This window comes from Streptomyces sp. NRRL S-646, assembly GCF_000720765.1.
Taxonomy (GTDB): domain Bacteria; phylum Actinomycetota; class Actinomycetes; order Streptomycetales; family Streptomycetaceae; genus Streptomyces.
This window is the reverse complement of sequence record NZ_JODC01000005.1, coordinates 1-113,923: the sequence shown is the minus strand read 5'-3', so window position 1 is coordinate 113,923 and position 113,923 is coordinate 1. Positions and strand designations below refer to the sequence as shown.

The 113,923-nt window shown below is 69.9% G+C and carries 103 protein-coding genes, 1 tRNA gene and 1 pseudogene; 51 read left to right on the top strand and 54 right to left on the bottom strand.

Annotation, left to right across the window (positions count from 1 at the left end; all coding sequences use genetic code 11):
* Positions 1-93: 93 nt before the first annotated feature.
* Positions 94-753, bottom strand: coding sequence for an HAD family hydrolase (locus tag IH68_RS0110385; RefSeq protein WP_030931922.1), 660 nt, complete (start codon positions 751-753; stop codon positions 94-96).
* A gap of 161 nt (positions 754-914) precedes the next feature.
* Positions 915-1,496 (bottom strand): TMEM165/GDT1 family protein, encoded by a 582-nt coding sequence (locus tag IH68_RS0110380; protein WP_030931919.1) that lies wholly within the window; start codon positions 1,494-1,496, stop codon positions 915-917.
* A 378-nt stretch (positions 1,497-1,874) separates the two neighbouring features.
* Here IH68_RS0110380 and IH68_RS0110375 point away from each other — a divergent pair, with 378 nt between their 5' ends.
* The 5 genes from IH68_RS0110375 to IH68_RS0110355 all read left to right on the top strand — a co-directional run bounded on the left by IH68_RS0110375 (position 1,875) and on the right by IH68_RS0110355 (position 7,764).
* A complete protein-coding gene (locus IH68_RS0110375) occupies positions 1,875-2,519 on the top strand; it encodes an HNH endonuclease family protein (protein ID WP_030931916.1) in 645 nt (214 codons plus the stop codon).
* A gap of 128 nt (positions 2,520-2,647) precedes the next feature.
* Complete coding sequence (locus tag IH68_RS0110370) at positions 2,648-4,291, top strand: alkaline phosphatase D family protein (RefSeq protein ID WP_030931913.1); 1,644 nt, start codon at positions 2,648-2,650, stop codon at positions 4,289-4,291.
* Between the two features lie 193 nt (positions 4,292-4,484).
* Entirely contained in the window at positions 4,485-6,374 is a 1,890-nt protein-coding gene (locus IH68_RS0110365) for an FAD/NAD(P)-binding protein (RefSeq protein WP_030931910.1), read from the top strand.
* An 83-nt stretch (positions 6,375-6,457) separates the two neighbouring features.
* Positions 6,458-6,913, top strand: coding sequence for a DoxX family protein (locus tag IH68_RS0110360; RefSeq protein ID WP_030931908.1), 456 nt, complete (start codon positions 6,458-6,460; stop codon positions 6,911-6,913).
* A gap of 239 nt (positions 6,914-7,152) precedes the next feature.
* A complete protein-coding gene (locus IH68_RS0110355) occupies positions 7,153-7,764 on the top strand; it encodes a DedA family protein (RefSeq protein ID WP_030931905.1) in 612 nt (203 codons plus the stop codon).
* 167 nt (positions 7,765-7,931) lie between these two features.
* Here the strand turns inward: IH68_RS0110355 and IH68_RS0110350 are convergent, their stop codons facing one another.
* Positions 7,932-8,156, bottom strand: coding sequence for a DUF2277 domain-containing protein (locus IH68_RS0110350; RefSeq protein WP_030931896.1), 225 nt, complete (start codon positions 8,154-8,156; stop codon positions 7,932-7,934).
* 93 nt (positions 8,157-8,249) lie between these two features.
* On the opposite strand from IH68_RS0110350, the gene IH68_RS0110345 reads away from it, so the two are divergent.
* Positions 8,250-9,149 (top strand): ketopantoate reductase family protein, encoded by a 900-nt coding sequence (locus IH68_RS0110345; RefSeq protein ID WP_030931894.1) that lies wholly within the window; start codon positions 8,250-8,252, stop codon positions 9,147-9,149.
* Between the two features lie 31 nt (positions 9,150-9,180).
* Here IH68_RS0110345 and IH68_RS0110340 read toward each other — a convergent pair whose 3' ends face one another.
* Positions 9,181-9,705, bottom strand: a complete 525-nt coding sequence (locus IH68_RS0110340) for a GNAT family N-acetyltransferase (protein ID WP_030931892.1) — start codon at positions 9,703-9,705, stop codon at positions 9,181-9,183.
* A gap of 78 nt (positions 9,706-9,783) precedes the next feature.
* Complete coding sequence (locus IH68_RS0110335; protein ID WP_030931890.1) at positions 9,784-10,746, bottom strand: DMT family transporter; 963 nt, start codon at positions 10,744-10,746, stop codon at positions 9,784-9,786.
* A gap of 257 nt (positions 10,747-11,003) precedes the next feature.
* On the opposite strand from IH68_RS0110335, the gene IH68_RS0110330 reads away from it, so the two are divergent.
* Positions 11,004-11,330: a hypothetical protein gene (locus IH68_RS0110330; protein ID WP_030931888.1), complete on the top strand. Its 327-nt coding sequence runs from the start codon at positions 11,004-11,006 to the stop codon at positions 11,328-11,330.
* A 54-nt stretch (positions 11,331-11,384) separates the two neighbouring features.
* Here the strand turns inward: IH68_RS0110330 and IH68_RS0110325 are convergent.
* A tRNA-Val gene (locus IH68_RS0110325) sits at positions 11,385-11,456 on the bottom strand.
* 173 nt (positions 11,457-11,629) lie between these two features.
* Between IH68_RS0110325 and IH68_RS0110320 the strand changes: the two genes are divergently transcribed.
* Positions 11,630-12,412: a DUF4097 family beta strand repeat-containing protein gene (locus IH68_RS0110320; RefSeq protein WP_030931886.1), complete on the top strand. Its 783-nt coding sequence runs from the start codon at positions 11,630-11,632 to the stop codon at positions 12,410-12,412.
* A gap of 81 nt (positions 12,413-12,493) precedes the next feature.
* Positions 12,494-13,867 carry a hypothetical protein gene (locus IH68_RS0110315; RefSeq protein ID WP_030931884.1) on the top strand — a complete coding sequence of 458 codons (1,374 nt, stop codon included), beginning with the start codon at positions 12,494-12,496 and terminating at the stop codon, positions 13,865-13,867.
* Positions 13,868-14,091: 224 nt separating this feature from the next.
* Here IH68_RS0110315 and IH68_RS0110310 read toward each other — a convergent pair whose 3' ends face one another.
* Entirely contained in the window at positions 14,092-15,369 is a 1,278-nt protein-coding gene (locus IH68_RS0110310; RefSeq protein ID WP_030931881.1) for a hypothetical protein, read from the bottom strand.
* A gap of 78 nt (positions 15,370-15,447) precedes the next feature.
* A complete protein-coding gene (locus IH68_RS59735; protein WP_030931879.1) occupies positions 15,448-15,765 on the bottom strand; it encodes a hypothetical protein in 318 nt (105 codons plus the stop codon).
* Positions 15,766-15,905: 140 nt separating this feature from the next.
* Here IH68_RS59735 and IH68_RS52915 point away from each other — a divergent pair, with 140 nt between their 5' ends.
* Positions 15,906-16,118: an FmdB family zinc ribbon protein gene (locus IH68_RS52915; protein ID WP_078912401.1), complete on the top strand. Its 213-nt coding sequence runs from the start codon at positions 15,906-15,908 to the stop codon at positions 16,116-16,118.
* Positions 16,119-16,211: 93 nt separating this feature from the next.
* Here the strand turns inward: IH68_RS52915 and IH68_RS0110300 are convergent, their stop codons facing one another.
* The 3 genes from IH68_RS0110300 to IH68_RS0110290 are packed head-to-tail and all read right to left on the bottom strand — an operon-like array spanning position 16,212 to position 20,864.
* The gene (locus IH68_RS0110300; RefSeq protein ID WP_030931876.1) at positions 16,212-17,030 is read right to left on the bottom strand and encodes a hypothetical protein; all 819 of its coding nucleotides are present in this window, start codon (positions 17,028-17,030) and stop codon (positions 16,212-16,214) included.
* Positions 17,030-19,657 (bottom strand): phosphoribosyltransferase, encoded by a 2,628-nt coding sequence (locus IH68_RS0110295; protein ID WP_420718980.1) that lies wholly within the window; start codon positions 19,655-19,657, stop codon positions 17,030-17,032. Before IH68_RS0110295 ends, IH68_RS0110300 begins: the two co-directional genes overlap by 1 nt.
* A 40-nt stretch (positions 19,658-19,697) precedes the next feature.
* Entirely contained in the window at positions 19,698-20,864 is a 1,167-nt protein-coding gene (locus IH68_RS0110290; protein ID WP_030931870.1) for an HpcH/HpaI aldolase/citrate lyase family protein, read from the bottom strand.
* Positions 20,865-21,072: 208 nt separating this feature from the next.
* On the opposite strand from IH68_RS0110290, the gene IH68_RS0110285 reads away from it, so the two are divergent.
* The gene (locus IH68_RS0110285; protein WP_030931869.1) at positions 21,073-21,861 is read left to right on the top strand and encodes a TerD family protein; all 789 of its coding nucleotides are present in this window, start codon (positions 21,073-21,075) and stop codon (positions 21,859-21,861) included.
* A 39-nt stretch (positions 21,862-21,900) separates the two neighbouring features.
* On the opposite strand, the gene IH68_RS0110280 is transcribed toward IH68_RS0110285, so the two are convergent.
* From IH68_RS0110280 to IH68_RS0110255, 6 genes are all read right to left on the bottom strand, one after another.
* Complete coding sequence (locus tag IH68_RS0110280) at positions 21,901-22,638, bottom strand: TerD family protein (RefSeq protein ID WP_030931867.1); 738 nt, start codon at positions 22,636-22,638, stop codon at positions 21,901-21,903.
* 166 nt (positions 22,639-22,804) lie between these two features.
* On the bottom strand, positions 22,805-23,953 hold the full coding sequence (locus tag IH68_RS0110275) for a DUF475 domain-containing protein (protein WP_030931866.1): 1,149 nt from the start codon (positions 23,951-23,953) through the stop codon (positions 22,805-22,807).
* A 52-nt stretch (positions 23,954-24,005) separates the two neighbouring features.
* Complete coding sequence (locus IH68_RS0110270) at positions 24,006-24,584, bottom strand: TerD family protein (RefSeq protein WP_030931861.1); 579 nt, start codon at positions 24,582-24,584, stop codon at positions 24,006-24,008.
* A 103-nt stretch (positions 24,585-24,687) separates the two neighbouring features.
* Positions 24,688-25,263 carry a calcium homeostasis/redox stress adaptation protein gene (locus IH68_RS0110265; RefSeq protein ID WP_030931856.1) on the bottom strand — a complete coding sequence of 192 codons (576 nt, stop codon included), beginning with the start codon at positions 25,261-25,263 and terminating at the stop codon, positions 24,688-24,690.
* 113 nt (positions 25,264-25,376) lie between these two features.
* Positions 25,377-25,835, bottom strand: coding sequence for a peroxiredoxin (locus tag IH68_RS0110260; RefSeq protein ID WP_030931853.1), 459 nt, complete (start codon positions 25,833-25,835; stop codon positions 25,377-25,379).
* A gap of 177 nt (positions 25,836-26,012) precedes the next feature.
* Entirely contained in the window at positions 26,013-26,444 is a 432-nt protein-coding gene (locus IH68_RS0110255; RefSeq protein ID WP_030931848.1) for a DUF3052 domain-containing protein, read from the bottom strand.
* A 353-nt stretch (positions 26,445-26,797) separates the two neighbouring features.
* On the opposite strand from IH68_RS0110255, the gene aceE reads away from it, so the two are divergent.
* Together aceE and IH68_RS0110245 are read left to right on the top strand one after the other, a co-directional pair.
* A complete protein-coding gene (aceE, locus tag IH68_RS0110250) occupies positions 26,798-29,545 on the top strand; it encodes a pyruvate dehydrogenase (acetyl-transferring), homodimeric type (protein ID WP_030931844.1) in 2,748 nt (915 codons plus the stop codon).
* A 38-nt stretch (positions 29,546-29,583) separates the two neighbouring features.
* Positions 29,584-30,321 (top strand): potassium channel family protein, encoded by a 738-nt coding sequence (locus IH68_RS0110245; RefSeq protein ID WP_030931843.1) that lies wholly within the window; start codon positions 29,584-29,586, stop codon positions 30,319-30,321.
* Positions 30,322-30,391: 70 nt separating this feature from the next.
* On the opposite strand, the gene IH68_RS0110240 is transcribed toward IH68_RS0110245, so the two are convergent.
* Both IH68_RS0110240 and IH68_RS0110235 read right to left on the bottom strand, forming a co-directional pair.
* Positions 30,392-30,700 (bottom strand): hypothetical protein, encoded by a 309-nt coding sequence (locus IH68_RS0110240; protein WP_030931841.1) that lies wholly within the window; start codon positions 30,698-30,700, stop codon positions 30,392-30,394.
* Between the two features lie 277 nt (positions 30,701-30,977).
* Positions 30,978-32,597 carry an MFS transporter gene (locus tag IH68_RS0110235; protein ID WP_030931839.1) on the bottom strand — a complete coding sequence of 540 codons (1,620 nt, stop codon included), beginning with the start codon at positions 32,595-32,597 and terminating at the stop codon, positions 30,978-30,980.
* 66 nt (positions 32,598-32,663) lie between these two features.
* Here IH68_RS0110235 and IH68_RS0110230 point away from each other — a divergent pair, with 66 nt between their 5' ends.
* The 3 genes from IH68_RS0110230 (at position 32,664) to IH68_RS0110220 (ending at position 35,548) form a co-directional block, all read left to right on the top strand.
* On the top strand, positions 32,664-33,290 hold the full coding sequence (locus tag IH68_RS0110230) for a TetR family transcriptional regulator (protein WP_030931837.1): 627 nt from the start codon (positions 32,664-32,666) through the stop codon (positions 33,288-33,290).
* Between the two features lie 113 nt (positions 33,291-33,403).
* A complete protein-coding gene (locus IH68_RS0110225) occupies positions 33,404-34,621 on the top strand; it encodes an alpha/beta hydrolase (protein WP_030931836.1) in 1,218 nt (405 codons plus the stop codon).
* Positions 34,622-34,678: 57 nt separating this feature from the next.
* Positions 34,679-35,548, top strand: coding sequence for a DUF4429 domain-containing protein (locus IH68_RS0110220; protein WP_030931835.1), 870 nt, complete (start codon positions 34,679-34,681; stop codon positions 35,546-35,548).
* Positions 35,549-35,601: 53 nt separating this feature from the next.
* Here the strand turns inward: IH68_RS0110220 and IH68_RS0110215 are convergent, their stop codons facing one another.
* Positions 35,602-36,618, bottom strand: coding sequence for an aldo/keto reductase (locus tag IH68_RS0110215; protein ID WP_030931834.1), 1,017 nt, complete (start codon positions 36,616-36,618; stop codon positions 35,602-35,604).
* Positions 36,618-37,085 carry a MerR family transcriptional regulator gene (locus IH68_RS0110210; RefSeq protein ID WP_030931829.1) on the bottom strand — a complete coding sequence of 156 codons (468 nt, stop codon included), beginning with the start codon at positions 37,083-37,085 and terminating at the stop codon, positions 36,618-36,620. Before IH68_RS0110210 ends, IH68_RS0110215 begins: the two co-directional genes overlap by 1 nt.
* A gap of 97 nt (positions 37,086-37,182) precedes the next feature.
* Here IH68_RS0110210 and IH68_RS0110205 point away from each other — a divergent pair, with 97 nt between their 5' ends.
* Both IH68_RS0110205 and IH68_RS0110200 read left to right on the top strand, forming a co-directional pair.
* Positions 37,183-37,653 (top strand): GNAT family N-acetyltransferase, encoded by a 471-nt coding sequence (locus IH68_RS0110205; RefSeq protein WP_030931827.1) that lies wholly within the window; start codon positions 37,183-37,185, stop codon positions 37,651-37,653.
* 18 nt (positions 37,654-37,671) lie between these two features.
* Positions 37,672-38,493: a serine hydrolase domain-containing protein gene (locus tag IH68_RS0110200; RefSeq protein WP_030931825.1), complete on the top strand. Its 822-nt coding sequence runs from the start codon at positions 37,672-37,674 to the stop codon at positions 38,491-38,493.
* Between the two features lie 90 nt (positions 38,494-38,583).
* Here IH68_RS0110200 and IH68_RS0110195 read toward each other — a convergent pair whose 3' ends face one another.
* Positions 38,584-39,258, bottom strand: a complete 675-nt coding sequence (locus IH68_RS0110195; protein ID WP_107057450.1) for a pirin family protein — start codon at positions 39,256-39,258, stop codon at positions 38,584-38,586.
* Positions 39,259-39,332: 74 nt separating this feature from the next.
* Here IH68_RS0110195 and IH68_RS0110190 point away from each other — a divergent pair, with 74 nt between their 5' ends.
* The 5 genes from IH68_RS0110190 (at position 39,333) to fabF (ending at position 44,275) form a co-directional block, all read left to right on the top strand.
* The gene (locus IH68_RS0110190; RefSeq protein WP_030931818.1) at positions 39,333-40,538 is read left to right on the top strand and encodes a PucR family transcriptional regulator; all 1,206 of its coding nucleotides are present in this window, start codon (positions 39,333-39,335) and stop codon (positions 40,536-40,538) included.
* An 89-nt stretch (positions 40,539-40,627) separates the two neighbouring features.
* Positions 40,628-41,545 carry an ACP S-malonyltransferase gene (locus IH68_RS0110185; protein WP_030931815.1) on the top strand — a complete coding sequence of 306 codons (918 nt, stop codon included), beginning with the start codon at positions 40,628-40,630 and terminating at the stop codon, positions 41,543-41,545.
* A gap of 20 nt (positions 41,546-41,565) precedes the next feature.
* Positions 41,566-42,567 carry a ketoacyl-ACP synthase III gene (locus tag IH68_RS0110180; RefSeq protein WP_030931812.1) on the top strand — a complete coding sequence of 334 codons (1,002 nt, stop codon included), beginning with the start codon at positions 41,566-41,568 and terminating at the stop codon, positions 42,565-42,567.
* A gap of 108 nt (positions 42,568-42,675) precedes the next feature.
* Positions 42,676-42,924, top strand: coding sequence for an acyl carrier protein (locus IH68_RS0110175; RefSeq protein ID WP_030931809.1), 249 nt, complete (start codon positions 42,676-42,678; stop codon positions 42,922-42,924).
* Between the two features lie 79 nt (positions 42,925-43,003).
* Positions 43,004-44,275, top strand: coding sequence for a beta-ketoacyl-ACP synthase II (fabF, locus tag IH68_RS0110170; RefSeq protein ID WP_030931806.1), 1,272 nt, complete (start codon positions 43,004-43,006; stop codon positions 44,273-44,275).
* A gap of 144 nt (positions 44,276-44,419) precedes the next feature.
* Here the strand turns inward: fabF and IH68_RS0110165 are convergent, their stop codons facing one another.
* The gene (locus tag IH68_RS0110165) at positions 44,420-44,914 is read right to left on the bottom strand and encodes a DUF3145 domain-containing protein (RefSeq protein ID WP_030931803.1); all 495 of its coding nucleotides are present in this window, start codon (positions 44,912-44,914) and stop codon (positions 44,420-44,422) included.
* Positions 44,915-45,180: 266 nt separating this feature from the next.
* Here IH68_RS0110165 and IH68_RS0110160 point away from each other — a divergent pair, with 266 nt between their 5' ends.
* A complete protein-coding gene (locus IH68_RS0110160; protein WP_030931800.1) occupies positions 45,181-46,068 on the top strand; it encodes an SGNH/GDSL hydrolase family protein in 888 nt (295 codons plus the stop codon).
* 46 nt (positions 46,069-46,114) lie between these two features.
* Positions 46,115-47,098, top strand: coding sequence for an aldose epimerase family protein (locus tag IH68_RS0110155; protein WP_030931797.1), 984 nt, complete (start codon positions 46,115-46,117; stop codon positions 47,096-47,098).
* 171 nt (positions 47,099-47,269) lie between these two features.
* Here the strand turns inward: IH68_RS0110155 and IH68_RS0110150 are convergent, their stop codons facing one another.
* Positions 47,270-49,714 carry a beta-glucosidase family protein gene (locus IH68_RS0110150; protein WP_030931794.1) on the bottom strand — a complete coding sequence of 815 codons (2,445 nt, stop codon included), beginning with the start codon at positions 49,712-49,714 and terminating at the stop codon, positions 47,270-47,272.
* A 100-nt stretch (positions 49,715-49,814) separates the two neighbouring features.
* On the opposite strand from IH68_RS0110150, the gene IH68_RS0110145 reads away from it, so the two are divergent.
* The gene (locus IH68_RS0110145; RefSeq protein ID WP_030931791.1) at positions 49,815-50,393 is read left to right on the top strand and encodes a TetR/AcrR family transcriptional regulator; all 579 of its coding nucleotides are present in this window, start codon (positions 49,815-49,817) and stop codon (positions 50,391-50,393) included.
* Positions 50,394-50,402: 9 nt separating this feature from the next.
* On the opposite strand, the gene IH68_RS0110140 is transcribed toward IH68_RS0110145, so the two are convergent.
* From IH68_RS0110140 to IH68_RS0110130, 3 genes are read right to left on the bottom strand one after another with little or no spacing between them, the layout of a single operon-like run.
* Positions 50,403-50,741, bottom strand: a complete 339-nt coding sequence (locus IH68_RS0110140; RefSeq protein WP_030931788.1) for a YrdB family protein — start codon at positions 50,739-50,741, stop codon at positions 50,403-50,405.
* Between the two features lie 25 nt (positions 50,742-50,766).
* Positions 50,767-51,156 (bottom strand): RidA family protein, encoded by a 390-nt coding sequence (locus IH68_RS0110135; protein WP_030931785.1) that lies wholly within the window; start codon positions 51,154-51,156, stop codon positions 50,767-50,769.
* 9 nt (positions 51,157-51,165) lie between these two features.
* Positions 51,166-52,002 (bottom strand): NAD(P)-dependent oxidoreductase, encoded by an 837-nt coding sequence (locus tag IH68_RS0110130; protein ID WP_030931782.1) that lies wholly within the window; start codon positions 52,000-52,002, stop codon positions 51,166-51,168.
* A 49-nt stretch (positions 52,003-52,051) separates the two neighbouring features.
* Between IH68_RS0110130 and IH68_RS0110125 the strand changes: the two genes are divergently transcribed.
* Positions 52,052-53,005 (top strand): LysR family transcriptional regulator, encoded by a 954-nt coding sequence (locus tag IH68_RS0110125; protein WP_078912400.1) that lies wholly within the window; start codon positions 52,052-52,054, stop codon positions 53,003-53,005.
* Positions 53,006-53,100: 95 nt separating this feature from the next.
* The gene (locus IH68_RS0110120; protein WP_030931777.1) at positions 53,101-54,387 is read left to right on the top strand and encodes a hypothetical protein; all 1,287 of its coding nucleotides are present in this window, start codon (positions 53,101-53,103) and stop codon (positions 54,385-54,387) included.
* On the opposite strand, the gene IH68_RS0110115 is transcribed toward IH68_RS0110120, so the two are convergent.
* The gene (locus IH68_RS0110115) at positions 54,365-55,180 is read right to left on the bottom strand and encodes an EI24 domain-containing protein (protein ID WP_030931774.1); all 816 of its coding nucleotides are present in this window, start codon (positions 55,178-55,180) and stop codon (positions 54,365-54,367) included. The two genes, IH68_RS0110120 and IH68_RS0110115, sit on opposite strands and share 23 nt — an antisense overlap.
* Positions 55,181-55,229: 49 nt before the next feature.
* Positions 55,230-56,093 (bottom strand): hypothetical protein, encoded by an 864-nt coding sequence (locus IH68_RS0110110; protein WP_030931770.1) that lies wholly within the window; start codon positions 56,091-56,093, stop codon positions 55,230-55,232.
* A gap of 275 nt (positions 56,094-56,368) precedes the next feature.
* Here IH68_RS0110110 and IH68_RS0110105 point away from each other — a divergent pair, with 275 nt between their 5' ends.
* The gene (locus IH68_RS0110105; protein WP_030931767.1) at positions 56,369-57,520 is read left to right on the top strand and encodes an EstA family serine hydrolase; all 1,152 of its coding nucleotides are present in this window, start codon (positions 56,369-56,371) and stop codon (positions 57,518-57,520) included.
* A 159-nt stretch (positions 57,521-57,679) separates the two neighbouring features.
* Here IH68_RS0110105 and IH68_RS0110100 read toward each other — a convergent pair whose 3' ends face one another.
* Positions 57,680-58,099 (bottom strand): organic hydroperoxide resistance protein, encoded by a 420-nt coding sequence (locus tag IH68_RS0110100; RefSeq protein WP_030931765.1) that lies wholly within the window; start codon positions 58,097-58,099, stop codon positions 57,680-57,682.
* A gap of 116 nt (positions 58,100-58,215) precedes the next feature.
* Entirely contained in the window at positions 58,216-59,214 is a 999-nt protein-coding gene (locus IH68_RS0110095) for an NADP-dependent oxidoreductase (protein WP_030931762.1), read from the bottom strand.
* Between the two features lie 98 nt (positions 59,215-59,312).
* On the opposite strand from IH68_RS0110095, the gene IH68_RS0110090 reads away from it, so the two are divergent.
* Positions 59,313-59,759: a MarR family winged helix-turn-helix transcriptional regulator gene (locus IH68_RS0110090; protein ID WP_030931760.1), complete on the top strand. Its 447-nt coding sequence runs from the start codon at positions 59,313-59,315 to the stop codon at positions 59,757-59,759.
* Positions 59,760-59,883: 124 nt separating this feature from the next.
* Here IH68_RS0110090 and yjfF read toward each other — a convergent pair whose 3' ends face one another.
* The 6 genes from yjfF to IH68_RS0110060 form a co-directional block, all read right to left on the bottom strand.
* Positions 59,884-60,906, bottom strand: a complete 1,023-nt coding sequence (gene yjfF / locus IH68_RS0110085; protein WP_030931758.1) for a galactofuranose ABC transporter, permease protein YjfF — start codon at positions 60,904-60,906, stop codon at positions 59,884-59,886.
* Positions 60,906-62,015 (bottom strand): ABC transporter permease, encoded by a 1,110-nt coding sequence (locus tag IH68_RS0110080; protein ID WP_030931756.1) that lies wholly within the window; start codon positions 62,013-62,015, stop codon positions 60,906-60,908. Before IH68_RS0110080 ends, yjfF begins: the two co-directional genes overlap by 1 nt.
* Complete coding sequence (locus tag IH68_RS0110075; protein WP_030931754.1) at positions 62,012-63,550, bottom strand: sugar ABC transporter ATP-binding protein; 1,539 nt, start codon at positions 63,548-63,550, stop codon at positions 62,012-62,014. Before IH68_RS0110075 ends, IH68_RS0110080 begins: the two co-directional genes overlap by 4 nt.
* A gap of 97 nt (positions 63,551-63,647) precedes the next feature.
* Positions 63,648-64,655, bottom strand: coding sequence for an ABC transporter substrate-binding protein (locus IH68_RS0110070; RefSeq protein WP_030931752.1), 1,008 nt, complete (start codon positions 64,653-64,655; stop codon positions 63,648-63,650).
* A gap of 134 nt (positions 64,656-64,789) precedes the next feature.
* Complete coding sequence (locus IH68_RS0110065) at positions 64,790-65,836, bottom strand: LacI family DNA-binding transcriptional regulator (RefSeq protein ID WP_030931750.1); 1,047 nt, start codon at positions 65,834-65,836, stop codon at positions 64,790-64,792.
* A gap of 540 nt (positions 65,837-66,376) precedes the next feature.
* Positions 66,377-67,168, bottom strand: a complete 792-nt coding sequence (locus IH68_RS0110060) for an SCO2400 family protein (RefSeq protein WP_030931748.1) — start codon at positions 67,166-67,168, stop codon at positions 66,377-66,379.
* A 256-nt stretch (positions 67,169-67,424) separates the two neighbouring features.
* Between IH68_RS0110060 and IH68_RS0110055 the strand changes: the two genes are divergently transcribed.
* The 8 genes from IH68_RS0110055 (at position 67,425) to IH68_RS0110020 (ending at position 77,859) form a co-directional block, all read left to right on the top strand.
* Entirely contained in the window at positions 67,425-68,588 is a 1,164-nt protein-coding gene (locus IH68_RS0110055; RefSeq protein WP_030931746.1) for a mandelate racemase/muconate lactonizing enzyme family protein, read from the top strand.
* Positions 68,585-69,592, top strand: coding sequence for an alcohol dehydrogenase catalytic domain-containing protein (locus IH68_RS0110050; protein ID WP_030931744.1), 1,008 nt, complete (start codon positions 68,585-68,587; stop codon positions 69,590-69,592). Before IH68_RS0110055 ends, IH68_RS0110050 begins: the two co-directional genes overlap by 4 nt.
* Positions 69,593-69,706: 114 nt before the next feature.
* Complete coding sequence (locus IH68_RS0110045) at positions 69,707-70,675, top strand: hypothetical protein (protein ID WP_030931742.1); 969 nt, start codon at positions 69,707-69,709, stop codon at positions 70,673-70,675.
* A 141-nt stretch (positions 70,676-70,816) separates the two neighbouring features.
* Positions 70,817-71,923, top strand: coding sequence for a multiple monosaccharide ABC transporter substrate-binding protein (gene chvE / locus IH68_RS0110040; RefSeq protein ID WP_030931739.1), 1,107 nt, complete (start codon positions 70,817-70,819; stop codon positions 71,921-71,923).
* Positions 71,924-72,008: 85 nt separating this feature from the next.
* The gene (gene mmsA, locus IH68_RS0110035; RefSeq protein ID WP_030931736.1) at positions 72,009-73,559 is read left to right on the top strand and encodes a multiple monosaccharide ABC transporter ATP-binding protein; all 1,551 of its coding nucleotides are present in this window, start codon (positions 72,009-72,011) and stop codon (positions 73,557-73,559) included.
* On the top strand, positions 73,556-74,803 hold the full coding sequence (gene mmsB, locus IH68_RS0110030; protein ID WP_030931733.1) for a multiple monosaccharide ABC transporter permease: 1,248 nt from the start codon (positions 73,556-73,558) through the stop codon (positions 74,801-74,803). Before mmsA ends, mmsB begins: the two co-directional genes overlap by 4 nt.
* 14 nt (positions 74,804-74,817) lie before the next feature.
* Complete coding sequence (locus tag IH68_RS0110025) at positions 74,818-75,918, top strand: aldose epimerase family protein (RefSeq protein ID WP_051833398.1); 1,101 nt, start codon at positions 74,818-74,820, stop codon at positions 75,916-75,918.
* A 285-nt stretch (positions 75,919-76,203) separates the two neighbouring features.
* On the top strand, positions 76,204-77,859 hold the full coding sequence (locus IH68_RS0110020) for a pyridoxal phosphate-dependent aminotransferase (protein ID WP_030931726.1): 1,656 nt from the start codon (positions 76,204-76,206) through the stop codon (positions 77,857-77,859).
* Positions 77,860-77,955: 96 nt separating this feature from the next.
* Here the strand turns inward: IH68_RS0110020 and IH68_RS0110015 are convergent, their stop codons facing one another.
* The gene (locus IH68_RS0110015) at positions 77,956-78,942 is read right to left on the bottom strand and encodes an arabinan endo-1,5-alpha-L-arabinosidase (protein ID WP_030931724.1); all 987 of its coding nucleotides are present in this window, start codon (positions 78,940-78,942) and stop codon (positions 77,956-77,958) included.
* 339 nt (positions 78,943-79,281) lie between these two features.
* On the opposite strand from IH68_RS0110015, the gene IH68_RS0110010 reads away from it, so the two are divergent.
* Positions 79,282-81,174 (top strand): dynamin family protein, encoded by a 1,893-nt coding sequence (locus IH68_RS0110010; protein WP_030931721.1) that lies wholly within the window; start codon positions 79,282-79,284, stop codon positions 81,172-81,174.
* A 5-nt stretch (positions 81,175-81,179) separates the two neighbouring features.
* Here IH68_RS0110010 and IH68_RS59730 read toward each other — a convergent pair whose 3' ends face one another.
* The 6 genes from IH68_RS59730 to IH68_RS0109975 form a co-directional block, all read right to left on the bottom strand.
* Positions 81,180-81,695 (bottom strand): ATP-binding protein, encoded by a 516-nt coding sequence (locus tag IH68_RS59730; RefSeq protein ID WP_420718985.1) that lies wholly within the window; start codon positions 81,693-81,695, stop codon positions 81,180-81,182.
* The gene (locus tag IH68_RS0110000) at positions 81,583-82,554 is read right to left on the bottom strand and encodes an ArsR/SmtB family transcription factor (protein ID WP_030931717.1); all 972 of its coding nucleotides are present in this window, start codon (positions 82,552-82,554) and stop codon (positions 81,583-81,585) included. Before IH68_RS0110000 ends, IH68_RS59730 begins: the two co-directional genes overlap by 113 nt.
* Before the next feature lie 205 nt (positions 82,555-82,759).
* Positions 82,760-84,091, bottom strand: a complete 1,332-nt coding sequence (locus tag IH68_RS0109995; RefSeq protein ID WP_159403662.1) for a hypothetical protein — start codon at positions 84,089-84,091, stop codon at positions 82,760-82,762.
* A gap of 100 nt (positions 84,092-84,191) precedes the next feature.
* Entirely contained in the window at positions 84,192-84,842 is a 651-nt protein-coding gene (locus IH68_RS0109990) for a DUF4360 domain-containing protein (RefSeq protein WP_030931713.1), read from the bottom strand.
* A 352-nt stretch (positions 84,843-85,194) separates the two neighbouring features.
* Complete coding sequence (locus tag IH68_RS0109980; protein WP_030931711.1) at positions 85,195-85,749, bottom strand: TlpA family protein disulfide reductase; 555 nt, start codon at positions 85,747-85,749, stop codon at positions 85,195-85,197.
* Positions 85,746-86,213 (bottom strand): hypothetical protein, encoded by a 468-nt coding sequence (locus tag IH68_RS0109975; protein WP_051833333.1) that lies wholly within the window; start codon positions 86,211-86,213, stop codon positions 85,746-85,748. Before IH68_RS0109975 ends, IH68_RS0109980 begins: the two co-directional genes overlap by 4 nt.
* Positions 86,214-86,330: 117 nt before the next feature.
* On the opposite strand from IH68_RS0109975, the gene IH68_RS0109970 reads away from it, so the two are divergent.
* Positions 86,331-86,825, top strand: coding sequence for a DUF3515 family protein (locus IH68_RS0109970; RefSeq protein ID WP_030931707.1), 495 nt, complete (start codon positions 86,331-86,333; stop codon positions 86,823-86,825).
* A gap of 31 nt (positions 86,826-86,856) precedes the next feature.
* Here the strand turns inward: IH68_RS0109970 and IH68_RS0109965 are convergent, their stop codons facing one another.
* On the bottom strand, positions 86,857-87,315 hold the full coding sequence (locus tag IH68_RS0109965; RefSeq protein WP_030931705.1) for an RrF2 family transcriptional regulator: 459 nt from the start codon (positions 87,313-87,315) through the stop codon (positions 86,857-86,859).
* A 91-nt stretch (positions 87,316-87,406) separates the two neighbouring features.
* On the opposite strand from IH68_RS0109965, the gene IH68_RS0109960 reads away from it, so the two are divergent.
* Positions 87,407-90,400 carry a beta-galactosidase gene (locus IH68_RS0109960; RefSeq protein ID WP_030931703.1) on the top strand — a complete coding sequence of 998 codons (2,994 nt, stop codon included), beginning with the start codon at positions 87,407-87,409 and terminating at the stop codon, positions 90,398-90,400.
* Here IH68_RS0109960 and IH68_RS0109955 read toward each other — a convergent pair.
* The 5 genes from IH68_RS0109955 to IH68_RS0109935 form a co-directional block, all read right to left on the bottom strand.
* Complete coding sequence (locus tag IH68_RS0109955; RefSeq protein ID WP_030931701.1) at positions 90,387-91,898, bottom strand: alpha-N-arabinofuranosidase; 1,512 nt, start codon at positions 91,896-91,898, stop codon at positions 90,387-90,389. The genes IH68_RS0109960 and IH68_RS0109955 overlap by 14 nt on opposite strands.
* A gap of 66 nt (positions 91,899-91,964) precedes the next feature.
* Complete coding sequence (locus IH68_RS0109950; RefSeq protein ID WP_030931698.1) at positions 91,965-92,939, bottom strand: arabinan endo-1,5-alpha-L-arabinosidase; 975 nt, start codon at positions 92,937-92,939, stop codon at positions 91,965-91,967.
* Positions 92,936-93,817: a carbohydrate ABC transporter permease gene (locus tag IH68_RS0109945; protein WP_030931695.1), complete on the bottom strand. Its 882-nt coding sequence runs from the start codon at positions 93,815-93,817 to the stop codon at positions 92,936-92,938. The genes IH68_RS0109950 and IH68_RS0109945 overlap by 4 nt, the downstream gene beginning before the upstream one ends.
* Positions 93,814-94,752, bottom strand: coding sequence for a carbohydrate ABC transporter permease (locus tag IH68_RS0109940; protein ID WP_030931692.1), 939 nt, complete (start codon positions 94,750-94,752; stop codon positions 93,814-93,816). Before IH68_RS0109940 ends, IH68_RS0109945 begins: the two co-directional genes overlap by 4 nt.
* Positions 94,749-96,098 (bottom strand): extracellular solute-binding protein, encoded by a 1,350-nt coding sequence (locus IH68_RS0109935; protein ID WP_030931690.1) that lies wholly within the window; start codon positions 96,096-96,098, stop codon positions 94,749-94,751. Before IH68_RS0109935 ends, IH68_RS0109940 begins: the two co-directional genes overlap by 4 nt.
* A gap of 226 nt (positions 96,099-96,324) precedes the next feature.
* Between IH68_RS0109935 and IH68_RS0109930 the strand changes: the two genes are divergently transcribed.
* Both IH68_RS0109930 and IH68_RS0109925 read left to right on the top strand, forming a co-directional pair.
* Positions 96,325-96,843, top strand: a complete 519-nt coding sequence (locus IH68_RS0109930) for a hypothetical protein (protein ID WP_030931687.1) — start codon at positions 96,325-96,327, stop codon at positions 96,841-96,843.
* Positions 96,840-98,087, top strand: coding sequence for a DUF6545 domain-containing protein (locus tag IH68_RS0109925; protein ID WP_030931684.1), 1,248 nt, complete (start codon positions 96,840-96,842; stop codon positions 98,085-98,087). The genes IH68_RS0109930 and IH68_RS0109925 overlap by 4 nt, the downstream gene beginning before the upstream one ends.
* A 537-nt stretch (positions 98,088-98,624) precedes the next feature.
* On the opposite strand, the gene IH68_RS0109920 is transcribed toward IH68_RS0109925, so the two are convergent.
* Both IH68_RS0109920 and IH68_RS0109915 read right to left on the bottom strand, forming a co-directional pair.
* Positions 98,625-99,470, bottom strand: coding sequence for an SMP-30/gluconolactonase/LRE family protein (locus tag IH68_RS0109920; protein WP_030931681.1), 846 nt, complete (start codon positions 99,468-99,470; stop codon positions 98,625-98,627).
* On the bottom strand, positions 99,467-100,240 hold the full coding sequence (locus IH68_RS0109915) for an IclR family transcriptional regulator (protein WP_030931678.1): 774 nt from the start codon (positions 100,238-100,240) through the stop codon (positions 99,467-99,469). Before IH68_RS0109915 ends, IH68_RS0109920 begins: the two co-directional genes overlap by 4 nt.
* A gap of 258 nt (positions 100,241-100,498) precedes the next feature.
* Between IH68_RS0109915 and IH68_RS0109910 the strand changes: the two genes are divergently transcribed.
* Genes IH68_RS0109910 through IH68_RS52910 form a run of 3 tightly spaced genes read left to right on the top strand, consistent with a single transcriptional unit; the run spans position 100,499 to position 103,963 of the window.
* Positions 100,499-102,535, top strand: a complete 2,037-nt coding sequence (locus tag IH68_RS0109910; protein WP_037884714.1) for a TerD family protein — start codon at positions 100,499-100,501, stop codon at positions 102,533-102,535.
* A 37-nt stretch (positions 102,536-102,572) separates the two neighbouring features.
* A complete protein-coding gene (locus IH68_RS0109905; RefSeq protein WP_030931672.1) occupies positions 102,573-103,610 on the top strand; it encodes an NAD-dependent epimerase/dehydratase family protein in 1,038 nt (345 codons plus the stop codon).
* A complete protein-coding gene (locus IH68_RS52910; RefSeq protein ID WP_234341305.1) occupies positions 103,586-103,963 on the top strand; it encodes a hypothetical protein in 378 nt (125 codons plus the stop codon). Before IH68_RS0109905 ends, IH68_RS52910 begins: the two co-directional genes overlap by 25 nt.
* Positions 103,964-103,979: 16 nt before the next feature.
* Here the strand turns inward: IH68_RS52910 and IH68_RS0109895 are convergent, their stop codons facing one another.
* Together IH68_RS0109895 and IH68_RS57045 are read right to left on the bottom strand one after the other, a co-directional pair.
* Positions 103,980-105,221: a helix-turn-helix domain-containing protein gene (locus tag IH68_RS0109895; protein ID WP_030931669.1), complete on the bottom strand. Its 1,242-nt coding sequence runs from the start codon at positions 105,219-105,221 to the stop codon at positions 103,980-103,982.
* 3 nt (positions 105,222-105,224) lie between these two features.
* Positions 105,225-105,377: a hypothetical protein gene (locus tag IH68_RS57045; RefSeq protein WP_199931865.1), complete on the bottom strand. Its 153-nt coding sequence runs from the start codon at positions 105,375-105,377 to the stop codon at positions 105,225-105,227.
* Between the two features lie 199 nt (positions 105,378-105,576).
* Here IH68_RS57045 and IH68_RS0109885 point away from each other — a divergent pair, with 199 nt between their 5' ends.
* The 5 genes and pseudogenes from IH68_RS0109885 to IH68_RS0109865 form a co-directional block, all read left to right on the top strand.
* Positions 105,577-106,551, top strand: coding sequence for a DUF3068 domain-containing protein (locus tag IH68_RS0109885; protein WP_030931666.1), 975 nt, complete (start codon positions 105,577-105,579; stop codon positions 106,549-106,551).
* Positions 106,552-106,757: 206 nt separating this feature from the next.
* The gene (locus tag IH68_RS0109880; RefSeq protein ID WP_051833331.1) at positions 106,758-107,939 is read left to right on the top strand and encodes a glycosyltransferase family 4 protein; all 1,182 of its coding nucleotides are present in this window, start codon (positions 106,758-106,760) and stop codon (positions 107,937-107,939) included.
* Between the two features lie 13 nt (positions 107,940-107,952).
* On the top strand, positions 107,953-108,774 hold the full coding sequence (locus IH68_RS0109875) for a class I SAM-dependent methyltransferase (protein WP_030931660.1): 822 nt from the start codon (positions 107,953-107,955) through the stop codon (positions 108,772-108,774).
* Complete coding sequence (locus tag IH68_RS0109870) at positions 108,771-113,204, top strand: alpha-(1->3)-arabinofuranosyltransferase (RefSeq protein ID WP_030931656.1); 4,434 nt, start codon at positions 108,771-108,773, stop codon at positions 113,202-113,204. Before IH68_RS0109875 ends, IH68_RS0109870 begins: the two co-directional genes overlap by 4 nt.
* Positions 113,201-113,923 (top strand): annotated as a pseudogene (locus tag IH68_RS0109865) (condensation protein); the annotation flags it as partial. The gene IH68_RS0109870 and the pseudogene IH68_RS0109865, both read left to right, overlap by 4 nt.

Here is a 113,923-nt window from a genome sequence, read left to right as displayed (position 1 = left end):
GACGGGCGCTTCGGCCTGAACGGCCTGGTCCTCAAACGCCGGACGGGCTGAAACACCCCACCCTGCGCAGCCTGCGGGCAATCCCCAGCCAGGTCACCCGACGTACAGCCGAATCCCCCCACCGGCCACACCCTCAACCCGCACACGAGTCAAATCCCGCACCACCACATCGGGCTCATACAGATCGGCGCGCGCTCCGACGCCGACAACCCGCATCCCCGCCGAGCGCCCCGCCTGGATCCCGGCCGCGGAGTCCTCGAAGACGATGCAGTCGGCCGGGTCGACACCCAGTTCCGCGGCCCCCTTGAGGAAACCCTCGGGATCCGGCTTGCTGGCGCCCACCGACTCAGCAGTCACCCGCACCTCGGGAAGCGACAACCCCGCCGCCCCCATGCGCGCCGTGGCAAGAGCCAGGTCGGCCGACGTCACCAGAGCATGCGGCAGCCCATGCAGCGAGGCGAGGAACTCAGGCGCCCCGGGGATCGCTACAACGCCGTCCACGTCGGCGGTCTCCTCGGCGAGCATCCGGGCATTGTCGGCGAGGTTCTGCTCCATCGGCCGGTCGGGCAGCAGCAGAGCCATGGAGGCATGGCCCTGACGTCCGTGCACCACCTTCATGACCTCGTCGGCGTCCAGCCCGTGCCGTTCGGACCAGCGACGCCAGATGCGCTCGACGACGGCGTCGGAGTTCACGAGGGTGCCGTCCATGTCCAGCAGGAGGGCGCGGGCGGTGAGGACGGTGGTGACCGTCATCGGCAGCTCCAGGGCGCGAGGGAGGAAACAAGGCGGCCCCGCCCGCCGGTCAGGGAAAACGGGCGGGAGCCACTTTGTTTCTCTACGGTACAAAACCAGCCCGGCATCCGCCAGTGCCCCCGGAAACAGTTCACCCGGTGTTCAGCTCACCCGCGCTCCGCTCACCCGGCGACGGCCTCCCACAGGCTCCACACGCCGAGCGCCAGCATCAGCAGCGCCGCGATCCTGGTGATGAGGGCCAGCGGCACCCGCTTCATCAGGGCCTTCCCGCCGACGATCCCGAGCCCGGCCACCGCCCACAGCGCCAGCACCGCCCCAAGGCCGACGGAGAGCGGGTCGTCGTAACGGGCCGCGAGGTTCGCCGTCATGATCTGGGTCAGGTCCCCGAACTCGGCGACCAGGATGAGCATGAACCCGGCGCCCGCGACCTTCCAGAAGGACTGGTTCTCGGGCTTGCGGACCTCCTCCTCGTCCTCGCCCTTCCTCATCAGCAGCACGGCGGCGCCGCCCAGGAAGAGGACTCCCGTGAGCGCATGGACGATCTGCTGGGGGAGCAGGGTGAGCACGCTCCCGGCCGCCACGGCCAGCGCGACATGCAGCGCGAACGCAGCGGCCACGCCGGCGAAGACGTACGAGGCGCGGTAGCGGGTGCCGAGCACCAGTCCGGCGAGGGCGGTCTTGTCCGGCAGTTCGGCAAGGAGGACGACGCCGAACACCAGCGCCGTCACGGTGAAGCTGATCAAGGTTCCTCAATCGGTCGGGGCCGCCCCGCCGAGAGTGCTGTGACTGCGATCGACACCTCGGCGCGGCAGCACACAGCGGAAGACACAGATGTGCACTGCTTTGCCGAAGGTCTCGCTGGCCGGCCCCGTCTCCGAGGCCTGCCTCCGGGCGCCGGCTCAGACGAGCTGAGCAGTATGTCGACGGTCCGGCGAAGAGCTACTCCCCTTCTGCGCCGTCCATGGTACGCGATCGCCACGCGGCCGAAAGTTCGACCGTAAACCTTGTCGTGTCATGTACGCGACACTAACTTCTTACCGAACGCTCACCTCCGCGCAACAAGGCACCGCGAGCATTCCCCTGCTCGCACCCCAACGTCCCCGTCTCCCAAGGGAGTTCGCATGCCGAAGTTCTACGCGCGTCGACGACTCAGCATACTCGCGGCTCTTACCGGACTCATAGCCTCTGCCGGACTTCTCAACGGTCCGACCGCCTCCGCCGCGCTTCCCACCCCGGTCAGCGCCGCCACCGCCCGCACCTACCTCGCCTCGCTCACGGTGGCGACCGAGGACCGCACCGGCTACGACCGCGACCTCTTCCCGACCTGGATCACGATCTCCGGGACCTGCAACACCCGCGAGTACGTCATCAAGCGGGACGGCAGCAACGTGGTCACCAACTCCGCCTGCACCGCCACCAGCGGCTCCTGGTACTCGCAGTACGACGGGGTCACCACCACCGACCCGAGCACCTTCGACATCGACCACCTGGTCCCGCTCGCCGAGGCCTGGGACTCCGGCGCCAGTGACTGGACCACCGCCCAGCGCCAGGCGTTCGCCAACGACGTCACCCGCCCTCAGCTGATCGCCGTCTCCGCCAGCTCCAACCGCTCCAAGAGCGACCAGGACCCGGCCGAGTGGGTGCCCACCCGCTCCGCGTACGTCTGCACCTACGTCCGCGCCTGGGTCCAGGTGAAGTACTACTACGACCTCTCGGTCGACTCCGCCGAGAAGTCCGCGCTGACCAGCTACCTCGCCGGCTGCTGATCCCGCGGATGTTGCGGCGGATTCTGTAAAGGGACCTCCCCGCCGGCCCCTGTCGTTCCGTACCGTACGGGGCGACGGAGGAGGGCGAGCCCCGGAGGCGAGCCCGACCATGGAAAGGGCGGGCTGACGTGGCCGAACTGCGCCTGGGTCCACTGCTGAGGTATGCCGACGGCTCGTCCGCGACCGTCTGGGTCGAGGCGAGCCGTCCGTGCACCGCCGAGGTGCGCTGCGCGGACGGCGCCCGCGGCGAGGCCCGCACCTTCCAGGTCGCGGGCCATCACTACGCCCTCGTGCCGGTCACCGGGCTCACGCCGGGCACGACGACGCCGTACGACGTCCTCCTCGACGGCACGCGCGTGTGGCCGCTGCCCGAGGCGCCCGGCTCCCCGCGGAGGTTCCCGCCCTCCGTCATCCGCACCTCGCACGAGGGCGACGGTGTCCGCGTCGCCTTCGGCTCCTGCCGCTGGGCCGCCCCGCCCGCCGACGAGCACGACCCCGTCGGACCCGACGCGCTGGACACCCTCGCCGCGCGCATCGCGGCCGATCCGGACGGCGAACGGCCCGACGTACTGCTGCTGTTGGGCGACCAGGTGTACGCCGACGAGACCTCCGAGGCGACGCGCCGCTGGCTGGCCGCCCGCCGCGACCTGAGCGACCCGCCGGGCAACGAGGTCGCGGACTACGAGGAGTACACCCGCCTCTACTACGAGTCGTGGCTCGACCCCGAGGTGCGCTGGCTGCTGTCCACCGTGCCCAGCTGCATGATCTTCGACGACCACGACGTCATCGACGACTGGAACACCTCCGCCGCCTGGCTGGAGGACATGCGGGCCACCCCCTGGTGGCGGGAGCGGCTGCTGAGCGGCCTGATGTCGTACTGGGTGCACCAGCACCTGGGCAACCTGTCGCCGGCCGAGCTGGCCGCCGACCCGCTGTACGCGGCCGTATGCGAACTCCCCGACGGCACGGACGAGTTGCGCGCCTTCGCCTGCAAGGCCGATGCCGACCCCGCCGCCGTGCGCTGGAGCTACCGCCGCGACTTCGGCCGCGTACGCCTGCTGATGGTGGACACCCGCGCGGCCCGCGTGCTGGACGAGGACAACCGCGCGATGCTCGACCTCGGGGAGACCGAGTGGCTGCGCGAGCAGGCGCTGACGGAACGCGGGTCGTACGACCACCTCCTCATCGGCACCTCCCTGCCCTGGCTGCTGCCGCACCTGGTGCACGACGCCGAGGCGTGGAACGCGGCGCTGTGCCGGGGCGAGCGCGGGGCGCGCTGGGCGCGGTTCGGGGAGGATCTGCGGCGGAGGGCCGACCTGGAGCACTGGGCGGCCTTTCCGGCCTCCTTCGCCGCGCTGACCGAGCTGATCGCCGAGGCCGGTTCGGGGGCTCAGGCGCCGGCGACGGTGCTCGTCCTGTCGGGAGACGTGCACCACGCTTATGTGGCCGAGCCGAGCTGGCCCTCCGCCGCCCCGGACGCCCGCGTCCTGCAGCTGACCTGCTCCCCGGTCCACAACTCCGTCCCCCTGTCCATCCGGATCGGCTTCCGCTTCGGCTGGAGTGCGGCGGCCCGGGCCCTCGGCCGGCGGTTCGCCCGGCACGGGCGGTGCGAGCGGCCGCCGGTCGGCTGGCGCAGGAAGGGCGGGCCCTGGTTCGGCAACCAGCTGATGACGCTGACGCTGAAGGGCCGTTCGGCACGGCTGCGTCTGGAGCAGGCGCAGCCGAACCGGGTGCTGAAGACCGTGGAGGAGTCCACTCTCACCCCCACCTGAAGCAGCACATGAAGCACCACATGAACCGCCCATGAGGGACACATGAGTGTCAACGGGGTGTCTGAGACGCGCGTTGGCTTCCGTGGCGCGCGAGGGCATGATGAGGCGGACCGTCCGCTTCCGTTCTGGCGGTCTGCTGCCAATTCCGTTCCAGCGGTCTGCTGCCAAGCCCCCCACGCCCGGAGTCACCCCTTTGTCTGCACCGATCGCAGAACACCCGACCGTCTCCCTTGCCGTGGTCGGCGCAGGACCGCGCGGCACCAGCGTCCTGGAACGCCTCTGCGCCTCCGTGCCGGAACTCCTCCCGCGGGGCGTACGGCTGACCGTCCACGTCGTCGATCCCGCACCACCCGGGCCCGGCAGCGTGTGGCGCACCGCCCAGTCCCCCGAGCTGCTGATGAACACCGTGGCCTGCCAGGTGACCCTGTTCACCGACGACAGCGTGGACTGCTCGGGACCGGTCCGGCCGGGCCCCAGCCTGTACGAATGGGCGGACGGCGAGCTGGGCGCGGACGAGTACCCCACCCGCGCCCGGTACGGCCGCTACCTGGAGTGGGTGTTCGCGAAGGTGGTGCGCGAGGCGCCGCCCTCGGTACGCGTCCAGACGCACCGGGCGCGGGCCGTACGGCTGGACGACGCCCCCGACGGCCGCCAGAGCCTCACCCTCGACGACGGCCGCACCCTGACCGGCCTGTCCGCCGTCGTGCTCGCCCAGGGCCACCTCCCGGCCGCCGCGGACGCGGAGCAGCGCCGCCTTGCGGACCACGCCGACCGTCACGGCCTGCTCCACTTCCCACCCGCCAACCCGGCCGACGTCGACCTCTCCCCCATAGCCTCCGGTGAACCGGTGCTGCTGCGCGGCCTGGGCCTCAACTTCTTCGACCACACGGCCCTGTTGACCACGGGCCGCGGAGGCCGGTTCGTCTCCGGTCGCCGCGGTCTGCGCTACGTCCCCTCCGGCCGCGAACCGCTCCTGTACGCCGGCTCCCGGCGCGGCATCCCGTACCAGGCGCGCGGCGACAACGCGAAGGGGCCGTACGGCAGACACACCCCGCTGGTCCTCACCCCGGAGGTGATCGCAGGCTTCCGCAAGCGCGCTGACTCCGGTGAGGCGCCCGACTTCCTGACCGAGATATGGCCGTTGGTGGCGAAGGAGGTGGAGACGGTCTACTACGCGGCGCTCACCGGCCGGGAGGACTTCGCGGACCGCTTCCTCATGGTGCCCCATCGCGCTCCCCAAGAGGCGTACGTACTCGACGAGTTCGGCATCCCGGCGGACGACCGCTGGAGCTGGGACCGGATCTCCCGGCCGTATACGGAAGGGCAGTTCGCGCATCAGCGGGAGTGGCGGGCGTGGCTGCTGGCGTATCTGCGCGAGGACGCGGCCCAGGCCGCCCTCGGCAATGTGGACGGCCCGCTCAAGGCGGCCCTGGACGTGCTGCGCGATCTGCGCAACGAGCTGCGGCTGATCGTCGACCACGGCGGGCTCACCGGCGTCTCCCGCCGCGAACACCTGGACCGCTGGTACACCCCGCTGAACGCCTTCCTCTCCATCGGCCCGCCCCGGCGGCGCATCGAGGAGCTGGCCGCGCTGGTTGAGGCGGGGGTGGTGGAGGTGCTCGGGCCACGCCTCGAGGTGCGGCCCGAACCGGGGGCGTGGGTGGCGCGCTCCCCCGAGGTGCCTGGGTCGGCAGTGCGTGTGACAACCCTCATCGAGGCCCGCCTACCGGAACCGGATCTGCGGCGCACCGCCGACGAACTCCTCGCCCGGCTGCTGAAGACGGGACAGTGCCGGCCGCATGCCGTCGACGGTTACGAAACCGGGGGGCTGGACGTGACGGAACGGCCGTATCGTCTGATGGACCGTCAAGGCCGCCCGCACTCAAGGCGGTTCGCGTTCGGGGTGCCCACGGAGGGCGTGCACTGGGTGACAGCCGCAGGAGCCCGCCCCGGAGTGGATTCGGTCACGCTTTCGGACGCGGATGCGGTCGCCAGAGCCCTGCTACGTGCGGCTGCGGGCGAAACGGAACCGGAAACGGAAGCGAATCGATGGCCGAATGTTGAACTTGCAAGCATCGATTAGGTAGACCTACCGTGAATTACTCGCTCGGCTCGTCCCCCGACCGGTTCGCCCTGGACCGGCCCGACCGAAGGAGTACCCCCCACATGACCGCCCGCCTCAACAACGCGCAGCCGTACGCCCTCGGACTGTTCCGCATCGTCGTCGGCCTGCTCTTCGCCTGCCATGGCGCCGCCGCGCTCTTCGGCGTCCTCGGCGGCGTGGCCGGCACCAACGGCGGCACCGTCGAGACCGGCGCCTGGCCGTTCTGGTACGCGGCCGTCATCCAGCTGGTCGGCGGCGTCCTCGTACTGCTCGGCCTCGGCACGCGTGCCGCCGCGTTCATAGCCTCGGGCTCGATGGCGTACGCCTACTTCAAGGTGCACCAGCCGAACGCCCTGTGGCCGATGCAGAACGGTGGCGAGGCCGCGGCGATGTTCAGCTGGGCCCTTCTGCTGCTGGTCTTCACCGGCTCCGGCGCCTTCGGCCTGGACCGGCTGTTCGCGAAGCGCGCCACGGCGCAGGACAAGGCCGCGGCGGAGCAGACGCCGGTCGCTGCCTGATCCTGTGCGCTGATCCCAGGGCCTTCCCCCGCCGGCGGGGGAAGGCCCTGCACGTTCAAAGGCCCTGCGCGCCCAAGGACAGCGGCCGGGTGAACGTCCTGTGCCGATCACATGCGCCCCCCATGAAACTCCCGTCACAGCCCCGGCGTACGCTGTATGGCTGTCATGGCCGCCCTTGCCGCTCCCTCGCGACGTTCGCGGCACGGTCCGGTCCACGGGGGAGTCACGGGGAGTTTGCGGTGCTGGAGAGTGTGGGGCTGCTGACCGGCAGCCCATGGATCTACGCCATGGTGGCGCTGTCGGTCCTGCTCGACGTGTTCGTGCCGGTCCTGCCGAGCGGCGTGCTGGTGATCACGGCCGCCACGGCGGCAGCCGCGGGCTCGGCGAGCGGCCGGGTACCGCACGGGGTCCCCGACATCCTGGCCCTGACGCTCTGCGCCGCCACCGCCTCCGTCCTCGGCGACCTGGTGGCGTACCGGCTGGCCTGGCGCGGCGGCGAACGCCTGGACCGCGCCATCGCGCGTTCACGCCGGCTGACCACCGCGCAGGAACGTCTCGGCGCCGCCCTGGCCCGCGGCGGCGGCGCCCTGGTCATCCTCGCCCGGTTCGCCCCGGCCGGCCGCTCGGTCGTCTCCCTCGGCGCCGGCGCCGCCCACCGCCGCGCCCGCGACTTCCTCCCCTGGTCCGCCCTCGCGGGCCTGACCTGGGCGACGTACAGCGTGGCGCTCGGCTACTACGGCGGCCAGTGGCTGGGCACGACCTGGGTGGCCACGGCGGTATCGGTGCTGGCACTGTTCGGGGCGGGGGCGGGAGCGGCGTATGTGATGCGCCGGCCGGCGAAGGCGTCGTAGGCCTGAGCAGGTCGGGCGAAATCCGCGCCGGGTCGGGCAGCGCCCCTTTAGGGGCGCAGGGCTGTATCGAAATGCCGCTCCGCCGCATGGGCGCGACCAGCCACGACGCAGCCGCAGACGAACGACGACCCATCGCACCCCGCGGCGGAGCCGCAAACCGAACCGCGCTAGGCGGAAGCCTTCTGCCCCCGCACCTCAAGCCCCGCCAACAACTCGGCCGTGGCCTCGGCAACCGCCTCGACGGCGCGGTCGAAAACCTCCCGGTTGTGCGCGGCCGGCGCCCGAAACCCGGACACCTTCCGCACGAACTGCAGGGCCGCAGCCCTGATCTCTTCCTCCGTCGCCTCTTCGGGCAACGCGGGCGGGCGAAGTGTCTTGATGCTCCGGCACATGGGACCAGTCTCACGCACTTCCACGGCGCCTGGAATGATCGTTGCGAGGCGGCCACCGTTCCGGGGCCGACCGACGAAGGGAACAACAGAATCATGGCGAACGAACTCACTGTTGCCGTCCTCGGCCCCGGCGGCATCGGCGGACTGCTCGCCGGGCTGCTGTCCCGCGCCGGCCACCGTGTGATCTGCCTGGCCGGCGAGACCACCACGGCGACGCTGCGCACGGACGGGATCCACATCCGCAGCGGCCTGTACGGCGACTTCACGGCCCGTGTGGACGCGGACACCGCCCTGCGGGAACCGGTCGACGCGTGCCTGGTCGCGGTCAAGCACGCCTCCCTGGACGCCGCCCTCGACCGCCTCCCGCCGACGGCCCTCGGCGACGCCCTCCTCGTACCGTTCCTGAACGGCGTCGAACATCCGGCCACCCTGCGCGCCCGCTACCGCCCCGACCTGATCGCCCCGGCCGTCATCCGCGTCGAGTCGACCCGGGTCGCGGCGGGAGTGATCGAGCACGGCAGCCCCTTCGCCGAGATCGACCTGACCGGCGAGGGAGTGGACCGCGGCCGGCTCGGCTCCCTCGCCGAAGCTCTCGACACCGCCGGTCCGGCAACCCGCGTGCTCGACGACGAGACGGCCGCCCTGTGGGCGAAGATGTCGTTCCTGGCGCCGTTCGCCCTCCTCACCACCAGGTACGGCCTCCCGCTCGGTGACGTACGCACCCGGCACCGCGACGAGCTGACGGCCCTGGTGGAGGAGACGGCCGCGGTCAGCCGCGCAAGCGGCGGCCCGGCGGATCCGGCCCAGGCACTCGCCCGCTACGACGCCTTCCCGCCTCAGACCAAGTCCTCCATGCAGCGCGACGCCGAGGCGGGCCGCCCGCTCGAACTGGACGCGATCGGTGGGGCGTTGCTGCGCGCGGCCGAGCTGCACGGGGTGAGTGTGCCGGTGACGGCGCGGGTGGTACGGGAGTTGAGGGACGGCAGCCGCTAGACGCCGGTGCGGCAGGGGCGGAGCGGTCCCGTCATCCGGGCCGGCGTATGGACTGCAGGTCCACCCGCCAGTCGTTGGACGTGATCCAGTGCCCCTTCGGGTACTCGATGTCGACCGGCCCGAGCAGGGTGAACCCGGCCCGTCGGCAGACGGAGTTCGACGGGCCGTTGTCCTTCTTCGGAAAGGCGTGCAGATACCGGTGCTCACCGGCATCCCGCGCGGCCTGAGCAACGGCCCGCGCCGCCCCCACGGCCAGCCCTCGCCCCTGGAACTCTGGCAGCACCCCCCACCCCGCCTCCCACACCGTGCCGCACCGCCACTCCCGGGCCCAGAACCCGACCGAGCCCACGCTCTCCCCACTGCCCGCCAGCACGACCCGGTACATCTGGCCGGGCCCCGCCTCCAGGTACCGACGGTGCCGGTCGGCAAGCTTCTCCTCGCTCTCGGGCCCGCCCAAGTGCGCCGTCATCTCAGGGCTGTTGGCCCGCCGCAGCAGCCAGAAGTCGCCCTCGCCCCAGGGTTCCAGCCGCACCTCTTCCGCGTCCGCGAAGTCCATGCCGCCTACCATAGGAGCCGGGTCTGACAACGCCCCGGCTCCACCGGTGTCCTGCGCATCGGGCCCCGTGCCCGGCGGCTACCGTCCCCGGCTGCCCGCCCCGACCGGGACGGCCAGGAGAACCAGCCCCAGACCGAGGACGGCAAGACCGCACCAGGAGGCGCCCGGCAGGCGTTCGCCGAGCACGGCGACCCCCAGGACCGCCGCCACGGCCGGCTCCGCCAGCGTCAGTGACGTGGCCACCGACGCCGGCGTGCGGCGCAGCCCGTGCCCGAAGAGCCGGTAGGCCAGGAAGACGGTGAACAGGGCGAGATACACCGCCACCGCCGCACCGCGGGTGGTGGCGAGCCAGTGCATGTCGACGGCGAGGAGAAGTGGCAGGACGAGGAGCCCGGCCGCGCCGAACAGCACACCCATCACCGCATCGGACGGGTGCCCACGGCTGATGAGCCTGCCGCCGATCAGCGAGTAAACGGCGTACGACAGCCCGGCGCACGCGGCGAGCACGACGCCCGTCGGATCCATCGGCGTGGCACGTCCGGCGAGTTCGGGACCCAGCACCAGAAGGGTGCAGCCCAGCACGGCCGCCGCGGTGGCGACGGCCCAGCGGGCGGTGGGCCGGGCCCGGCCGGTGATCCAGGACAGCAGTCCGGCGAAGACCGGCGCGCTGCCCAACGCGATCACGGTGGCCACCGCCACACCGGTCCGGGCCACCGCGGGATAGAACGTGACCGGATAACCGGCCACCGCCAGGGCACCGAGCACGAGCAGCCACCGCTCGCGGCGTGTGCAGGCGGCGGGCAGCGCGCCGGCGCCGCGTGAGGTGAGGAACAGCAGGATGCCGCCGAGGGTGAGACCGGCGCAGCCGATGGCCGCCGCCGGTGCGCCGGCCGGCGCCAGGGAACTGGCGGTCCCGGTCGTCCCCCACAGCACTGCCGAGGTGAGGATGGGCGCGGGGCCGCCGAGGGGACCGGTACGGGAAGGGCGCGGGCCGGTGGCAGCCGGGCGCGCGGGAGTCAGAGGGGTCGTGCGGTTGGGCACAGTCGTGATCTTCCGTCGTCGAATGCGTCTGGGACTCGATCCGAAACGGGCGCACGACAAAGGCCCCTGACCGCCCCGAGGGCGTGGGGGCCGGGAATCAAACCGTCAGTGTCTGCGCCCGGTCAGGCGCAGAGGGGCGGCAGTACGACGTGCCAGTAGGTGTTCACCCCGCGATGGTATCTGCGCGGGGCCACCCGTCCGCATGAACCCCGGGAAGGAACTCGCATCCCAAATTCGAACAGGCGTAGCATTGGGCCGTGGCTACGACCTACGACTTTCCGAGTGACCTCCTCGCCGGTCAGGAGGAGCTGCATCAGGTCCGTTCGGAGCTGTCGGCCCTGCTCAAGCGGCTGCCCTGGTCGGTCGAGCCCCTGGACGGCTTCAGCGACACAGGCGGCTGGCGCAAGGTGGAGCGCCCCGCCTCCCCCGGCTGGACGGCCGACGAACAGGCCGAGGTGGAGAAGCTCCGCCGGCGCGAACACGAACTCGCCGTGTTCGTCAGCACCCACCGCTTCTGGGCGGAGGTCGCGACCGGAGAACGAGTGGACGCCCGCACCAGGCTCAAGCACGCACACGAGGCATGATCGGCATGACGCAAGAGGACCCCGGCCATGATCGGCCGGGGTCCTCTTCCCGTGTGGGCGCGGACGGTTTCGAACCGCCGACATCCTGCTTGTAAGGCAGGCGCTCTACCCCTGAGCTACGCACCCGAGACGAGTCGACAGCCTACCTTGCCCGAGGCAGTGCCCTGCAAACCCGTATCGGGACGCGGCTCGTGCGGGGGTTAGCCCTACCTCGGATCGGGGAGTGACCCGGATCCCGCCGCGTCCCCCCGCTCCGTACGGTCGAAGCACCTTCAGCATCCGTCCAGGGGGAGATCGTCATGGCTCGCGTCCGTACCCGTCCCGTCGTCGTCCGCACCGGTCTCGCCGCCGGAGTCGTCGTGGTGCTCGTCGGGGGTGTCGCCGCCTGTGGGGCTTCCGCGGGGGACGACAAGGATCCCGATCACCGGTCGTTCGCGCTGACGGGGCACACCCTCACCGTCGACTCCGACGACTCGGCTCTGGAGATCGTCGCCGCGGACGGGAATCCGGCGGGGAAGGTCGAGGTCACCCGGTGGTTCCAGGGCACCGTCGCCATCGGGAAGGACCCGAAGGTGAGCTGGAAGATGGAGGACGACCGGCTGACGCTGCGGATGAAGTGCTCCGGTGTCGTCGCCGACTGTTCGGCCAGGCATCGGATCGAGGTGCCGCGCGGGGTCACCGTGAAGGTCGAGGACGGGGACGGGAGCGTGCGGGCGCGGGGCTTCCAGGATGCGCTGAGTATTCGTACGGGGGACGGGTCGGTGCATGTCACCGACTCCACCGGGCCGCTGGAGATGCACACCGGGGACGGGTCCGTGCATGCCGCCGTGTCCTCGCGGCGGGTGCGTGCCGAGACGGGCGACGGTTCCGTGGACCTCGAACTCGCTGCCGTACCCGACCTGGTGGACTCCCGCAGTCACGACGGTTCCGTCACCGTCGCGCTGCCCAAGGCCACGTACCGGGTGACGACCGAGACGGGCGACGGCTCGGTGGATGTGTCCGTGCCGCGGTCCGACTCCAGCTCGCACGTGGTGTCCGCGCGCAGCGGTGACGGAAAAGTCACCCTCAAGACCGCGAACTGACCGGCCCGTGTGTTCGTCCTTAACCGGTGGGAGAATGAAACGAGGCACCGGCCAGGACGGATGACAGCACGGGAGAGGGATGTGACGGCGACACCTTCGCAGCCGTACTCGCCGTTGGTGCCGCGTGCACACCGTCAGGCGTTCAGGGATGTAGTCACGCTCCTTGCCCTGCCTCTTGTCGCCGCGCTGGTGCTGCCCGCCGCGTTCGCCGGCGGGGGCACCCGGCGCTGGTTCGGCGGGCGGGCCGAGAGTCAGCGGGCCGAGGCGCAGGCCGCGAAGGACGCCGCGGCGGCCGCGTTCTACGAGCTGGACACGGCCCAGCGCGATCTGCGGATCTCGATCGAGACGATCACGGCCGTGGACAACACTCCTGCCGCCCGGCGGGCGGTGTCCGACTTCGAGGCGCTGGGGCGGCGGATCGACGAGGCCAGCCATCGCTATATCGAGGCCGTCGACGCGCACGACCTCGACCGGGACGACCTGGAGGCGTCGGTCGCGGCACACGCGCGTACCGAGCTCACCAAGGCCAAGGACGATCTGGCGAACGTCAAGCGGGAGCTGGATCGTTTCGGCGACAGTCTCGGGCCGCTGCTCGGCAAGGCGGAGACGCAGCTTGCCCGGCTGGCTCCGGCGGTGGAGCGGGCGAGGCAGGGGCTGCTCGCCGCTTCGAACGCGCTGGACGCCGTTCGGGAGACGAAGCTCAGGGCAGACGATCTCGCGGCCCGTCTTGCCGCCCTCGGCCCCGAGCTGACAAAGCTCAACCAGGGCGCCGGGCAGCACGGGGTGCCGCAGACGCTGGAGCGGGCCGAACGGGTGGCGCGGGAGGCCGAGGCGATCCGGGTGGAGGCCGAGCGGCTGCCGCAGAAGGCGGCCGAGATCGACCACCGGCTCGTCTCGCTGCGCACACGCGCGCAGGCGCTCACCACGCGTGCCGGACAGGTCGACCCGGTGCTGAGCGAGTTGCGGCGGCGGTTCGTGGCGGCGTGCTGGCAGGACCTGCAGCACGTGCCGCAGCAGGCCGCGGAGAACGTGCGCCAGGCGGAGCTGAAGCTGAAGGAGGCGCAGGCGGCGCGGGACGCCCAGCGCTGGCCGGACGCGACCTCGCTCTTGTCGACGGTGCGGGCGCTGCTGAACACGACCGACGAGTCGGTGTCGGCGGCGCGGGACCGGCTGCAGCGGCTGAACGCCGTGCAGAAGGACCCGCAGCAGGAGATCGACCGGACGCGGTTCGCGATCCGGGACGCGCAGCGGCTGGCGATGACGGGCCGGACGACGCCGGATCCGCGGCACGCGCGCCCGCTGGACGACTCGGTGGCCCGGCTGGAGCGGGCGATCGCCTCCCTGGAGGGCCGCCACCCCGACTACTGGCACTTCCTCACGGAGACGGAGGCGGTGCGCGAGTCGGTGGCCCACGTGGTCTCGCAGATCCGGGAGGAGCGCGGGGGCGGCCATTGAGCCGCCGCCCCCTTGAGCCTGGCTGCTGACTGCGACAGGCGTAGCGGTGTCGGCGTCGGTGGTGGCCGCGGTGAGGGCGGGGGCCCGGGTGTCGGCGGCATGGGCGGTGGAGAGCGGGAGCAGGGCGGCGGAGAGGGCGATCGCGGCCACGGCCGTACAACGGCCTCCGGCTGCGGCGGACTTGCCCGGTCTCACGGGGCTTTCTCCTTGCGGTGGGGGGTGGTTCACTTCACGACCGTCGACCACGCGGGCGACTGTGCGGGGTCCAGGCCGCGCAGTCGTGCCAAGGTGTCGGGCTTCTGCACGTCCAGCCAGTCGGCCAGTTCCTTGAAGGACACGCACTTGACGCCCTTCTTCGGGCAGACGTTCTTGACGATCTGGTCGACGGCCCTCATGTAGATGCCGCCGTTCCAGTCCTCGAAGTGGTTGCCGATGAACAGCGGGGCGCGGCTGCCGCGGTAGACGCGGTCGAAGCCGTCCATGTAGGAGGTGACGGTCTGCTGTTCCCACCGGGGGTAGTCGGCGGGGTTGCCGTGGGTCTCGCCGTCGGACTGGTTGGAGAGGAAGTTGAAGTCCGTCGACAGGCCCTGGTAGTCGGTGCCCGAGTACGGGAGCAGTTGCAGCGGGAAGTCCCAGACGCCGTTCTTCTTGCTGGGCCAGATCTGGAAGTCGCCGGTGGAGGAGGCGTCGTAGCGCCAGCCGTAGCTCTTGATGGCCTTGAGCAGGTTCTTCTGGCCCTCCAGGCAGGGGGCGCGGCCGCCGGTGACCTCCGTCTTGAAGTCGAAGGGCAGGGCGGGGACGTCGTCGAAGCCGGTGTTGGTCTTCCACTTCTCGGCGAACGCATAGAACTGGTCGATCTCGCTCTTCCACTCGTCCACGCTCCAGTCGCCGCCGCCCTTCTTGCCGCAGAAGTGGCCGTTGAAGTGGGTGCCGATCTCGTTGCCGTCCTGGTAGGCGAGGCGCAGTTGTTCCAGCGTGGTGCGGATGTGGTCGTCCGTGGCGAAGTCGACGGCGACGGAGCCTGCCGGGTGCTGGGGAGGGTGGTAGAGCTTCGCCTTGTTCTTGGGCAGCAGGTGGATGCCGGTGAGGAAGAACGTCATATGGGCGCCGTACTTCTTCGCCAGCTCCCGGTAGTGGGAGAAGAGATGGTCGCTGCCCTCCAGTGCGCCGTCCCAGGAGAAGACGACGAACTGGGGTGGTTTCTGGCCGGGCTTGAGAGGCTCTGCCTTCAACTCACCTTGCTGCGGTCCGGTGTTGGAGGTGGATCCGTCGCCGAGGATCTTGGTCTTTCCGTCCCAGGTGGGTGACGGGGTGGGGCTGGGGGCGGCGGCCTTGGGGCCCTTGTCGGTGTCCGCGGCGGGCTGGGGCTGGTCCTGGCGGGTCAGTATCAGGGAGGCGGCGACCAGCGAGGCCACCATCAGGAAGGGGGCCAGGGTCGTGAACCCCAGCCGGGTGGTGCGGCGGTCGGGGCCTGAGCGGCGTCGGCCGGTGGGAGGTTTCATGCCGGGCATGCGGTGTTCCTGGGGCATGCGGTGCTCATTCCGCGAAGGGGGTGGGGGGTGTGGTGCGGGCCTCGGGGGTCAGCCGAGGCCCATGGCGCCAGACCGGACGGCGTACGGGACGCTGTCGGCGGGCGTTCCTGCGATGCCGTTCAGCGGCAGCGGCTCCAGGGAGGTGGCCAGGTCCATGCGGTGGACGACGACGGCGGTCGACACGGACGGGGCGGTGCCCGCGTACCAGGCGGCGGGGTCGTCCGCGGTGGTGCCGGACTTGCCGGTCGCGGTCGCGGTGGAGACGGCGGGGTGGCCGGCCGGCCGGATGGCGCTGGGTCCGGTGCGGCCGGGGCGTGGGCGGCGGCGGTCAGCCGACCGACCACGTCGTTGTGCTGTCCCGATCACGCCCGGAAACTACCAACGATCTTCGCGAGTTCTCCACATGAGAATCCAACAGGAACGATCACATACCGAGCAGTGGATAACATGATGGACGCGTGACTTGGATCACACTCGCTGTTGCGGACCACCGCTAACCTGGTCGCATGCCTCGCTATGAGTACCGCTGCCGGAGTTGCGGCGACACGTTTGAACTGAGCCGGCCGATGGCCCAGTCCTCCGACCCGGCGACGTGCCCCGCGGGGCATGACGACACTGTGAAGCTGCTGTCCACCGTGGCGGTGGGCGGGACTGCGTCCGCACCCGCCGCGGCGCCAAAGGCGGGCGGCGGGTGTTGTGGTGGAGGGTGTTGCGGCTAGGCAAACGGTGCATTGTCGGCTGCGGGTGTGTTGGGGTTGACCGCGCCCACGCGTCGGTAGCCGCAGAGCAGATCAGACACAGCTCCCGCGCCCCTAATGGGGCGCTGTCGTGCGGGTCGCCTTCAGGAACTCCCGGAGGATTCGCTCCCCCGCCAACACCCCCCGCTCCGGGAGCGCCGTGATCGCCGGTGCCGTCCAGGCAGCGTCGGCCAGCTCGCCGTGACCCGGGCGCCAGCCGCGGTCGGCGGCGAGCAGCAGGTCGGCGTCGAGCAGCGAGTCGCCCGCGGCCAGCGTCAGGTCCGCCCCCGTGCGCCGGGCGACCTCGTGCATCGCCGCGCTCTTGGTCAGCGGCTTCGGGACGGCGTAGATCTTGCGGCCCTGCAGTGACACCGTCCAGCCGCGGTTCTCCGCCCACACCGCGAGTTCCTTGACCCACTCCTCGGGCAGCAGTTCCCGCTCGACGACTAGATAGGCGAAGAGGTCCTCGGCGACCCGGTGCTTGCGCACCCACTCCGGGTCCGCCGTGTCCAGCAGATGTTCCCGCACCTCGTCCAGCGGAGCGCACTGCTCGGCCAGCCGCGCCGTCACCTGCGCATGCCAGTCGAGGTCGGAGACACCGTCCACCATCAGATGGCCGCCGTTGGCGCAGATCGCGTACTTCGGCGCCGGGCCCGGCAGGTTGATGCGCTGGTACTGCTTGCGGGTCCGGGTCGTCGTCGGTACGAAGACCGCCGCGTCGCCGAGATCGGTCAGCAGGCCGGCCGCGGTCTCCGTCATGAACGACAGCGGCTTGGCCTCGTGCACCTCCACGCAGAGCAGCCGGGGCGCCCGCGCGTCCGGCATGGTCAGCGCGAGGGCCGCAGAGGAGTAGATGAGCGTACGGTCGAGGTCGCTCGCCACCAGCACCGGCATCAGACCGCCACCGCCCTGCCGTCGGCGCCCGTGGCGCCCCGCGTGTACTTGGGGTGGATCAACCCCACACAGGTGTAAGGCAGTTCGGCCACCTCTTCCACCGGCACTCCTCTCTGCTCGGCCAGCAGCCGGACGTGGTCCAGGTCGGCGCCCGCCCCGGCCTTCGCAAGGATCTTCCAGGGCACCCGGCGCAGCAGCACGCGCGTCGTCTCGCCGACGCCGGGCTTGACGAGGTTCACGTCGTGGATGCCGTACTCCTCGCTGATCCGTTCGACGGCCGCCCAGCCCTCCCAGGTCGGCTCGCGGTCGCCGGACAGCAGTTCCTTGACCTGCGTGCTGACGGCGTCCGCGACCTCCGGGAAACGGGCGGCTACGGCGTCCAGGAAGGCCACCGAGACATCGGTGCCGGCGAGTTCGCGGTAGAACTTGGCGCCATGGAAGTCGTGCGGGCCGACCAGGTCCGCGCGCAGCACCGTCCGCGAAATCAGGCCCGAGACGGTCGAGTTGAGGCAGGCGGAGGGTATGAGGAAGTCCTCCCGGGTGCCGTACGTCCGCACGCACGAGCCCGGGTCGGCCAGCACCGCGATCTCCGGGTCGAAGCCGGTGATGCCGTCGGAGGCCTCGAACTCCTCGATGGCGTCGGCGAGTTCGCGGGTGATGGCGCCCTTGCCGGTCCAGCCGTCGACGAAGACGACGTCGGACGGGTCGTGGTGGGCGGCCAGCCAGCGCAGCGCGTTGGCGTCGATACCGCGGCCGCGGACGATCGAGACGGCGTAGTGGGGAAGGTCGAGTCCGTGTCGGAACTGGGCCCAGCGGCGCATCAGCACGCCGACCGGGGTGCCGGCACGGGCCAGCGAGACGAGCACCGGCCGCGGGGACCGCTCGGCGAGCACGATCTCCGTAACCGCGCCGACCGCCAGGGCGAGACGCGCCGCGGACTCCTCCAGCGCCGTGTGGAACAGCTCCTGGTACTGCTCGCTCGGCTGGTACTCCACCGGCAGCGACTCCGCGTAGTGCGCACCGCCGCTCTGGATGGCCTCCTCCCGCTCCTCGGTCGGCGCCTCCAGCGTCACGTCCGAGAGGTCCTGCAGCAGCCAGCCGACCTCCTCGGGCGGATACGAGGAGAAGGCGGGGCCGCGGAGGGGCTCGGGCAGCATGGAGGGCCTTTCGGGAACGTACAGGGGCTCTGGCACGTAGGAGGGCACGACCGCCAGCAGAACGTGCGGGGCGTGGGCGGCCAGCTGGGCCAACAGGCCGTCCGGCGCATGCAGTTCGGGGGTGTCGGCGGCCGAGTCGACCACGGCGACCACCGCGTCGAAGCCGGCACCGGCCACGTTGTAGGCGTAGCGCTCGCCGGGGCCGTCGGCCGGGTCGTCGTGGGCGGGGAAGACCATGCGGCTGCGTATTGCGTAACCGGGGTCGTCGACCGCGAGGACGGGTGAGCGGGTGGTCGTGGAGTACCGCACCTCGGCGTCGGCGACCTGCTCCAGCTCGCGGGCGAGCCTGAGGGGCGTGTACATCAGCTCCTCGAAGCCGAGGATCAGTACGCGGTGCGCGTCCGGGGGGAGTGCCTCTGCGAGGCGGGCCGCCATCGCGGGCAGTGCGTTTTCGAGGCGGGCGCGGTGGGCCGGCGTGAAGCCGTGACGGCCCCCGTCGGGGAGGCCGCGGGGCCAGCAGAGGTCTACGCGGGAGATGTGGCCGCGGGGTCGCGTCTGCCGGGTGAGGTCGTCTTCCGGGTGCAGGTCGGTGGGGGCTTGTCGCGCAGTTCCCCGCGCCCCTGAGGGGGTGCTGCTCAGGTCGGCTTCAGTGGCACCGCCCTCCTTCAGGGGCGCGGGACTGTTTCGACTTGCGGCTCCGCCGCGGGGCGCGACCGGCCACGACGAACCCGCAGCCGACGAACTACCCGCCGCGGCACTCTCCGCCTCGTACCGCGCCACCAACGCCTGCCCCCTCTCCAGCACGCCGTGAGGCAACCGCACCGTCCCGGAAGCGGCCGCCACCAGGTCGACCCTCGCGCCGATCTCCCGCGCAAAGCCCTCCAGCCGCCCCAGATCCGCCGCCGACCGCATGTCGACCAGTGCCACCACCACATACCGCCGCCGCGGATACCGCCCGTGAAGGTCCCGGATGGTGTTCAGGACCGTATTGCCCGTCGAGAACTCGTCGTCGACCAGCACCAACGGCCCGTCCCCCACCAGCAACGCCGGATCCTCCGGCAGCAACAGGTGCGAGGTGGCATGCGAGTGCGACTCCTCGAAGCCGCCCGCCGGGGCGACCGAGGCGACCGGGCGCCGCGTGGAGTGCAGATACGGGGAGAGCCCCACACCGTCGGCGACCGAATGGCCAAGACCCGTCGCCGTCTCCGCGTACCCGAGGACGACCGCCCGGGCGGCCTCCTCCGCGCCCAGGAGCTCCCGCACCCGGCGGCCGAGTGCGAACCCGTACCCGTACACCACGGACGGCGACTGCGGCACATGCTTGCCGAGCACGTTGGAGACCAGCAGATGCGCCCGCTTGGGATTGCGCCGCAGGGCCAGCCCCAGCAGGTCGGTCAGCTTGTCGTCGCCCACGAGTTCGACACCGAGCCGCTCGGCGACCCATGTGCCGGACCAGACCGGGTTGTTCACTGCGTTGATCGCTTGCCCCTAGATATCTAGACAGTGCGGCTCAGCCGGGAATGCCCGCGGCGAGCAGATCCACAAAGCTGACGTCCTCGCGGGCGACGCCGAACACCTCGGCCCGCAGCATGGTCCGCTCGGCCCATGCACGGTGCGGCTTCACCTCGTTCATCTTGTTGGTGTACGCCGACCTCAGTACACCCCCGCCGCCCCGCTCGGGCCGCAGGATGTCCGCGGCGTCGCCGAACTCTTCGTGACTGACCACGGACAGTGCGTGTACGGGCAGTACGTGGGAGGGGTGGATGCAGGTCTTGCCCAGCAGGCCGTTGGCCTGGTCCAGGGAGATCTCCCGCAACAGCCCGTCCATGGCGTGCTCAATCAGTTTCTCGCGCAGCTCCACGGCCTGCCCCTCGAGGAACGGGCTGGTCCGCAGCATCGGCTTGAACATGCGCTCGGGGACCCGGAAGTACTCCCACACCGGCCCGGTCACCGTGAACCCGGTGCCGTCGGCCCGCCCCAGCAGGTTCACCACGTCGGAGATCACGGAGGCGACGACATGGACGTCGTACGCCGTCATGTCGGGGGCCCGGCGCAGGCCGTACGAGGAGCAGAAGTCGGTCACACCCAGGCGCAGTGCGAGCACGCGGTCGCGGTACTTGTCGACGGCGCGGGCGATGCCCTCCAGGCTCTCCACCCGCGACTCGCGGTAGAGCAGCTCGGGCGACTCCAGCACCGGCATGGCGAACAGCCGGTGCCCGCTCGCGGCCTCGGCGCTCGCCAGGGCCTCCAGGAAGGGGATCCCGCGCTCCTCGGTGAACTTGGGGAGCACGAATCCGGACAGCAGCCGCACGCTCGCCCCGAGTCGCTGAACGAGGTCGGGGATCTGCTCGGGCGTGCGGACCCGGACGAACAGCAGCGGCAGCTCGGTTCCGTCCCGCCCGGCCAGGTCGGCGAACTGACGGACGAGGTTCTCCTCCCCCGCCACCACGTCCGCGTCGTCGATCGAGTCCTCCAGGCACAGCACCATCGAGACCACGCCGAGTCCGGCCTGCTTGACGATGTCGTCGGCAAGCCGCGGCCGCGTGGCCGGACTGTAGAGCGTGGCGCCCAGGGCCGCGGAGAGCACCCGGGCCGGTGAGCCCGTGTCGAACTCGCACGGCTCCTGATGGAAGAGGCGCTGCCGCACCTCCGGGGCGATGTGCCCGAAATGACGCATAGAACTCCCCCGTGACGCCCGATAAGGCTATGGATTCAGTAATAGGTGGCCGGTAATAGTACGTAGAGAGTCGTGTCAAAGGTTCCCGCAGGGCATGAATTTCTGGTAACTCGGCCATGTCGACGGCGATTCGACGCTCCGTCGGCACAGTCGCGGGTCCCCCACCCCCGCGTTGTCGTGATCAGGACCGAGAGGGCAGGATGACCGCATGACGCACGCGATGCTGAAGGGGTCGAACGTCCCGCTCGAGGCCACCACGGTGCGCGCCGTGCTGCGCTGGACGCCCGGGCAGGGGGTCCCGGACGTCGACGCCTCGGCGCTGCTCCTCGGCCCCGACGGTCGTGTGCGCTCCGACGAGGACTTCGTCTTCTACAACCAGCCCCGGCACCCCTCCGGGAAGGCGAGGTGGCTCGGCAAGAAACGGGTCGCCGACGGCCTCACCGACACGATCCAGACAGATCTGGCCGGAGTCGAGGCCGACGTCAGCCGGATTCTCCTGGTCGCTTCGGCGGACGACGTCACCTTCGACCGCGTACAGGGGCTGCGCATCCTGCTGTACGACGCGACGAGCGCGGCCGACGAGCCGCTGATCCTCTTCGACATCAAGCCCCAGACGGGCAAGGAGACCGCCCTGATCTGCGGCGAGTTGTACCGCCGTGACGAGCTCTGGAAGTTCCGCGCCCTGGGCGAGGGCTACTCGGACGGTCTGAAGGGCCTGGCCACGGAGTTCGGCATCTCGGTGGACGAGTCGGAGGCCACCGAGGACCCGGCCCCCGAGGTCTCCCAGCCCCTCCCCCCGGAGCAGCCCACGGCGGTCCCCACGCAGCCGGCCTACGGCTACCCGCAGCAGCCCCCCACGACCCAACCCGCCTACGGCTACCCCCAGCCCACAGCGGCAGCCCCGTCCGGCTACGGCTATCCGCCTCCGGTGACGGTCCCGGCCCCGAACCCGGACTTCCGTCTGCCGCCGCAGGGCCCGCAATTCATCGGGCGTTAGCGGATTCTCAGGCGCCCCGGCCAAGACCGGCGTCCAGTGCTACCGCTCCACCGTGGACTTGTACCCCCGCCCCCACTGCAACCCCCACCCGTACAACCGATCCAGCTCCGCCTGGAACCCGTACACGAACTTCACCTCACGCCGCACCACCAGCTCCCCCTTCACGTTCTCGATCATCACCACCGCACACGACCGAGCCTGGGGATGCCGCTCATCAAGATGGATCTCGATCCGGGGCCCATTGCTGGGATACAGCGTGACTATCGCGTGCGTACGGTCGAACGCCGGCGTCTGGTCGTAGATGTACACGAACACCAGCAGCCGCTTGATCTCGTCCCGGTGGTCGAGGTTGACGTACATCGTCTCGCCGGACGCCGACCCGAACCGGTCGTCGCCGCTGAGCTTGACGTACGGCGGCGCATTGACGTCCCCGAGGTAGTTGCCGAGCGGCTGCACCACGCCCTTCGTGCCGTCCTGGAGCTCGTAGAGGCACGCCAGGTCGAGGTCGACGTTGACCATGCTCTGGCCGTGCCCCATGACCTCCGCGGGCTTGAGCGCCTTGAAGGGGTGTCGGAACAGGGACTCCCGCTGCGAGCCGCCGATGTCGGACGTCCGCATCCGCCAGCTCAGATTGACGCGCAGATGCCCGGTGGCGGCGCCCTGCTTGGTGAGGGAGACCTGGTGGTGCCGTTTGGTCAGCTCGATGGAGTTGGTGGCCGCGCTGCCCGAGTCGAAGTCGGCCTCGCGTCCGCGCCAGAGTCCGTCCAAGAAGCCCATTCCCGCCCCCAGATTCGCCCGGGTCCCGCTGGACCCGGCTTCACTTGAAAAACCGGCGGGGCGGCCGGTGGCCGGCCGCCCCGCACAGAGCGTTCCCTCAGAGCCTGCGTCATATCCCCGGCCGGGCGCGCGACGCCTGGCACACAGGCTCTCACCCGCAGGTGCGTCACACCCCGGACGAGATCTCAGTCTTCTCGTCCGAGCCCGTCGCTTTTCCCTCGGCTTCCGCGAGCGCCTTGTTGCGGCGCACCGAGGACCAGAAGGACCAGGCGATCAGGACGACACCGACGAGGCCGGTGATGACCTCGTTGATCTGGTACTGGATGGTGACCATGAGGATCACGGCCAGCGCACCGATCGCGTAGTGCGCGCCGTGCTCCAGGTAGACGTAGTCGTCGAGGGTGCCCTGGCGGACCAGGTACACGGTCAGCGACCGGACGTACATGGCGCCGATGCCGAGACCCAGCGCCATCAGCACGATGTCGTTGGTGATGGCGAACGCGCCGATCACACCGTCGAAGGAGAAGGACGCGTCCAGGACCTCGAGGTAGAGGAACATGAAGAACGCGGCCTGGCCGGCGAGGACGACCGCCGAGCGCTTCTTGCCGGTGCGCGCGGCCTCTTCCTCCTCCTCGTGCTCCCGCTCCTCCTCTTCCTCGAGCTTGTCCTCGAAGTAGCCGGAGAGTCCGCCGACGACCATGTACGTGATCAGGCCGGCGATGCCGGAGATCAGCACCGTCTGCGCCTTGTCGGCGTGCGCGCCGCCGTGCTGGTGGGCGTGGGTGGCGAAGGTGAACGAGGTGATCAGCAGGACGATGAGGGCGATGCACACCGCCAGCATGTCGACCTTGCCGAGCTTGGCCAGCGGGCGCTCGATCCAGCGCAGCCACTGGATGTCCCGGTCCTCGAAGATGAAGTCGAGGAAGATCATCAGAAGGAACATGCCACCGAAGGCGGCGATCGCCGGGTGGGCGTCGGTGACGAGCTGCTGGTACTGGTCCTTGTCGGTCAGGGCCAGGTTGACGGCGTCGATGGGGCTCTTTTTGGCGGTGACCGCGACGATGACGACCGGGAAGACCAGCCTCATGCCGAAGACCGCGATGAGGACGCCGACCGTGAGGAAGATCTTCTGCCAGAAGGCGTTCATCTTCTTCAGGATTCCGGCGTTGACCACCGCGTTGTCGAACGACAGCGAGATCTCGAGGATGGAGAGGATCGCCACGATGCCGAAGGCCTCCCACCCCCCGTAGAGGACGGCGACGGCCAGGCCGACCGCGGTAATCGCGAACGACCAGCCGAAGGTTTTCAGAAGCACTGGCTACCCAATCCGTATCGGTACGGGTCTCTCCCCCGCGCCGTACTCGCCTTTACGAAACGTTGACTCCGAAGTCTAGAGCGATGCCACGCAGCCCGGACGCGTACCCCTGTCCCACCGCCCGGAACTTCCATTCGCCCTGGTAGCGGTAGAGCTCACCGAAGATCATCGCGGTTTCGGTGGAGGCGTCCTCGCTGAGGTCGTAGCGCGCGAGCTCCTGGCCGTCGGCCTGGTTGACGACGCGGATGAAGGCGTTGCTCACCTGTCCGAAGGTCTGGGCGCGCTCGTCGGCCATGTGGATCGAGACCGGAAAGACGATCTTTTCGCAGTGGGCGGGCACCTGGCCCAGGTCGACCAGGATCGACTCGTCGTCGCCCTCGCCCTCACCGGTGAGGTTGTCGCCCGTGTGCTCCACCGAGCCCTCCGGGCTCTTGAGCTGGTTGTAGAAGACGAAGTACTCGTCCCCCAGGACCCGGTTGCCGGCGCCGCACAGCAGGGCGCTGGCGTCGAGGTCGAACGGGGCCCCGGTGGTGGAGCGCGCGTCCCAGCCGAGCCCGATCATCACCTGGGTCAGGTTGGGTGCGGCCTTGGACAGGGAGACATTGCCCCCCTTGGCGAGCGTGACGCCCATGATGCTGGTCCTCCCCGAGATGTTGCTTCTTTGGTTGTCCTGCGCGTCCGGCGCCGCACGCAAACGGTGCAGCGCCGGACGGTTCGAGACCCGTTGACGGATCTCAGACGTTCACGCCGAAGTCCTGCGCGATGCCGCGCAGGCCCGAGGCGTAGCCCTGGCCGATGGCGCGGAACTTCCACTCCGCACCGTGCCGGTACAGCTCGCCGAAGACCATGGCGGTCTCCGTCGAGGCGTCCTCGGAGAGGTCGTAGCGTGCGATCTCCGCCTCGCCCGCCTGGTTCACCACGCGGATGAACGCGTTGCGCACCTGGCCGAACGACTGCTGGCGGTTCTCGGCGTCGTAGATGGAGACCGGGAACACGATCTTCTCGACGTCGGCCGGGACGGCCGCGAGGTTGATCTTGATCTGCTCGTCGTCGCCCTCGCCCTCACCGGTGATGTTGTCGCCGGTGTGCTCGACCGAGCCGTCCGGGCTCTTGAGGTTGTTGAAGAAGACGAAGTTGGCGTCGCTGCCGACCTTGCCCGAGGCGTTCAGCAGCAGTGCGCTGGCGTCCAGGTCGAAGTCGGTACCGGTCGTGGTGCGGACGTCCCACCCCAGACCGACGATGACCGCGGTCAGGCCCGGGGCCTCCTTGGTCAGCGATACGTTGCCGCCCTTGCTGAGGCTGACTCCCACGAGTCCTCCATTGGTGTCCAGGGGCGGGGAGCCCCGCCGTGCGTTTGATACCGGATCAACGACTCGATCCTAGTGACGGGTTCCCGCCCCACGCATGGCTTGGAGCCGAAGAATCACAGGGTGTCGAGCGCCTTCACGTACTCGCTCAGGTCGCGGGCGTCCGGCAGTGCGTTGACGACGGTCCAGCGCACCACACCCTCCTTGTCGATGACGAAGGTGCCGCGCACCGCGCAGCCCTTGTCCTCGGCGAAGACGCCGTAGGCGCGGGAGACCTCGCCGTGCGGCCAGAAGTCGCTCAGCAGCGGGTACTCCAGGCCCTCCTGCTCGGCGAAGACGCGCAGGGTGTGGATGGAGTCGTTGGAGACGGCGAGCACCTGGGTGTCGCGGTCGGAGAACTGCGGCAGGTTGTCCCGCACCTCGCACAGCTCGCCGGTGCACACACCGGTGAAGGCGAAGGGGTAGAAGAGCAGGACCACGTTCTTGCTGCCACGGAACTCGGAGAGCTTCACGGTGGCGCCGTGGTTGTCCTTGAGCTCGAAGTCGGGGGCCTTGTCGCCGACCTGGATCGCCATCGGGATACGTCCCTTTCGGTGGGGCTGTTCGGGTGGCACCCACCTTACGCAGCGATCACAGAAAGCCGACGGACGGGCTGAGCATTGTCTTCTCAGCCCGTCCGGCGTTTGAGGACGAGGCCGTTCAGGCCGAATGGGGGGTGTGGGGGCACAGCCCCCGGCCACGACGGCCGACGGTCACCGCTTGGACTTGGCCGCCTTGGGCGTCACGAGCCGGCTGCCACTCCAGTCCTTGCCCACGCTGACGCTCTTGGAGGCGGACAGCCCCGCCGTCGTCGCGGCTTCGGAGATGTCGCTCGGCTCCACGTAGCCGTCGCGGCCGGTCTTCGGCGTCAGCAGCAGGATCGAGCCGCCCTCCTCGATGTACGTGGTGGCGTCCACCAGCACATCGGTCAGGTCGCCGTCCTCGTCGCGGAACCAGAGCACCACGGCATCGGCGACGTCGTCGTAGTCCTCGTCCACAAGGTCGCTGCCGATGACCTGCTCAATGGCCTCGCGGAGTTCCTGGTCTACGTCGTCGTCGTAGCCGATCTCCTGGACCACCTGCTCGGGCTGGAACCCCAGCCTGACGGCAGGGCTCGTCTCCGCGTGGTCCGCGGTCGCGCTCACGGGTTGCCTCCTGATCATGTCTTGGTGAGTATCTCAGCCACGCGCGTGCGCGAAGCATTGGCCGTAGTCCACACGGGCGGGGCGGATCGCGCAAGTACCCGGCCGTTCAGACCGCCGAAACGGTGACGATCCTGGCCGTGTCACCCCAACTTCAGGCATGCAACCGGCGCCACAAGTGACCTACACCACACCTTTCTGCCCCCTTTGTGGCATTGGGAACCAGCTGGAGCTGACGTAGGTCTCGGTTACCTCTCAGTAGAGATGACGTTTGCTTCCCCGAGGTACACGATGGGGAACGGTGCAGGCGTACCGAAAAGCAGCTCATTGCAGCCCTCTGACAGGTAAGGAACAGCGTGGCTTCCGGATCCGATCGCAACCCGATCATCATTGGCGGCCTTCCGAGTCAGGTTCCTGACTTCGATCCCGAGGAAACCCAGGAGTGGCTCGACTCCCTGGACGCCGCCGTCGACGAGCGCGGCCGTGAGCGGGCCCGCTACCTGATGCTGCGGCTGATCGAGCGGGCCCGCGAGAAGCGCGTGGCCGTGCCCGAGATGCGCAGCACGGACTACGTCAACACGATCGCGACCAAGGACGAGCCGTTCTTCCCCGGCAACGAGGAGATCGAGCGCAAGGTCCTGAACGCCACCCGCTGGAACGCAGCGGTCATGGTCTCACGCGCCCAGCGCCCCGGCATCGGCGTCGGCGGCCACATCGCCACCTTCGCCTCCTCCGCGTCCCTCTACGACGTGGGCTTCAACCACTTCTTCCGCGGCAAGGACGAGGGAGACGGCGGCGACCAGGTCTTCTTCCAGGGCCACGCCTCTCCGGGCATCTACGCCCGCGCGTTCCTGCTCGACCGCCTCAGCGAGGAGAACCTCGACGGCTTCCGGCAGGAGAAGTCGAAGGCGCCGCAAGGGCTGTCCTCGTACCCGCACCCGCGGTCGATGCCGGACTTCTGGGAGTTCCCGACCGTGTCGATGGGCCTCGGCCCGATCGGTGCGATCTACCAGGCCCGGATGAACCGCTACATGCACGCGCGCGGGATCGCCGACACGAGCAAGTCCCATGTGTGGGCGTTCCTCGGAGACGGCGAGATGGACGAGCCGGAGTCGCTCGGCCAGCTGACCATCGCCGCCCGTGAGGGCCTGGACAACCTGACCTTCGTGGTCAACTGCAACCTGCAGCGCCTGGACGGCCCGGTGCGCGGCAACGGCAAGGTCATCCAGGAGCTGGAGTCGGTCTTCCGCGGCGCCGGCTGGAACGTGATCAAGCTGATCTGGGACCGCTCCTGGGACCCGCTGCTCGCCCAGGACCGCGACGGCCTCCTCGTCAACAAGATGAACACGACGCCGGACGGCCAGTTCCAGACGTATGCCACCGAGTCCGGCGCCTACATCCGCGAGAACTTCTTCGGCGACGACCAGCGGCTGCGCGCGATGGTCGAGGGCATGACCGACGACCAGATCCTGCACCTGGGCCGTGGCGGTCACGACCACAAGAAGATCTTCGCGGCGTTCTCGGCGGCCAAGGCGCACAAGGGCCAGCCGACGGTGATCCTGGCCAAGACGATCAAGGGCTGGACGCTGGGCCCGAACTTCGAGGGCCGCAACGCCACGCACCAGATGAAGAAGCTGACGGTCGACGACCTCAAGCGCTTCCGCGACCGGCTGCACCTGCCGATCTCCGACAAGGACCTGGAGGGCGGGCTCCCGCCGTACTACCACCCGGGGCGGAACTCGGAAGAGATCCAGTACATGCACGACCACCGCAAGCAGTGCGCCGGGTATGTCCCGACGCGTGTCGTGCGCTCCAAGCCGCTCGCGCTGCCGGACGACAAAACGTACGCGACTGTGAAGAAGGGCTCGGGTCAGCAGTCGATCGCGACCACGATGGCCTTTGTACGTCTCCTCAAGGACCTCATGCGGGACAAGGAGCTCGGCAAGCGGTTCGTGCTGATCGCGCCGGACGAGTACCGCACGTTCGGCATGGACTCCTTCTTCCCGAGCGCGAAGATCTACAACCCGCTCGGCCAGCAGTACGAGGCGGTCGACCGCGACCTGCTGCTCGCGTACAAGGAGTCGCCGACCGGCCAGATGCTGCACGACGGCATCTCCGAGGCGGGCTGCACCGCCTCGCTGATCGCGGCGGGTTCGGCGTACGCCACGCACGGCGAGCCGCTCATCCCGGTCTACGTCTTCTACTCGATGTTCGGCTTCCAGCGCACCGGTGACCAGTTCTGGCAGATGTCCGACCAGCTGGCACGCGGTTTCGTCCTGGGTGCGACCGCCGGCCGTACGACGCTGACCGGTGAGGGTCTGCAGCACGCCGACGGCCACTCGCAGCTGCTCGCCTCGACCAACCCGGGCTGTGTCGCCTACGACCCGGCGTACTCGTACGAGATCGCGCACATCGTCAAGGACGGTCTGCGGCGGATGTACGGCGGGGACGCGGAACACCCGCACGGCGAGGACGTCTTCTACTACCTCACCGTCTACAACGAGCCCATCCAGCACCCGGCCGAGCCGGAGAACGTGGACGTCGAGGGCATCCTCAAGGGCATCCACCGGCTCTCCGAGGGCACTTCGGGGTCGATCCCGGCGCAGATCATGGCGTCCGGCGTCGCGGTGCCGTGGGCCGTCGAGGCGCAGAAGATCCTCGCCGAGGAGTGGAACGTCAAGGCCGACGTCTGGTCGGCGACCTCCTGGAACGAGCTGCGGCGCGAGGCGGTGGACGTCGAGCGGCACAACCTGCTGCACCCCGAGGAGGAGCAGCGGGTCCCGTACGTGACCCAGAAGCTGTCGGGCGCGCAGGGGCCCTTCGTGGCCGTGTCCGACTGGATGCGGGCGGTTCCGGACCAGATCGCGCGGTGGGTGCCGGGGTCTTACCAGTCCCTGGGTGCCGATGGGTTCGGCTTCGCCGACACCCGTGGGGCGGCCCGGCGGTTCTTCCACATCGACGCGCAGTCGATCGTGGTGGCGGTGCTCACCGAGTTGGCCAAGGAGGGGAAGGTGGACCGGTCCGTGCTGAAGCAGGCCATTGACCGGTATCAGCTGCTGGATGTTTCGGCGGCGGACCCGGGTGCCGCGGGCGGCGACGCGTAGTCACAGAACCGCGCGTCGGTGTTCCATACGATGCGGGCATGAAGCAACAAACGGCTCAGGGGCGTTGGGAGCAGTTCACCCAACGCCCCTTGCTGGCGCTCGCGGTGGCTTTCGCCGTCGCGTACGCCGTGCCGATCGTGGACCACTCGGCGGGACATTCACTGACCGAGGTGTGCACGGCGGTCGAGTGGGTGGTGTGGGGGGCGTTCGCCACCGACTATGTGGTGCGGCTGGGGCTGGCCCGGCGGCGCAAGGAGTTCGTCCGTACGCACTGGCTGGACCTGTGCGCGGTCGTGCTGCCGATCCTGCAGCCTCTGCGGCTGCTGCGGATGGTGTCGACGCTGATACTCGTCGGACGGCGGGCGCGGATGGCCTCGCAGATCCAGCTGACGACGTATGTCGTGGGGTCCGTGGTCGGGTTGCTGATGTTCGGGTCGCTGGCCGTGCTGTCCGTGGAGCGGGAATCGCCGGACGGGAACATCCGCACACTGGGTGACGCCCTGTGGTGGTCGTTCACGACGATGACGACCGTAGGGTACGGGGATCATGCGCCGACCACCGGGCTCGGGCGGATGATCGCCGTCGGGCTGATGCTGTCCGGGATAGCCCTGCTGGGTGTGGTGACCGCGAACATCGCCACGTGGTTCATTGCACGGTTCGAGAAGGACGACGTGGAGGAGCGGCGGCAGACGGAGGCGATCGAGGCGCTCACGGAGGAGGTGCGGGCGCTTCGGGCCGAGGTGGCGGCGTTGCGGGAACCGTCGGGTACGCCGTGAACCGGGCTGCCCACACCTGAAGGTGGGCCCCCGGCCACCCGCCGGGGACCCTTCCCTCACACGCCCCGGGTCAGAAGAGACCGTTGCCCGGGGTTGCCGCTCCGGCGAGCCACACGATCGCCAGGAGCGTGTCGATGGCGCCCAGAACTAGGGCGACCAGGGCCGGTATGGGACCTGAGCGTGCCCAGGTACGGCCCATTGCGAGCCAGCCGCAGACGATCGCCACGGGGCCGAGGATGATCCCCAGCACGAAGAATCCCGCGACAGCGCAGATGGCTCCGATGATTCCGAGCGTTGCGCGATCCGGCCCGGTCCGTGACCACGTACGGCCACGTGAGCGGGGGTACCTGCGCGTTCCGTGTCCGAAGCCCGCCATCATCAACTCCCTGAACCCCGGGGTCTGTTCGGGGTTCAACAGGCGGGTACCCCCGGAGCGCTTCCTAACCCTCGGGCTGTCGGCGCGCTGCCCCCCTCCGGCAGCGCGCCGCAGCACCGGTCGCCCTCCACACCGTACGAACTTGCCCGAGGAACATGCCGTGTGGAGGGCGTGACCACTGTGGCCTGCGGCGCGCACCGGATGCGAGGAATCTTTAGCTTCTTCACCCTGATAGGCGAAGTCCGTTGAAAACCCGTCAGGTTCGCCGGGCTTCCCCGCGTCAGATGTGGGCCGCGCCCGCGCCCGCCTCCGCGTTCTCGCCGCGCTTGGTGAGCAGGGCGACGAAGACCGCCACGACCGCGACTGAGCAGGCGACCAGGGACGCCAGGCTCATGCCGGAGATGAACGTGTCGTGCGCGACGTCCGCGATCTTCGCGGCGATCGCCTCCGGGGTGCCCTTGGCGACCGGGGCCACACCGACCTGGACGGCCTCGGAGGCCTGGCCCAGCTGGGTCGGGGTGAGCGGGGGGAGGCCGGCGTCCTTCCAGTTGCCGGCGAGGTCGCTGTCGACCTTGGACGCCATCACGGCGCCGAGGACGGCCGTACCCAGGCTGCCGCCGATCTGCATCGCCGCCTGCTGGAGGCCGCCGGCGACGCCGGAGAGCTCCATGGGCGCGTTGCCGACGATGACCTCCGTGGCGCCGACCATGACCGGCGCGAGGCCGAGGCCGAGCAGGGCGAACCAGAGGGACATGACGGCGCTGCCGGTGTCCGCCTCCAGCGTCGACATGCCGTACATGGCGATCGCGGTGGCAGCCATGCCGCCGGCCAGCGGGATGCGCGGGCCCAGCTTGGTGATCAGGGCGCCCGCGAGCGGGGAGCCGACGATCATCATGCCGGTGAGCGGGAGCAGGTGCTCGCCGGCGTCGATCGGCTTCATCCCATGCACGTTCTGCAAGTAGAACGTCACGAAGAACAGGCCGCCCATGAACGCGATGGCCATCAGGACCATCAGCACGACACCCGCGGACAGCGCTACCGAGCGGAACAGGCCGAGCGGGATCAGCGGCTCCTCGACCTTCGTCTCCCAGAAGGAGAAGAGGACGAAGCCGACGATCGAGACGGCTATGAACGTCCAGGTCCTGCCGTCGCCCCAGCCCCAGCTCGGGGCCTTGATCAGGGCCCAGACCAGGCAGAACATCGCGCCGGAGAGCAGGGCGATGCCCAGGAGGTCGAAGGAGCGCGGCGCGTTTTCCGCGCGGTGGTCGCGCAGGATCAGCAGGCCCAGGATCAGGGCGATCGCGCCGACCGGCACGTTGATGAAGAACACCGACTGCCAGTTGACGTGCTCGACCAGGACGCCGCCGAGGATCGGGCCGCCCGCTGTGGAGGCGCCGATGACCATGCCCCAGATACCGATGGCCATGTTGAGCTTCTCGGCCGGGAAGGTCGCGCGCAGCAGGCCGAGCGCGGCCGGCATCAGCAGCGCGCCGAACAGGCCCTGGAAGACGCGGAAGGTGACGACCGCGGCGATGGAGCTGGACAGACCGATGGCGCCCGAGGCCGCGGCGAAGCCGACGACGCCTATCAGGAAGGTCTGGCGGTGCCCGAAGCGGTCGCCGAGCTTGCCCGCGGTGATCAGCGAGACCGCGAGGGCGAGGAAGTACCCGTTGGTGATCCACTGGACGTCGGCGAAGCTCGCCTTGAGGTCCTTCTGGATGGCCGGGTTGGCGATGGCCACGATGGTGCCGTCGAGGGCCACCATCATGACCCCGACGGCGACGGTGATGAGGGTGAACCACGGGTGGCCGCGCAGCCCGGAGGCCTGCGGCACGTCCGACGGGGCTGCCGACGCCTTGTCCCCCGGCCCCGTCGTGTCGATGGTGGTCTGACTAGTCATGCGTTCGAGGCTAGTGACAGCCACTGACAATTGACAAACCAATTCACAAGTCAGTAACTGACGCATATGGAAACACTCCGCGAACGCAAGAAGCAGCGCACCCGGGACGCGCTGCTGCGGGCCGCCGTCGAACTGTTCACCACGCGCGGGTACGAGGCGACGACCGTCGACGACATCGCCGAGGCCGTCGAGGTCTCACAGCGCACCTTCTTCCGCTACTTCGCCGGCAAGGAGGAGGCCGCGCTCGCCCTGCAGGAGCTGGCGGTGGCGCGGTTCGTCGAGGCCGTACGCGAACGGCCGGCGGACGAGGCGCCGATGCAGGCCCTGCGCCAGGCGGTCCTGGAGGGCTGGAACACGCTCCACGAGGTCATCGAGGCCGTCGTACCTGTCGAGCTGTATCTGCGTATGTACCGGGTGATCGAGTCGACACCCGTCCTGCTCGCCGCACATCTGCGGCGCAACGAGGAGACGGAGGACACGATCGCGCGGATGCTCGCCGAGCGGGAGGGCCTGGACGTGGACGCCGACCCGCGGCCGCGCCTTGCCGTGGCGGTCTTCGGCGGGGTGATGCGGGTGACGGAACGCCAGTGGTCCACCGGCGAGGACTTCAGCGTCGAGGCGATGCGCGCCTTGACGATTTCGTACCTCGAACAGGTGGGCCCCGCACTCACGGAGAGCTGGCGAACACGCTGAGGCACATCGCGAGGACATTGAGAGACACTGAGGTCATCGCCACGTTTATCGAAACGTGATACCCGTCACTCAGCTCACGCGAGACCCTCTCGTTCTCCTAGTGTGTCCTCCCAGTGACTTCCTTCGACACCTCCCCGCAACTGAACGTCTGGCGCGCGCTGCTCGCCCTGGCCGTCGTGTTCGTCATGCTGGCGACGACCGGCTGGACGGCCCTGAGCAGCCATCGCGGAGCGACTCCACTGCAGGCTTCGCTCTCCTCCTGGGAGCACGGCCGCATCCACGGGCGCTCTCTGCCGGACCCCGACGCGTCCCCCGGGCGCCTCACCCGCTTCTTCGCCTCGCTCACCGCTCAGGAGCGCACCCATCTCGCCCACCGCTATCCCCTCGCGGTCGGCAACATGAACGGTGCTCCCGTCGCGCTGCGCTACCGCGCCAACCGTCTCGCGCTCACCGAGCAGCGCAAGGTCGAGCTCGGGCGTATGCACGACAGCCGGCTCTCGCCCGTCGGGCAGCAGGACGCCGGCCGGCGGATGCACCGCTACCAGTCGTTGCTGCAGAAGGGCCGGCAGATCCTCGCCTTCGACCCCGAGGGCTCGGGGCGGGTCGCGGAGGTGCTCGGGGACCTGCAGCGCGCCGAGCGCGTGTCGGTCGTCGTCCCCGGCGTCGACACCGACCTGCTCACCTTCCAGAAGACCAACCGCCCGTACTCGGCGCCCGTCGGCATGGCCAAGTCGCTGTACGCGGCGGAGCAGGCGGCGAGCCCGACGACGCGTACGGCCGTGATCGCCTGGGCCGACTACACGGCGCCCGCCGGGCTCGGTATCGACTCGGCGACGGCGATGCGCGCGGCGGAGGGCTCGCTGCGGCTGAACGCGATGCTGCGCGGGCTGCCCGGCAAGGCGCCGGTCTCACTGTTCTGCCACAGCTACGGCTCCGTGGTGTGCGGCATCGCCGCGCCCGGACTGCCGCGCCGGGTGGCCGACATAGCGGTGGCCGCCAGCCCCGGCATGCGCGTGGAGAACGCCTCCCACCTGCGCACCACCGCCCAGGTGTGGGCGATGCGGGACGCCACGGACTGGGTCCAGGACGTGCCGTATCTGGAGCTCGGCGGGCTGGGCCACGGGGCGGACCCGGTGTCGGCCGCGTTCGGGGCACGCGTGCTGTCGGCGCGGGGCGCGAAGGGGCATGCGGGCTATTTCGAGCCGGGCACGGAGAGCGTGCGGAACTTTGCGGAGATCGGCGTTGGCGCGTACCGGTCGGTGCACTGCGCACGCGAGGAGAACGTGTGCCGGGAGGGTTTGTCCGGCGCGTCCATGGCCGGACGCGCGTAGAGGCGCAGAAACTGCGGTCTGCGCGGGGTGGAGACGAAGGACCGGGTCATGCATACGATGAGCCGCATGGGTGACGTACTGGCCGGATTTCATGCCGCCTGGGAGTTCGAGTCCGACTCCGTGCTCATCCGCTACGAACGGGGGATTCGAACACCCAAGCTCTTCCAGGCACTGGGAGAACGTCGTGTGCCGCTGGAGGCGATCTCCGGGGTGACGCTGTCCCCCGGGAAGCGCGGCACCGTCGTCCTGCGGGCCGAGGTGCGGCCCGGGGCCGATCCCCTGCTGGAGGCGGCGGCGGGGCAGCTGAAGGAAGGGTGCGATCCGTACCGGCTGGTGCTGCCTGCCGAGCGGGACGCTCTCGCCGAGTACTACGCCGACGAGCTGCGGGCGCTGTTGACCGCGGGCGGGGAGCCTGCCGAGCGGTATCTGGTGGCCGCGCCCGAGGCGCCCCGGCAGTTCAAGGCGTATGACGCGAAGGCGTCCTTCGACGGGAAGACCGTGCACTTCCGGTGGTTCTGGACGGGGGCGTCGTCGGCGAAGTGGAAGGCCGGGGACCAGAGTTTTCCGGTCGGCGAGCTGAGCGGGGTGGAGTGGCGGTCGCCGGAGGTGTTCGAGGGGCATCTGCGGTTGTTGCTGCGCAGTGCTGCGCAGGAGGCTGCGTCGGCCGTGCAGGTGGATCAGGATCCGGCGGCTGTGGTGTTCGGGTTGGGGTATGGGCCCGTGCATGAGTCACTGCCGTTTGCTGCGGCGGTGTTGGCTGCTGTGCGGGATGCCGGGCCGTCGGCTGTGGTGTCGGCCGGTGCGCCGAGGCGCGATCCGGCCGACATTGCTGAGCGGATCCGTCACCTGGGGGAGTTGCATCAGGCGGGGCTGGTGACGGATGAGGAGTTCTCCGTGAAGAAGGCGGAGCTGTTGGCGGAGCTTTAGCCTTCGGCGGTTCGTTGGCTGGTGCGGGTTGAGTGTGGCTGGTCGCGCCCGGTTTACTCCCTGCCTGCCGACGCGAAGGACATGTCCGGGTAGCGCGTTCCCGCCACCTTGCCCGCGATCGGCTCCAGCGCAGCCAGTTGCTCTTCCGTCAGGACGACGGCCGTCGCCGCTGCGTTCTCCTCCACCCTCCTGACCTTTGTTGTGCCCGGGATCTGGGCGACCGCCAGCCCGTGCACATCCGCCCGCTGCTGGACCCAGGCCAGGGCGATCTGGGCCGGGGAGGCGTTGTGGGCCTCGGCCACTGTGCGGATGGGGTCGAGGAGGGTCGCGTTGGTGGCCGCGTTGTCGCCCTGGAAGCGGGGCATCGTGCGGCGGACGTCGCCGTCGGTCAGGTCCTTCTGTGCGTTGGAGAAGGAGCCGGCGAGGAAGCCGCGGCCCAGTGGGGAGTAGGGGACCAGGGCCACGCCCAGTTCGCGGGCGGCCGGCACCACGTTGGCCTCGATGTCCCGGCTGAACAGGGACCACTCCGACTGCACGGCGGCGATCGGGTGCACGGCCTGCGCGGCGCGCAGTTCGTCGGCGGTGACCTCGCTGAGGCCGAGGTGCTTGACCTTGCCCTCGCGGACCAGCTCGGCCATGGCGCCGACGGTCTCCTCGATCGGGACGTTCACATCGCGCCGGTGCATGTAGTAGAGGTCGATGACGTCGACGTCGAGGCGGCGCAGGCTGCCCTCGACGGCCTGGCGGACGTACGGGGCGTCGCCGCGGATGACCCGCTTGGTGCGGTCGCCCGCCGGGACGCGTACGCCGAACTTGGTCGCGATGACGACCTCGTCCCGGTGCGCCTTGAAGAACGGCGACAGGAAACGCTCGTTGTCGCCGTCGCCGTAGCCCTCCGCCGTGTCGTACAGCGTGACGCCCAGCTCCAGTGCCCGCTCCAGGGTGGCTCGCGACTCCTCCGCGTCGGAGGGGCCGTACGCCCAGCTCATGCCCATGCAGCCGAGGCCCTGTACGCCGACCTCGGGGCCGTCGGCGCCGAGTCGTACGGTTGGGATCCTGCTGTCCGTCATCACACCTTCTCCGCCTCGTAGGCACGGGCGCGGTCGGCGTCCGCGTAAAAACTGATCTTCCGGTCGAGCACCGCGAGGGTGTCCTGCAGCTCGGCGATCCGGGCCAGCACGTCCCGGCGGGTCTGCTCGAGCAGCTCGAAGCGCTCGCCGAACGTGTGGTCGCCCTCGCGCACCAGCTCCGCGTACCGCACCATGTCGGCGACCGGCATCCCGGTCAGCCGGAGCTTGCCGACGAGGTCCAGCCAGTCGAGGTCGCGGTTGCTGTAGCGGCGCTGGCCCGTGTGCGAGCGGTCCACGTGCGGCATCAGGCCGATGCGCTCGTACCAGCGCAGGGTGTGCGCGGTCAGGCCGGTGAACGCGACGACCTCGCTGATCGTGTAACTGTCCTGGCCTTCGGGGCGCCGATGGGGGTGGGGCGGGGCACCGCAGCTGTCGGTCCTGGTGGGCGTGGTCTCCATCACCGTCATGCCCTCAACGCTATGACCTTCGAGTGCACTCCAAGCAAGCGGAACCGGTAAGAAAACGGCGGGACATGGGGCTGTGGCGGTGACTAGCGTGCGGGACATGAGTCTTGTACGCCGGGCCGTGCCCGAGGACGCGCGGGAAGTACTGCGGCTGCGCCAGGTGATGATCGATGCGCTGCCGGGGTCGGATCCTGCCACGGACTGGCACGAGCAGTCACTGCCGGGGCTGCGGGAGAGGCTGGGCGAGGCGGACGGGAACTTCGCCGCGTTCGTCGTCGACCATCCGGAGCGGCCGGGTGCGCTGGCGGCGCTGGTGGCCGGGACCGTCGACTACCGGATCGGGAAGGCGGGCGATCCGCACGGGGCGGTCGGCTTCGTCTTCAGTGTGGCGACCGATCCCGACGCGCGCCGTCGCGGGTACGCGCGCGCGGGCATGGACGTGCTGCTGGACTGGTTCCGGGAGCGTGGGGCCGCGCGTGTGCACCTCACCGCCTCCCCGGACGCGGAGCCGCTGTACGTCTCCCTCGGTTTCAAGCCCAAGCCCGACCCGTTGCTGGAGCTCACGCTGTGAGCGCTTAGGCTCGGCGGCATGTCGCTGAAGAGCCTTGCGCTGATCGAAAACTGGCCGGTTCCCACCGCCGCGGCGGGCGTGGTGCGGGGCGACGGCACGGTCCTCGGCACCCATGGCCCGGCAGGCCACCGCTTCCCGCTCGCCTCGGTCACCAAGCCGCTCACCGCGTACGCCGCCCTCGTCGCGTACGAGGAGGGCGCGATCGAGCTCGACGAACCGGCTGGTCCGCCCGGCTCGACGGTCCGCCATCTGCTGGCGCACACCTCGGGGCTCGCGTTCGACGAGCACCGGGTGACCGCGCCGCCCGGGGAGCGGCGGCTGTACTCCAACGCCGGGTTCGAGCAGCTCGGCGACCACATCGCGAAGGCGACGGACATTCCGTTCGGGGAGTATCTGCGGCAGGCGGTGCTGGAGCCGCTGGGGATGACCGGCACCTCCCTGGAGGGCTCCCCCGCCAAGGACGGCGTCTCGACGGTCGAGGACCTGCTGCGGTTCGCGGCCGAGGTGCAGGGGCCGCGGCTGCTGGATCCGCGGACCGTGGCGCAGGCGATGACGGTGCAGTACCCGGGCACGAAGGGTGTGCTGCCCGGGTACGGCCACCAGAACCCGAACGACTGGGGTCTCGGCTTCGAGATCCGCGACTCCAAGTCGCCGCACTGGACGGGCTCTTCGTCCTCTCCGCGGACCTTCGGGCACTTCGGGCAGTCGGGTACGTTCCTGTGGATCGACCCGGATGCGGGAGCGGCGGGCGTGGCCCTGACCGACCGGGCCTTCGGGCCCTGGGCGGTCGAGGTGTGGCCGGTGTTCACGGACGCGGTGCTCTCGGAGCTGCGGGGCTGAGGGCTCTTCCCGTCCCTGGGGGCTGCGCCCCCAGACCCCCGCTTTCGGCCTGAACGGCCTCGTCCTCAAACGCCGGACGGGCTGAAAAGATCAAACCCCGCCCGGGCTGGGAAGTCCCACCATCTCCCAGATCAACAGTTCCGCGTCCATCGCGGCCAGTGCCTCCACGTCCTTCGCATCCGTGATCCTGGCCGCGTCGCCGGGACCGAAATGCTCCCCGTCCAGGCGTACTTCGCCGCGTACGACGTGGACGTAGACGTGGCGCCCGTCCGGCACCGCCGTCCGCTCCCCCGCACCCAGGCGCCGTACGTGGAGCATCGCGCCCGCCTGAGGGACCGCGTACGGCGTCGAGTCGGCGATGCCGTGGACGATCTCGTATGCGGGGTCGCCGCCGGGCTCGCGGGGGGCCAGCCACATCTGGACGAAAGTCAGGGGGCGGTCGCCGTCGTTGCGCTCCACGTGCCGTACGCCCGCCGCAGAGCTCAGCCGCTGGACGTCGCCGGGCCGGACCGTCGTCTCGTGGCCGGCGGAGTCGCGGTGGGTCAGTTCGCCCTCGACCACCCACGTCACGATCTCGGTGTGACTGTGCGGGTGTTCGTCGAAGCCGGCGCCGGGCGCGAGGCGCTCCTCGTTGCAGGCGATCACCGCACCGAAGCGGAGGTTGTCGGGGTCGTAGTGCGGGCCGAAGGAGAAGGCGTGCCACGACTCGATGCCGGCTGCCGGGTCGCCCCCTGGATAGCGCTCCGCAGCGCGCCGTACGTCCATCACGAACTCCACGGTAGCCCTCAGCCTGCACCCGGCGACGCACACTCCCGTCCGGATAAGGCAGTCTTGTCCCCGTGCCCGAACCCGAAACGAGCAAGCCCGAAGCCGCCGCGCCCGGCGTCCACCAGCACGCCGCGACCCTGAAGCGACTGGAGAAGTCCTCCGGTTCTCTCGCCGCGCAGGCCATCGCACGCATGGACGAGACGCTGCCGTGGTACCGGGCGATGCCCCCGGAGAACCGTTCCTGGATCGGGTTGGTCGCCCAGGCCGGTATCGCCGCCTTCACCGAGTGGTTCCGGCATCCTGACGCCCCGCAGGCCATCTCGACGGATGTGTTCGGGACCGCGCCCCGCGAGCTGACCAGGGCGATCACGCTGCGGCAGACCGTGGAGATGGTGCGCACCACCATCGAGGTCATGGAATCCGCCATCGACGAGGTGGCGGCACCCGGCGACGAGAATGTGCTGCGCGAGGCGCTGCTCGTGTACGCCCGGGAGATCGCCTTCGCCACCGCCCAGGTGTACGCCCAGGCCGCCGAGGCACGCGGTGCCTGGGACGCTCGGCTCGAGTCTCTTGTCGTCAATGCCGTGCTGAGCGGGGAGGCCGACGAAGGGGCGGTGAGCCGGGCCGCCGCCCTGGGATGGAATGCGCCGGAGCATGTGTGTGTCGTCCTCGGGACCGCCCCCGACGGGGACTCCGAGCTGACGGTGGAGGCGATTCGGCGGGCCGCCCGGCACGCCAAGCTGCAGGTGCTCACCGGGGTGCTCGGGGACCGGCTCGTCGTCATCGCCGGTGGCAGCGACAATCCGATCGGCGTGGCGAAGTCGCTGATCGGGCCGTATGCGGCCGGGCCCGTGGTGGCCGGGCCCGTGGTGGCCGATCTGCTCGCCGCGACCCGGTCCGCGCAGGCTGCGGCCGCCGGGCTGAAGGCGTGTTCTGCCTGGCAGGACGCCCCGCGGCCGGTGCTGGCGGACGATCTGCTGCCGGAGCGCGCGATGGCCGGTGACCCCAGCGCGCGCGAGCAGCTGGTGGAGGAGATCTACAGACCGCTGGAGGAGGCCGGCTCGGCGCTTCTGGAGACGCTCTCCGTCTATCTCGAGCAGGCGAGCAGTCTGGAGGGCGCGGCCCGGATGCTCTTCGTTCACCCGAACACCGTGCGCTACCGGCTCCGACGTGTGACTGACGTCACCGGCTGGTCGCCTTCCGATGTACGCTCCGCCTTCACGCTGCGGATCGCGCTGATCCTGGGGCGTCTGGCCGACGGGGATCTCCCCGCCTAGTCTTTTGTCGGGGGTCCACAAAACCCCCTCGTGTTCTTCGTCCCTGTCCCCACGGGCGGCCTTGGCCGTCCACAAGAGAGAGTGTGAGAGTGCTCGTACTCGTCGCTCCCGGCCAGGGTGCCCAGACGCCCGGCTTCCTGACTCCCTGGCTCGAACTGCCCGGCGCCGCCGACCGCGTCGCCGCCTGGTCCGACGCCATCGGACTGGACCTCGCCCACTACGGCACAAAGGCCGACGCGGAGGAGATCCGCGACACCGCCGTGGCCCAGCCGCTGCTCGTCGCCGCCGGCATCCTGTCCGCCGCGGCACTCGGTGCCGTCACGCCGAACGCAGTCGCGGGCCACAGCGTCGGCGAGATCACCGCCGCCGCCTTCGCGGGCATCCTCGACGACACCTCCGCGCTCACCCTCGTACGCAAGCGGGGTCTGGCCATGGCCGACGCCGCCGCGATCACCGAGACCGGGATGTCGGCGCTGCTCGGCGGCGACCCCGAGGTGTCGGTCGCGCACCTGGAGAGGCTGGGTCTGACCCCGGCGAACGTGAACGGCGCGGGCCAGATCGTCGCCGCGGGCACGCTGGAGCAGCTCGCCGTGCTGAACGAGGACAAGCCCGAGGGCGTCCGCAAGGTCGTCCCGCTGAAGGTCGCCGGCGCCTTCCACACGCACCACATGGCGCCCGCCGTCGACGCGCTGGCGAAGGCCGCCGCCGAACTGGCCCCCGCCGACCCGAAGTTCACGTACGTGTCCAACAAGGACGGGCAGGCCGTCGCGACCGGCGCCGAGGTGCTTCAGCGACTGGTCGGCCAGGTCGCCAACCCGGTCCGCTGGGACCTGTGCATGGAGACCTTCAAGGAGCTCGGCGCGACCGCCCTCATCGAGGTCTGCCCCGGCGGCACGCTGGTCGGACTCGCCAAGCGCGCACTGCCGGGTGTGAAGACGCTCGCGCTCAAGACCCCCGACGACCTCGACGCGGCCCGCGAGCTCATCGCTGAGCACGCCAACGCCTGACCCCAAGGAGCCGTACGAACATGTCGAAGATCAGGCCCAGCAAGGGCGCCCCGTACGCGCGCATCCTCGGTGTGGGCGGCTACCGCCCGACCCGGGTCGTGCCGAACGAGGTGATCCTCGAAACGATCGACTCGTCCGACGAGTGGATCCGTTCGCGCTCCGGCATCGAGACCCGGCACTGGGCCTCCGACGAGGAGACCGTCGCCGCGATGTCGATCGAGGCGTCCGGCAAGGCGATCGCCGACGCCGGGATCTCCGCCGAGCAGATCGGCGGCGTGATCGTCTCGACCGTCTCGCACTTCAAGCAGACCCCCGCCGTCGCGACGGAGATCGCCGACAAGCTCGGCACCAACAAGGCCGCCGCGTTCGACATCTCCGCGGGCTGCGCGGGCTTCGGCTACGGCCTCACCCTCGCCAAGGGCATGATCGTCGAGGGCAGCGCGGAGTACGTCCTCGTCATCGGCGTGGAGCGGCTGTCCGACCTCACCGACCTGGAGGACCGGGCGACGGCCTTCCTGTTCGGCGACGGTGCGGGCGCGGTCGTGGTCGGCCCCTCCCCGGAGCCGGCGATCGGCCCGACCGTGTGGGGCTCGGAGGGCGACAAGTCCGAGACGATCAAGCAGACCGTGCCGTGGACGGACTACCGCGAAGGCTCGGTCGCCAAGTTCCCTGCGATCACGCAGGAGGGCCAAGCGGTGTTCCGCTGGGCCGTGTTCGAGATGGCGAAGGTCGCCCAGCAGGCGCTGGACGCGGCCGGGATCACCCCGGACGACCTGGACGTCTTCATTCCCCACCAGGCCAACGAGCGGATCATCGACTCGATGGTGAAGACGCTGAAACTGCCGGAGCACGTCACGGTCGCGCGTGACGTACGCACCACCGGCAACACCTCGGCCGCCTCGATTCCGCTCGCCATGGAGCGGCTTCTGGCGACCGGTGAGGCGAAGAGCGGCGACACCGCGCTCGTCATCGGCTTCGGGGCGGGTCTCGTGTACGCCGCGACGGTCGTTACCCTCCCCTAGGCACTCCGTGCCGGATCATCATCGGATCCGGTGCGGAAAGCACTGCAACACCTGCCGCTGACGCGGCGGGCGCCACACCCTCTGGATTACTACGAAGGAGCGCCTGACATGGCCGCCACTCAGGAAGAGATCGTCGCCGGTCTCGCCGACATCGTGAACGAGATCGCCGGCATCCCGGTTGAGGACGTCCAGCTGGACAAGTCCTTCACCGACGACCTGGACGTCGACTCGCTGTCCATGGTCGAGGTCGTCGTCGCCGCCGAAGAGCGCTTCGACGTCAAGATCCCGGACGAGGATGTCAAGAACCTCAAGACGGTCGGCGACGCGACCAACTACATCCTCAAGCACCAGGCCTGAGCCTTTTAGGCCCGGCTGCATTGCCCCGCCACCCGGCGGTGGCGCCGCTGAATCCCGATCCGTTGGAGAAAGAATTCCCGTGAGCCCGACCAATCGCACCGTGGTCGTCACCGGTATCGGCGCAACCACACCGCTGGGTGGCGACGCAGCCTCTACCTGGGAGGGCCTGATCGCCGGCAAGTCCGGCGTGAAGCCCCTGGAGCAGGAGTGGGCCGCCGAGCAGGCGGTCCGTATCGCCGCGCCCGTCGCCGTGGAGCCTTCCGAGGTCATCCCGCGGCCGCAGGCCCGCCGCCTGGACCGCTCGGCGCAGTTCGCGCTGATCGCCGCCAAGGAGGCCTGGGCGGACGCCGGTTTCACCGAGAAGGCCGGTGACGATGCGAGCATCGACCCGGAGCGTCTCGGCGCCGTCATCGCCTCCGGCATCGGCGGTGTCACGACCCTGCTCGACCAGTACGACGTGCTCAAGGAGAAGGGCGTACGCCGCGTCTCCCCGCACACCGTGCCCATGCTGATGCCGAACAGCCCCTCCGCCAACGTGGGTCTCCTCGTGGGCGCCCGTGCGGGCGTGCACACCCCGGTCTCCGCCTGCGCGTCGGGCGCCGAGGCCATCGGCTACGCCATCGAGATGATCCGCACCGGCCGCGCCGACGTCGTCGTCGCGGGTGGCACCGAGGCGGCCATCCACCCGCTCCCCATCGCCGCGTTCGGCAACATGATGGCGATGTCCAAGAACAACGACGACCCGCAGGGCGCCTCGCGTCCCTACGACGTCGCCCGTGACGGCTTCGTCCTCGGCGAGGGCGCGGGCGTCCTCGTCCTGGAGTCCGCCGAGCACGCCGCCAAGCGCGGTGCCCGCGTCTACGCGGAGGCGGTCGGGCAGGGCGTCTCCTCCGACGCCCACGACATCGTGCAGCCGGAGCCCGAGGGCCGCGGCATCGCGCACGCCCTGCAGAACCTGCTGGAGCGCACCGACCTGAACGCGGCGGAGATCGTGCACGTCAACGCGCACGCCACCTCCACGCCGGCCGGTGACGTGGCCGAGCTGAAGGCGCTGCGGAAGGTGTTCGGCGACGACGCCGACCACATGGCGGTCTCGGCCACCAAGTCGATGACCGGTCATCTGCTGGGTGGTGCGGGCGGTGTCGAGTCCGTCGCCACGATCCTTGCGCTGTACCACCGGATTGCTCCGCCGACCATCAATGTCGAGAACCTCGACCCCGAGGCGGAGGCTGCGGCGGACATCGTCCGCGGCGAGGCCCGCAAGCTGCCTGTTGAGGGCCGCATCGCCGCGCTGAACGACTCGTTCGGGTTCGGCGGGCACAACGTGGTGCTGGCGTTCCGTACGGTCTGAGAATTGCCGTGAACGGCGAATGGCCCGTACTCCCAGTTGGGAGCGGGCCATTCGCCGTTTTACTGTCTGTTGTCGGCCGACTGCCGGCCGGTGGGGGTTGATCGCGCAGTTCCCCGCGCCCCTAAAAACCAAAAGCAGGGCGGTTCACACCACCTGGTGCAGCCAGCGCACCGGAGCGCCCTCGCCCGCGTACCTGAAAGGCTCCAACTCGTCGTCCCACGGCTTTCCGAGCAGCTTGGTGATCTCGGACTCCAGTTCCGTCTCGCCCTGCTGTGAGCGGGCCAGGGCGGCGCGGAGGCGGTCCTCGGGGATGAGGATGTCGCCGTGGATGCCGGTGACGGCGTGGAAGATGCCGAGGTCGGGGGTGCAGCTGTAGCGTTCGCCCTCCGCGGTGGGGCAGGGCTCGGCGGTGACCTCGAAGCGCAGGAGTTGCCAGCCGCGCAGCGCCGAGGCGAGCTTGGACGCCGTGCCGACCTCGCCCTGCCAGGAGAACTCCGAGCGCCAGGTGCCGGGGGCGGCGGGCTGCCGGATCCAGTCGAGGTTGACGCGTGTGCCGAGCACCCCGGCGACGGCCCACTCGACGTGCGGGCACAGCGCGCGCGGCGCGGAGTGCACGTACAGAACCCCACGTGTCGTCACCGGGACCTCCGGGCAGAGCAGGACAATCTGGCGAACTGGCGGACGGCCGTGGCCGGGCGGCCACGTTGATGGCGAGGCTACCGTGCGGCGGCGCAAGGAGTGTGACGTACCGTCGGTCCCGATGCGCTGAAACGTCCGCCATTCACCCGGCAGGACGCTTGTACGGGTGTGAACCGTTGCATGGTGCGTGGATCGGGAACTCTCGCGCGTTGTTATGGGGTGACACATCCGTACGTAGACGGACTCACCGAGGGGATCACCGGCGTATGCGGAAGCCAAGCCACCGTTCACGGACCGTTCTCGCCGCCGTGGCGGCGGCCGTCCTGGGCGTCGCCGGCTGCGACGCCGTCGGTGGCAACTCCGCCGGGCCGACGGGCACCAAGGCGCACAGCGCGAAGCCCGCGCCGGCGTGGGACGTGAGCCCCCGTTCGATCGCGGCGGTCGGCGACTCCATCACGCGCGGCTTCGACGCCTGCACGGTCCTGTCGGACTGCCCGGAGGTGTCCTGGGCGACCGGCAGCAGTGCCAAGGTCGACAGCCTCGCCGTACGGCTGCTGGGGAAGGCGCGGGCCGCCGAGCGCAGCTGGAACTACGCGGTGACCGGGGCGCGGATGGCGGACCTGCCGGGCCAGATGGCGCAGGCGGTGACGCGCAGGCCGCAGTTGGTGACGGTGATGGCGGGGGCGAACGACGCCTGCCGGGCCAGCACCGCCGCCATGACCTCGGTGGAGAGCTTCCGCGCGGACTTCGAGGACGCGCTGGGCACCCTGCGCAGGTCGCTGCCGAAGACGCAGGTGTACGTGGCGAGCGTGCCGAACCTGAAGCGGCTGTGGTCGGAGGGCCGCACCAACCCGCTGGGCAAGCAGGTGTGGAAGCTCGGTATCTGTCCCTCCATGCTGGGCGACGCGGACGCGCTGGACTCGGCGGCGACGCTGCGGCGGGACACCGTGCAGAAGCGGGTGGAGGCGTACAACACGGTGCTCAGGGAGGTCTGCGCGAAGGACCGGCGGTGCCGGTTCGACGGGGGCGCGGTGTACGACTACCGGTTCGGCACGGCCCAGTTGAGCCAGTGGGACTGGTTCCATCCCAGTGTGGACGGGCAGGCGCGGCTGGCGGAGATCGCCTACCGGAAGGTCACGGGGAAGAAGGCGTGAGGAGCTGTGATCCGGGGCCACAGGGCCGTGACCTAAAGTTCCGCACATGAACGAACTCTTCGGCACACTTTCCGACGGCACCCCGGTTCACCGCTGGACCCTGGAGCGGGCCGGCGTGCGGGTCCGGATCCTGTCGTACGGCGGGATCGTTCAGTCCCTGGAGATCCCGGACCGGGACGGGCGGGCGGGGAACGTGGTGCTGGGGTTCGCGGACCTGGACGGCTATCTCACGCACCCGGAGCCGTACTTCGGCGCGCTGATCGGCCGGTACGCCAACCGGATCGCGGGCGGGCGATTTCCGCTGGACGGGGTGACGTACGCGCTCGAACCGAACACGCCGCCCAACTCCCTGCACGGCGGGGAGCGCGGATTCGACAAGCGGGTGTGGGACGTGACTGCCCTTGGAGAAGGGGCGCACGGGGTGCGGCTGAGCCGGGTCAGCGCCCATGGTGAGGAGGGCTTCCCGGGGCGGCTGGAGGTCTCGGCGACGTACACGCTCGACGAGTCCGGCGCACTGCACATCGCGTACGAGGCGGTGACGGACGCGCCGACCGTGGTGAACCTGACGAACCACAGCTACTTCGACCTCGGCGGCTCGGGCAGCGCGGGCGGCCACGAACTGCGGCTCGCCGCCTCCCGCTACACCCCGGTCGACGCCGACCTGATCCCGACCGGCGAGCTCGCCGATGTGACGGGCACGCGCTTCGACTTCCGTCAGGCGCGGAAGGTCGGCGCCGGATACGACCACAACTTCGTGCTCGACGGCGGCGTGACCGAGACCGCCCGTGAGGTGGCCGAACTGCACGACCCCGCATCGGGCCGGGTCCTGACCGTGGCCACCACCGAGCCGGGCCTCCAGGTGTACACCGCGGACCATCTGTCGGCCCCCTTCGCCCCCGGCGCCGGCATCGCGCTGGAAACCCAGCATTTCCCGGACTCCCCGAACCGCCCGGACTTCCCGGGCACGGTGCTGCGGCCGGGCGGCGTGTTCCGGTCGGAGACCGTGTACGGCTTCGCAATCCGCCCCTGAAGGGGCGCGGGGCTGTATCGATTCGCGGCTACCGCCGCGTGGGCGCGACCAGCCACAACGCACCCGCAGACGAAAAACGACCCATCACGGCGCACCCCGGCGGAGCGAACCCGCCCCGACCCAGGGGTCAGGTCCCGGGCCGGGGCTGTTCATGGGGAGACTTGTCCCGGATCAGACGTTAATCGTCGCGGTGAGGCGGCGGTCGGTGATCGAGCGGCTCACCTGGATCTCGTACGAACCCTTCACAAATGACCATGAGTTGGTTGCCTCGTCCCAGGCCTCGAAGGCGCGGCGGGGGATCTCGATGACTGCTTCCACCGTCTCGCCGGGGGCCGCCTCGACGCCCGCGAAGCCCGCCAGCCGGCGTGCCGGGCGGTCGGCGCCGGGCTCGGTCGGCGCCAGGTAGACCTGCACGACCTCCCGGCCCGCGCGCTCGCCGGAGTTGCGGACGCGGATCGTGGCGGTGGTGCCGTCGACCTCGACGGACTCGTAGGTCCAGTCGGTGTAGCCGAGGCCGTGGCCGAAGGGGTACGAGGGGGTGCGGCCCTGCTTCTCCCAGGCCCGGTAGCCGATGAAGACGTCCTCGGTGTACGCGAGTTCGCCGCCCTCGGGCACGACCTGGGTGACCGGGGCGTCGGACAGGGAGCCCCAGGTGGTGGGCAGGCGGCCACCCGGCTCGTACGCCCCGGTCAGCACGTCCGCGAGGGCCGCGCCGCCCTCCTGGCCGGGGAACCAGCTGAGCAGGACCGCGGCGACCTCGTCCCGCCACGGGAGCTCGACCGGGGAGCCGGAGTTGACGACCACGACGGTGTTCGGGTTGGCGGCGGCGACGGCGCGGACCAGGTCGTCCTGGCGGCCGGGGAGGGCGAGGTCCTTGCGGTCGAAGCCCTCCGACTCGACGCGGTCGGTGGTGGCGACCACGACGACGGCGGTGTCTGCGGCGCGGGCGGCCTCGACGGCCTCGGCGATCAGCTCGTCGGCGTCGCGCTGCGGTTCCTGGTGGGCGAGCGCGAAGGCGACGACCTTGAAGGGCGTCCCCTCGGGGAGCGCGATCACGTGGTGGAGGGAGACCTCGACCGGTTCACCCGCGGTCAGTTCGACCTCGGCTCGGGGCACGGGCGCGCCGAAGAACGCCTCGAAGGGGTCGCTGTCGTCGGCGGGGCGCTGGACGTCGTCGTAGTACGTGGTGCCGGCGACGGTGAGGGTGAAGGGGCCGGTGCCCTTGATCCCGAAGGTGTGCGTGCCGGTGTCGCGGGGGGTAAAGGTGCCGGTCAGCTCGACGGTGTGGAGGTTCTCGTGGGTGACGCCCTCGGGGAGGTCGGCGCCCATCCACTGGATCTGGCCGTTGGGGGCGCCGCGGGTGCCGATGACCTCGCCGTCCACGTCCCGGCACACCGCGCGCAGCTCGAAGCCCCGGTCGGCGACGGCCAGTTCGGTGTTCGGGTCGGCGCCGACGGCGTAGCTGAGGCTGCCCTCGGGGAGGGCGGCGGTGAGGCCGTCGAGCGGGGAGACGATCCGGTCCGGGAAGACGGTGGCCGAACCGCCGCCCAGGACACGGGCGTCGCGGGCGGCGGCGCCGATGAGGGCGACGGTGCCGGGCCTGAGCGGGAGGGCGTCGTTCTCGTTGCGGACCAGAACGAAGGAGCGGCGGGCGATCTCGCGGGCCAGCGTCTCGCCGTCCACGGTCGCGGGCAGCTCGGTCACGGCGGGCTCGGCGGACTCCAGGGCGCCGACCCGGGCGGCGAGCCGCAGGACGTTGCGGACGGCCGCGTCGACCGTGGCCTCCTCGACCTCGCCGTCCCGCACGGCCTGGGCGAGCGCGGGACCGTAGACGGTCTGCGGGCCCGGCATGGCCACGTCCAGGCCGCCCTTGATGGCGGCGACCGTCGAGCGGGCGGCCATCCAGTCGGAGACGTTGTAACCGTCGAAGCCCCACTCGCCGCGCAGCACGCCGTTCACGAGACGGGCGTGTTCGGTCATCGTCGTCCCGTTGACCGTGTTGTAGGCGGTCATGATGCCCCAAGGGCGGGCCTCGGCGACGATGATCTCGAAGGGCGCGAGGTACAGCTCGCGCAGCGCCCGCTCGCTCACCAGGTTGTTGACGGTGAAGCGGTCGGTCTCGGCGTCGTTGGCGACGAAGTGCTTGACGGTGGTGCCGACGCCGCCTTCCTGTACGCCGGTGACGTATCCGGCGCCGATGCGTCCCGTCAGATACGGGTCCTCGCTGTACGCCTCGAAGTGCCGCCCGCCGAGCGGCGAGCGGTGCAGATTGACCGTCGGCGCGAGCAGCACGTGCACGCCCTTGCGCCGGGCCTCCTGGGCGAGCAGGGTGCCGGCGCGGCGGGCCAGTCCCGGGTCCCAGGTGGCGGCGAGGGCGGTCGGGGAGGGCAGGGCGATGGAGGGGTCGTCGGCGGTCCAGCGCACGCCCCGCACCCCGATCGGGCCGTCGGACATGACGAGGGACTCGAGCCCGATCTCCGGCAGCGCGGGCAGCGACCACACGTCCTGCCCGGACAGCAGCCGGGCCTTCGCGTCCAGGTCCAGCTTGCCCAGCGCCGCCTCGACGGCGGCCTCGCGCGCCTGGTCGGCCGGAGAGGTGTCAGTGGTTCCCGCCATCGGGGCCTCCTCGTCGAGTCATGTCCTGGGGGTCATCGTGCACCCGCTACCTGTAACACGGTAGGTTTCGTTATCGTCCCGTAATATTTACTGTTCGGTGATGCCGTACGGTGACGCCATGAACGCCAGGGTCAGAAGCGAGGAGCGGCGCGCGGAGATCGTGCGGGCGGCGCTGGAGGTGATCGCCGAGCGCGGGTACCGGGGCGCGTCCCTGGCCGCGGTCGCGGAGCGTGTCGGGCTCACCCAGCAGGGGCTGCTGCACTACTTCCCGACCAAGGACGCGCTGCTGGTCGCCGTCCTGAAGGACCGGGACCAGTGGGATGCCGTGCCGGCCACGCAGTGGCGGGTGGATCTGCTGGCCTCGCTGGTCGAGTACAACGCCATGCGGCCCGGCATCATCCAGACCTTCTCGGCGCTGCTGGGCGAGAGCGTGACGGAGGGGCATCCGGCGCGGGCGTACTTCACCGACCGGTACCGGCAGGTGCGGGAGAGCATGGCGGCGGTGTTGCGTGCGGAGTACGGGGAGCGGCTGCCGAACGGGCTTACGCCGGAGAGGACGGCTCCGCTGCTGGTGGCCGTGATGGACGGTTTGCAGTACCAGTGGCTGCTGGACCCGGAGTCGGTGGACATGCCGGGGGCGTTTCGGGATTTCCTGGCGCTGCTGGGTGAGGAAGTCTGAACTCCCCTGCTACTGGCGCCAGATGACGGCGAGCGTCTTGCTCACGGCGCACACGGCGGCGAAGGCGAGCGCCCAGGCCATGGCTCCGGCGGCGAACAGCGCGGCCACGCCGGCCCCGAACCAGAGCAGTTCGAAGCCGACACGGACCGCTCCGCGGGTCTTGTACGACGCCTTCTGGGAGCCGAACAGCGCCCACAGCACGATCAGCAGGGCCGGGGCGCCGAGGCCGAGCAGCCAGGCGAGCCAGGTGGCCACGTCCCGGGTGAAACCCCAGTAGGAGACGGCCGCGAGGGCGCCGAGTTCGATGAGGAACAGGACGCCGAGGTTCGCTGCCTTGATTGCTTTCATGGGCGGCAGTATCGCCCGGAACGGATCACTCCGGGGCGGGCACGGCGGCGACGACCTCGATCTCGATCCGCGCCTCGGGCCGGAACAGCCGCGACGCCTCGAAGGTCATGCTCGTCGGCGGCGTCCCGGTGAGGAACTCCCGCCGTACGGAGCCGTATTCCTGCAGCTCGCCGATGTCGGTCAGATACGAGCGGATGTTGATGACGTCGGCCAGGGTCGCACCGTGGGCGCGGAGCAGGGCGTCGAGCCCCTCGAAGATGCCGCGTGTCTGCTCGGCGAGGGTGACGCCCTCGGCGATCTGGCCGGAGACGAACAACAGGGCGCTGCCGTCATGGTGTTCGACGCGGGCGACCTGGGAGTAGTAGGGGCCGGCGGGCTGTGGGGCGTCGGCCGGGTTGTCGAGAGTGACCTTCACGGGGCTCCTTCAGACGGTTCGGATGCGGGCGGCGGCACGGGAGAGGTCCGCATTCGCGAGGGCGGGGTCGGCGGCGGCCCGGCGGTAGTGGTCCAACGCGGCTTCCATGGCGGGCAGTTCGGCCGCCTTCGTCGCCAGCGCCAGGTCCTTGACCGCGAGGGCGGTACCGAAGTGCACGCCTTGCGCGAAGGCGCGGGCGACGGCTCCGCCCAGCGGGCTGTTCGCGAGGGCGGTGCGCGCGGTGTCGCCGTCCACGCCCAGGGCGTCGGCCAGCCGCAGCGCCTCGGCGACCAGGGCCACGCCGCCGATGACGGCCGAGTTGAGGACGAGCTTGAGGGCAGCGGCGGAGCCGGGGCCGCCGGTGCGGGTGACGGTGCCGAGGCGGGCCAGGACGTGCTCGACGCCGGCCGTGTCGCCGCCGGCGAGGATGCCCAGCTCACCGGCGGCCGCCCGGTCGGTGCTTCCCATGACCGGGGCGTCGACGAGGGTGACCGACTCTCCCGCCCTGACGGCGAGTTCGCGTACGGCGTCCGGGCCGACGGTCGACATCTCGATCCAGCGGGTGCCGGGGCGCAGTGCGGGCACGACCTCGTCGGCGATCGCGTCGAGCGCGGCCGGGTCGGCGAGCATCGTGATCACCACGTCGGCCTCCCGCACTGCGTCAGCCGGCGACGCGGCCAGCACGGCTCCCTCGGCGACCAGCGGTGCGGCCTTGGCGGCGGTGCGGTTCCAGACGGTCAACGGGTGCCCTGCGGCGAGGAGTCGGCGGGCCATGGGGGCACCCATGTGCCCCAGGCCCAGGAATGCGATCTGATCGGTGCGCTCTGTCTGATCGGTCTGCGGCATGCCGTCGACGCTAGGCCGCCCCATGCGATGCGACAAGCGAATGTCTAGCATGGCTGCCATGCCGAAACAGCATCCCGCAGCAGGTGTACCGGTACCGGACCTCTCCACCGTCTGGCTGCGGGTGTTCCTGGTGGTCGCCCGGCACGGTTCGTTCACCGTGGCCGCGCGGGCGCTCGGGTGGACGCAGTCGGCGGTGTCACGGCAGATCTCCTCGCTGGAGGCAGCGCTCGGCGGGGCCCCGCTCTTCGACCGGCTGCCGCGCGGCGTACGGCTCACGGAGGCCGGCCGGGTGCTCGTCCCGCACGCGGAGACGGTCGCCGAGACACTGCACGGCGCCGCGCGCGAACTGGCGGCCCTGCGTGAAGTGGCGGGCGGGCGGCTGCGGTTCGGGGCGTTCGCGACGGCCGACGCGGCGCTGGTGCCGCACGCCCTGGCCGCGTTCCGCGCCCGCCACCCCCGGGTCCGGCTCTCCCGCGAGGAGGGCCTCACGCCCGGCCTCCTGGACCGGCTGGCCGCGGGCCATCTGGACCTGGCGGTCGTCTCGACGACCGGGCGTGCGCCCCTGGAGTCGTACGAACTCCACCACCTCCTCGACGAGTCGCTGTACGTCGCCGTCCCGGCCGACCACCCACTGGCCGCCCACGAGGGCCCGGTACGGCTCGGTCAACTCGCCGAGGCCGACTGGATCTCCGGCAGCTCCCGCCCCGAGGGCACCCTCCTGGACGCCGCCCTGCGCCAGGGGTTCCGCCCGCGCGTGACGCACGTCGTCGGCGAGTGGACCGCCAAGCAGGGGTATGTCGCCGCAGGACTCGGAGTCACCCTGGTCCCCGCCCTCGCCGCCGAGTCCGTGCGCCCGGACATCGCGCTGCTGCCGGTTATCGACGAGGGGGCTCCGGCCCGGGCGGTGTACGCGGCGACGGCGCGGGGGCGGGCCCTGACGCCGGCCGTGGAGGCGTTCGTCGGGGCGCTGCGGGAGGCGGTGGCTCGTATCCCGGCCACTTGAGCCCCACCCCATGGCGTGGACCACTTCCGTCACGCGATACTGCGGCCGTCCGCACCACGCTCCCCCACGACGGCGACGGAAGGACCTGAACTCCCTTGAATTCCATACGTGTTCGGATCGGTGTACTCGGACTGGCGCTGCTGACCGGGTTCGCGGCCCCCACCACGGCGACCGCCGCCGGGACGGTCCCCTCCCCCACCGTGGAGGAACAGCGGCTCGACAAGGCCGTACCGCAGGAGATCCTCGAACGGTCCGGCTTCGACGACGTGGCACCCGGGCTCAGCCGCGCACTGGAGGGGGCCCGTTCCTATGCGCAGGCCCGCCGCATCCTCGTACACGAGGGGTCGGCGCTGTGGCGGCGGGCCGTGGACCGGGCGCAGGGGCGTGGTCCGGCGGGCGGGGACCTGGCCCGGGACGACGACCGGCCGCTGTACTGGGCGCGGCTCGGGATGACCCGGGAAGTGCGCACCTGGGAGCCGGAGTTCGGGCTGAGCGACCAGCAACGGGCGGCGCTGATCGATGCGTTGGAGCGCACCTCGCGCGGGCAGACCGACGTCCGCTACCCGCCGCATGGCAAGGGCCTGAGGCGCGTGCTCGTCACCGGTTTCGATCCCTTCACGCTGGACCGGGACATCCGGATCTCCAACCCTTCCGGGGCCACCGCGCTCGCGCTCGACGGAACGGTGATCCAGACGGCGCACGGACCGGCGCGGGTCGAGACCGTCGTGTTCCCGGTGCGCTGGCAGGACTTCGCTGGGGGCACCTCCCAGGCTTTTGGCACTGGGGGAGGCACGGTGGAGCGGACGCTGCGGCCGTATCTGAAGAAGGTGGACCTGTTCACGACCGTGAGCCAGGGGCGGGTCGGGCGGTTCGACGTGGAGCGGACCAACGGGGCCTGGCGGGGCGGGTTCCCCGACAACGACAACATCAGCCGGACGGAGACCGTCCCGGTCACGGATCCCGCCTCACAGCCGCAGTGGACGACGACCACTCTGCCCTACAAGGAGATCGTGGCCGCGAACACGGGGCGCTTCCCCGTCTACGACCACACGGAGGTGACCGAGATCCCGGCGGGCGGCACGGATGCGGTGGTACGGCCGGACGGGCCGACTCCCGGCTCGACCGCGCGGGCCGGCGGCGGGGGCAACTACCTCTCCAACGAGATCGCCTACCGGGCCACCCTGCTGCGGGACCGTCTCGGGCTGCACGGCACCCTGCCCGGCGGCCATGTGCACACGCCGGTGCTGCAGTTCGGCACGGGCAACACCGATCCGGCGACCGGGACGGTCACGGACCCGCAGTTCCTGCAGAACCGGCAGGACATCATCGCTCAGGTACGGGCGATCCTGACCGTGGCGGTCAATGCCACGACTGCTGGGTGACGTCTTCCGGCTCGGGGTCCGCGGTGGTGTCGTCGCCACCCTCCTCGGTCTCCTCGCCCAGCAGCTCCCGCGCCAGCAGCGTCGCGCCGGCGACCGCGCCCGGCATCAGGAACACCGCGACGAACGGCACCAGGAAGGCCAGGCCCAGCGGGGTGCCGAAGCCCCACACCAGGGTCTTGCGGGAGCGGAGCAGGGTGAGGCGGGCACGTAGTTCGACGCCGCGGCGCTGGAGGGCCACCGCGGTGAGTTCCTCCGTGAGGAAGAACCCCGTAACGAAGAAGCCGATCACCGGGACGACGGTCTGGCCGACGAGCGGGAGGAAGCCGAGGGCGAAGAGCAGGACGCCCCAGAGCAGTGCCCGCACGAGGATACGGAGGCTGTCGCGGGCCGAGATCCACAGTTCGCGCCAGAGGGGGAGGCCGGACTCCGGGGCGGTGCCGTCCGGGGAGACGTCACGGTCGACCTTCTCGGAGAGGTTCTCGTAGAAGGGCTGGCCCATGAGCAGCGTCACCGCGGTGAAGGTGAGGACGGCCAGGAGCAGAGCCAGGGCGAAGAGTACTGCGGTGAGGAAGCCTCGGAAGATGCCTTGCCAGGGGCTGGACCAGTCGTTGGCGAAGGGTGTTGCCCAGGTGACGGCGTCTTCGCCCCACAGGGCGAGGGTGGTCAGCGCCGCTATGTAGAGGACGAGGGTTATCAGGCCTGGCAGCAGGCCGAAGCCGTACTGCTTGCCGTGGCCGGCCACCCATCGTTGGCCCTTGAGTAGGTAGGTGAAGCCCGCCCCGAGATCTCGCATGGGGGGAATTTTATCGGGGAGGGGGTGGGGGGTGGATCTGGGCTGCAGCTCACGGTGTTGAGACTGCGACCACAACGCCCCGCTCCGCCGCCGGCGAAACGGCCGCACTCACCCGTACCGCCGCCGCCCGTGCCACCCGGCCCGCCCGGGATGCCGCGGCCAGCAGCAGGGGCTGGAGCTGCTCGAAGCCGGACACCAGCATCTCCTCGCCCGCGATCAGTACCGGTCGTGCCGCCTTCGTCGTTGCCGCCGCTGCTTCCGCGAGGTCGGCCAGTGGGGGCAGGGTTGCTCGGACCACGCCTGCTCCGGCGGCTGCGGCGCGTTCTGCGAGGGCGACCTGGAGGGGCATCAGTGGGGCGAGGGCTGCGGTCAACGCGTCGGCGACGCGGCGGAGTTCGGGGGAGGACTCGCGCAGGACGTCTGCTGCTGCCCGGAGTACCGGCGTCACCGCGAGAAGTGCTCCCGCGGCCACGCCCGCCGCCGCGGGCAGCAGGGGGGAGGTCGCCTCGACCAGGTCGCCGAGGGCGTCCGCGAACTCCTCCACGGCCGGCTCGACCGCGTCCAGCACCGGCAGGAGGCTGTCGCCGATCGCCGTCAGCAGTGCCTGCGCCGGTTCGCTCACCGGGTGCACGGCGAGCGGCGCCCCGCTCGTGCCCAGCCGGGTCAGGGTGTCGACGATCCGGTAGAACGCCTCCTGCGCCTGCGGCGACGCGCTCGCCTCGGCCAGTTCCGCGGTGGTCTCGCGGAGCACGCGCAGCACCTCCGCGCCCGAGCCGTCCCGCGGGTCGAAGGTGTTCATCGCGATCCGGGTGATGTTCCCGGCCGTGTCCAGGAGCTGGCCGGTGATGTCGGTGGTGTTGCGTGCCATGCGCAGCACGTCGTCCCTGCTGGGGAGCGAGGGGATCGTTGCCATGGGCTCTCCTCGGCTGGAGCCTGTGTGCCGACGGTCGCCCCTCAGCATGCCCCCATCCGACGGACCGCGTCGCCCCTTCCGGCCCACCCACGATGCGCCAAACGGGGCATCCGTGACATGAACTACCTCTTGTTGGGGTTGAGTCGAACGGGTACATCTCGCCGTATCGATCTCAGGAAGCCCAGGAGGAGGTACACGTGGGCACCACGCGAACCGCCCTGGCGCGACCTGCACTGATCGCCCCCTCGCCCAGCGGCCGAGCTTGAGGAGAACGGATGACGCAGCAGATCCACGGCACCGTCGCGGACGGCTTCGAGGCAGTGCGTGAGGAGTTCGCCGCGTTCGTTGCGGGGGAACTACCCGACTACGAAGGCCAGTTGTGCGCGTATGTGCACGGCCGCAAGGTCGTCGACCTGTGGGCCGGGGACGGCAACGACGCCGAGTCCCTCTACGGCGTCTTCTCGTCGACCAAGGGCGCCGCCCATCTGGTCGTCGCGCTCCTCGTGCAGGACGGCACGCTCGAGCTGGACCGCAAAGTGACGTACTACTGGCCGGAGTTCGGGACCGAGGGCAAGGCGACGCTGACGCTGCGGGACCTGGTCACCCATCGCGCCGGGCTGATCGGGCTCGACGCCGGGTTCAGCGAGGACGAGCTGGCCGACGACCGCGCGATCGCCGAACGGCTCGCCGACCAGCGGCCGTTCTGGCGCCCGGGCACGGCGTTCGGCTACCACGCGCTCGTCATCGGCGCGCTCGCCGGAGAGGTGGTGCGGCGGGCCACGGGCCACACCCTCCAGGAGATCTACGAGGAGCGGGTGCGGGCCCCGTACGGGCTGGACTTCTTCCTGGGGCTGCCCGAGGCGCTGGAGCCCCGCTTCCGGTCCGTGCAGCCGATGGCCCCGACGGCGAAGCAGCAGGCCTTCCTGGACGCGACGCCGAGAGGGCCGCACACGCTCGCCTCGATCGCGTTCAACACGCATGTGCCCGAGCCGGGGGATCTGGTCGGCCACGCCAACTCCCGTACCGTGCGCGCCAAGGGCCCGGCGTCGGCGGGCGGAGTCGCCGCGGCGCGCGGGCTCGCCGGGATGTACGCGGCGGCGATCAGCGAGGTGGCGGGGCGGCCGCCGCTGCTGAAGCCGGACACCGTCGCCGAGGTCGGGCAGGTCCACTCGGCCGGGTACGACCTGGTGGCCCGCGCCCAGCGGGCCTTCGGCCTCGGCTTCCAGGCGACGGGCGAGGCCTGGTACCTGTTCCTGGGCGCCGGGGCCTTCGGGCACGCCGGAGCGGGCGGCTCCCAGGCGTTCGCGGACCCGCGCAGCGGCCTGGCGTACGGCTACACCCGGCGGCGCATCGCCTTCCCGGGTGGCGCGGCACCGGAGAACGAGCGGCTGGTCAAAGCGGTGCATGGCGCTGCACTTGGCATCTGAGAGCTTCACCGGCGCGTTTTCACCTGCCGGTACGTTGTGGCTGTTCGCGCAGTTCCCCGCGCCCCTTAAGGGGCGCTACCGATCCCCGTGGCAACGAGTACAAGACGGAGGCCGCACCCCACGTCCAGGGGTGCGGCCTCCGTCCTAGCAACGAGTGCGTCAGACCAGCGTCACGGTGATGTTGCCGCGGATCGCCTTCGAGTACGGGCAGACCTGGTGGGCCTTCTCCAGGAGGGCCCTGGCCGGTTCCGCGTCGACGCCCGGGATCCGGGCCGAGATCTCGACGATGATTCCGAAGCCGTCGTCGTTCTTGCCGATGCCGACCTTCGCGGTGACCGTCGAACCGGAGATGTCGGCCTTCTCCTGGCGGGCCACGACGCCCAGCGCGCCCTGGAAGCAGGCGCTGTAGCCGGCCGCGAACAGCTGCTCCGGGTTGGTGCCGGCGCCGCTGCCGCCCATCTCCTTGGGCGGGTTCACGACGACGTCGAGCTTGCCGTCGTCGGTGGCGACCCGGCCGTCGCGACCGTTCTCGGCGGTGGCGACGGCGGTGTAGAGGACGTCGGTCTGCTGGATGGACATGCGGTTGTCTTCCTCCTCGGTCCGCCGCGACTCGCGCCCACGATCGACGACGGTTTCGGAAAGAAGTTACCGCATGCCGGAATCAGCAAGGAAGGGTGAGGAGGACTGCAGAAGACCTACAGCTTGACGATCATCTTTCCGGTGTTGTCGCCGCGCAGGACCCCGAGGAAGGCCTCCAGGTTGTTCTCGATGCCCTCGACGACCGTCTCGCGGTACTTCAGCTGCCCCGAGGCGACCCAGGGGCCGACCTCCTGGACGAACTCGGGCTGGAGGTCGTAGTGGTCGCCGACCAGGAAGCCCTCGATGCGGCCGCGGGTCTGGATGAGCCGGGCGAGGTTGCGCGGTCCCGGCGCCGGCTCGGTGTTGTTGTAGACCGAGATCATGCCGCAGATCGCGATCCGGCCGCCCTGGTTGAGGGAGCCGATGGCCGCCTCCAGGTGGTCACCGCCGACGTTGTCGAAGTAGACGTCGACCCCGTCGGGCGCGGCCTCGCGCAGCTGTCGGCCCACCGGGCCGTTCTTGTAGTTGAACGCGGCGTCGAAGCCGTACTCCTCGACGAGGAGCTTGACCTTCTCGTCGGAGCCGGCGGAGCCGATCACCCGGGAGGCGCCCTTGAGCTTGGCGATCTGGCCGACCTGACTGCCGACGGCACCCGCGGCGCCGGACACGAAGACCGCGTCGCCCTCCTTGAACGCACCGACCCGCAGCAGGCCCGCGTACGCCGTCAGACCCGTCATACCGAGCACACCGAGGTACGTGCTCAGCGGCGCGGCCTCCGGGTCGACCTTGACGGCGGTCTTCGGGTCCACGACCGCGTACTCGCGCCAGCCGAAGAAGTGCAGCAGGTGGTCGCCGACGGCGATGCCCTCGGCGTTGGACTCGACCACCTCGCCGACCGCACCTCCCTGCATGACCTTGCCCAGCTCGAAGGGCGCGACGTACGACTTCGCGTCGCTCATGCGGCCACGCATGTACGGGTCGACCGAAAGGTACTTGTTGCGGACCAGCACCCGGCCCTCACCCGGCGTCGCGACCTCCGTCTCGACCAGGGCGAAGTCCTCGGGCTTCGGCCAGCCGACGGGGCGGCTGAGCAGGTGCCATTCGCGGTTGATCATGACGAGTGCCTTTCGAGCGTGCGGGAAATACTTCAGTACCTGAAACAACAATGCTCCTGAATATTTCAGGTTGTCAAGTAACGCGGTACGCTGAGCCCATGGCCACTCCACCGAACACCCGCCGTCCCGATGAACTGACCCTGGAGGTCGTCGAGCTCATCGGTGACATCGTGGCCCGCTATCACGAGGACTACGAGGACGCCGCCGCCGAGCACTCGCTGACCGGCGCCCAGGCCCGTCTGCTGAGTCTGCTCTCCCTGGAACCGCTGCCCATGCGCAAGCTGGCCCAGAAACTCCGGTGCGAACCGTCCAACGTGACCGGCATCGTCGACCGCCTGGAGTCCCGTGGCCTGGTGGAACGCCGCCCCGACCCGGCCGACCGGCGGGTGAAGCTGGCGGCGGCGACGCAGGAGGGCCGACGGGTGGCCAAGGACCTGCGCGAGTCCCTGCGCTTCGCACGCGAACCGCTGGCGGGGCTCGGCAGGGAGGAACGGCTGGCACTGAGGGGCCTGCTGCGGCAGATGCTGCGGCAGACCGAGGACTGAGACCGGCACCACCCGCCAAGCGTAGGTCCGGCGCACATGCGAAGAGGTCCGGCGCACGGGATGCGTGCGCCGGACCTCTTCGAACAGGGAGCGTTAGGGGCGGCTCAGCTCCAGCTACGGCTCGTCATGTCTTCTTGCTGACCGTCATGACGCGCTGGACCAGGATGAACGCGCACAGCAGCACACCGGTGGCGATCTTCGTCCACCAGGAGCTGAGCGTGCCCTCGAACTGGATGATGCTCTTGATCAGGCCCAGCACCAGCACTCCGAACAGGGTGCCCACCACATAGCCGGAACCGCCCGTCAGCAGCGTGCCGCCGATGACGACCGCGGCGATCGCGTCCAGCTCCATGCCGGTCGCGTGCAGCGGGTCACCGGACTGGATGTAGAGGGTGAACAGCAGACCGGCGAGCGCCGAGCAGAAGCCGCTCACCGTGTACACGGCGATCTTGGTGCCGCCCTGCGGGAGACCCATCAGCAGGGCCGACTGCTCGTTGCCGCCGATGGCGTACACGCGCCGCCCGAAACGGGTGTAGTGCAGGACGTAGAAGGCCACGGCGAGGACGACCAGCGAGACGACCGCGCCGATCGACAGGAAGCCCATCCCCAGCGACACCTGCGCCTGGGCCATGCTGCTGACCGCGGAGTCACTGATGGAGATCGACTCCTTGCTGATGACCAGGCACAGGCCGCGGAAGAGGAAGAGGCCGGCGAGGGTCACGATGAAGGGCTGGATCTCGAAGTTCTGGATCACATAGCCCATCAGGAAGCCGCCGAACGCGCCCACGGCCAGCGCCATGGGGATCACGAGCACCAGCGGTACTCCCTGGCGCTCCACCAGCCAGGCCGTGAACATGGTCGTGAAGCCGATCATCGAGCCGACGGACAGGTCGATGCCGCCGGACAGGATGACGAAGGTGACACCGACCGCGGCGACCAGCAGATAGCTGTTGTCGATGAACAGGTTCAGGAAGACCTGAGGTTCGGCGAACCCGTAGTACTGATACCGGCCCAGGCCCACCCCGTACATCACGAGGAAGAGCACGGCCGTCGCCGCGACGGGCAGCCGCCGGTCGCCCAGCAGACGCTGGACCTTGGACGGGGTACGGCTGTCCGCGGCCGTGGGGCTCTGGGTGGTCGCGCTCATCACGACACCTCCATCTTCGGAGCGGCGTCGTTGGCCGCGGCAGTGTCCGCCTCGGCCGCAGCCGGCTTGGCGCCGCCCTTCTGGCCGAACCGGGCGCCGAACTTGGCACCGAAGACCTTGGCGCGGAACTTCGGGGACTGGAGCAGGCAGACGACGATGACGACGGCGGCCTTGAAGACCAGGTTGGTCTGGGTCGGAACCCCGATGGTGTAGATCGTGGTCGTCAGGGTCTGGATGACGAGGGCGCCGACCACCGTGCCGCCGATGGAGAACCGGCCGCCCAGCAGCGAGGTGCCACCGATCACCACCGCGAGGATCGCGTCGAGTTCGATCCACAGACCGGCGTTGTTGCCGTCCGCCGCCGAGGTGTTGGAACTGATCATCAGGCCCGCGATGGCGGCGCACAGCGCGCAGAACACGTACACCATGATCTTGATGCGCCGGGACCTGATGCCCACGAGGCGGCTGGCCTCGGCGTTGCCGCCGACCGCCTCGATCAGCAGCCCGAGCGCCGTGCGGCGGGTCAGCGCCACGGTGATGGCGACGACCACGGCCACCACGAAGATGGAGAACGGCAGCGTCAGCCAGTAGCCGCCGCCGATCAGCTTGTACGGGTCGCTGTCGATGGTGATGATCTGGCCGTCGGTGATCAGCTGGGCGACACCGCGTCCGGCGACCATGATGATCAGCGTCGCGATGATCGGCTGGATGCCCATCCTGGCGACCAGGAAGCCGTTCCACAGGCCGCAGACGACCGCGGCCAGCAGGCCCAGGCCCATGGCGAGCAGCACCCCGGACAGGGCGTTCTGGTCGGCCTGGTGGCTGATGTACGAGCAGGCGAGTGCGCCGGTGATGGCGACCACGGCACCGACGGAGAGGTCGATGCCGCCGGTGGCGATGACCACGGTCATGCCGACCGCCACCAGGATGAGGGGCGATCCGAACAGCACGATCGAGACGAGGCTGCCGTAGAGGTGGCCGTCCGTCATCTTGACCGAGAAGAAGTCAGGGGTGAAGGGCACGTTGACGAGCAGCAGGAAGACAAGGACCGCGACCGGCCAGAACAGGTGGTGGTGTGTCAGTGCTCGCCATCGGGAGTTGGTGCTCACTGGTGTTCTCCGCTCGCGATGGTCTCCATGATCCGGCTGCTGGTGATCTCCGGCCCGTTGGCGAGCTGCGCCACCAGCCGGCGGTCGCGCAGCACTCCGATGGTGTGACTGAGCCGGAGTACCTCCTCCAGCTCGGCCGCGATGTACAGCACGGACATGCCCTCCTCGGAGAGCGAGACCACGAGTTTCTGGATCTCCGCCTTGGCGCCGACGTCGATGCCGCGCGTCGGCTCGTCCAGGATCAGCAGCTTCGGCTGGGTGATCAGCCAGCGGGCCAGCAGCACCTTCTGCTGGTTGCCGCCGCTGAGCTGGCCGACCCTGGCCTCGGGGTTGGCGGGCCGGATGTCCAGCGCCTTGATGTACTTGGCGACGAGTTCGTCGCGCTGGGCGACCGGGATGGGCCGCGTCCAGCCGCGGGAGGCCTGCAGGGCCAGGATGATGTTCTCCCGCACCGTCAGATCGGGCACCAGGCCCTCGGTCTTGCGGTTCTCGGAGCAGAAGGCGACACCGGCGCCGATCGCGGCGTTCGGGGCGCTCATCGAGACCTGCTTGCCGCCGATGGTCACCTTGCCGCTGTCCGGCTGGTCTGCGCCGAAGAGCAGCCGGGCGAGTTCGGTCCGGCCCGATCCCAGCAGACCGGCGAGTCCGAGCACCTCGCCCTTCTTGATCTCCAGGTCGAAGGGGTCGATGCCGCCGGTCCGGCCGAGGCCCTCCGCCTTCAGCAGTGTCTCGCCGACGTCGGAGTGCAGCTGCTGGTCGTGCAGTTCCTCCAGCTGGTCCAGTGCCTTGCCGATCATCAGCTGGATCAGCCCGACCTGGTCGAGGTCGGCGACCATGTGCTCGCCGACGAGCGTGCCGTTGCGCAGGACGGTCATCCGGTCGCAGATCTCGTAGATCTGGTCGAGGAAGTGCGAGACGAACAGGATCGCCACGCCCTCGTCCTTGAGCCGCCGCATCAGGCGGAACAGCTCCTGGACCTCGTCACGGTCGAGGCTGGACGTCGGCTCGTCCAGGACCAGCACCTTGGTACCCGATCCCTGGCCGTCGCTGTCGCCGGTGCCCACCGACCGCACGATCGCGACCAGTTGCTGCACGGCCAGCGGGTACGAGGACAGGGGCGCGGTGACGTCGATGTCGAGGCCGAGCCGGTCCACCAGCTCCGCCGCCTCCTTGCGCATCCGCTTCCACTGGATGCGCCCCATGCGGGTGGGCTCACGCCCGATGAAGATGTTCTCCGCCACCGACAGGTTGGGGCAGAGGTTCACCTCCTGGTAGACGGTGCTGATGCCGGCCTGCTGCGCCTGCAGCGGGCTGCCGAACAGCACGGATTTGCCGTCCAGGGTGATCGTGCCGCCGTCCAGGGAGTAGACCCCCGTCAGCACCTTGATCAGGGTGGACTTCCCCGCGCCGTTCTCGCCCATCAGGGCGTGGATCTCGCCGGGGAAGAGCCGGAAGTCGACGTCCGACAGAGCCCGTACCCCCGGGAACTCTTTGACTATGCCCGTCATTTCCAGCACGGGCCGCGGCTCTGCCATGGCAGCGCTCCTTGTGGGATTGGTTCACTCCCGCAGGGAGCCCCGTCGGACCGATGGCTCGGTCGGCCGGAGGCTCCCTGCCGATGGGTGCGGTGGGTCAGTACTTCCGGGTCGGGAGCGCGGCCTTGGCCTGGTCCTGCGTGTAGTCGCCCTCCTTGGTCTTGATCCAGCGCTCGACCTTCTGGCCGTCGTGGACCTTCTTCACGACCTCCATCAGCTGGGGGCCGAGCAGCGGGTTGCACTCGACGATGCCGTTGATCTTGCCCTGGGACATGGCGACGAAGCCGTCGTGGACGCCGTCGACCGAGACGATCAGGATGTCCTTGCCGGGCTTCTTGCCGGCCGCCTCGATCGACTGGATGGCGCCGATGGCCATGTCGTCGTTGTGCGCGAAGAGCACGTTGATGTCCGAGTGGGACTGCAGGAAGGCCGCCATGACCTGCTTGCCGCCGGCGCGGGTGAAGTCACCGCTCTGGCTGGCGACGATCTTCCAGTCGGACTTGTGCTCCGCGTCCATGATCTCCTTGAAGCCCTTGCCGCGCTCGATCGCGGGAGCGGCACCGGTGGTGCCCTCCAGCTGGGCGATCTTCACCGGGCCCTTGAGGCCGGCCTTCGCGAGGACCTTCTCCAGCATCCGGGCGGCGCGACGGCCCTCGTCGGTGAAGTCGGAACCGACCAGCGTGACGTACAGGGAGCTGTCGGAGGTCTCCACCGAGCGGTCGGTGAGGACCACCGGGATCTTCGCGGCCTTGGCCTCCTTGAGCACCGCGTCCCAGCCGGTGACGACCACCGGCGAGAAGGCGATGACGTCCACCTTCTGCGCGATGTAGCTGCGGATCGCGGAGATCTGGTTCTCCTGCTTCTGCTGGGCGTCGGAGAACTTGAGGTTGATGCCCGCCTCCTTGGCCGCGGACTTCACCGAGGTGGTGTTGGCGGCGCGCCAGCCGCTCTCCGCGCCGACCTGGGAGAAGCCGAGCGAGATCGCCTTGCTGCCGCCGCCGGAGCCGGAGCCGGAGCCGCTGTCGTCCTTCTTGGCGCAGGCGGCCAGTCCGCCCGCGGCTGCCACGCCGACCGCCGCGGTCAGGAAGTTCCTTCTGTTGAGCATGTTCTTCTCCTTTGAAGAGCCGGCCCTGGGATGGACCGCTGATACTCGATGGGACCGGCCGTACTACGTCCAGCCTGTCGATCATTGTTCGGTATTTCGACCACACGGAATCGCGTGTGTGGTTGGTCGGTACGTCAGAGAGGTACGCCCTCCGGTTGGACGGCGTGCGGGAAAGTACTGGCTCTGACGACGAGTTGGGGTTCGATGGCGATCCTGCGCGCGGTGGCGAGTGGCCGCCCCTCGATCAGCTCCAGGAGCATCGCGATGCCGCGCTTTCCCACCGTCGAGAAGTCCTGCCGGACGGTGGTGAGGGGAGGAGCGAAGAACTCCGACTCCGGGATGTCGTCGAAGCCCACCACCGCCACGTCCTGGGGAGTCCGAACCCCGGCCTCCCGCAGCGCCCGCAACACCCCCAGCGCCATCTGGTCGTTGGCGACGAAGACGGCGGTCAGCCCCCGGCCCACCCAGCCGGCCAGTTCCTGGCCGGCGCGGTAACCCGACAGCGGACTCCAGTCCCCGCGCAGCAGCATGGGCGCCTCCACCCCCGCCGCTTCGAGGGTCGCCCGCCAGCCGGCCGCCCGGTCGGCCGCCTCCTGCCAGTCCTCGGGCCCGGCGAGGTGCCAGACGTTACGGTGTCCGGCGGCCAGCAGGTGACCGGTGGCCAGCCGGGCTCCTAGATGCTGGTCCACGCTGACGCTGGGAATCTCCACGCCCGGCCCGCTGCCCACAACCACCACCGGGAAGGGACAGCGCAGTTCGGCCAGTGCGGCCACCGCGGAACGCTGCGGGGCGATCGCGACCACTCCTTCCACCCCGCCCTCACTGAGGTGGTCCAGGGCCTCGGAGAGCGTCTCCATGGTCAGCTTGCGCAAAGTGACCGTCGAGACGAGATATCCCTCGGCCCGCGCGGCCTCCTCCAGCGCGAACAAGGTGCTGGCCGGTCCGTAGAGGGTGGTGTCGGAGGCCACCACCCCCAGGGTCCGGGTGCGCCGGGTCGCCAGGGCCCGTGCGGAGGAGTTGCGGCGGTAGCCCGTTTCCTCGATCACACGCAGCACCCTGGCCCGTGTCTGGTCCCGCACGTTGGGGTGGTTTCCCAGCACGCGGGACACCGTCTGATGGGACACGCCTGCCAGGCGTGCCACGTCGGCCATGGTGGGTGGCCGAAGCTGCGCGTGGGTCACGGCCGCACCTCCTTGGCGCTCGTCTGCCGGCAATGCCTGCGTTGTGGGCGGACGGTCCCGCCCCGGCGGCTTCACACAGATCTCCGGGAAGGCCCAACAGCACTGGCGGGATCAACTGGTCGGGACACTACGGGCACGACGCTCATATCTCCCACGCTGATGTTGGACACTGACCGGTGAATGCGGAGGTCATTGTGAGCGCTAACAAATCGTGGCGGTCAAGAGGGCTGCAGGCGGAAGGCCGTCACGGTTGAATAACGCGACCGAGAACGACCCGGCCGAGCGGCTGCTCAGACAGTGCCACAACCGCCGTCACATCAGCCGAAGTTGACACCGGACCCCGCAGAGTCACGCGCACCGCAACAGGAAACCCGCGCACGCCTCCGACAGCGATGAAAACGGCCGCAGGGACGGATCCGAGGTCGCCGGAGCGGCGGTCGGGGACGAGCCCGAGACGGGCGGGGAGAGCCCGGTCGAGCGTCACTCAGGCTGTGCCTCAACCGCCGTCACATCAGGGGAGGTTGACGGCGACCGGCAGCGTCACGTGCACCACCACAGGAAGCGTGTGCACGTCTGCGACGGTGACGGCCGCGGGGAGGGGTTGGAGGTCGTCGGATCCGAGGTCGGGGTCGAACCCGAGGCGGGCGGGGGCGTCGAGCCGGAGGAGCCGGGGGCGGCTGCCGACCGGGTCGGCTTGCCGGGGGTCGGGGACGCGTCGTCCTTGCCGTCGGCGGACTTGGAGGCCGACGGCGAGGCGGAGGCGTCCGGGGAGGCCGAGGACTTGGCGCCGGGGGCGTCCGTCCCGTCGCCCAGGGGCTCTGCGGACTCGCTCGGCTCCGCCGTCGAGCGGTCGACCTCGGACGACTCGCCTCCGGCCGCGGAGGGGTCCGGGGACGAGGAGAACACCGGTGCGTCCATGCCGAGTTCGGCCAGGCTAAGACCACCCGCCGCCAGGACGAAACCCGCGGCGACGAGCAGCGTGCGCTTGCGGCGCCGGCGGTGGAGCGCGGCCTTGCGGTCGCGACGGCTCGCGTCCGTCGCACCGTCCGTGCCACCGGGACCCCGCCGGCCACCCCGGCCCCGCTCGCGTCGGCGCGCGGCGCGACCGTACGGCTCGTCGCTCTCGCCGTCGTGACCGTCGTCGTCAGGGTGGGTGGCATGGTCGTCGTCGTGAGTCACCGGGGCATCATGATCGACGTGAGCGAGGGCGTCGTCGTACGGCTCCGGCTCGTAGGCATCCCGGTACGCGCGCAACTGCTCGACGCGTGTCCCGCACCCCGGACAGGCGAGGGCGCCGTTGAGGTGCCGTTGGCACGGGTGGCAGTAGTCCATGACGCGGGAAGATTAAGTTCCCGGATGGTCACGTTCCTAGGCGCGGCTGTGAAGGTTGTGTGGGAAACCAGCCATATCGACACGATCGCCGGAGTGAACTGGCACACACCGGGGAGTGGCCACCTGGGCAAGAGGCGTCGAAACTGGCGAAACCGTTAATCGTCCTACCCATTGACACCCCGCTCACACCATCCTTACTGTCTGCCCAGCATATCGAACATGAGCCGAAATCTCGAACAGCCGAAGGGTAACTTCCGTGCGCATCACCGGAATCAGCACGCACGTGGTCGGTACGCCGTGGCGCAACCTGACCTACGTCCTGGTGCACACCGACGAAGGCATCACGGGTGTCGGCGAGACCCGCATGCTGGGCCACACCGACGCGCTGATCGGATACCTGAGGGAGGCCGAGCAGAACCACATTCTCGGCTCCGACCCGTTCGCCGTCGAGGACCTGACGCGCCGCATGAAGTACGGCGACTACGGCCGCGCCGGCGAGATCGTGATGTCCGGCATCGCCGTCGTCGAGATGGCCTGCTGGGACATCAAGGGCAAGGCCCTCGGGGTACCGGTGTGGCAGCTGCTCGGCGGCAAGGTCACCGACAAGGTCAAGGCCTACGCCAACGGGTGGTACACCACCGAGCGGACGCCCGAGGCGTACCACAAGGCCGCTCAGGCCGTCATGGAGCGCGGTTACAAGGCGCTGAAGATCGACCCCTTCGGCACGGGGCACTTCGAGCTCGACCATGCGCAGACCCTGTACGCGGTCTCGCTGATCGAGGCCGTCCGGGACGCCATCGGCCCCGACGCCGAGCTCATGCTGGAGATGCACGGCCGCTTCTCCCCCGCCACCGCCATCCGGCTGGCCAAGGAGCTCGCGCCCTTCAAGCCCGCCTGGCTGGAGGAGCCGGTTCCGCCGGAGAACCTCAAGGCGCTGGAGAAGGTCGCCGCGAAGGTGGACATGCCGGTGGCCACGGGTGAGCGCATCCACGACCGGATCGAGTTCCGGGAGCTGTTCGAGAGCCAGGCCGTCGACATCATCCAGCCGGACGTCGGCCACATCGGCGGCATCTGGGAGACGCGCAAGCTCGCCGCGACCGCCGAGACCCACTACATGCTGGTCGCCCCGCACAACGTGGGTGGGCCGGTGCTCACCGCCGCCTCGCTCCAGGTCGGCTTCACCGCCCCGAACTTCAAGATCCTCGAGCACTTCAACGACTTCGCGGACGCCGAGATCAAGAAGGTGGTCAAGGGCGCGCCGCAGGTGAACCCGGAGGACGGCTGCTTCCACCTCTCCGACGCGCCCGGCCTGGGCGTGGAGCTGGACGTGGACGCCGCTGCCGAGTTCCCCCAGCAGCGGGCGCACTTCGACCTGTGGGCCGAGGGCTGGGAGAAGCGGAACCCGAAGGACGGCCAGTGAGCTCCGCCGCCGTCGTCGTCGACGCCCCGGGCACGTTCCACCTGGCCGAGCACACACCCCGCGACCCCGGTCCGGGCGAGGCGCTGGTGCGGGTGCACGCGAGCGGGATCTGCGGCAGCGACCGGGAGGTGTTCCAGGGCAACCGGCCCGAGGGGTACGTGCGCTACCCGCTCACGCCCGGCCACGAGTGGTCCGGAACGGTGGAGCGGGTCGGCGCCGGGGTCACCGAGGCGCTGGTCGGCCGCAAGGTCGTCGGCGAAGGCTTCCGGAACTGCCAGGTGTGCGACCGCTGCCACGCGGGTGAGACCACGCTGTGCAGCGCCGGGTACGAGGAGACCGGATTCACCCAGCCGGGCGCGATGGCACCCACGCTGACCCTCCCGGCGAGGCTGCTGCACGCGCTGCCCGACGACGCCGACCTGACGGCGGCGGCCCTGCTGGAGCCGGCCGCCTGTATCGCGGCCGCCGCTCTCAAGGCGAACGCGCAGCCGGGCGAGAAGGTCGCCGTGGTCGGCACCGGCACTCTCGGGATGTTCGCGGTGCAGTTCCTCAAGGCCGTCTCGCCGGTGGAGCTGCTGGTCGTCGGCACTCGCCGGGACCGCGAGGCGCTGTCGCGGCAGTACGGCGCGACCGACTTCCGTACGAAGGACGAGCCGCTCCCGGACGACTTCGACGTCGTCATCGAGACCGCCGGGTCCGCCGACGCCGCGCGGACCTCCGCCGCTCTGCTGCGGCGTGGCGGGCGCCTGGTCCTCACCGGGATCCCGGCGCCGGGTGCGAACGGGCTCGACCCCACGGATCTCGTCGTACGGCAGCTGGAGGTGCACTCCGTCTTCGGGGCGCCGCCGGACGCGTGGGCGCACACCGTGCGGGTGTTCGGGGCCGGGTTGCTCGACCCGCTGCCGCTGGTCACGCACGAGCTGCCGCTCGCCGAGTTCCCGCAGGCCATCGAGCTCGTCGGGTCCGGTGATCCGAAGGTCGGCAAGGTCCTCCTTCGCCCCTAGCCGTACGCCGGTGCGGGGGCGAACCTGACGGCTCCCGCACCGGCGTACACCCAAACCCCGCACGACTTGAGCCGCGAACTTCGTCCGAAATCTCGAACACCCTAAGGACACCTTGTGACCGACGCTTCCGCCCCGGCAGCCCGTCGACCCGGTGAGCAGGCGCTCGCCGCCCTCGGCCTGGGCTCGCCCGACCTCTCCCCCGCCGACGCCTCGCCCCACACCTTCCCGGGCGGCGGCCGCTGGCGCACCGAGATTCCCTCGTGCGAGGGTCCCGAAGCGCTGGCCGTCGTCCTGAAGGAGGCCTCGCGGCTCGATGTGCCGATCCACCGGATCAGCCAGGGCAGCGGCATTTGGATGCTGACCGATGCCGAGATCACCGAGATGGTCGAGGCGACCGCCGAACGCGACATCGAACTCTGCCTGTTCACCGGCCCGCGCGGCACCTGGGACATCGGCGGTTCCACGCGCACCGACTCGCGGGGGGCCGGACTGCGCGCCCGCGGGCACGACGCCGTCGCCGGGTGCGTCGAAGATGCCGTCCGCGCGACGGAGCTGGGCGTCAAGTGCCTCCTGGTCGCCGACGAGGGCGTGCTGTGGACGCTGCACCGCGCACGCGTCGCCGGCATCATCCCGGCCGACACGACCCTGAAGGTCTCGGCGCTGATCGGTCCGGTCAACCCGGCCGCGTACGCGGTGTACGAGAACCTGGGCGGCGACTCCATCAACGTGCCCAGCGACCTGACGCTGGATCACCTCACCGAGATCCGGCGGGTCTCCGCCGCCCCCATGGACATGTACATCGAGGCCCCCGACGACCTGGGGGGATATGTCCGGATGTACGAGGTCGCCGAGCTGATCCGGCGCGGCGCACCGCTGTATCTGAAGTTCGGGCTCTCCAAGGCCCCCGGCATCTACCCGTACGGCAACCACATGCGGGACCTGACGCTCGCCACCGCCAAGGAACGCGTCCGGCGCGGCCGGCTGGCCCTCGATCTGCTCGCACGGCACGGAGCCGACGACGACATGGCGCCCCTCGGATCACGGCTGCCCGGCACGCTCAAGCGGTTCGACACGTCCGCATAACGTTCGAACAACGCCCCCTTCACAAAAGAAGACGGGCTCAAACAGAATCCCACACGCCCCTCGGTCTCATCCGCACCCGCCGTCCAAGCGTCCTTGCACAGCCAGACCGAGCCTGCCCCACACACATCAAGGATGATGATCATGCGCACTCGCAGAGCCGCACTCGCCGCCGTCGCCGGAGCCGCCTCCCTCGCCCTGACCCTGTCCGCCTGCGGCCAGAGCAGCGAGGGCGGCAGCAAGGAGGACAAGGGCAGCGCCAAGGGGGGCACCATCGGTATCGCGATGCCCACCAAGTCCTCCGAGCGCTGGATCGCCGACGGCAAGAACGTCGTCAAGGACCTGCAGGCCAAGGGCTACAAGACCAAGCTGGTCTACGGCGAGGACGACCCCGACCAGCAGGTCTCGCAGATCGAGAACCTGATCACGCAGGGCGTCAAGGGCCTGATCGTGGCGGCCATCGACAACAAGTCGCTGAACAACGTGCTGCAGCAGGCCGCGGACGCCAAGATCCCGGTGATCGCCTACGACCGCCTGATCCTGGGCACGAAGAACGTGGACTACTACGCGTCCTTCGACAACGAGAAGGTCGGTCAGCTGCAGGCCGGCTACATCGTCCAGAAGCTGGGCCTGGACAAGGGCAAGGGCCCGTTCAACATCGAGCTGTTCGCCGGCTCCAACGACGACAACAACACCAGGTACTTCTTCAACGGTGCGATGAGCGTGCTGCAGCCGTACATCGACAAGAAGAAGCTCGTCGTCAAGTCCGGCCAGACCAAGCTCACCCAGGTCACCACCCTGCGCTGGGACGGCGCCACGGCGCAGAAGCGCATGGAGGACGTCCTCACCTCCACGTACGGGAACGCCAAGGTCGACGCGGTCCTGTCGCCGTACGACGGCATCTCCATCGGCATCCTCGCCGCCCTGAAGTCGGACGGCTACGGCTCCAAGAGCAAGCCGCTGCCGGTCATCACCGGCCAGGACGCCGAGCTCGCCTCGGTGAAGTCGATCATCGCGGGCCAGCAGACGCAGACCGTCTACAAGGACACCCGCAAGCTCGCCGACGTCGCCGCGGGCATGGTCGACGACCTTCTCAACGGAAAGAAGCCGCAGGTCAACGACACCAAGACGTACGACAACGGCACCAAGGTCGTCCCGGCCATGCTGCTGCAGCCGGTGAGCGTCGACAAGACCAACTACACGAAGGAACTGGTCGACACCGGCTACTACACGGCGGGCGAGCTGAAGTAGTCCCCCTGTCTGTGGAGTCGGCCACGCGGCGGAGCCGCATATCGACACTCAGACCGGCCATTCCTACGGATTGAAAGGGCACACCATGGCGGGACCCGTCCTGGAAATGCGCTCGATCGTCAAGACCTTTCCCGGGGTCAAAGCGCTGTCGGACGTCACGCTGACCGTCCGTCAGGGCGAGGTCCATGCCATCTGCGGTGAGAACGGCGCCGGGAAGTCCACCTTGATGAAGGTGCTTTCCGGCGTCCATCCGCACGGCACGTACGAGGGCGACATCCTCTTCGAGGGTGAGACCTGCGAGTTCAAGGACATCCGGGCGAGCGAGCAGCGCGGCATCGTGATCATCCATCAGGAGCTGGCGCTGGTGCCGTTCCTGTCGATCGCGGAGAACATCTTCCTCGGCAACGAACACGCCTCGGGCGGGTTCATCAACTGGAACGAGACGCTCAAGCACGCCACGGAGCTGCTGCGCCGGGTGGGTCTGAGCGACCACCCGGAGACCCGGATCGCCGACATCGGCGTGGGCAAGCAGCAGCTGGTGGAGATCGCGAAGGCGCTGTCCAAGAAGGTGAAGCTGCTCATCCTCGACGAGCCGACCGCGGCTCTGAACGACGAGGACAGCGGCAAACTCCTGGATCTCATGCTGGAGTTGAAGAAGCAGGGCATCACCTCGATCATCATCTCCCACAAGCTGAACGAGATCCGGCGGGTCGCCGACTCGGTGACGATCATCCGCGACGGCAGGTCCATCGAGACCCTCGATGTGAAGTCCGCGGAGACCACCGAGGACCGCATCATCTCCGGCATGGTCGGACGCGACCTCGACCACCGCTTCCCCGAACGCACCGCGTACGAGGGCGAGCTGGAGGCGGCACCCGCGCTGGAGATCCGCAACTGGACGGTGCACCACCCGATCGACCAGCAGCGCAAGGTGGTCGACGACGTGTCGATCAACGTGCGGCGCGGGGAGATCGTCGGCATCGCGGGTCTGATGGGCGCGGGCCGCACGGAGCTGGCCATGAGCGTCTTCGGGCGCAGCTACGGCCGGCACGCGGGCGGCACGGTCCTCAAGGACGGCAAGGAGATCCGTACGAAGACCGTCGCGGAGGCGGTCGAGCACGGCATCGCGTACGTCACCGAGGACCGCAAGCACTACGGCCTCAACCTCATCGACAACATCAACCGGAACATCTCGCTGACCGCCCTGGGCAAGGTCGCGAAGCGCGGTGTGGTCGACGAGCACGAGGAGCGCAAGGTCTCCGAGCGCTTCCGCAAGTCCATGAACATCAAGGCACCGACGGTCTTCGAGACGGTGGGCCGGCTCTCCGGCGGCAACCAGCAGAAGGTCGTCCTCAGCAAGTGGATCTTCGCGGGTCCCGAGGTGCTGATCCTGGACGAGCCGACCCGCGGCATCGACGTGGGCGCCAAGTACGAGATCTACACGGTCATCGACCAGCTGGCCGCCGAGGGCAAGGCGGTCGTCTTCATCTCCTCCGAGCTGCCGGAGCTGCTCGGTATGTGCGACCGCATCTACACCATGGCCGCCGGGCGGCTCACGGGTGAGGTCCCGCGGGCCGAGGCCACGCAGGAAGTGCTGATGCGCCAGATGACGAAGGACAAAGAGGTAACCCGATGAGCACGGATGTGACGGACAAGGTCCCGGCCTCGGCGCCGCCCGGGAAGAGCGGGGGGTCGGCCTCCGGCGAGAACCTGCTGCAGCTGATGCTGGGCGGTCTGCGCCGCAACATGCGGCAGTACGGCATGCTGATCGCGCTCGGCCTGATCGTGGTGCTGTTCCAGGTGTGGACCGGCGGCAACCTGCTGCTGCCGCGCAATGTCTCCAACCTGGTACTGCAGAACAGCTACATCCTGATCCTCGCGATCGGCATGATGCTGGTGATCATCGCGGGTCACATCGATCTGTCGGTCGGTTCGCTGACCGCCTTCGTGGGCGCGTTCGCGGCCGTGCTGACCGTGCAGCACGGGGTGGCGTGGCCGGTCGCGCTGGTGCTGTGTCTGGTGGTGGGGGCGGCCGCGGGTGCGGTGCAAGGGTTCCTGATCGCGTATTTCGGCATACCGTCGTTCATCGTGACCCTCGCGGGCATGCTGCTCTTCCGCGGTCTGACGGAGATCTTCCTGCAGGGCCAGACCCTCGGCCCGTTCCCGAACGGTCTGCAGAAGCTCGGCAACGGCTTCCTGCCAGAGGTCGGCCCGAACACCAACTACCACAACCTCACGCTGCTGCTGGGCTTCGTCCTGCTGGCCTTCGCGGTCTACCAGGAGGTGCGGGACCGCAAGCGCGAGCAGGAGTTCTCGCTGGACGTGCTGCCGCGCAACGCGTTCATCCTGAAGCTGGTCGCCATCGCGGCGGCGGTCCTCGCGGTCACGATGCTGCTTGCCAGCTACCAGGGCGCGCCGATCATCCTGATCGTCCTCGGTGTGCTGGTGGTCGGCTACGGCTATGTCATGCGCAACGCGGTCTTCGGCCGGCACATCTACGCGATCGGCGGCAACCTGCCGGCGGCGAAGCTGTCCGGCGTCAAGGACAAGAAGGTCACCTTCCTTGTCTTCCTGAACATGGGCGTGCTCGCGGCCCTGGCGGGTCTGGTGGTCGCCGCCCGTCTGAACGCGGCCTCTCCGAAGGCGGGCCTGAACTTCGAACTTGAGGCGATCGCCTCGTCGTTCATCGGTGGCGCGTCCATGAGCGGCGGTGTGGGTACCGTCCTCGGCGCGATCATCGGTGGTCTCGTCCTCGGTGTGCTGAACAACGGCATGAACCTCCTCAGCGTCGGCACCGACTGGCAGCAGGTCATCAAGGGCCTCGCCCTGCTGGCCGCGGTCGGGTTCGACGTGTGGAACAAGCGCAAGTCCGGCTCGTAGACCGGAGTGACCGGATCGGGCCCCGCCGTGAGGCGGGGCCCTTCCCATGGGAGGGAGAGACAGAACCGGTGAAATCGCTCTTCGGCAAGCTCGCCGACGGCACCAAGGTCCACCGCTGGTCGCTGGAGAACGGCGGCACCCGGCTGCAGGTCCTCGACTGGGGCGGTGTCGTCCAGGGTCTGGAGATCCCGGACCGCAAGGGCCGCTACGCCAACGTCTCCCTCGGCTTCGACAACATCGACGACTACGTCGCCAGGACCCCGTACTTCGGCGCCCTGATCGGCCGCTACGGCAACCGCATGGCCGAGGGCCGGTTCACCCTCGACGGCGAGACCTACCAGCTGTCCGTGAACGACGGCGTCAACAGCCTGCACGGCGGAACGCAGGGCTTCGACAAGCACATCTGGGACGTCGAGCCGTTCGCCGAGGGCTCCGACGTCGGCCTGGTGCTGCACCGCACCAGCGTCGACGGCGAGATGGGTTACCCCGGCACCCTCAAGGCGAAGGTGACGTACACGCTCACCAGGCACGGCGACTGGATCATCGACTACGAGGCCACCACCGACAAGGCCACGGTCGTCAACCTCACCAGCCACGTCTACTGGAACCTGGCCGGCGAGGGCAGCGGCACCATCGAGGACCACGAGCTCACGATCGAGGCGTCCCGCTACACGCCCACCGACACGGGCCTGATCCCCACCGGGGAACTGGCGACGGTCGCCGGCACCCCCTTCGACTTCCGCAGGACCAAGGCGATCGGCCGCGACATCCGCGACGGCCACGTCCAGCAGGTGCAGGCCAAGGGCTACGACCACAACTGGGTCCTGGACAAGGGCATCACGTCCAAGCCCGAGCACGTCGCCACCCTGCGCGACCCGCGCTCCGGCCGCACCCTGAAAATCGCCACCGACCAGCCGGGCCTGCAGTTCTACTCCGGCAACTTCCTCGACGGCACCCTGACCGGCACCGGCGGCCGCAGCTACCGCCAGGGGGACGCCCTGTGCCTGGAGACCCAGCACTTCCCGGACTCGCCGAACCAGGCGAACTTCCCGTCGACGGTGCTGCGGCCGGGACAGACGTATCGCACCAGGACGGTGCATACGTTCAGCGCCTAGCGCTCCGCTGGTCAGACCGTGGGGAGCTGCGGGCCGGTTGTGGCTGGTCGCGCCCACGCGGCGGAGCCGCACATCGACCGCAGCCCCGCGCCCCTTCAGGGGCGCGAACGGCGCCCGGGACGTGGGAAGTGCGGGCTTGGTTCCCGAAGTCACACCTCTTTCACACGCGTTGAACAACGCCACCCCTGACCCCGTATCTAAGGGCGGCCCGTGCTCCCCCGCGCGGGCCACCCAAACGCGACGGGCCCGGTCGTCCCTGCCGGGCCCGCCCCATACGGAGGTTCCATGGCCGACAACGTCACCTCGCTGTTCCGCAGCAACGCGGCACACAGCCCGTCGATGGCGGCGTTGACACGGCAGGGCGGCGACGGGACCGGCCCCGTGGACTTCTGCATCCCCTGCAACCCGTACTTCCCCACCCCGGCGATGTTCGACGACATGTCCGCCCGGCTGCGCGACATCGTCACGTACTACCCGAGCAGCGCCGACACGATCACCGCCGAGCTGTGCAACCTGCTGCAGCTTCCGCCGCAGTGCGTGGCGATGGGCAACGGCTCGACCGAACTGATCACCTGGATCGACCACCTGATGGTCCGAGAGTCCCTCGCCATCCCCGTCCCCACCTTCGGCCGCTGGACCGACCAGCCGATGGAGACCGGCAAGCGGGTCGACATGTTCCCGCTGCAGGAGTCCAGCGGCTTCGCCCTGGACCTCGCCAAGTACGCCGAGTTCATCCGGGCCCGCGGTACCCGGGTCGCCGTCATCTGCAACCCGAACAACCCCGATGGCGGCTTCCTGCACAAGCAGGCCCTCGTGCAGTTCATGGACGCGATGGCCGACCTGGACCTGATCGTCATCGACGAGTCGTTCCTCGAGTTCGCGGACGCCGAGGCCGAACCGTCGGTCGTCCAGGAGGCGATGATCCGCCCGAACGTCGTCGTGCTACGCAGCCTCGGCAAGAACTTCGGCCTGCACGGCATACGTTTCGGCTACCTGGTCGCCAACCCGGCCCTGGCCGGCCGCGTCCGCTCCATGCTCCCGAAGTGGAACCTCAACTCCTTCGCCGAGTACGTGGTGTTCATGCTCAAGGAGCACGGCGCCGAGTACGCGCAGAGCCTCCACCAGGTGCGTCGCGACCGCCTGGACATGGCCAGCCAGCTCTCGGCACTCCCCGGCCTCACGGTCTACCCCTCCCAGGGCAATTTCCTCTTCGTACGCCTCCCCGTGGGCGCCGAAGGCACCGTGGTCCGGGACCGGATGCTCACCGAGCACCGGATCCTGGTCCGCGAGTGCGGCAACAAGATCGGTTCGTCCAGCCGCTTCCTGCGACTCGTGGTGCGCCCCCAGGTGGATGTGCGTCGCCTGGTGTCCGGCCTGGAACAGGTGCTCTACGGGACCAGGAGGGGAGCCGCCGTACCCGAGCTGAGCACCGGGACCAGCTACAGCTCGGGTACGGCGGCCGTGGACCGCCTGGTCAGCGCCACCAACGGGGCGGGCGCCCCGCTCGCGGCGATGGCCGCCGACGGTTCGGTCGCGGGGGGCGGGATGCCGATGCCCATGCCCATGCCCATGCCCATGCCGATGTCGATGTCGATGCCGGCGGCGGCGCAGGCCCCGATGCCCACGGCGGCCCAGGCGGCCCCGCAGCCGGTCGGCTTCCCGGCCCAGGCACCGATGCAGCCCACCCCGGCCCCCATGCAGCAGCCGGTGCCGGCTCCAGTACCGGCCCCGACGCCGATGCCCACCCCGGTGCCCACCCCGGTGCCCGCTCCGGCCCCCGGCCCGACCCCACCCGGCGTCCCGGCCCGCGGCGGCCTGACGGCGGCCCAGGTACGGGGCACCACCGGCCCGGTCCCCCCGGGCCTCACCCCGGCCCCGGCGACCGGCTGGCCGAACGCCCAGAGCTGGCCGAACGCGGCGGGCATGGGCCAAGCCGGCTGATCGCCACAGAGGTGCTGCGCGGCAGCCGGGTGCGAGTTCGTCGTGGCTGATCGCGCAGTTCCCCGCGCCCCTGAAGGCGCGTGGCCCGACCCGGCGTCAATATGCGACCGGCCAACCCGTGCTCCAGCTCAGCAAGTTGATGCCCAGCTTGGGCGTGCCGTTGTCGTTGCCGTCGTAGTAGTGGTAGACGATCAGGTCACCGTCGGTGTCGTTCATGATGGACTGACCGCCAGGGCCGATGACGCTGCCGTGGGACTCCAGCACGGGCGTCCCGCCGTTGTTGGTCATCGCGACGCCGCTCTTGTCGTAGTACGGCCCGGTGACACTGGTGGCACGCCCGACCTTCACCTTGTACGTCGAACTGGTGCCCTGGCAGCAGACGTCGTACGAGGCGAAGAGGTAGTAGTAGCCGTTCCGCTTCACGATGTACGGCGCCTCGACGGCCTTGGTCCCGGTGGGGCGGGAGGCGATCGAGTACCGGGTGGTGTTGGAGCTGAGCTGCTTCCCGGTGGACGGGTTGATCTGGATCATCTTGATGCCCGTCCACCAGCTCCCGAAGGACAGCCACCACTTGCCGTCGCTGTCGACGAACAGGGTCGGGTCGATGGCGTTGTAGTCGCTGGCGGAGCTGGACGTGTAGACGATGCCCTGGTCGGTCCAGCTGCCCGGCTGTCCGGTGGTGGAGGTGGCAAGGCCGATGGCCGAGGTGTTCGAGCCGAACTTCGAGACGGCGTAGTACAGCAGGTACTTGCCGCCGTGGTTCGAGATGTCGGGGGCCCAGGCCTCCGGCACGGAGGAGTAGTTGCTCCACCAGCTCGGCCTGCTGGAAAAGGCGTCGCCGCCCGCGCTGAAGGCGATGCGGTCACTGGACTTCTTGTTGGCGAGCCCGCCACCGGTGGCGTAGAGCAGGTACTGCCCGGACGAGGTGCGGATCATCGTCGGGTCGTGGACGACCGTGGAGCCGGTGACCGTGCCGGGATTGGGGTACGCCGACGCCGTGCCCGGGACCAGGGCGAGCAGGACGGCGGCGGGGAGGGCGAGGAGTGCGGTTCTGCGGCGAGGAGTGCGAGAGGTGCGGCTCACGCTGACGCTCCTTGAGGTGGGGGGAGGTTCGAGATGTCGATCGCCGATCAGAGCTTCGGACGGGACCGTAGAATCGAACCCCTTGCGCGTCAATGGCCCGCACTCGAACCGGGCGTCTCTCAGGTGTGAGAGTTCCAGGGAGCCAACCCCGTTCCCCGGTCGGGCGGCGGCCCGTGGGGTACAAGTTGGCTCATGATGCCGTTGGAAGAAGCACGGGTTGAGCTGAGACACCTCTTAGGCCGCTGTGAGGACTGGCTGGGCACAGTTGGCGAAGCCTCGGACATCCTTCCGGGGGCCGCGACCGACGACCTGGACTCGGCCGTCGAGTTGATCCGGGCCATGCGGACCCGCGCCCTGTCGACCATGCTCAAGGTGGCGCTGCTGGGACGGCAGTCCTCGGGAAAGAGCTTCCTGATCAGCGGGCTCCAAGGCCACCTGGAGTACATCACCATCATCGACGAGGACGGCGAGCCGTCGGACGAATACCTCGGCCTCCTGCCATCGTCGGCAAGCCCGACCACCGCCTGCCCCTCGACGGTCATCCCCGTGGGTGACGATCCCTCGGTCGACGCGACCGGCCGGGGGCTGCTGCGGGTGAAGTTCAAGGGCATCGGCGACTGGGTGGAGATCGGCACGAATCTGCACCGCGCCGAAGTGGCCGGCTACGTGGCGGCGGACGGCAACATCACAGACCGCCGCCCCGAGCACATCAACCATCGTGTCGAGCGGATCGAGCTGCTCATCTCCCGGGCCCGTCTGCCGATCGAGCTCTTCGACCTGCCCGGCTCGGAGTCCGAGGACGAAGAACGCGACGAGATCTTGTACGAGGCCTGGAAGGAGGCTGACTGCTTCATCTACGTGAGCCAGGCCACCGAGGCCCTCACCGCCAACGAACTGCGCCTCATCCGGGACCTGTACGCCCACGCCGCACCGGCGCACAAGCGGGTTCTGTGGGTCCTCTCCGGGATCGACCGGGCCGCACAGCGCGAACACAACCAGGCTGCCTGGAAGAACGTACTGGCCACCAACAACCAGTATCTGCACGAGCGTTACCTCAGATCCGAAGAGTTCATCGGAGAGGGTTTCCTCCCTGTCTCGGCGGCGTTGGAGGCCAAGGCCGAGTACGAGGAGGAGAACGGGAGAGACGGAAGCACGCTCCGACGACGCAGCCACATGGCCGAGCTGCGCGAACGCCTCCAGGAGCTGCTGGAATCCGGCGCCGGGCACAAGCACCTCCGACAGGTCGGCGAAGAGGCGGGCTGGCTCATCCGGCGCAGACGGCGTGCCATCGCGGACATTCTCGGTGCACACCGCATGACCGTGGGCAACCTGGAGACGGAGCGAGACGCCCTCCACAACCGTCTGGAGGGCATGGACGACTCCCTCGCACGGATAAGGGCCGAACTGACCGACGAACTGCACCGCAGGATCCGTACCGCTCAACGGCCGTTCAGTGGCCTGGCAGACGAACTGCACGGGGGCCTGGACGAGTTGATCGACTCCGGCAACCTGAGCGCCGAGCACGCCAACGAGGTCGACGTCCGCCATGTCCAGGTCTTCAACGAGTGGATGACCGCTCCGGAAGGACCCGGCACGCTCTGGGAGCGCGAACGCGAGGCATTCGACGCCAGCGCCCGGCTGATCCTTCGCTCGGAGCTCGGTGAGGACAGCGGATCCCAGCTGGTCACGCCCGAGCCGTTCAACCCCGAGGCCCTCTCGGCACAAACGGACGGGACTCGCCCCTGGACGGCGTACGGCATGGTCCAGACCGCGGCGAACACTCTCGGTGTCGCCAGCCCCATCGCCGGCGGAGCGGTCTGGCTGACGACCAGTCTCAGTCTCGCCACCATCGCGGTCCCGGTGGGAGCGGCCATCCTCGCCGCCATCGGCATCGCCAGGATCACGGACGTCCTCAAGGAGCGGGAGTCCAAGGTCCAGCAAGCCCGCCAGGAGCGCAAGTCCATGATCGACGAGCAGGCGAAGCAGGCTCGTATCGGCTTCGAGGAGATGGTACGAAGCGAGGGACGGCACCTGATCGACGCCGCCGAGGAGCTCCACCAGCGCCAGCGGGCCCGTCTGCGCGCAACGCTTGACGAACTGGTGCACCGCATCAACGCGGAGGACACGACGAGGAGTCGCGCGATCGTCGAGCGCCTGACGCCGGTCGACGAAGCGGGCCAGGCCATCTCCACCGGCCTCCAGGACCTACTCGACCGCAGCAGGGCGGACTGACGGTTTCACCGTAGGACCGAGCCCATGGACAGGGACAGCCATCCCGGCAGATCGACCTCGGCGCGGACGGTCTTGCCGGGTGGCTGCAAGCAATCCAGTACCTCCCATCGGTCGGCGAGCGCGTCCACGAGGAGGAGTCCGCGGCCGGTCTCGTCGAGGAGGTTCGTGGCTGGTAGTGCGCATGGGTACCGCTCGGCACGGGTGTCAGTGACCTCGATACGGATGCTGCCCGTGACGAGCGACAGCCGCAGCTCGAAATCCCGCCCGGGCACACGGCCGTGGGTGACGGCGTTGGCGGCGACCAGGGCCACGGTGTCGGAGGGGGCTGTTTCCCGCCGCGGGGACGGTGGAGGTGGACGGGTGGCCCCTGTTCGGCGCCGTGTTGCCCCTGGGGCCGCCGGACGGACCCTAGGCGCGCCCGTCCAGGAGAGCCAGCCCCAACGGCGTGACCGTATGCAGCACCGCCCTGCCCGTCCGGCACGTGGTGAGGAGTCCCGCCTTGCGCAGAACTCCGACGTGATGGCTGGCGGTGGCAGCGGCCACGCCCGTGCCGTGGGCGAGTTCGGTCGTCGTCACGCCGCCGTCGGCCACCGTCTCCAGGATCTCCGCACGGGTGCGGCCGAGGAGGGCGTTCAGGGAGCGCAGGCCGGGTGCGGTGCTCAACGCGGTCTCGTGCGCCATGGGGTAGACGACGACGTAGGGAAGCGTCGGATCCTTGAGCAGCGTGGGGTGGCGCCAGCAGAAGTACGAGGGCAGCACGAGGAGTCCGCGGCCGTCGAGGTGGACGTCGCGGTCGATGCCCAGGCCGGTGATCTCCAGGACCGGCCGGCGCCAGGCGATTCCTGCGTGCAGGGTGTTGAGCAGTCCGCCGAGACCGCCGTCGGCCAAGTAGCGGGTGTGCGTGGCGCGTTCGGCGTCGAAGCGGGTGCGGACGCGGTTCCACCAGGGTGCCAGCGCGGTCGCGAAGTAGTGCCGGTGAAGGCGTCCGAGGTGCGTGACGGCGCCCTTGTCGCCATCGGCGAGAAGCCGGGCCCAGGAGGGCAACCGGCGTCCGGCGCGGGCCAGTTCGTCCAGATCGTGCCCGAGCCGCTGCCGTGGCGTGGACAGCAGGGCACCGATACCGGCGTCCAGGCCGCCCGCGCCCGCCGCCGGTGTGAGGAAGTCCGCCGAGTAGCCGACGGGTGGCGCGAGCCTGAGCAACTCACCTGTTGGACGGGTCAGTTGGTGGCGCACGACGTTCCGCCAACTGCCGAAGACGAGGGAAGCGGTGTCGGTCTGCAGCATGTGCATGCTGAGCAGCGCTTCCCACATGGGGTCAGGCGCCTGCGCGAGTCTGATCTGAGCAAGGTCGTCGTCGGTGAAGTGAATACGTACCGCCATGCCTCACATGCTCGGCGGTCCCCGGCCGCTTGCCATCCTCAGAAGTCATGGGGTCACACGGCCAGGTGGCCGGGTCACCCGGAGCCGGGGCTGCCTGCGCGGGTGCGGTGGCCGCGACCATGGCGGCGCTGCCGACGAGTGCGGCCTGCTGCCGAGGCGACCAGGCACGCACGTCCCTTCGAACTGGATCGAATCACTGGCCACATCACGAAGTGGCCGGATACACGAACAGCTCGTCCTTCCAGCCGTCCACTTTCTCCAGGGCAAGACCTGCCGAGCCGTTCACCAGGACCGGAGCGATTCCGGGGCTGGTGGGCAGGTCCTTGCCCGTGCGGGCGTCCAGGGCGACCGGGGCGTCCTCGGCAGTGCCGTAGACGCGGCCGTGCCAGGCCGTGGTGACCTCGGGGGCGACGCGGTCGGCCTGCTTGTCGGGGAGCTGCCACAGCGTCTTGCCGGTGGTGGCGTCGAGGCCAAAGGCGACCGGCACGTCCGTGTCGTCGCCGGTGCCGTGGCAGACGAGCGTGCTCTTCTCGTCGTACACGCAGGTGCCCTTGGCGAGCCCCGCGGGGAGGCGCTGCTTGGTCTTGCCGGTGGTGGCGTCGAGGAGGTGGAGGTAGTTCGTGGCGCTGTCATAGCCCTGGCCCTGGAGGAGGACGTAGTTCGGGCCCGCGGTGGACAGCTTCGGGGTGTTCTCGACCATATGTTCGCCCTGCCAGCGGCGCTTGCCGGTGGCCACCTCGTAGCCGGCGGCGTGCAGTTCGGTCGTACCCGCACTGAAGCCGACGGCCGTGCCCGAGGCGACTCCCGTGGTCCTGAAGTCGTCGTGGACCCAGACCTGGCGGCGGGCCGTCAGGTCGACGCCGTACGTCACGGCGTAGAAGTTCTTGTCGGAAACCGTCACGACGGCGATGTTCCCGTCGGCGCCGACGGCCGTCGCGGTCAGGCCGCTGTCCGGGTCGTCGGCCCACTCGGGCAGCCGCAGGGTCAGCCGCGACCGCACTTTGGCGGTGTCGGGGTCACTGACGGCGATTTCTACCGCCATGTGGTCGGCCTGAGTTCCCGTGCCGGACTGCTCGATCAGGAACGGGGTCACCAGGGCCGGTGTGCCGCCGACGGTGATCACCGCGGGTGCCCCGGCCTTGTGGCTGACACCGGCACTCTCGGCCATGGCCTTGCCCTCGGGCTCAATGGTCGCCGTGACGTGGCCGTTGGCGGTGTCGACCGCCTGGACGTGATCGAACGCGCCGACGTACGCCGTGCTCCCGTGAAGGGTGACCGAGGGCGGTCTGATGAACACGCCGTCAAACATGTCCTCGGTCAGCCCGTCGGGCATCAGGGCGCCCTTCGTCGCGAACTTCGCCGGCGGATCGTGGACGGGCCGCGACGCTACGGCCGACTTGCTCGCGGCGGCCGCCGGGGTGCCGTCGGCCGCCTCGGAGCCCTCGCCCGAGCCGCAGGCCGTCAGCGTGACGCCGGCGAGCACTGCGGCCACGAGCAGCAAGTCCCTTGAGCGCAGGGCGGTATGAGAGCTTCGCATTTTTGGTATCCCCCGTTGATCTCGATCCCAACGGTGATCACCTTAGTGCGCGGCTCCGACAACGCCCCTTGCTCCCTTGCCCCTTTGCACCCTTACCGCGTCACTTGCCCGGGCACTCCTTCCACGCCATGTGGTACGTGGTGCTGATGTTCCCGTCGGTCGAGTCCATGGTCATGAAGCTGACCTTGCCCGGGTTCGCGGTCCCCGCGTTCACTCTCAGCTCGGTGTTGATGTTGAAGTTGCGGAGAACTCCGCAGGGAGCCCAGACCAGTTGGGCCACGTCCGTGCTGTCGGTGGCCTGCCAGTCGTCGTTGTACGAGCCGTTGAACGGGTGGGTCTTGGGCACAGTGGTCGAGGAGCCCTGGAAGTAGTACGAGGCTTTCTGCGTCGCGGACGCCCCCGGCTGGAGCGAGAGGAAGCCCCGGTAGTCGGCACTGGCGATGGCGTAGGTGAAGCCCTGCGGGACGTGCACGATCAGGTTGAGCTGGCAGTTCTTGCGGAAGGCCGTGGGGTCGGAGTTGCCTCCGGCCTGGGCGAGGTACTGGCTGTAGGTGACCGTGAAGGCCGTGTTGTCCGGGGAGACGGCGACGGCCGCCGAGCCCTGGGGGCAGCCGGAGCCGTTCACGGTCGCCACGTCGATGACGATCTTGTCCGGGGGCGGGTTGTCGACGACGGGGGACGAGGCCGGTGCGGGCAGTGCGGCGGTGAGCAGAGCGGCTACGGCGCCGCTCAGCAGGAGTCCACCAGGCATGGTTTCTCCGGTTCTGTGAGTGGGGGGTGGCACACCCCGGCGCCCCTCAAGGACCGACCCCGAGAACACTTTGAAGAAACCGTGGGGATCCTGTGAAGGTGCGAGGCGATCGAATCGTAGGGAGGCCCCTACGAACCGGCCAGGGCGAACTCAAGCCATTCACAGGTGGGGATTTCACATGCGGCAGACAGAACGCAGAACGCCGCCCACCGGCCGGGCCGGTAGGCGGCGTACACGTGTCACTTCCTGAGGTGGCGCCGGCCGAAGTAGAGCATCCCCGACACTCCCGCGGCGGCGCCGACGCCGCACAGCGCCGCGACCGCCGCTGCTTCCCTCTCTGCAAAGACTGCGATCACAGCAACGGCTCTATGAGCTTCGCAAGCCGTGCTTCCGTCACCGCTCCCATCCGCACCGCCGCCACCTTCCCGGACGAGTCGACGACGATCGTGAACGGCAGCCCCTGTGTGGTCACCACGCCCCGCGGCAGCCTCAGGAACTGCTTGCCCGAAGGGTCGTGCAGGGAGGGGTAGTCCAGCCGGTACTGCTTCTGGAATGCGAGACCGGCGCCCCGGCCGGCGTCGTTGTCGAGACCCAGTACGCGCAGCCCGCGGGCGCCGTACCTCTTCTGGATCTTCTTGAGCTCGGGCGCCTCCGCCCGGCAGGGACCGCAGTACGAGGCCCATGCGTTGATCAGGACGACCTTGCCCCGGTAGTCGGACAGGCTGACCGTGCCACCCTCCAGCGAAGGCCCGGAAAGGTCCGGAACAGCGGGACGCTCGCCCTCCTTCCAGGTCCTGATCAGCGGATCCCCGGGACTGGCGTCACTGATCGGCGCCGGGGACGAGCAGCCGGCGAGGACCGCCGCACAGGCCGCCACCACCACGCACATGCGTCGAGTCTTCGTCATCGGCCGGCCAGTCCCCCGTGCAGTTCGTCCGTCCCCGCCCCGCTGAGCACGACCTCCAGGCTCCCCGACCGCCAGACGCACAGCACCCACGCGGCGGGCAGCTGGAGCGTGTACAGCGCGACGATCGCCATGACGAACGCCCAGTCCGCCGGCGCGACCTCGCCCTCGGCCCACGCCCAGACCCCCGAGCAGAGCAACAGCGCCGCCAGGTAGACGGACCCGTCGACCAGCGTCACGCGCCAGCGCGGCAGGGGCGCCAGCAGACGCCTGGCCAGCACCAGGGAGACGGTCGCGGCGCAAACGAAGACCGCGTGCCACGGGTTCTTCCACCAGAAGTCGGCCCAGCCCCCGACACTGCCGCCGGGAGCGGCCTGCCAGGCCAGGTCCACCCCGGCTCCGACCAGCCAGGACAGGACAACGACGGTGAGCGCGTACGAAACAGCGCCCCGCCAAGTGACAGTCACGTCACTCCCCCTTTCACCGGCGGGCCCCAACTGCGGCCCACCACACGATCATTGTGCTCCCCGGCCCTGCGGGGCCCGGATCCGGGGGCAGCGGCCAACCGTCCTAACGTTCTGTCCATGCCGTCGATACGTCTGCGCCCGACCCGACTCACCCTGGCCGCGGGCGCATGCGTCCTCGCCGCCGGCGCAGCCCTCGCCGCCTCCGGCTTCGCCTGCACCGACGCCGACGCCGGCATACGCCCCGCCAGGTTCTCCGGCGCACCGCACTGCCACCGCATCGCCGACAGCGCCCCGGCGTCCCTGGGCGGCCTGTCCCGCCGCGACAGCAGCCTTCCCGGAATCGCCGTCTGGGGGGACCGGGACATCGTGCTGCGCTGCGGCGTCACACCGCCGGGAGTCACCGGTGACCCGTGCTTCGCGGTCGACGGCGTGGACTGGGTCATGGACCTGGCGCAGTCCACCGACACCAGAAAGGTGATCGTCACCTACGGCCGCAATCCGGCGACCCAGGTCGTCTTCGACGGCTCGAGCCGGACCGACGCGGCCCTGATCGACCTCTCCCGGACCGTCGCCTCCGTCAGGCAGACGTCCCACTGCATCAAGCGCAACTGACCTTCCGGCCTGCTGCCGGCCTTCCTGCCCGCTACGGGTTCTCCCAGGCCGCCGGCTCCGCCGCGAGCTCCCGTACCGGCTCCGGCAGGGCGTCCGCCGCGATGTCCGCGATGGTGACGCCCTCCAGGATGCGGCGGACGTTGGCCCGCAGCGCGACCCACAGCGGCAGCAGCGGCTGCGCGGACCCCGTGTACTCCAGGCCCGTGGGCCGCTCCCCGCGCACGGACACGATCGGGCCGTCGACCGCCCGGATCACATCCGCGACCGTGATCGTCGCGGCCTCGCGGGCCAGCCGGTAGCCGCCGCCTCCCCCGCGCCGACTGTCGACGATGCCGCCGCGCCGCAAATCCCCGAGGATCCCCTCCAGGAACTTGTGCGGGATCTCCTGCGTGGCGGCGATGGCCTCCGCCTTCACGGGCCCGTCGTCCTGCCGGACCGCAAGTTCAAGAACCGCCCGTACCGCGTAATCCGCCCGTGCCGAGATCCTCATACGACCATTGTGCTGGGTGCGGCCGTACACAATGACCTCGCACAATGACCTCACACGCGCCGCCGACCGGACGGCCCGACGGGAGGCTCCCTTGGGGCTCAGCAGACGTACCTTCAACGCCCTCGCCGGCACCACGGCCCTCGGCCTGGCACTGGGCGGCAGCGGCGCCATGACCTGCGCCTATGCCGCCCAGACCGCCCCCACGGGCCCGCCGCCCGGCACACCGGGCGCGGACGGGCGGCGGCACACGATCGGCTTCGACCGCTACTCGCTGATCATCGACGGCAGACGGATGGTCGTCTGGTCGGGCGAGATGCACCCCTTCCGGCTGCCGAGCCCCTCCCTGTGGCGCGACATCCTGCAGAAGATGCGCGCCCACGGCTACAACACGGTCAGCATCTATGTGTCGTGGAACTACCACTCCCCCGCGCCGGGGCACTACGACTTCACCGGTGTCCGCGACCTCGATCTGTTCCTCCGCATGGCCGCCGAGACCGGCCTGTATGTCACTCTGCGCCCCGGCCCCTACGCCAACGCCGAGATCGACGCCGGCGGCTTCCCCGGCTGGCTGACCGCCACCGAGGGCCGGGCACGGACCGCCGACCCCACCTACCTGTCGTACGTCGACGAGTGGCTGACCCAGGTGAACGCCATCGTCTCCCGGCACCTGTACACCAAGGGCGGCGGGACGGTCCTGCTCTACCAGATCGAGAACGAGTACGACGCGTACGTCGACGAGCCGGCCGGCCGTGACTACATGGCCCACCTGTACCGGAAGGTCCGGTCCGACGGCATCGACGTACCGCTCTTCCACAACGACAAGGGCAGGAACGGGTACTGGATCCCCGGCTCCTTCGACACGGGCGGCGAGAAGGGCCGCTGGCTGTACGGCTTCGACGGCTATCCGTCGCCGACCCTGGCCCCGCCCGACTGGGGACACTTCGGGACCGGCGGGGCCAAGGGCGGCGCTACCGCCAGCCCCCAAACCCCCGGTTTCGTACCGGAGTTCGGGGGTGGCTGGTTCGATCCGTGGGGCGGCACCTGGTTCGAGGGGAAGGGGTACGCGGAGTCGCGGCGGCTGCGGGACTCGGCGTACGAGCGGCGGTTCTACCTCACCAATCTCGCCAACGGCATCACCCTGCACAGCGTCTACATGACCTTCGGCGGCACCTCGTGGGGCTGGCTGCCCGCGCCGGTCGTCTACACGTCGTACGACTACGGGGCGGCCATCGACGAGGGCCGGCAGCCGACCGCCAAACTGATCCCGATGCACCAGTTCGGGCAACTGCTGCGGCACTTCCCCGACTTCGCCAAACTGGACCGCGCGGCGGACGTCGAGGCGGACGCGGCGGCGGACGGGCTGAAGGTGTACCACCTGACCAATCCCGACACCGGCGCCCACGTCTATGTCCTGCGCAACGACGGCGAGGTGCCGGTCGCCACCGAACTTCCGCTGCACGGCGCCGAACTCCCCGTCCCCGTGGCCGTCCCGGCGCAGGACGCGCGGCTGCTGGCCGCCGGGATCAGGCTGGGTCGGCGAAAGCTGCGCTACTCCAACGCCCAGCCCATGCTGGCCCTCACCGCCGGACGACAGCAGATCGCCGTGCTCACCGGGCGGTCGGGAGAGGAGACGGTGACCGCGCTGGAGTGCGCGGGCGAACCGACGGTCACCGTACTGGAAGGGGAGGCCGAGCACTCGTACGCGGACGGGCTGTTGCAGGTGGAGGCCCAACTGGACGGTCTCACCCAGGTGTTGGTGAGCGGCGGCGGAACCTCCACCCCCCTCCTCCTGCTCCTCGCCGACGACGAGACCTCTGTACGGCTGTGGCCGCACGACACCCCGTCCGGCCCGGTTCTCGTATACGGGCCCGCCCTGCTGCGGACCGCGGCCGTCGACGGGACGGTGGTCCGGCTGACCGGGGACACCGTAGAAGCGGCGGACCTGGAGGTGTGGGGACCACGAGGCATCCACGAACTCACCTGGAACGACAGGGAGTTGAAGGCCCACACCACCTCCTCCGACAGCCTGCGCGGCGCGCAGCCGCTGGCGGGGGTCGGGGCGGTCGCCCTGCCCGCGCTGAGCAACGGCTGGCTGCGGAAGACGGAGAACCCCGAGTCGGCGCCCGCCTTCGACGACTCCTCCTGGACCCCCGCAGACAAGACCACCACCCACAGCACCACACCGGTCCCCGCCGGACAGCCGGTCCTCTTCGCCGACGACTACTCCTTCCACTACGGCGACGTCTGGTACCGCGGGCGCTTCACCGACGCCACCGGCGCCGAGTCCGTGTCGCTGGCCTACAGCACGGGCACGCAAGGGCTGCTGATGGCATGGCTGGACGGGCGGCCGCTGGGCACGCACCGGATGCCCGTCCCGGACAACAAGACGGTACGGAAAGGGAGTTGGACCGCCACGGCCGTCTTCTCGGTCACGGAGGCGCTGCGCACGGACGAGCCGCATGTGCTGTCGGTCCTCGTCCGCCGTATGCAGCACGACCAGGACGGCAAGGCCCAGGACACGCACAAGGTGGCGCGCGGGCTGACGGCGGTCACCTTCGCGGGGGCGGCCCCGCAGATGAGCTGGCGGCTGCAGGGCGAGGCGGCACCGGACCCGGTGCGCGGGCCGCAGAACAACGGCGGGCTGTACGGGGAGCGCAACGGCTGGCATCTGCCGGGGTACGGCGAAGGTGGCTGGGAGCCGGTGCAGCTGCCGCGGGCGGACCGGCGGCAGGGGGTGACCTGGTACCGGACGTCCTTCCGGCTCGCGGTCGACGCCGGCACCGACGCCTCCGTCGGGCTGGTCCTCGACGACGACCCGGCCCGCGCCTACCGCGTCCAGATCTTCCTGAACGGCTGGAACATGGGCCAGTACATCAACGACGTGGGCCCACAGCACACCTTCGCGCTCCCGAACGGGATCCTGCGCACACGTGGCTCCAACACACTCGCCCTGGCCGTCCTGTCCGACGGGACCACACCGTCGGGACCGTCGGACGTACGGCTGACGCTGCTGGGCGCGGCGGCCGGAGGAGTTCCTGTGGCGCCTGTGGACTCCCCCGGCCGTTCGGCCGCTAGGCGAGCCTGATCACGTTCCAGGACAGCGGTTCGAGTACGGCGGTGAGGGTGCCGTCCCGCAGGACGGTGCCCTCGACCGTGTGCGGGGCGACCCGCTCGGGGTCGTCGAGGGTGTTGCGGGCGTCCGGGTCGGCGTCGGCGAGGGCGCTGTGCTCGACGACGTGCGTCAAGTCCAGGCCGTTCAGGGCGACTTCGAGCGGGAGGGCCTCCGTACGACTGCGGTTGACGGCGAAGACGGTGACGGTGCCGTCCTCCGCGCGCACGGCGGTGGCGTGCAGGAGGTCCGTCTCGCCGTACTTCTTCGTCTCGTACGTCGGTGAGTCGACCCGGACGTCGAGGACCTGGCCGCGGCCGTACTGCGAGGCCTGCGCGAAGGGGAAGAAGGTCGTCTGGCGCCAGGCCGGGCCACCGGGCTCGGTCATGATCGGGGCGATCACATTGACGAGCTGGGCGAGACAGGCGACGGTCACGCGGTCCGCGTGCCGCAGCAGGGCGATGAGGAGCGAGCCGAAGACGACGGCGTCCAGGACGCTGTAATTGTCCTCCAGGAGACGCGGGGCCTCCGCCCAGTCCCGCGCGCCGGAGTTCTCGATCTCGTGCCACTCCGAGATGTACCAGACGTTCCACTCGTCGAAGGAAAGGTTGATCTTCTTCTTCGACTTCAGCTTCGCGCCGATGTGGTCGGCGGTGGCGACCACGTTCTCGATGAAGGACTCCATGTCGACGGCGGAGGCCAGGAAGGAGTCGACGTCACCGTCCTCGGGCTGGTAGTAGGCGTGCAGGGAGATGTGGTCGACGAGGTCGTACGTCTCCTCCAGGACCGTCGCCTCCCAGGCGGCGAAGGTCGGCATGGACTGGCTGGAGGAGCCGCAGGCGACGAGTTCGACCGCCGGGTCCATCTGGCGCATCGCGCGGGCCGTCTCGGCGGCGACGCGGCCGTACTCCTCGGCGGTCTTGTGGCCGGTCTGCCAGGGGCCGTCCATCTCGTTGCCCAGGCACCACAGCTTGATGCCGAAGGGGTCCTTGTCGCCGTGCGCGGCACGGAGGTCGGACAGGGCCGTGCCGGCGGGGTGGTTGGCGTACTCCTGGAGGTCGAGGGCCTCGGCGACACCTCGGGTGCCGAGGTTGAGGGCCATCATGGGCTCGGCCTGGGGGCCGATCTTCTTCAAGAAGGCGATGTACTCGGAGAGGCCGAAGCGGTTGGTCTCGGTGGAGCGCCAGGCGAGGTCGAGTCGGCGGGGACGCTCCGCTGCCGGGCCGACGGAATCCTCCCACTTGTATCCCGATACGAAGTTGCCACCCGGGTAGCGGATGGCGGTGACGCCGAGTTCGCGGACGAGGTCGAGGACGTCCTGGCGCAGGCCGGCCGCGTCCGCGGTGGGGTGGGTCGGTTCGAAGATGCCGGTGTAGACGCAGCGGCCGAGGTGTTCCACGAAGGAGCCGAAGAGGCGGGGGTTTACTTCGCCGATGGTGAAGGCGGGGTCCAGGGTGAAGCGGGCGGTGCTCATCTTGGCCTTTCGGGTTCAGTTTCGTCTGCAGGTGGTTCGTGGCTGGTCGCGCAGTTCCCCGCGCCCCTAAAAAGCCAAAGCCGTTGGCCAACCGTCGCGTGTCCAGCTGAGGCGGTTGAGCCCCAGCTTGGGGGTTCCGTTGTCGTCCGCGTCGTAGTAGTGGTACGCCAGCCAGTCCGTACCGTGATCGCGGAAGACTGATTCTCCACCGGGGCCTGTGTAGCGGCCGTGGGATGCCAGGAGCAGGTCGCCGCCGCCCTCCAGCATGGGCTTGCCCGTGCTGTCGGCGTACGGGCCGGTGACGGAGGTCGATCTGCCCGCTCTGATCTTGTACGTCGAGTTCACGCCCTGGCAGCAGGCGTCGTACGACGCGAAGAGGTAGTAGTAGTGGCCGTGCTTGACGATGGACGCGCCCTCGACGGCATACGGGGCGTCCGGGCGGGTCGCCAGATGTTCGACCGTCGCACCCGGCACCGCCTTGCCGGTCTTGGGGTTCAGTTCGACCATGCGGATGCCCGTCCAGTAGGAGCCGAAGGCCATCCACAGTCTGCCGTCCGCCCGGACGATCGCCGGGTCGATGGCGTTCCAGGTGTCGCTGGTCTCGGAGGTGAACGCCTTGCCGTGGTCGGTCCAGGTGCCGGGGAGGCCGGACGGGGAGGTGGCGACGCCGATCGCGGAGTGGTTGGTGCCCCAGGAGGAGACCGCGTAATAGAGCCAGTAGTGGCCGTCGCGGCGGGAGATGTCCGGGGCCCAGGGGTCGCCGGTGTTGTTGTACTCGTACCACCAGCTCGGCGGTTCGGCGAAGGCGTTGCCCGCGTCGTCCCAGTGGCGCAGGTCCTTCGAGAGGCGGGCGCCGATGATGCCGCCCGTCGAATAGGCCGCGTAGCCGCCCGACTTGAGGTGAATGACGGTGGGGTCGTGGATGATCTGCTGGCCGGTGAGGGGGAGCGGGTCGGGGTAGCTCTCCGCCGCCTGCGCCGTGTTGGGGAGGACGGCCAGGAGGACCGCCACCAGGGCCGTCAGCGCTCTGTGTGCTCTCACTGTCCCGCCAATCCGGTGTGTGCGACGCCCGCCACGATCTGGCGCTGGAAGAAGACGAAGACGACGATCAGCGGCAGGCCCGCCATGAGGCCGCCGGCCATGAGCTGGGCCCACTGGATGCCGTAGGAGTTCATGACGGTCGCGATGCCGTTCGGCATGGTCATCAGGTCGGGGTTGTTGGTCACCATGTAGGGCCAGAGGAAGTTGTTCCAGGACGCGATGAAGGTGAAGATGCCCACCGCCGCGAGCGAGGGGCGGGCGAGCGGGACGACGATGGTGAAGAAGACGCGCCAGCGGCCGGCGCCGTCGATGAAGGCCGCTTCCTCCAGTTCGCGAGGGATGCCCTGGAAGAACTTGTAGAGGATGTAGACCATCGCGGCGGGTGCGCACTGGGGCAGGATCATGCCCCAGTAGGTGTCGACCATTCCCATCTGCTGGACCGTGGTGAACAGGGGGACGCCGAGGACGGCGGGGGAGATCATCAGGCCCGACATCACGATGCCCATGAGGACACCCTTGCCGCGGAACTCGGTGCGGGCGAAGCCGTATCCGGCGAGGGCGCTGACGACCAGCACGACGGTCGTCACGCAGACCGAGACGACCAGCGAGTTGACGAACCAGTTGGTGATGTTGCCGGTGGACCAGAGAGCCTTCCACGCCTGGGCCGTCCAGACCTTCGGCAGCCAGTGCGGCGGGATTTCGGCGGCCTCCGCCTCGGACTTGAGCGAGGTGAACAGGGCTGCCGCGACCGGCGCCACGAAGACGGCGGAGACGGCGACACCGAGGAGGGTCAGGACGATCTGGCCGGGCGTCCAGGGCTTGCGGGACGTGGTGCGTACGGTCGTCGCGGTGCGTACGGTCGGCTCGGCTGTGGTCATCGGCCGCTCTCCTCACGGTTGCGCAGCAGCCACATCCGCGCCAGGGCGACGACTGCGATGATCACGAAGAAGATGATGGACATCGCGGAGGCGTAGCCCACGCGGTAGCTGGTGAAGCCCTGTTCGAGGGTGTACTGGACGAAGGAGCGGGTGCTGAGCTCCGGTCCGGGGCCGAAGTCCATCATCACGACGGCCTGGTCGAAGAGCTGGAGCGAGGCGAGCACCTGGAGTGCGATGACGAGGCCGGTGATGTTGCGGAGCATCGGCAGGGTGATGTGGACCATGCGGTGCCAGGCGTTCGCGCCGTCGAGCTTCGCGGCCTCGTAGAGGTGGTCGGGGATGCCCTGGAGCGCCGCGAGGTAGAGCAGGAAGGAGAAGCCGACCGTCCACCACAGGGTCTCGATGACGATGGCGAGCATGGCGTACGACTTGTCGGTCAGCCAGGGCGTGTCGATGCCGAGGGTGTGGTTGAACATGCCGATGCCCTGGGTGAACAGCCACTGGAACAGGTTGCCCGCGACGGTCGACGGCAGCAGGAACGGCACGAAGAAACACAGCCGCCACAGCCACTTTCCGCGCTCGATGTTGTGCGCGAGCATCGCGAGCAGGAAGGCGAGGACCGTGATGCAGGGCACGACGAGCAGGGTGAAGTAGGCGCTGTGGCCGAGCGCGTCCCACATCAGCTGGTCGTGCAGGGCCTCGCGGTAGTTGTCCAGGCCGATGAAGCTCGCGCCCTCACCGGAGATGTTGGCGTCGGTGAAGCTGAGGTAGATGCCGCGCAGCAGCGGCCAGATCACGAAGAGCACGAAGAGCGCCAGGAACGGCGCGATGAACCAGCCTCCGTGCTGGAAGCCCTGCTTGCGGCGTACGGTCGCGGTCGCGGTGGCGGTCCTGGCGCGCCCGGGCGCCAGGACGGTCTGAGCGCTGGTCGTCATGCGACCGCACCTCCCTGCGCGGCGGTCCTGCCGTCCATCGGGTTCTTCGAGGCGAGAAGCTTGGCGAGCTCTTTCTTCATGCGCTGTGCGACGGCGGCCGGCCCCGCGGAGCCCATCGTCGAGGAGACGACCATCGGGCCGAGGTCCTGGGCGAGGACGCCGGTGGAGCCCGCGAACCACACCTTCGGCTCGGTGGCCTGGTGGTTCATGGCGCTCACGTACTCGTTCTGCGGGGTGAGCTTCTTGTACGCGGCCGTGGAGAGCGTCGGCCGGTAGGCGGGGATGTGACCGCCGGCCGCCCACTGCAGGGCGTGCCGGACGACGTAGGCGGCCAGTTCGTGCGCGGCCTCGTTGGTGGCGCCGCCGCGGCCCGACTGGTGCGGCAGCACGAAGGAGTGCGACTCGGCGTGGGTGGCCTGCCTGCCGAAGACGGGCGGCAGCGGGGTCGCGCCGTAGTCCAGCTCGGCGCCGGAGAAGACCGGCACGGACCAGTTGCCCTCCCAGGTGAAGGGCGCGCCGTTGATGAACTGTTCGCCGGTCGGGGCGCCCGGGATGACGTAGCCGTCGGTGACGTGCTTGCGGAGGAACTCCAGGACCTGGGTGGCCTTGTCGGCGTCGAAGAGGACCTGGGTGCGGGCGTCGTTGAACCACGCGCCGCCGAGCTGGGTGTAGAAGGCGACGAAGAACCACCACTGGAAGTTCTGGTCGTTGGTCCACAGGCCGATGGTCTGCAGGCCCTTCTTCTGGACCTTTTTGGCCTTCTTCAGGACGTCGAACCACTCGTCGGTGGAGGCGACCGGGATCATCAGGCCGTCGTCGCCGAGCAGGCCCGCCTTCTTCAGCACGTCCCTGCGGTAGAAGCAGAGCTGGACGTGGATGTCGAGCGGCAGGGCGTAGAGCTTGCCGTCGATGACACCGCGGTTCCACAGGGCGGGGTTGTAGTCCTCCTGCCGTACGCCGTACTTGGCGAGCAGGCCGGTGTCCCAGGGGTCGAGGAGGCGGCCGGGCGAGAAGCCGGGAACCCGGCCCATGTGCATGACGCCGAGCTCGGGGGCCCGGTTGCCGGCGGCGGCCATGGCCAGTTTCGTGTAGAAGGGGTTGCCCCACTGGAGCGTGGAGTCCTTGACGGCGATGTCGGGGTGTTCGCTGCGGAAGGCGTCCAGCATCGCGATCATGTTGGCGCCGTCGCCGCCGCTGAAGAGGTTCCAGTAGCGCACCCGGGTGTCCGCGCCGGCGGCCAGTGCGTCCGCGCCGGTGCCGAGTGCGGCGAAGCCGAAGCTGCCCGCGACCGCCAGGCCGCCTGCAGCAGCCAGAAGTTGTCTGCGATTCAGTTCAGGTCGTCCCATGCCCTGCCCCCCTGCCGTATCGCTTTCTGTGTTCGGCATTTCGAAATGCGCTCGTAACTTCGAACGGGACCGTAGATAGGAAGCGCTTGCTAGTCAATGGTTTGGACAGGAGTTTCCGGCCAAGGAGGCCGTTCGTCGTTGAACGGCGGCGTAGTCTCGGACGGCCTGTTGTGCGGCTGCGAGAGGGGGAGGTATGCGGCTACGGCGCTCGCGGAGGGCCGCCGGGATGCGGAAGCTGACGGACGGCCTCGGGGCGGCGATGCGGGCCAGACCCCGCCCGCCGGCCGATGCGCGGGAGCTGTGCCGGGCGCTGTGCGAGGAGATGGGTGTGCTGCGCGGCGGCCGGCCGGTGGAGCTGCGCTTCGAGCGGTTCCCCGACGAGCTCGAAGTCACCGGGCTGTGGGTGGAGTTCTCCGACTTCGATCTGGTGATCGTCGAGGAGCGGGCCGAGGCGGTGCAGCAACTGGTCATACTCGGCCATGAGTTGTGGCATCTGCATGCCGGGCACAGCCATCACCATGTGGCGGGGGCGGCGCTGGCCGACCGCCGCAGGTGGACCGACGTGGCCTTGTCGGTGGCCGCGCGCGACGGTTCCCGTGTCGCCGACGAGGCGGAGGCCGACGACTTCGGGCACCGGCTCGCGGCCGCCTTCCGGCCGCTGCTGTCCGGGCGGGACGCCGACGCCCCGCTCGGCCGTATCCAGCGGTCCCTGGGTTACCGCGGGCGCGGGGGAACGGGCCGGTGACGGCGGCCCTCGCCCGACTGGCGTGGTCCCCCGCGGGTTTCGTCAACGAGTTCTACCCGTCCTTCTGGTGGATCCCGGCCGGTGTACTGACCGCCGCGCTGGCCATCAAGCTGCCGACCATCGTCCGCCTCTGGAGCGACCCGCTGCTGCGTGCCGTCGGCGGCGTACTCCTCATCGCCTGCGCGGTGTTCGTGTTCGTGGCGCCGTCGACGATCGCCCGGGTCAACCGGGTCACGGGCGTGCCGAACATCTCGGCGCCCTGGGTGTACTCGCTGCTGACGGCGTTCTGCGGCTCGTGTCTGCTGCTGATCATCGCGTGGCGCAACGGGCTGTCCGACCGCTCGGCGTCGACCGTGCGCGCCGTGCGCTGGGTGGTGGCGGGTTCCCTCGGCGTGATCGCCGCGCTGTGGGTGCTGTTCGCGCTGGCGGACGCGCCCGTGGAGCGCCTCCGGGACCTGGACACGTACTACGCCGACACCCCGTACATGCGCGAGATGATTCTGCTGTATCTGCTCGCGCAGGCGGTGGCCACGGTGATCACCTCGGGGCTGATCTGGAACTGGGTGCGCACCGACGGGCTCGACGCGTGGCTGCGCTGGGGCCTGAAGTTCCTCGGCGTCGGCTACGCGGCCCAACTCTCCTTCTACGCAGTCAAGTTGCCCGCGGTGGCGGCTCGCTGGACGGGCCACGACCTGGACTGGCTGAGCACCGCCGTGGCACCCCCGCTGGCCTGCCTCTCCGCCATCCTGATCGCGGTCGGCTTCATCCTGCCGCACGCGGGCCAGTACCTGGCCGAGCGGTGGCGGGTCCGCCTGGCCCACCGCCGGCTCCGCCCCCTGTACCTGCTGATGCGCACGGTCAACGGCAGCGGCGTCTCCTTCGTCCTGCGCGCCACACCGGAGCTGCGGCTGATCCGCCGGGAGACCTTCATCCGCGACGCCCTGCTCCCGCTGGCCCGCCACATCGACGAGGCGGGCCGCAGACGGATGTACGAGGCGGCGCTCGCCCTCGGCCACGCCCCCGCCCGCGCCAAGGCCCTCGCCGCCGCGGTGGCCATCCAGGACGCCGTCGAGTCCCGCCGCTGGTCGCTGGAGCCGGAAGGCCACCACGACCCGGACACGACGGACCTGCTCCGAGAGATCGGGACCGTCTCCTGCGCCCTGCGCCACCCCGAGGACCTGGAGGCGGTACGGGCACGGGCGGGGCGGGAGGGGGCGCGGGATCAGCGGGGGATTCGGCGGTAGGGGGCTGCTCGATCGGCTGAGCGGAGGGGCCGGCAGACCGAGCAGAAGCCGAGCGGGCCACGCCCCGGACAAGCGAGGCCGGGGCGACACCCTCTGCGGGCGGCACCCTGGCGAAGCCGACCCACCCCGGCCGGTGACGAGCCACGACAAGGCGGCGGGTCCAGCGTGAGCCGGAGCAGAGAGGCAGCCGATCCGGCGACAGCCGGAACGAGGGCCAGTCTGTCCCGCGCCAGCCGCAACGGGAACCGGACAGCCGGTCCAGCAGCAGCGGATGCCGGGGCGACACCCGTGCAGGCGGCACCCTGGCGAAGCCGAGCCACCCGGCCGACGGCGAGCCACGACAAGGCGGCGGGTCCAGCGTGAGCCGGAGCGGGGGGCGGCCTGTCCCGCGACCGCCGGGACAGGGGCCGGGCAGCCGGTCCCGCGCCAGCCGGAACGGGAACCGGGCAGCCGGCCGGTCCGGCGGCAGCCGGAACCCGAGCCGGTGGTCGGCCCTGTCCCGCCTGCCGCCGGAGGCCGTCTCGTCCGTCGCCTCGGTCAGCCCGCGAACGCCGGCTGCGGCAGGCCCTTCCCCGCGCCCGGGACCACCAACAGGGAACCCGCCACCGGGTGGGGTGCCGTGAGGCCCACTCGGGCCGTTGTGATGTACAGGTCCGTGAGGTCCGGGCCGCCGAAGGCGCAGGCCGTCACGCGGGGCGTGGGGAGTTCGATCACGCGGTCCAGTTCGCCGTCGGGTGTGTAGCGGCGTACCGCTGCGCCGTCCCACAGCGCCACCCACACGCAGCCGTCGGCGTCCACCGTCAGCCCGTCGGGGAAGCCTGCGCCGTCCTCGATCTGCGCGAACCGGCGGCGGTCCACGGCCCGGCCGTCCTCGTGGTGGAAGACGTCGACCTGCCGCGTCGGCGAGTCGACGTAGTACATCAGGCGGCCGTCGGGGCTCCATCCGGTGCCGTTGCTCACGGCCACGTCGTCGAGGACGAGCTCGACCGAACCGTCCCCGGTGATCCGGGACAGCGTGCCGCCGCCCGCCGCCTCGTCGTAGCGCATGGTGCCGGCCCAGAGGGAGCCGTCGGGGGCGACGGCGGCGTCGTTGGCACGGCGGCCGGGGACGACCTCGTGGTGCAGCCAGCGGAAGGTGCCGTCGGGGTCGACGAGGCCGACTCCGTCCCGGAGGTTCAGGACCAGTCCGCCGCCAGCCCTCGGCTTCGCCGCGCCCACGTGCTGGTCGGTCACGCGAGTCGTGCGACGGCCGGTCACCGGGTCGTACGTGTAGACACGCGCGCCCAGGATGTCGATCCAGATCAGCCGCCCGGCCGCCGCGTCCCAGGTCGGCCCCTCGCCCAGGGTGGCCTCGGCGCGCACCGCCACCTCGTACGCCGTCATACGACGGTCCGGTGGCCCAGGCGCTCCGACAGCTCGACGGCGCCCTTGGCGGCGAGCTGCTCCAGCTCCGCGCGGCGCTCGTCGCTCCAGCGGATCATGGGTACGGAGATCGAGAGGGCGGCCACGACCTGCCCGGTACGGTCCCGCACGGGCGCCGCCACACAGCTCACGTCCGGGTTGGACTCACGGCTCTCGACCGCGATCCCGCGCTGACGGATCTGCGCCAGGGCCTCGCGCAGCGCGGACGGCTCGGTGATGCTGTTGGGAGTCATCCCGACGAGCTCGGCGTCGTCCGGGATCCGCGCGGTGAGCTCCTGCTCCGGAAGGGAGGCCAGCAGCATCTTCCCCACGGACGTGCAGTGCGCCGGCAGCCGCCGTCCGGCCGCCGACACCATACGCACCGCGTGGGTGGAGTCCACCTTGGCGATGTAGATGACGTCGGTACCCTCGAGGATCGCCACGTGCACCGTCTCGTCACAGGTCTCGGCAACGGACCGCGCCACCTGCTGCCCCTCGGCCGCGAGGTCCAGCTGCTCGGCGTAACGGCTGCCGAGCTGGTACGGACGCACCCCGAGCCGGTAGCGTCCCGGCTGCCCGGGCACCTGGACGATGTACGACCGGGCGGCGAGCGTGGTGACCAGCTCGTGCACCGTGGTGCGCGGCAGCTGCAGCTTGCGCACTATGTCGGGGGCGGAGAGCGTCCCGTCCCCGTCGAGGAAGAGCTCAAGAATGTCGAGAGCCCGAGTCACGGCAGGTACAAGGCGTCCCACGACCGGCCCCCTCCCTTGTTGTCTGAGGTTGTTGAGGTATTTACCCTAGGCGTCTGTTCGAAATTTCAACAGACGATCGGCATGACGAACACAGGCTACGCATAGTGCGTTTGCCCGGGCAATGGTTCTGCGCAGACCACCTCACGGTCCCTGTGGTACTACTGTCCCCCATGTGCGACACGTCACATCATGTCGTGCACGGGACAGCCGCGGCGGGAGGGGTCGGCGGCGTCCCGGCTGTGTGATTGGGGGGTTTCCATGCATGAAATGGTCAAGGGCTCGAACGTGTCTCTGGCGGCCCTGAGCGAGAACGTCGGTTCGGTGATCGTCGGTCTGGGCTGGGTGAGCCCGAGCGGCGAGGGCGACGCGGACGTGTCCGTCTTATTGCTGGACACGAACGGCAAGGTGCGCAATGACACCGACTTCTACTTCTACAACAACCCGGTGGCCGCCGACGGAAGCGTGCAGCTGCTGGGGAAGACACCGACTGCGGACGGCAACGAGGACCGCATCGGCTTCGACCTGACCGCGGTTCCGGCCGACGTGGACCGGATCGTCGTAGCCGCAAGCCGCTACGAGGGTGCCCGGTTCGGGGAACTGGAAGACGTGAGGGTGACGCTGGCCGACGGCGCGGGCGAGCACCTGCTGCGCTTCACGATCGACGACGCCGACTCGGTGAGCGCGATCATCTTCGGCGAGCTGTACCGGCGTGCGGACGAATGGAAGTTCCGGGCCGTGGGGCAGGGCTACGAAGCAGGGCTGGCCGGCCTGGCGACGGACTTCGGCGTGGACATCGACGACGACGCGGGCGAGGCGGAAGGACCGGAAAGCGGGGAGCACCTGGAGACGGCGGTCCCCACCGCGCCCGCCGAGGCTCTCGCGCAGACCACTGCCCTCGAGGCCATCCCGGCTCCCCGGAGGCCCAGCGGTGAGTCCGCTGCCGGGCCGAGGAAGCCGGCCCCACGGCCTCGCACGGCGAAGAAGAAGGTCACGCTGCCCAGGGAGACCAGGAAGTCCCTGGCGGAGAACGAGTCCTGGAAGGAAGCGCGGCTCTTCCCTGTCTCGGTGCTCAAGAGCGACCGGGACCGCGAGATGCGTGCCACCTCGGTGCTGTTGTCGGTGATGGCGCAGGTACCGGAGTTCGGCCGGAGGCTCACGGCCGCGTTCGGAGCACCGGCGGGCCGCATGGAAACGTTCACCGAGGTCTCCCTGCCGCACGGTGACACGCCCCGGCGCCCCGACGGAGTGATCCGCGTCGAACGGGCCGGGAAGCTGTGGACGGCGCTCATCGAGACCAAGACCAACGGCAACTCCCTCAGGGCCGAACAGGTGCAGGCGTACATGGACATCGCCGCCCGTCGTGGCTACGAGGCCGTGATCACGCTCTCGAACGACGTCGCCCTGGAGGGCAGCCCGCTCGTCGACGTCAAGATCGACGGGCGGCGCAAGCACAAGGTGGCCCTGTGGCATCTGTCCTGGGCCGAAGTCGCCCACCAGGCACAGATGTTGATCCGGCACGAGGGCGTGGGCAACGCCGCGCACGCCTGGCTGCTGCAGGAGCTGCTGCAGTATCTGCAGCACGAGAACTCCGGCTGCCACGGCTTCCAGAACATGGGCTCGGCCTGGGTGCCCGTGCGCAACGGAATCGACGACGAGACCCTGTGCCAGGGTGACGCGCGGGCGCTGGAGGTGGTCGAAAGCTGGGAGCGGCTCATCCGCCAGGTGTGTCTCGGTCTCGGCGGCGAACTCGGACAGAAGGTCCTCCCCGCCCAGCGGGCCAAGCGCGGGGCCGATCCTGGGGCTCGCCGGGCCCGACTGGCCGACCAGCTCTGCGTCGACGGGCGGCTCCAGGCGGAGCTGCGCGTCGAGGGTGCGCCGGGTCTGCTGTCCGTCACAGCCGACCTGAGGACCGGCAGGCTGCGCACGTCCGTCGAGATCCCGGCACCGGACCAGGGCTACCCGCTGACCTGGGCCAAGCGGCTGATCCGCCGGCTGGACGAAGCACCGGCGGACCTGCACGTCGAGACCCTGGTCGAAGGCGAGGCGGGTGGACCCCGCGGGACTCTGGAGCGCCTGCGCCCCGAGCCGGCCGACATGCTCCCGAAGAACACCGCCACCCGGATCACCGGTTTCCGCCTGTCCCTGCTCAAGAGCATGGGCAGCGGCCGCGGCAACGCAGAAACCGGCTTCATCCGCAGCGTGGACGACGCGGTGCAGCGCTTCTACACGACGGTGGTGGTCCACCTGGACGCCGCGACGCCGCGGCGGGCTTCATCGAAGGAGCCTACGGGGTAAGGGAGTTGCGACCGACCGGACGAAGATCGGAGTGCGCGTGGACGTGCTGGTGACCGGAGGCAGTGGGTTCGTCGGTTGTCATCTGGTGGGGCGGCTGCTGGAGCGCGGGTATCGGGTGCGTGCCACCGTGCGCAGTGTTGCGAACAGGGCGAAGGTGGCACCCCTGACGGCGCTGCAGGACCGTTTTCCCGGTCGGCTCGAGCTGTTCGAGGCCGATCTGCTCGTCGACGGGGCCTTCGACGAGGCCATGAAGGGGTGCGAGGTCGTCTTTCATGTCGCCTCGCCCTTCTTCATGCCGGAGAGGATCAAGGACGGGCAGCGGGACATGGTCGAGCCCGCCCTTGTCGGTACCCGCAATGTGATCGCGGGCATCGAGCGGACGCCGAGCGTCCGCAGGCTCGTCCTCACCTCCACCGTCGGCGCGATGTTCGGCGACTACGCGGACGTACGCGACATGGAGGGGCAGGTCCTGAGCGAGGCGTACTTCAACACCAGCAGCACCGTCGAGAACAACCCGTACCACTACGCCAAGACCGTGGCGGAGCAGGCCGCCTGGGAGGCCGAGAAGGGGCAGTCGCGGTGGCGCATGGTCGCCGTCAACCCGGGGCTGGTGCTCGGGCCCTCCCTCACGCCCGCCTCCGAGTCCGGCAGCCTCTTCCTTCTCGAAGAGCTCTTCAAGGGGTACTTCTTCTACGGCGCCCCCGACTTCAGCTTCACCACGGCGGACGTGCGGGACGTGGCGGACGCACACATCGCCGCCGCCGAGAAACCGGACGCGCACGGGCGTTACATCGTCGCGGCGGAGCGGATGACGTCCTTCCATGAGATGGCGCGGATCATTCGGGCGCGGTATCCCAGGGATCTGCGGCTGCCGCGAACCCGCCTTCCGCACTGGCCCGTTCGCATCCTGGGGCCTGCCTTCGGGCTCACCCAGGACTACATCCGGGGGCACCTCGGCATCAGGTTCCGGGTCGACAACGGCCGGAGCGTGCGGGAGCTGGGGATCAGCTACCGGCCCGTCGAGGAGACCCTCCTGGATCATTACGCAGCGTGGCGGCAACAGCGGTCCCGGTAGCGCTCCCGGCAACCTCCGCCGCCCCCGCGCAGGCCGCCGACGACTGGAACCCGCCCGCGAACCTGGTCCAGCCGCTGGGCGAGGTCTGGAACCACGTCGAGTCCGCCTATCCCGACCTCTACGGCTTCCGCAACTACGGCTGGGACCAGACCATGGCCGACAAGGGAAGCGTCAACTACTGCGTCCGCTGGGACTCCGACGCGCCCGTCAGCGGGTCGGGCAGGAGTACTCCACCGGCGCCCTCGGCCAGGACGACATCCATATCTACCTGCATGAAGTCGGGCACACCTCCGGGACTTCTGGCGGCACATGAAGAGCCGGTACGGCCTCTGAGGCGTAGCCACGGCCGCTGAGTCACCGCCTCCTGCGTCACCGCCGCCCCGCCTCCCCCAGCACCCCCCTCAACCGCTGGGCCCTGAGCACCAGTTCCAGCTCGAAGCGGCGGTCGGGGTCGTCGATCTCGTCGCCCCACAGCTCGCGGATCTGGCGGAGGCGGTAGCGGACGGTCTGGGGGTGGACGCCCAGCCGGGCGGCCACCTCCGGTGCCCCGCCTCGCGTCTCCAGCCACGCCAGTAACGTTTCAGCAAGCCGGCGTCCGTGCGTCGGGCCGCAGTGGGTGAGGGGTGCCAGGCAGCGCAGCGCCAGGTCGTCGATCAGTTCCTCGGGCTGGAGCAGGACCAGGGCCTCCGTATGTTCCGTGCAGTACAGGACGTCCCCGGCGGGCAGCAGCCCCCGTTCCATCAGGTGTACGGCCGCCTCGGCCCAGCGCAGTGACTTCCCCGCGTCGGAAAGCGGTACGGGCGGTCCGATCGCCCCGGACCAGCCGGTCAGCGCCCGGTGCAGCAGTTCGGGGCGGCCGGCCGCGTCCGGCTCGGGGACGACCATGCGGGGCTGCTCGTACTCCATGTCGAGCAGCACCCCCTGCCCCACGGCCGGTGCGACCGCCTCGCGGGCCGGGCGCAGCAGCACGCCGACCGCGACCTTGCGCGGCAGCGTCCAGCCGACCCGGGCGGCCCGTTCGGTCAGCGCGTCGGCCGGGTCGCCCCGGTGATGCTCGGCCAACAACAGCTCCATCAGCCGCCGTTGGAGCCTCAGCCGCTCCCCGGCCTGCCGCGCCGCCGCCTCCGCATAGCCGCGCACCGACTGGTCGACCAGGCCGTCCAGGTACTCGTAACCCGCGTCGACGAGCTCGTACATCGCGGGCGGCGGGATCTCGACGCGCTGGCCGATCTCGGCGAAGCGGCGCCAGGCCAGCCGTACGCCCATCCGGTAGATCGCCTGCAGGGAGTCGAGCGAGCGGCCGTGCAGGCCTTCGCCCCGGCCGAACTCCTGGAAGACGCCCGGCGGGACCGTCGGACGGCCCTCCGACTGCTCCAGGTGCTGGACGAAGACCTCGATGGCGCGGCGGATGCCGACCAGGGCCATCGGCTCGCCCGACTCGTCGAGGACGACGGGCAGGTGCGGGTACTCACGGCGGATCTCGCGCAGGATCTCCTCGGCGAGCGCGGGCGCCTCGGCCATGGCGAGGGCGGCGAACCGGCGGACCTGGAGACGGGGCACGTCGTGCCAGGCCGAGCGGGCGGTGACGGCCGGCGAGTGAGCGGGCGTCACAGGTCAACTCCCTTGCCCGGCTTGCTCGTACGTGATCAATGGGGTGTTGGGCTGGTCGGGCGTCGCATCGAGCAGCGCGACGATGCCGAGCGCGGCGCCCACGGCGAGCGCGGCGGCAGCCACGACGGTGAGCACGGCAGCGAGCAGTCTGGACATCGCAGGGTCAGCCTCTCTGTCCGGAGGTCGTCCCACCCCGGTGCCCCCACCCCTGCCTGTCGGCCCCAGTCTCGACAAGCATTGACACCCCGTCAAGAGCAGCCTACGGTTCCCGGCCCAAGGCCCCGTCTTCCCGCCAGTCCGGCGTCGCGGGCCGGAGCGGCCCGAACTCCGTCATCCCTCCCCCTGGAGTGCCCGGATGCGCCGTACAGCCTCCCCCCTTTCGCTGACTCTGCTGGGACTCGGCACGTTTTTGCTGGTCCTGGCGCCGATGCTGGCCTGGTACGTCGAGCCGCGGGCCGCCGTGAACCCGATCGACATCGACACCACCGCCGTCTACAGAGGCACCGGAAGCTACTTCGACACCGACGAGATCGAGACAGTCCACGACAAGCGGATCACGGTCACCCAGCAGGTGCGCGGCAACGTCGCGGACAGCGAGAGGAGCGGGCGGGCGGTGTGGGACGTGACGACGACGGTCGACACGGACAAGTCGCTGCCGGCCGCCGATCCGCACGACGCGCTGGAGTTCTTCCTCAACCGCTGGGTGACGAACCGCCACACCAACCAGCCGGTGCACTGCTGCAAGGAGAACCCGTACTTCGAGGGCGACGCCTATCTGAAGTTCCCCTTCGGCGTGGCCCGAAAGTCGTATCAGTGGTGGGACAACTCACTGGGTTCGACCGTCACTTTGCATTACTCCGGCACCAAGAAGATCCAGGGGTACCGGGGTTACCGCTTCACCGGCACCGTGTCGCCGTCGAAGATCGGGACGCGGCTGGTCCCCGGCAGCATCGTCGGCCAGAAGAACAAACCGCAGGTCCTGGCCGAGGAGTGGTACTCCAACCACGGCATCGAGCTGGTCGTCGACCAGCGCACCGGCCGGGTGCTCTACGCCCAGGTCGGCCCGCGGCGCACCCTGCGGGCGCCGGGCGCCAAGAAGGACGCGGTGGTGCTGCTGGACAGCAAGAAGCTGGCGTTCACCACGGCCACGCAGAAGGACCAGGTGAAGCTGGCCAAGAAGGAGAGCGGCCAGCTGCGCATGGTGGGGCAGACGTTGCCGATAACCGCCGCTGTGGCCGGATTCGTACTGGCGGCGGTGGGTGGGGTTTTGGTGGCGCGAGGACGGAAGCGTCCCGATTCGCCCGAGACGCCCCGGACTTCACAGGCTTAGCTCACGATGTGACATGACGTCAGTTCTAATAAGGCGGAAATTTGTCACCCCGGTGAGTAGCCGTGGCGAACGGCTGGGCGAAAACTGTCCAACCCCACCCAAGCACAACGTGTCCACACCCCCCGCCCATGAAGAGCTCAGTCCCCCCACAGCAAGTCCGGAAAGCCACTGCTGAGTTCCGCACCCTGAGACGAGTTGGAGCACCCATGCCCCAGCACGTGCCTTCCCCGCTGCGCGCCACGCATCCCTGGGCTCCGCAGCACCCCTCGGCGCTCCCCCCACAACCGCGCCGAATCGTTTTCCTCGCCCACCGGGATCTAGACAATCCGGCGGCCGGCGGCTCGGAGCTGCTGGTCGACCGGCTCGCCGAGGGACTGACCGGTCTCGGCCACCAGGTGACCCTGATCTGCGGGGGTCCCGCGGCCTTCCGGGACTACCGGGTCGTGTCGGCCGGCGGCGAGTTCGCCCACTACCTGCGTGCCCGTTCCGCCTTCGCCCGTCAGGTCGGCGAGACCGATCTGCTGGTCGAGGTCTGCAACGGCATGCCGTACCTCGCACCCCTCTGGCACCACGGCCCCACCCTGTGTCTGGTCAACCACGTCCACTCCGACCTGTGGAAGATGCGGTTCGGCGGACCCCTCACGCCGGCCGCGCGGATCGGCCGAAGACTCGAGCAGTGGGCGCTGACCGGTGCGCAGCATCGCAGCCTGCTGGTTGCGGTCTCTCCCTCGACCGCGCATGCCCTGCGGGGCATCGGCGTCGAGCGGGACCGTATCCGTGTCGTGCACAACGGCGTGGAGGAGCCCGGGCCGCGGGCCGACCGGTCGGCCGAGCCGCTGTTCGTGGCCGTCGGCAGACTCGTCGAGTACAAGCGGATCGACCTGCTGCTCAGACTCTGGGAACGGGTGCGGCCCGTGACCGGCGGTCGGCTGGTCATCGTCGGTGACGGGCCCGAGCGGGGGCGGCTGGAGCAGCTTGCCGGGCCCGGCGTGGAGTTCGTCGGGCACGTCTCCGAGGCGGAGAAGCACCGGCTGTTGTGTGCGGCCTGGTTGTTGCTGCATCCGTCCGCGGTGGAGGGGTGGGGGTTGGTCGTCACCGAGGCTGCGACTCGGGAGACGCCGACCATTGCCTTTGATGTGCCGGGGCTGCGGGATTCCGTCGTGGACGGGGAGACCGGTGTGCTGGCGCACGGGGAGTCTTCGTTCGCCGCTGCCTGGTGCACGCTTGCCCTGTCCGGGCACCGCCGTGAGCTCATGGGCAAGGCTGCGCGGGATCGGGCGGCTCGTTATCGCTGGCATCGGACGGTGAGACAGTTCCGTGCGGTGGCCGCCGAGGCGGTGAGGCACGCCTCCGGCGGGGGTGAGTCGAACCATGCGCCGCGTCGGTGAGGCCGTCTCTGGGCTGCGGGTCGTTCGTGGCTGGTCGCGCCTACGCGGCGGTAGCCGCATATCCGATACAGCCCCGCGCCCCTATAGGGGCGCTCGACCCGACCGGAGTTTCAAGGATCCGTCCTTTCGGCGGTCCCTCGCCCTCTTCCGAGCGTTCCGGCACGAACAGGATGACCCTGAGACGTGCTACGAACTGCTCGCCTGCGACGCCGCTGATCAAGTCGAGGCATACGACGGTCCCGTGGACGGTCGTACGGTCGTGGACGTCGGGGGCGGTGGCGGGTACTTCACCGCGGAGTTCCGGCGGCGCGGAGCGCAGGCCTACCTCTTCGAGCCGGACGTACAGGAGCTCGGGGAGAAGCCGCCCGACGGGGCCGTGATCGCGGACGGGTATCTGCTGCCGTTGTCCGACGGGGTCGCGGACGTGACCTTCTCGTCGAACGTGCTGGAGCATGTGGCCGATCCGCAGACGTTCCTCAGCGAGCTGGCCCGCGTCACCCGGCCCGGTGGGCTGATCTACGTCTCGTTCACCAACTGGCTGTCCCCGTGGGGCGGTCACGAGTGGGCGCCGTGGCACTACTTCGGTGCCGAGCGGGCCCGCGCCCGCTATCGGCGGCGTACCGGAAAGCCCGCCAAGCACACCCTCGGCGAGAACCTCTTCGCCGTGCACATCGGCGCCACCCTGCGGCAGGTGCGCGCCCGCGACGACGTCACGGTCGTCTCGGCGCGCTCCCGCTACTGGCCCTTCCTCGCGGAGACCGTCGTGAAAGCGCCGGGGATCCGTGAGGTGGCCACCTGGAACCTTCTCCTCATCCTCCGGCGGTGTCCCCCATGACGACCACGGTCCAGGCCCCTCCTCCGGCAGCCGTCCACACCACCGCGGCCACCTCGGGTCCGCCGGAGGGCCCGCGGTCGCGGCGCTGGCTGGTGGGGTTCTGGGCCGTGATGTTGGTGCTGTTCCTGGTGGTGCACCCGGGGCGGCAGACCTTCGAGACCAAGCTGGGTGTGACGGTCGACCCGGGTGCCTTCTTCTCCGGCCTGGGGCAGTTGTGGCACGACCAGGGCAGCTTCGGCGGCATCCAGGACCAGTACGCCGGCTACCTGTGGCCGATGCTGCCGTTCTACTGGCTGTGCCACGCGATCAACCTTCCCGTGTGGCTGGCGGAGCGGCTGTGGCTGTCGCTGATCGTGTCCGTCGCCTTCTGGGGCGCGCTGCGGCTGGCCGAGCGGTTGCGGGTGGGGAGCGGTGGGTCGCGGCTGCTCGCGGGGGTCGCGTATGCGCTGTGGCCCGTCTTCACCATCGTCGTCGGGTCGACGTCGGCGGCCGCGCTGCCCGGTGCCTTTCTGCCCTGGGTGCTGCTGCCGCTGACGAACGAGCGGTACAGCGCACGGGTCGCCGCCCTGCGCTCGGCGCTGATCGTCCCCTTCATGGGTGGCGTCAACGGCGCTTCCACACTGGCCTCGCTGCTGCCGGTCGGGCTGTATCTGCTCTCCCGCCCGCCCGGGCCACGGCAGCGCAAGCTGATCGCCTGGTGGGTGCCGGGTGTGATCGTGGCGACCGCCTGGTGGTGGATACCGCTGGTCATGCTCGGTGTCTACGGCGAGAACTTCCTTCCGTACGTGGAGACTTCGCAGACCACGACGGCCACCATGTCGTTGACGGAGGCCCTGCGCGGGGCCGGCAACTGGGTCGCGTATCTGCACTTCGGGCAGGCCTGGCTGCCGGCCGGGTGGACGGTCGCCGCGTCGGTGATCGTCGTCGTGTGTTCGGCGCTCGCCGCCGGGCTCGGTCTGGCGGGGCTCGCGAGACGGGACATGCCGGAGCGGCGGTGGCTGGTGCTGACCGTGATCTCCACGGTTCTGGTGCTGCTCGCCGGGTACGGTGGCGCGTTCGGCGCGCCCTTCCACGGGGTCGTGCAGGACTGGCTGAACGGCGGGCTCGTCCCCTTCCGGAACATCTACAAGTTCCAGACGGGACTGGCTCTGGCGCTGGTACTGGGGCTCGCGCATGCGGTGGGCATCGCGGCCGAGCCGCGGGGTGCCCGGCCGGTGCGCGGGCGCCGGTTCGCCCCGCTGATCGCTGCGGTGCTCATCGTCCCGGGTCTGATGTGGCCTTATCTCAACGGCTCGATCCTCAACCCGGGGTCCTTCCAGGAGCTTCCCAAGTACTGGAAGACCACGGCCGGTTGGCTGGAGAAGTACTCCCCCGACTCCCGTGCCCTCGTCGTCCCGGCCACCTCGCACGGCATCTACACCTGGGGCTCCCCCATCGACCAGCCCCTCGACGTCCTCGCCAAGTCCCGCTGGGCGCAACGGGACTACGTGCCCTTCGGCACCCCCGGCAACCGGCGCGCGATGGACGCGGTGGAGGACGCCCTGGCCTCCGGGAGTGACGTCCCGGGGCTTGCCGACTACTTGAGCCGGGCAGGCGTCTACTACGTCGTCGTACGCAACGACCTCGACCCCGACCAGATCGGCTCCGTACCGACCACGACCGTGAAGCGGGCCCTGGAGCAGTCGGGGTACGTCCGGGTGACGGGCTTCGGGCCGGTCATGACCGGCGGGAAGATCGCGCACGACGCTCCGCTGCAGGTCGAGGGGTTGTATCCGCGGCAGCGGGCGGTCGAGATCTACGAACCCTCGGGCGACGGCGTGCCGCGACCGGGGCAGGCGCACCTGCTGCCCGTCTCCGACACCGCGGTCGTCTCCGGCGGGCCCGAGGCCCTGCTGCCGCTCGCCTCCGAGCTGCGCGGCCGTGCGACCGTGCTGACCGGCGACAACCACCCCGGGCTCGGCTCCCCGCCGCTCCAGGTGGTCGGCGACGGGCTGCGCCGCGCGGACACACGGTTCGGGCTGGTCAGCGGCAACACCTCCTACACGTACACCAGTTCCGAGCGGAACGCGCCGGACGCCGTGCAGGACGCGGGGAAGAAACCGCACCAGATCCTGCCGGCCAAGGGGCTCGACCACCAGACGGTGGCGCAGCTGCGCGGCGCCCGCTCGGTGACGGCGTCCTCCAGCGGCAACTGGCTCTTCCACCTCCCGCAGTACGACCCGGTGAACGCCTTCGACGGCAACCCGGACACGGCCTGGGCGGAGGGCGCACCCGGCTCGGCGGACGGTCAGTGGCTGCGGATCGGCTTCACCGACTCGTACGACATGCCGTCCTCGTTCAAGGTGACCCCGCTGCCGCAGGAGAGCGTGCGGTCGGCGGCGACGAAGGTGCGGGTGGAGACCGAGAAGGGGGAGCGGACCAGTTTCCTGCGGCCGAACGGCCAGCCGCAGACCATCAAGGCACCGGCGGGCGCGACGAGTTGGATGAAGCTGACGATCGTCGACTCGGTGGAGCGTCGCTCGGGTCTGACGGGGGCGGGCTTCTCCGAGATCTCCCTCCCGCACGTCCAGGTGACCCGCCTCCTCCGGCTGCCCACGGACGCGGACGACTCCGACGCGGCCGCCACCCTCGTCTCCCTGCACCGTACCCCCGACCCCACCGGCCTCTCCGCGACCGGCACCGAAGCCGGCCTGCACCGCCGCTTCACCACGGCCACGGCGGGGACGTACGAGGTGAAGGCGGGCGCCGTGCCGGTGAACGGCGCAGAACTCGACAAGCTGCTGTACCAGGTCGCCCCCGACCAGCAGAACCGCATCGTCGCCACCGCCGACTCCACGGCGGCCCTCGGCGCGGGCCTGTCGGCGCGCAACCTCACCGACGGCGATCTGACGACGGCGTGGATCGCGGGCGACCGGCCGACGATCCATCTGAGCTGGAGCGGCAAACAGCCGGTGGGGGAGATCGTGCTGGCGCCCGCGGGCGGACTGTCGACCCGTCCCACGCAGGTGGACATCAGCTCCCCGGACGGTGCGACCATCGCCGGCGTCGACGAGAACGGCGTGGTCCGCTTCGACCCGATCACCACCGACCGCCTGGACATCACGATCACCCAGACGGCACCCCTGACCCTGCACAACCCCGTCGCCGACGAGGACCTGCAGCTCCCGGTGGGCCTGACCGAGGCGTACATCCCGGCGCTCGACCAGTACCGCACCCCTCAGCCGAGCAGCAGCCGCACCTTCTCGCTTCCGTGCGGGCAGGGACCGGACGTGGCGGTGGACGGCAAGCTGTACCAGACCAGCGCGAAGGGGACGGTACGCGACCTGACGGAGCGCCGTACGGTCGATGTGGCGCTCTGCCAGCGGGGCCGCAGCGACGGCGAACTGGAGCTGGGAGCCGGTACGCACCGCGTCGAGGCCGGGGATGCCGGACCGCTCACCCTGACCGACGTGACCCTGACCCGCGGCACGGTCACCGAACCCACCGCCGTGGAGCGCCAGTTGACGATACGGGACTGGCTGGGCGACCGCCGCGAGGTGACGGTCGGATCCGGGGCGGCCACCTATCTGACGACGTACGAGAACTACAACGACGGCTGGAGGGCCACCCTGGGCGGCAAGGAGCTGACCCCGGTCCGCCTCGACGGCTGGCAGCAGGGCTGGCGGATCCCGGCCGGGGCGGGCGGCACCGTCAAGCTGTCGTACGAGCCCGCGACGACCTACGAGGGCGGGCTGATCGGCGGCGGGGTCGGGCTGGCGGTCCTGGTCGGGCTGGTCGTCTGGCGCCGCCGCTCACCGAACCCCGACCTGCCGCAGCCGGTACCGCCGCTCCCCGGGCTGTGGCTCGGCACGGTGGCCCTGACGGTGGTGGGTGTGCTGATCGCCGGATGGTTCGCGCTACTGGTGCCCGCGCTGGCACTGCTGGCGTATCGCCGGCATGCGCTGCTCATGCCGGTCGCGTTCGTCGCCCTCGCGGGGGCGGGCATCGCGGCGGCCACAGGGGCCGGGGAGCCCGTGGGCGGGGGCGAAGGAGCCTTCGGGCACACGGCCCAACTGCTCGCGCTGATCGGCCTGTTCGCGGGCGTGGTGAGCGTACGGGAGCCCGACGAGGGACCGGGCTCGACGGCGGTGCTGCCGCCGGTCCCGCCCGGCTCCGAGGCACCGACCCGAGCCCTGCCGAGGCGGCGCCGGGGCGAGAAAGGACCGGTACCCGAGGGCGAGACGGGGAGACCCGCACCGGTACCCGAGGGCGAGCCCGGGCCACCCGCACCGCACCCCCACCCCGACGCCGGACCGACCGTCTCGGCACGCGGCCCCGGCGGCCCCGATCCCGACCCGCCGACCGCGCGGATCCAGTTCCGCAAACCGAAGTTCCGGCCGACTCCGCCCGAGCAGCCGGAAGCCCCCAGGGGGAGGGACGAATCCACGTGACCGCACTCGAACACCCCGCCCGCGCCGACGGCCCGGCAACACGACCACCGGCCCGCATCCCCTTCCCCGTCGTCGACGAGGTCGCCCGGCACTGCCTCCAGGAAGAAGAACCGGAGACGGTGCACATCGAGGTCCACCTACCGGGCCCCCTGGACCGCGACCGCCTGCGCGCAGCCTTCACCGAGGCCCTGCGCCGCCACCCCCGCATCCTGATGCGCGAGGCCTCGGGCCACTGGTACCGGCGCCGCTACGAGTGGGAGTTGACGGGAGAGCCGGACGCAGAGGTGGTGACCTTCCTGCGGGCAGGTCACCACGCGTTGCGAGACGCACGAACCCGGGCCCTGACGACGGCTCCCCCGCTGACCTTGTCCCCACCGATACGTCTGGAGGTGGTGGAGGGGGCAGGACCTGCGGAGGGCAGCGAGGCAACAGACGCGGTCGGCACGACGACAGCTGCCGAGGGCACCGACGCCGCGGTAACTGCGGGCGCCGACACCTCCGTAGCTGCGGGCCAACGCCGGCAAGCGACTTCATCCCCCGGCGCCGGACAGGGCACCGTCCTCTTCCTCACCATCAACCACACGGCACTCGACGGCCCCGCCTGCCTCCGAGTCCTGGCCACCGCGGCCGAAATCTACGGCGGCAAGGACAACTCCCCCACCGCACCCCCCACCCGCACACCCGACAACACCCCCCAGCCCCCCACCGACACCCCCTCC

Bases quoted from the DNA above. Each gene is read 5' to 3' on its own strand.
- IH68_RS0110385 (WP_030931922.1), bottom strand. From the start codon at position 753: ATGACGGTCACCACCGTCCTCACCGCCCGCGCCCTCCTGCTGGACATG.
- IH68_RS0110375 (WP_030931916.1), top strand. From the start codon at position 1,875: ATGCCGAAGTTCTACGCGCGTCGACGACTCAGCATACTCGCGGCTCTT.
- IH68_RS0110360 (WP_030931908.1), top strand. From the start codon at position 6,458: ATGACCGCCCGCCTCAACAACGCGCAGCCGTACGCCCTCGGACTGTTC.
- IH68_RS0110350 (WP_030931896.1), bottom strand. From the start codon at position 8,156: ATGTGCCGGAGCATCAAGACACTTCGCCCGCCCGCGTTGCCCGAAGAG.
- IH68_RS0110345 (WP_030931894.1), top strand. From the start codon at position 8,250: ATGGCGAACGAACTCACTGTTGCCGTCCTCGGCCCCGGCGGCATCGGC.
- IH68_RS0110340 (WP_030931892.1), bottom strand. From the start codon at position 9,705: ATGGACTTCGCGGACGCGGAAGAGGTGCGGCTGGAACCCTGGGGCGAG.
- IH68_RS0110320 (WP_030931886.1), top strand. From the start codon at position 11,630: ATGGCTCGCGTCCGTACCCGTCCCGTCGTCGTCCGCACCGGTCTCGCC.
- IH68_RS0110310 (WP_030931881.1), bottom strand. From the start codon at position 15,369: ATGAAACCTCCCACCGGCCGACGCCGCTCAGGCCCCGACCGCCGCACC.
- IH68_RS52915 (WP_078912401.1), top strand. From the start codon at position 15,906: ATGCCTCGCTATGAGTACCGCTGCCGGAGTTGCGGCGACACGTTTGAA.
- IH68_RS0110300 (WP_030931876.1), bottom strand. From the start codon at position 17,030: ATGCCGGTGCTGGTGGCGAGCGACCTCGACCGTACGCTCATCTACTCC.
- IH68_RS0110290 (WP_030931870.1), bottom strand. From the start codon at position 20,864: ATGCGTCATTTCGGGCACATCGCCCCGGAGGTGCGGCAGCGCCTCTTC.
- IH68_RS0110285 (WP_030931869.1), top strand. From the start codon at position 21,073: ATGACGCACGCGATGCTGAAGGGGTCGAACGTCCCGCTCGAGGCCACC.
- IH68_RS0110280 (WP_030931867.1), bottom strand. From the start codon at position 22,638: ATGGGCTTCTTGGACGGACTCTGGCGCGGACGCGAGGCCGACTTCGAC.
- IH68_RS0110270 (WP_030931861.1), bottom strand. From the start codon at position 24,584: ATGGGCGTCACGCTCGCCAAGGGGGGCAATGTCTCCCTGTCCAAGGCC.
- IH68_RS0110260 (WP_030931853.1), bottom strand. From the start codon at position 25,835: ATGGCGATCCAGGTCGGCGACAAGGCCCCCGACTTCGAGCTCAAGGAC.
- IH68_RS0110245 (WP_030931843.1), top strand. From the start codon at position 29,584: ATGAAGCAACAAACGGCTCAGGGGCGTTGGGAGCAGTTCACCCAACGC.
- IH68_RS0110240 (WP_030931841.1), bottom strand. From the start codon at position 30,700: ATGATGGCGGGCTTCGGACACGGAACGCGCAGGTACCCCCGCTCACGT.
- IH68_RS0110235 (WP_030931839.1), bottom strand. From the start codon at position 32,597: ATGACTAGTCAGACCACCATCGACACGACGGGGCCGGGGGACAAGGCG.
- IH68_RS0110230 (WP_030931837.1), top strand. From the start codon at position 32,664: ATGGAAACACTCCGCGAACGCAAGAAGCAGCGCACCCGGGACGCGCTG.
- IH68_RS0110220 (WP_030931835.1), top strand. From the start codon at position 34,679: ATGAGCCGCATGGGTGACGTACTGGCCGGATTTCATGCCGCCTGGGAG.
- IH68_RS0110215 (WP_030931834.1), bottom strand. From the start codon at position 36,618: ATGACGGACAGCAGGATCCCAACCGTACGACTCGGCGCCGACGGCCCC.
- IH68_RS0110210 (WP_030931829.1), bottom strand. From the start codon at position 37,085: ATGACGGTGATGGAGACCACGCCCACCAGGACCGACAGCTGCGGTGCC.
- IH68_RS0110205 (WP_030931827.1), top strand. From the start codon at position 37,183: ATGAGTCTTGTACGCCGGGCCGTGCCCGAGGACGCGCGGGAAGTACTG.
- IH68_RS0110200 (WP_030931825.1), top strand. From the start codon at position 37,672: ATGTCGCTGAAGAGCCTTGCGCTGATCGAAAACTGGCCGGTTCCCACC.
- IH68_RS0110195 (WP_107057450.1), bottom strand. From the start codon at position 39,258: ATGGACGTACGGCGCGCTGCGGAGCGCTATCCAGGGGGCGACCCGGCA.
- IH68_RS0110180 (WP_030931812.1), top strand. From the start codon at position 41,566: ATGTCGAAGATCAGGCCCAGCAAGGGCGCCCCGTACGCGCGCATCCTC.
- IH68_RS0110175 (WP_030931809.1), top strand. From the start codon at position 42,676: ATGGCCGCCACTCAGGAAGAGATCGTCGCCGGTCTCGCCGACATCGTG.
- IH68_RS0110160 (WP_030931800.1), top strand. From the start codon at position 45,181: ATGCGGAAGCCAAGCCACCGTTCACGGACCGTTCTCGCCGCCGTGGCG.
- IH68_RS0110155 (WP_030931797.1), top strand. From the start codon at position 46,115: ATGAACGAACTCTTCGGCACACTTTCCGACGGCACCCCGGTTCACCGC.
- IH68_RS0110150 (WP_030931794.1), bottom strand. From the start codon at position 49,714: ATGGCGGGAACCACTGACACCTCTCCGGCCGACCAGGCGCGCGAGGCC.
- IH68_RS0110145 (WP_030931791.1), top strand. From the start codon at position 49,815: ATGCCGTACGGTGACGCCATGAACGCCAGGGTCAGAAGCGAGGAGCGG.
- IH68_RS0110140 (WP_030931788.1), bottom strand. From the start codon at position 50,741: ATGAAAGCAATCAAGGCAGCGAACCTCGGCGTCCTGTTCCTCATCGAA.
- IH68_RS0110130 (WP_030931782.1), bottom strand. From the start codon at position 52,002: ATGCCGCAGACCGATCAGACAGAGCGCACCGATCAGATCGCATTCCTG.
- IH68_RS0110125 (WP_078912400.1), top strand. From the start codon at position 52,052: ATGGCTGCCATGCCGAAACAGCATCCCGCAGCAGGTGTACCGGTACCG.
- IH68_RS0110115 (WP_030931774.1), bottom strand. From the start codon at position 55,180: ATGCGAGATCTCGGGGCGGGCTTCACCTACCTACTCAAGGGCCAACGA.
- IH68_RS0110110 (WP_030931770.1), bottom strand. From the start codon at position 56,093: ATGGCAACGATCCCCTCGCTCCCCAGCAGGGACGACGTGCTGCGCATG.
- IH68_RS0110105 (WP_030931767.1), top strand. From the start codon at position 56,369: ATGACGCAGCAGATCCACGGCACCGTCGCGGACGGCTTCGAGGCAGTG.
- IH68_RS0110100 (WP_030931765.1), bottom strand. From the start codon at position 58,099: ATGTCCATCCAGCAGACCGACGTCCTCTACACCGCCGTCGCCACCGCC.
- IH68_RS0110095 (WP_030931762.1), bottom strand. From the start codon at position 59,214: ATGATCAACCGCGAATGGCACCTGCTCAGCCGCCCCGTCGGCTGGCCG.
- IH68_RS0110090 (WP_030931760.1), top strand. From the start codon at position 59,313: ATGGCCACTCCACCGAACACCCGCCGTCCCGATGAACTGACCCTGGAG.
- yjfF (WP_030931758.1), bottom strand. From the start codon at position 60,906: ATGAGCGCGACCACCCAGAGCCCCACGGCCGCGGACAGCCGTACCCCG.
- IH68_RS0110075 (WP_030931754.1), bottom strand. From the start codon at position 63,550: ATGGCAGAGCCGCGGCCCGTGCTGGAAATGACGGGCATAGTCAAAGAG.
- IH68_RS0110070 (WP_030931752.1), bottom strand. From the start codon at position 64,655: ATGCTCAACAGAAGGAACTTCCTGACCGCGGCGGTCGGCGTGGCAGCC.
- IH68_RS0110060 (WP_030931748.1), bottom strand. From the start codon at position 67,168: ATGGACTACTGCCACCCGTGCCAACGGCACCTCAACGGCGCCCTCGCC.
- chvE (WP_030931739.1), top strand. From the start codon at position 70,817: ATGCGCACTCGCAGAGCCGCACTCGCCGCCGTCGCCGGAGCCGCCTCC.
- mmsA (WP_030931736.1), top strand. From the start codon at position 72,009: ATGGCGGGACCCGTCCTGGAAATGCGCTCGATCGTCAAGACCTTTCCC.
- mmsB (WP_030931733.1), top strand. From the start codon at position 73,556: ATGAGCACGGATGTGACGGACAAGGTCCCGGCCTCGGCGCCGCCCGGG.
- IH68_RS0110020 (WP_030931726.1), top strand. From the start codon at position 76,204: ATGGCCGACAACGTCACCTCGCTGTTCCGCAGCAACGCGGCACACAGC.
- IH68_RS0110010 (WP_030931721.1), top strand. From the start codon at position 79,282: ATGCGGACCCGCGCCCTGTCGACCATGCTCAAGGTGGCGCTGCTGGGA.
- IH68_RS0110000 (WP_030931717.1), bottom strand. From the start codon at position 82,554: ATGGCGGTACGTATTCACTTCACCGACGACGACCTTGCTCAGATCAGA.
- IH68_RS0109995 (WP_159403662.1), bottom strand. From the start codon at position 84,091: ATGCGAAGCTCTCATACCGCCCTGCGCTCAAGGGACTTGCTGCTCGTG.
- IH68_RS0109990 (WP_030931713.1), bottom strand. From the start codon at position 84,842: ATGCCTGGTGGACTCCTGCTGAGCGGCGCCGTAGCCGCTCTGCTCACC.
- IH68_RS0109980 (WP_030931711.1), bottom strand. From the start codon at position 85,749: ATGACGAAGACTCGACGCATGTGCGTGGTGGTGGCGGCCTGTGCGGCG.
- IH68_RS0109970 (WP_030931707.1), top strand. From the start codon at position 86,331: ATGCCGTCGATACGTCTGCGCCCGACCCGACTCACCCTGGCCGCGGGC.
- IH68_RS0109965 (WP_030931705.1), bottom strand. From the start codon at position 87,315: ATGAGGATCTCGGCACGGGCGGATTACGCGGTACGGGCGGTTCTTGAA.
- IH68_RS0109955 (WP_030931701.1), bottom strand. From the start codon at position 91,898: ATGAGCACCGCCCGCTTCACCCTGGACCCCGCCTTCACCATCGGCGAA.
- IH68_RS0109945 (WP_030931695.1), bottom strand. From the start codon at position 93,817: ATGACCACAGCCGAGCCGACCGTACGCACCGCGACGACCGTACGCACC.
- IH68_RS0109940 (WP_030931692.1), bottom strand. From the start codon at position 94,752: ATGACGACCAGCGCTCAGACCGTCCTGGCGCCCGGGCGCGCCAGGACC.
- IH68_RS0109935 (WP_030931690.1), bottom strand. From the start codon at position 96,098: ATGGGACGACCTGAACTGAATCGCAGACAACTTCTGGCTGCTGCAGGC.
- IH68_RS0109930 (WP_030931687.1), top strand. From the start codon at position 96,325: ATGCGGAAGCTGACGGACGGCCTCGGGGCGGCGATGCGGGCCAGACCC.
- IH68_RS0109920 (WP_030931681.1), bottom strand. From the start codon at position 99,470: ATGACGGCGTACGAGGTGGCGGTGCGCGCCGAGGCCACCCTGGGCGAG.
- IH68_RS0109910 (WP_037884714.1), top strand. From the start codon at position 100,499: ATGCATGAAATGGTCAAGGGCTCGAACGTGTCTCTGGCGGCCCTGAGC.
- IH68_RS57045 (WP_199931865.1), bottom strand. From the start codon at position 105,377: ATGTCCAGACTGCTCGCTGCCGTGCTCACCGTCGTGGCTGCCGCCGCG.
- IH68_RS0109885 (WP_030931666.1), top strand. From the start codon at position 105,577: ATGCGCCGTACAGCCTCCCCCCTTTCGCTGACTCTGCTGGGACTCGGC.
- IH68_RS0109880 (WP_051833331.1), top strand. From the start codon at position 106,758: ATGCCCCAGCACGTGCCTTCCCCGCTGCGCGCCACGCATCCCTGGGCT.
- IH68_RS0109870 (WP_030931656.1), top strand. From the start codon at position 108,771: ATGACGACCACGGTCCAGGCCCCTCCTCCGGCAGCCGTCCACACCACC.